110 protein-coding genes, 1 tRNA gene and 3 pseudogenes (2 of these 114 running past the window's edge) are annotated in these 111,523 nt (G+C 63.9%); 39 read left to right on the forward strand and 75 right to left on the reverse strand.

What is annotated here, in order from left to right:
- A protein-coding gene (locus IVB07_RS22710; RefSeq protein WP_018459266.1) for an ABC transporter substrate-binding protein crosses the window boundary here: on the reverse strand, positions 1–918 show its 5' portion. It extends 336 nt beyond the left edge of the window; the window shows 918 of its 1,254 coding nt (coding positions 1–918); its start codon is at positions 916–918; its stop codon lies off the left edge, out of view.
- A 180-nt stretch (positions 919–1,098) separates the two neighbouring features.
- Complete coding sequence (locus IVB07_RS22715) at positions 1,099–1,461, reverse strand: DUF1428 family protein (RefSeq protein WP_018459267.1); 363 nt, start codon at positions 1,459–1,461, stop codon at positions 1,099–1,101.
- Between the two features lie 299 nt (positions 1,462–1,760).
- Between IVB07_RS22715 and IVB07_RS22720 the strand changes: the two genes are divergently transcribed.
- Positions 1,761–1,834: transfer RNA gene (locus IVB07_RS22720), tRNA-Gln, on the forward strand.
- Between the two features lie 61 nt (positions 1,835–1,895).
- Here the strand turns inward: IVB07_RS22720 and rnz are convergent.
- Positions 1,896–2,798: a ribonuclease Z gene (gene rnz / locus IVB07_RS22725; RefSeq protein ID WP_018459268.1), complete on the reverse strand. Its 903-nt coding sequence runs from the start codon at positions 2,796–2,798 to the stop codon at positions 1,896–1,898.
- Positions 2,799–3,062: 264 nt separating this feature from the next.
- Between rnz and IVB07_RS22730 the strand changes: the two genes are divergently transcribed.
- Positions 3,063–4,565: an amidase gene (locus IVB07_RS22730; protein ID WP_088930817.1), complete on the forward strand. Its 1,503-nt coding sequence runs from the start codon at positions 3,063–3,065 to the stop codon at positions 4,563–4,565.
- A gap of 24 nt (positions 4,566–4,589) precedes the next feature.
- On the opposite strand, the gene IVB07_RS22735 is transcribed toward IVB07_RS22730, so the two are convergent.
- The gene (locus IVB07_RS22735) at positions 4,590–5,195 is read right to left on the reverse strand and encodes a TetR/AcrR family transcriptional regulator (protein WP_018459270.1); all 606 of its coding nucleotides are present in this window, start codon (positions 5,193–5,195) and stop codon (positions 4,590–4,592) included.
- A 199-nt stretch (positions 5,196–5,394) separates the two neighbouring features.
- Here IVB07_RS22735 and IVB07_RS22740 point away from each other — a divergent pair, with 199 nt between their 5' ends.
- Positions 5,395–6,636, forward strand: coding sequence for an efflux RND transporter periplasmic adaptor subunit (locus tag IVB07_RS22740; protein WP_026233766.1), 1,242 nt, complete (start codon positions 5,395–5,397; stop codon positions 6,634–6,636).
- A 150-nt stretch (positions 6,637–6,786) separates the two neighbouring features.
- On the forward strand, positions 6,787–9,975 hold the full coding sequence (locus IVB07_RS22745; RefSeq protein WP_018459272.1) for a multidrug efflux RND transporter permease subunit: 3,189 nt from the start codon (positions 6,787–6,789) through the stop codon (positions 9,973–9,975).
- On the opposite strand, the gene IVB07_RS22750 is transcribed toward IVB07_RS22745, so the two are convergent.
- The 10 genes from IVB07_RS22750 to IVB07_RS22795 all read right to left on the reverse strand — a co-directional run bounded on the left by IVB07_RS22750 (position 9,972) and on the right by IVB07_RS22795 (position 17,906).
- Positions 9,972–10,700 (reverse strand): sulfite exporter TauE/SafE family protein, encoded by a 729-nt coding sequence (locus IVB07_RS22750; protein WP_026233767.1) that lies wholly within the window; start codon positions 10,698–10,700, stop codon positions 9,972–9,974. The two genes, IVB07_RS22745 and IVB07_RS22750, sit on opposite strands and share 4 nt — an antisense overlap.
- 14 nt (positions 10,701–10,714) lie before the next feature.
- Positions 10,715–10,891 carry a hypothetical protein gene (locus tag IVB07_RS22755; RefSeq protein WP_018459274.1) on the reverse strand — a complete coding sequence of 59 codons (177 nt, stop codon included), beginning with the start codon at positions 10,889–10,891 and terminating at the stop codon, positions 10,715–10,717.
- Positions 10,884–11,141 (reverse strand): hypothetical protein, encoded by a 258-nt coding sequence (locus IVB07_RS22760; protein WP_026233769.1) that lies wholly within the window; start codon positions 11,139–11,141, stop codon positions 10,884–10,886. The genes IVB07_RS22755 and IVB07_RS22760 overlap by 8 nt, the downstream gene beginning before the upstream one ends.
- Before the next feature lie 230 nt (positions 11,142–11,371).
- Positions 11,372–12,490 (reverse strand): helix-turn-helix transcriptional regulator, encoded by a 1,119-nt coding sequence (locus IVB07_RS22765; protein WP_026233770.1) that lies wholly within the window; start codon positions 12,488–12,490, stop codon positions 11,372–11,374.
- A gap of 113 nt (positions 12,491–12,603) precedes the next feature.
- Entirely contained in the window at positions 12,604–13,722 is a 1,119-nt protein-coding gene (locus IVB07_RS22770) for a helix-turn-helix transcriptional regulator (protein WP_018459277.1), read from the reverse strand.
- A 150-nt stretch (positions 13,723–13,872) separates the two neighbouring features.
- A complete protein-coding gene (locus IVB07_RS22775) occupies positions 13,873–14,121 on the reverse strand; it encodes a hypothetical protein (RefSeq protein WP_204510928.1) in 249 nt (82 codons plus the stop codon).
- 81 nt (positions 14,122–14,202) lie between these two features.
- Positions 14,203–15,174 (reverse strand): AraC family transcriptional regulator, encoded by a 972-nt coding sequence (locus IVB07_RS22780; RefSeq protein WP_018459279.1) that lies wholly within the window; start codon positions 15,172–15,174, stop codon positions 14,203–14,205.
- Positions 15,175–15,403: 229 nt separating this feature from the next.
- Entirely contained in the window at positions 15,404–16,561 is a 1,158-nt protein-coding gene (locus IVB07_RS22785) for a LuxR C-terminal-related transcriptional regulator (RefSeq protein WP_018459280.1), read from the reverse strand.
- 320 nt (positions 16,562–16,881) lie between these two features.
- A complete protein-coding gene (locus IVB07_RS22790; protein ID WP_018459281.1) occupies positions 16,882–17,394 on the reverse strand; it encodes a hypothetical protein in 513 nt (170 codons plus the stop codon).
- Positions 17,395–17,456: 62 nt separating this feature from the next.
- Positions 17,457–17,906, reverse strand: a complete 450-nt coding sequence (locus IVB07_RS22795; protein ID WP_018459282.1) for a MaoC family dehydratase — start codon at positions 17,904–17,906, stop codon at positions 17,457–17,459.
- Between IVB07_RS22795 and IVB07_RS22800 the strand changes: the two genes are divergently transcribed.
- On the forward strand, positions 17,905–18,177 hold the full coding sequence (locus tag IVB07_RS22800; protein WP_018459283.1) for a hypothetical protein: 273 nt from the start codon (positions 17,905–17,907) through the stop codon (positions 18,175–18,177). The genes IVB07_RS22795 and IVB07_RS22800 overlap by 2 nt on opposite strands.
- Before the next feature lie 100 nt (positions 18,178–18,277).
- Here IVB07_RS22800 and IVB07_RS22805 read toward each other — a convergent pair whose 3' ends face one another.
- The 4 genes from IVB07_RS22805 to IVB07_RS22820 form a co-directional block, all read right to left on the reverse strand.
- Positions 18,278–18,700 carry a hypothetical protein gene (locus tag IVB07_RS22805; protein WP_018459285.1) on the reverse strand — a complete coding sequence of 141 codons (423 nt, stop codon included), beginning with the start codon at positions 18,698–18,700 and terminating at the stop codon, positions 18,278–18,280.
- Between the two features lie 12 nt (positions 18,701–18,712).
- Positions 18,713–18,934, reverse strand: a complete 222-nt coding sequence (locus tag IVB07_RS22810; protein WP_007592399.1) for a hypothetical protein — start codon at positions 18,932–18,934, stop codon at positions 18,713–18,715.
- 196 nt (positions 18,935–19,130) lie between these two features.
- Positions 19,131–19,949 (reverse strand): lytic murein transglycosylase, encoded by an 819-nt coding sequence (locus tag IVB07_RS22815; RefSeq protein ID WP_026233772.1) that lies wholly within the window; start codon positions 19,947–19,949, stop codon positions 19,131–19,133.
- Between the two features lie 38 nt (positions 19,950–19,987).
- The gene (locus IVB07_RS22820) at positions 19,988–21,841 is read right to left on the reverse strand and encodes an NAD(P)/FAD-dependent oxidoreductase (protein WP_247363277.1); all 1,854 of its coding nucleotides are present in this window, start codon (positions 21,839–21,841) and stop codon (positions 19,988–19,990) included.
- A 178-nt stretch (positions 21,842–22,019) separates the two neighbouring features.
- Between IVB07_RS22820 and IVB07_RS22825 the strand changes: the two genes are divergently transcribed.
- Positions 22,020–23,645, forward strand: a complete 1,626-nt coding sequence (locus IVB07_RS22825) for a long-chain fatty acid--CoA ligase (RefSeq protein WP_026233773.1) — start codon at positions 22,020–22,022, stop codon at positions 23,643–23,645.
- A gap of 43 nt (positions 23,646–23,688) precedes the next feature.
- Positions 23,689–24,900 carry an acyl-CoA dehydrogenase family protein gene (locus tag IVB07_RS22830; RefSeq protein ID WP_018459289.1) on the forward strand — a complete coding sequence of 404 codons (1,212 nt, stop codon included), beginning with the start codon at positions 23,689–23,691 and terminating at the stop codon, positions 24,898–24,900.
- 212 nt (positions 24,901–25,112) lie between these two features.
- Here IVB07_RS22830 and IVB07_RS22835 read toward each other — a convergent pair whose 3' ends face one another.
- The gene (locus IVB07_RS22835; RefSeq protein ID WP_018459290.1) at positions 25,113–26,021 is read right to left on the reverse strand and encodes an amino acid ABC transporter substrate-binding protein; all 909 of its coding nucleotides are present in this window, start codon (positions 26,019–26,021) and stop codon (positions 25,113–25,115) included.
- 178 nt (positions 26,022–26,199) lie between these two features.
- A complete protein-coding gene (locus tag IVB07_RS22840; RefSeq protein ID WP_247766688.1) occupies positions 26,200–26,619 on the reverse strand; it encodes a nuclear transport factor 2 family protein in 420 nt (139 codons plus the stop codon).
- A gap of 142 nt (positions 26,620–26,761) precedes the next feature.
- On the opposite strand from IVB07_RS22840, the gene IVB07_RS22845 reads away from it, so the two are divergent.
- Entirely contained in the window at positions 26,762–28,003 is a 1,242-nt protein-coding gene (locus IVB07_RS22845) for an amidohydrolase family protein (protein ID WP_018459292.1), read from the forward strand.
- 213 nt (positions 28,004–28,216) lie between these two features.
- Entirely contained in the window at positions 28,217–28,528 is a 312-nt protein-coding gene (locus IVB07_RS22850; protein ID WP_018459293.1) for a hypothetical protein, read from the forward strand.
- Between the two features lie 12 nt (positions 28,529–28,540).
- On the opposite strand, the gene IVB07_RS22855 is transcribed toward IVB07_RS22850, so the two are convergent.
- From IVB07_RS22855 to IVB07_RS22885, 7 genes and pseudogenes are all read right to left on the reverse strand, one after another.
- Positions 28,541–29,464 (reverse strand): NAD(P)-dependent oxidoreductase, encoded by a 924-nt coding sequence (locus tag IVB07_RS22855; RefSeq protein WP_018459294.1) that lies wholly within the window; start codon positions 29,462–29,464, stop codon positions 28,541–28,543.
- Positions 29,464–30,333: an ABC transporter substrate-binding protein gene (locus tag IVB07_RS22860; RefSeq protein WP_018459295.1), complete on the reverse strand. Its 870-nt coding sequence runs from the start codon at positions 30,331–30,333 to the stop codon at positions 29,464–29,466. Before IVB07_RS22860 ends, IVB07_RS22855 begins: the two co-directional genes overlap by 1 nt.
- A gap of 21 nt (positions 30,334–30,354) precedes the next feature.
- Positions 30,355–31,030, reverse strand: a pseudogene (locus IVB07_RS22865) (4-carboxy-4-hydroxy-2-oxoadipate aldolase/oxaloacetate decarboxylase).
- Positions 31,027–31,740 carry a PIG-L deacetylase family protein gene (locus IVB07_RS22870; RefSeq protein WP_018459297.1) on the reverse strand — a complete coding sequence of 238 codons (714 nt, stop codon included), beginning with the start codon at positions 31,738–31,740 and terminating at the stop codon, positions 31,027–31,029. Before IVB07_RS22870 ends, IVB07_RS22865 begins: the two are co-directional and overlap by 4 nt.
- Positions 31,741–31,779: 39 nt before the next feature.
- Positions 31,780–33,080 (reverse strand): annotated as a pseudogene (dctA, locus tag IVB07_RS22875) (C4-dicarboxylate transporter DctA).
- Entirely contained in the window at positions 33,077–33,961 is an 885-nt protein-coding gene (locus IVB07_RS22880; protein ID WP_018459299.1) for an amidohydrolase family protein, read from the reverse strand. The pseudogene dctA and the gene IVB07_RS22880 overlap by 4 nt, the downstream one beginning before the upstream one ends.
- A gap of 29 nt (positions 33,962–33,990) precedes the next feature.
- Entirely contained in the window at positions 33,991–34,698 is a 708-nt protein-coding gene (locus IVB07_RS22885; RefSeq protein WP_018459300.1) for a TetR family transcriptional regulator, read from the reverse strand.
- 105 nt (positions 34,699–34,803) lie between these two features.
- Between IVB07_RS22885 and IVB07_RS22890 the strand changes: the two genes are divergently transcribed.
- Positions 34,804–35,781: a tripartite tricarboxylate transporter substrate binding protein gene (locus IVB07_RS22890; RefSeq protein WP_247338100.1), complete on the forward strand. Its 978-nt coding sequence runs from the start codon at positions 34,804–34,806 to the stop codon at positions 35,779–35,781.
- An 87-nt stretch (positions 35,782–35,868) separates the two neighbouring features.
- On the opposite strand, the gene IVB07_RS22895 is transcribed toward IVB07_RS22890, so the two are convergent.
- On the reverse strand, positions 35,869–37,017 hold the full coding sequence (locus IVB07_RS22895; RefSeq protein WP_018459302.1) for a mechanosensitive ion channel domain-containing protein: 1,149 nt from the start codon (positions 37,015–37,017) through the stop codon (positions 35,869–35,871).
- Between the two features lie 125 nt (positions 37,018–37,142).
- Between IVB07_RS22895 and IVB07_RS22900 the strand changes: the two genes are divergently transcribed.
- Positions 37,143–38,393 carry a DUF763 domain-containing protein gene (locus IVB07_RS22900; RefSeq protein WP_026233776.1) on the forward strand — a complete coding sequence of 417 codons (1,251 nt, stop codon included), beginning with the start codon at positions 37,143–37,145 and terminating at the stop codon, positions 38,391–38,393.
- Between the two features lie 38 nt (positions 38,394–38,431).
- Here IVB07_RS22900 and IVB07_RS22905 read toward each other — a convergent pair whose 3' ends face one another.
- From IVB07_RS22905 to IVB07_RS22940, 8 genes are all read right to left on the reverse strand, one after another.
- Positions 38,432–38,674, reverse strand: coding sequence for a hypothetical protein (locus IVB07_RS22905; protein WP_026233777.1), 243 nt, complete (start codon positions 38,672–38,674; stop codon positions 38,432–38,434).
- Positions 38,675–38,708: 34 nt separating this feature from the next.
- The gene (locus IVB07_RS22910; protein ID WP_018459305.1) at positions 38,709–38,972 is read right to left on the reverse strand and encodes a hypothetical protein; all 264 of its coding nucleotides are present in this window, start codon (positions 38,970–38,972) and stop codon (positions 38,709–38,711) included.
- 15 nt (positions 38,973–38,987) lie between these two features.
- The gene (locus IVB07_RS22915) at positions 38,988–39,215 is read right to left on the reverse strand and encodes a hypothetical protein (protein ID WP_018459306.1); all 228 of its coding nucleotides are present in this window, start codon (positions 39,213–39,215) and stop codon (positions 38,988–38,990) included.
- A 3-nt stretch (positions 39,216–39,218) separates the two neighbouring features.
- Positions 39,219–39,419, reverse strand: a complete 201-nt coding sequence (locus tag IVB07_RS22920; RefSeq protein WP_018459307.1) for a hypothetical protein — start codon at positions 39,417–39,419, stop codon at positions 39,219–39,221.
- A 13-nt stretch (positions 39,420–39,432) separates the two neighbouring features.
- Entirely contained in the window at positions 39,433–39,615 is a 183-nt protein-coding gene (locus IVB07_RS22925) for a hypothetical protein (protein WP_018459308.1), read from the reverse strand.
- Positions 39,616–39,752: 137 nt separating this feature from the next.
- Complete coding sequence (locus IVB07_RS22930) at positions 39,753–41,024, reverse strand: cytochrome P450 (RefSeq protein WP_018459309.1); 1,272 nt, start codon at positions 41,022–41,024, stop codon at positions 39,753–39,755.
- Positions 41,025–41,134: 110 nt separating this feature from the next.
- The gene (locus tag IVB07_RS22935; protein WP_247766690.1) at positions 41,135–41,461 is read right to left on the reverse strand and encodes a hypothetical protein; all 327 of its coding nucleotides are present in this window, start codon (positions 41,459–41,461) and stop codon (positions 41,135–41,137) included.
- Positions 41,462–41,567: 106 nt separating this feature from the next.
- Positions 41,568–42,341: a ferredoxin--NADP reductase gene (locus IVB07_RS22940; RefSeq protein ID WP_018459311.1), complete on the reverse strand. Its 774-nt coding sequence runs from the start codon at positions 42,339–42,341 to the stop codon at positions 41,568–41,570.
- A gap of 156 nt (positions 42,342–42,497) precedes the next feature.
- Between IVB07_RS22940 and IVB07_RS22945 the strand changes: the two genes are divergently transcribed.
- The 3 genes from IVB07_RS22945 to IVB07_RS22955 all read left to right on the forward strand — a co-directional run bounded on the left by IVB07_RS22945 (position 42,498) and on the right by IVB07_RS22955 (position 44,389).
- Entirely contained in the window at positions 42,498–43,694 is a 1,197-nt protein-coding gene (locus tag IVB07_RS22945) for an amidohydrolase family protein (RefSeq protein WP_018459312.1), read from the forward strand.
- Between the two features lie 108 nt (positions 43,695–43,802).
- Entirely contained in the window at positions 43,803–43,988 is a 186-nt protein-coding gene (locus IVB07_RS22950; RefSeq protein ID WP_245288530.1) for a hypothetical protein, read from the forward strand.
- The gene (locus tag IVB07_RS22955) at positions 43,964–44,389 is read left to right on the forward strand and encodes a hypothetical protein (RefSeq protein ID WP_245288531.1); all 426 of its coding nucleotides are present in this window, start codon (positions 43,964–43,966) and stop codon (positions 44,387–44,389) included. Before IVB07_RS22950 ends, IVB07_RS22955 begins: the two co-directional genes overlap by 25 nt.
- A gap of 103 nt (positions 44,390–44,492) precedes the next feature.
- On the opposite strand, the gene IVB07_RS22960 is transcribed toward IVB07_RS22955, so the two are convergent.
- The 9 genes from IVB07_RS22960 to IVB07_RS23000 form a co-directional block, all read right to left on the reverse strand.
- On the reverse strand, positions 44,493–44,882 hold the full coding sequence (locus IVB07_RS22960; protein ID WP_018459313.1) for a hypothetical protein: 390 nt from the start codon (positions 44,880–44,882) through the stop codon (positions 44,493–44,495).
- A gap of 42 nt (positions 44,883–44,924) precedes the next feature.
- Positions 44,925–45,380 (reverse strand): MarR family transcriptional regulator, encoded by a 456-nt coding sequence (locus IVB07_RS22965; RefSeq protein ID WP_007592445.1) that lies wholly within the window; start codon positions 45,378–45,380, stop codon positions 44,925–44,927.
- Positions 45,381–45,406: 26 nt separating this feature from the next.
- Positions 45,407–46,111 carry an ABC transporter ATP-binding protein gene (locus IVB07_RS22970; RefSeq protein ID WP_018459315.1) on the reverse strand — a complete coding sequence of 235 codons (705 nt, stop codon included), beginning with the start codon at positions 46,109–46,111 and terminating at the stop codon, positions 45,407–45,409.
- Positions 46,108–46,899 carry an ABC transporter ATP-binding protein gene (locus IVB07_RS22975; protein ID WP_018459316.1) on the reverse strand — a complete coding sequence of 264 codons (792 nt, stop codon included), beginning with the start codon at positions 46,897–46,899 and terminating at the stop codon, positions 46,108–46,110. Before IVB07_RS22975 ends, IVB07_RS22970 begins: the two co-directional genes overlap by 4 nt.
- The gene (locus tag IVB07_RS22980; RefSeq protein WP_085352762.1) at positions 46,896–48,785 is read right to left on the reverse strand and encodes an ABC transporter permease; all 1,890 of its coding nucleotides are present in this window, start codon (positions 48,783–48,785) and stop codon (positions 46,896–46,898) included. The genes IVB07_RS22975 and IVB07_RS22980 overlap by 4 nt, the downstream gene beginning before the upstream one ends.
- A 151-nt stretch (positions 48,786–48,936) precedes the next feature.
- Positions 48,937–50,139, reverse strand: coding sequence for an ABC transporter substrate-binding protein (locus tag IVB07_RS22985; RefSeq protein ID WP_018459318.1), 1,203 nt, complete (start codon positions 50,137–50,139; stop codon positions 48,937–48,939).
- Positions 50,140–50,163: 24 nt separating this feature from the next.
- Complete coding sequence (locus IVB07_RS22990; RefSeq protein ID WP_085352760.1) at positions 50,164–50,748, reverse strand: amino acid synthesis family protein; 585 nt, start codon at positions 50,746–50,748, stop codon at positions 50,164–50,166.
- Between the two features lie 27 nt (positions 50,749–50,775).
- The gene (locus IVB07_RS22995) at positions 50,776–51,672 is read right to left on the reverse strand and encodes a UPF0280 family protein (RefSeq protein ID WP_018459320.1); all 897 of its coding nucleotides are present in this window, start codon (positions 51,670–51,672) and stop codon (positions 50,776–50,778) included.
- Positions 51,669–53,126 (reverse strand): hypothetical protein, encoded by a 1,458-nt coding sequence (locus IVB07_RS23000; protein WP_018459321.1) that lies wholly within the window; start codon positions 53,124–53,126, stop codon positions 51,669–51,671. Before IVB07_RS23000 ends, IVB07_RS22995 begins: the two co-directional genes overlap by 4 nt.
- Before the next feature lie 281 nt (positions 53,127–53,407).
- Between IVB07_RS23000 and IVB07_RS23005 the strand changes: the two genes are divergently transcribed.
- Entirely contained in the window at positions 53,408–53,890 is a 483-nt protein-coding gene (locus tag IVB07_RS23005) for a (2Fe-2S)-binding protein (protein ID WP_018459322.1), read from the forward strand.
- Positions 53,890–57,420, forward strand: coding sequence for a molybdopterin cofactor-binding domain-containing protein (locus tag IVB07_RS23010; protein WP_247363279.1), 3,531 nt, complete (start codon positions 53,890–53,892; stop codon positions 57,418–57,420). The genes IVB07_RS23005 and IVB07_RS23010 overlap by 1 nt, the downstream gene beginning before the upstream one ends.
- On the opposite strand, the gene IVB07_RS23015 is transcribed toward IVB07_RS23010, so the two are convergent.
- Positions 57,417–58,385, reverse strand: coding sequence for a catechol 2,3-dioxygenase (locus IVB07_RS23015; protein ID WP_018459324.1), 969 nt, complete (start codon positions 58,383–58,385; stop codon positions 57,417–57,419). The genes IVB07_RS23010 and IVB07_RS23015 overlap by 4 nt on opposite strands.
- Positions 58,386–58,815: 430 nt before the next feature.
- Between IVB07_RS23015 and IVB07_RS23020 the strand changes: the two genes are divergently transcribed.
- The 3 genes from IVB07_RS23020 to IVB07_RS23030 all read left to right on the forward strand — a co-directional run bounded on the left by IVB07_RS23020 (position 58,816) and on the right by IVB07_RS23030 (position 62,377).
- Complete coding sequence (locus IVB07_RS23020; protein ID WP_026233778.1) at positions 58,816–60,555, forward strand: ATP-binding protein; 1,740 nt, start codon at positions 58,816–58,818, stop codon at positions 60,553–60,555.
- Between the two features lie 103 nt (positions 60,556–60,658).
- Entirely contained in the window at positions 60,659–61,237 is a 579-nt protein-coding gene (locus tag IVB07_RS23025; protein ID WP_026233779.1) for a peroxidase-related enzyme, read from the forward strand.
- Between the two features lie 198 nt (positions 61,238–61,435).
- Positions 61,436–62,377, forward strand: coding sequence for a hypothetical protein (locus IVB07_RS23030; RefSeq protein ID WP_018459327.1), 942 nt, complete (start codon positions 61,436–61,438; stop codon positions 62,375–62,377).
- A 17-nt stretch (positions 62,378–62,394) separates the two neighbouring features.
- Here IVB07_RS23030 and IVB07_RS23035 read toward each other — a convergent pair whose 3' ends face one another.
- Positions 62,395–62,538, reverse strand: a complete 144-nt coding sequence (locus tag IVB07_RS23035; protein WP_018459328.1) for a hypothetical protein — start codon at positions 62,536–62,538, stop codon at positions 62,395–62,397.
- A 150-nt stretch (positions 62,539–62,688) separates the two neighbouring features.
- Positions 62,689–63,312: a ParB-like protein gene (locus IVB07_RS23040; protein ID WP_018459329.1), complete on the reverse strand. Its 624-nt coding sequence runs from the start codon at positions 63,310–63,312 to the stop codon at positions 62,689–62,691.
- 271 nt (positions 63,313–63,583) lie between these two features.
- Here IVB07_RS23040 and IVB07_RS23045 point away from each other — a divergent pair, with 271 nt between their 5' ends.
- The 6 genes from IVB07_RS23045 (at position 63,584) to IVB07_RS23070 (ending at position 68,463) form a co-directional block, all read left to right on the forward strand.
- Positions 63,584–63,925 (forward strand): hypothetical protein, encoded by a 342-nt coding sequence (locus tag IVB07_RS23045; RefSeq protein WP_018459330.1) that lies wholly within the window; start codon positions 63,584–63,586, stop codon positions 63,923–63,925.
- A 249-nt stretch (positions 63,926–64,174) separates the two neighbouring features.
- Positions 64,175–64,462 (forward strand): acyl carrier protein, encoded by a 288-nt coding sequence (locus IVB07_RS23050; RefSeq protein WP_007592476.1) that lies wholly within the window; start codon positions 64,175–64,177, stop codon positions 64,460–64,462.
- A 10-nt stretch (positions 64,463–64,472) separates the two neighbouring features.
- Complete coding sequence (locus tag IVB07_RS23055) at positions 64,473–64,943, forward strand: 3-hydroxyacyl-ACP dehydratase FabZ family protein (protein WP_018459331.1); 471 nt, start codon at positions 64,473–64,475, stop codon at positions 64,941–64,943.
- On the forward strand, positions 64,940–66,145 hold the full coding sequence (locus tag IVB07_RS23060) for a beta-ketoacyl-ACP synthase (RefSeq protein WP_018459332.1): 1,206 nt from the start codon (positions 64,940–64,942) through the stop codon (positions 66,143–66,145). Before IVB07_RS23055 ends, IVB07_RS23060 begins: the two co-directional genes overlap by 4 nt.
- Positions 66,146–66,244: 99 nt before the next feature.
- A complete protein-coding gene (locus IVB07_RS23065; RefSeq protein WP_018459333.1) occupies positions 66,245–67,522 on the forward strand; it encodes a beta-ketoacyl-ACP synthase in 1,278 nt (425 codons plus the stop codon).
- An 8-nt stretch (positions 67,523–67,530) separates the two neighbouring features.
- Positions 67,531–68,463, forward strand: a complete 933-nt coding sequence (locus IVB07_RS23070; RefSeq protein WP_018459334.1) for a lipid A biosynthesis lauroyl acyltransferase — start codon at positions 67,531–67,533, stop codon at positions 68,461–68,463.
- Between the two features lie 13 nt (positions 68,464–68,476).
- Here the strand turns inward: IVB07_RS23070 and IVB07_RS23075 are convergent, their stop codons facing one another.
- From IVB07_RS23075 to IVB07_RS23105, 7 genes are all read right to left on the reverse strand, one after another.
- The gene (locus IVB07_RS23075) at positions 68,477–69,583 is read right to left on the reverse strand and encodes a polyamine ABC transporter substrate-binding protein (protein WP_018459335.1); all 1,107 of its coding nucleotides are present in this window, start codon (positions 69,581–69,583) and stop codon (positions 68,477–68,479) included.
- Positions 69,584–69,587: 4 nt separating this feature from the next.
- On the reverse strand, positions 69,588–70,766 hold the full coding sequence (locus tag IVB07_RS23080; RefSeq protein WP_018459336.1) for an aminotransferase: 1,179 nt from the start codon (positions 70,764–70,766) through the stop codon (positions 69,588–69,590).
- An 8-nt stretch (positions 70,767–70,774) separates the two neighbouring features.
- Complete coding sequence (locus IVB07_RS23085; RefSeq protein ID WP_026233780.1) at positions 70,775–71,101, reverse strand: rhodanese-like domain-containing protein; 327 nt, start codon at positions 71,099–71,101, stop codon at positions 70,775–70,777.
- Positions 71,102–71,403: 302 nt separating this feature from the next.
- Positions 71,404–73,332, reverse strand: a complete 1,929-nt coding sequence (locus IVB07_RS23090; protein WP_018459338.1) for a potassium transporter Kup — start codon at positions 73,330–73,332, stop codon at positions 71,404–71,406.
- Between the two features lie 141 nt (positions 73,333–73,473).
- Positions 73,474–75,372 (reverse strand): potassium transporter Kup, encoded by a 1,899-nt coding sequence (locus tag IVB07_RS23095; RefSeq protein ID WP_018459339.1) that lies wholly within the window; start codon positions 75,370–75,372, stop codon positions 73,474–73,476.
- A gap of 272 nt (positions 75,373–75,644) precedes the next feature.
- Complete coding sequence (locus tag IVB07_RS23100) at positions 75,645–76,475, reverse strand: flagellar motor protein MotB (RefSeq protein WP_007592497.1); 831 nt, start codon at positions 76,473–76,475, stop codon at positions 75,645–75,647.
- 23 nt (positions 76,476–76,498) lie between these two features.
- Positions 76,499–77,272 (reverse strand): MotA/TolQ/ExbB proton channel family protein, encoded by a 774-nt coding sequence (locus IVB07_RS23105; RefSeq protein WP_018459340.1) that lies wholly within the window; start codon positions 77,270–77,272, stop codon positions 76,499–76,501.
- Between the two features lie 328 nt (positions 77,273–77,600).
- Between IVB07_RS23105 and IVB07_RS23110 the strand changes: the two genes are divergently transcribed.
- Positions 77,601–77,894, forward strand: coding sequence for a hypothetical protein (locus IVB07_RS23110; RefSeq protein WP_204513921.1), 294 nt, complete (start codon positions 77,601–77,603; stop codon positions 77,892–77,894).
- Between the two features lie 18 nt (positions 77,895–77,912).
- Here IVB07_RS23110 and IVB07_RS23115 read toward each other — a convergent pair whose 3' ends face one another.
- The 4 genes from IVB07_RS23115 to IVB07_RS23130 all read right to left on the reverse strand — a co-directional run bounded on the left by IVB07_RS23115 (position 77,913) and on the right by IVB07_RS23130 (position 82,491).
- A complete protein-coding gene (locus IVB07_RS23115; protein WP_018459343.1) occupies positions 77,913–78,632 on the reverse strand; it encodes an RraA family protein in 720 nt (239 codons plus the stop codon).
- A 152-nt stretch (positions 78,633–78,784) separates the two neighbouring features.
- Entirely contained in the window at positions 78,785–79,666 is an 882-nt protein-coding gene (locus IVB07_RS23120) for a phosphatidylcholine/phosphatidylserine synthase (protein ID WP_018459344.1), read from the reverse strand.
- 87 nt (positions 79,667–79,753) lie between these two features.
- Entirely contained in the window at positions 79,754–80,458 is a 705-nt protein-coding gene (locus IVB07_RS23125; RefSeq protein ID WP_256374445.1) for a phosphatidylserine decarboxylase, read from the reverse strand.
- A gap of 77 nt (positions 80,459–80,535) precedes the next feature.
- Positions 80,536–82,491, reverse strand: a complete 1,956-nt coding sequence (locus tag IVB07_RS23130; RefSeq protein ID WP_018459346.1) for an ABC transporter ATP-binding protein/permease — start codon at positions 82,489–82,491, stop codon at positions 80,536–80,538.
- Positions 82,492–82,693: 202 nt separating this feature from the next.
- Here IVB07_RS23130 and IVB07_RS23135 point away from each other — a divergent pair, with 202 nt between their 5' ends.
- Entirely contained in the window at positions 82,694–83,299 is a 606-nt protein-coding gene (locus tag IVB07_RS23135) for a TIGR00730 family Rossman fold protein (RefSeq protein ID WP_018459347.1), read from the forward strand.
- Here the strand turns inward: IVB07_RS23135 and IVB07_RS23140 are convergent.
- From IVB07_RS23140 to cysS, 4 genes are all read right to left on the reverse strand, one after another.
- Positions 83,296–83,673 carry a VOC family protein gene (locus IVB07_RS23140; RefSeq protein WP_018459348.1) on the reverse strand — a complete coding sequence of 126 codons (378 nt, stop codon included), beginning with the start codon at positions 83,671–83,673 and terminating at the stop codon, positions 83,296–83,298. The genes IVB07_RS23135 and IVB07_RS23140 overlap by 4 nt on opposite strands.
- A gap of 49 nt (positions 83,674–83,722) precedes the next feature.
- Positions 83,723–85,321 carry a citramalate synthase gene (cimA, locus tag IVB07_RS23145; protein ID WP_018459349.1) on the reverse strand — a complete coding sequence of 533 codons (1,599 nt, stop codon included), beginning with the start codon at positions 85,319–85,321 and terminating at the stop codon, positions 83,723–83,725.
- The gene (locus IVB07_RS23150) at positions 85,318–85,827 is read right to left on the reverse strand and encodes a GNAT family N-acetyltransferase (protein WP_085385796.1); all 510 of its coding nucleotides are present in this window, start codon (positions 85,825–85,827) and stop codon (positions 85,318–85,320) included. Before IVB07_RS23150 ends, cimA begins: the two co-directional genes overlap by 4 nt.
- A 115-nt stretch (positions 85,828–85,942) precedes the next feature.
- Positions 85,943–87,325 (reverse strand): cysteine--tRNA ligase, encoded by a 1,383-nt coding sequence (gene cysS / locus IVB07_RS23155; protein WP_018459351.1) that lies wholly within the window; start codon positions 87,323–87,325, stop codon positions 85,943–85,945.
- Positions 87,326–87,616: 291 nt separating this feature from the next.
- Here cysS and IVB07_RS23160 point away from each other — a divergent pair, with 291 nt between their 5' ends.
- Together IVB07_RS23160 and IVB07_RS23165 are read left to right on the forward strand one after the other, a co-directional pair.
- Positions 87,617–87,922, forward strand: a complete 306-nt coding sequence (locus IVB07_RS23160) for a hypothetical protein (RefSeq protein ID WP_026233782.1) — start codon at positions 87,617–87,619, stop codon at positions 87,920–87,922.
- A gap of 131 nt (positions 87,923–88,053) precedes the next feature.
- Complete coding sequence (locus tag IVB07_RS23165) at positions 88,054–89,247, forward strand: DUF2865 domain-containing protein (RefSeq protein WP_085395861.1); 1,194 nt, start codon at positions 88,054–88,056, stop codon at positions 89,245–89,247.
- Between the two features lie 207 nt (positions 89,248–89,454).
- Here the strand turns inward: IVB07_RS23165 and IVB07_RS23170 are convergent, their stop codons facing one another.
- From IVB07_RS23170 to IVB07_RS23180, 3 genes are all read right to left on the reverse strand, one after another.
- Complete coding sequence (locus IVB07_RS23170) at positions 89,455–91,212, reverse strand: NAD+ synthase (RefSeq protein WP_018459354.1); 1,758 nt, start codon at positions 91,210–91,212, stop codon at positions 89,455–89,457.
- A gap of 91 nt (positions 91,213–91,303) precedes the next feature.
- Entirely contained in the window at positions 91,304–91,657 is a 354-nt protein-coding gene (locus tag IVB07_RS23175) for a diacylglycerol kinase (RefSeq protein ID WP_018459355.1), read from the reverse strand.
- Between the two features lie 4 nt (positions 91,658–91,661).
- Positions 91,662–93,050, reverse strand: a complete 1,389-nt coding sequence (locus tag IVB07_RS23180) for a 3-deoxy-7-phosphoheptulonate synthase class II (protein WP_018459356.1) — start codon at positions 93,048–93,050, stop codon at positions 91,662–91,664.
- A 180-nt stretch (positions 93,051–93,230) separates the two neighbouring features.
- On the opposite strand from IVB07_RS23180, the pseudogene IVB07_RS23185 reads away from it, so the two are divergent.
- A pseudogene (locus IVB07_RS23185) lies at positions 93,231–94,126 on the forward strand (alpha/beta fold hydrolase).
- 7 nt (positions 94,127–94,133) lie between these two features.
- Here IVB07_RS23185 and IVB07_RS23190 read toward each other — a convergent pair.
- Positions 94,134–94,397: a hypothetical protein gene (locus IVB07_RS23190; protein ID WP_018459357.1), complete on the reverse strand. Its 264-nt coding sequence runs from the start codon at positions 94,395–94,397 to the stop codon at positions 94,134–94,136.
- Positions 94,398–94,584: 187 nt separating this feature from the next.
- Complete coding sequence (locus tag IVB07_RS23195; RefSeq protein WP_026233785.1) at positions 94,585–96,069, reverse strand: aldehyde dehydrogenase family protein; 1,485 nt, start codon at positions 96,067–96,069, stop codon at positions 94,585–94,587.
- Positions 96,070–96,181: 112 nt separating this feature from the next.
- Here IVB07_RS23195 and IVB07_RS23200 point away from each other — a divergent pair, with 112 nt between their 5' ends.
- The gene (locus tag IVB07_RS23200; protein ID WP_018459359.1) at positions 96,182–97,264 is read left to right on the forward strand and encodes a substrate-binding domain-containing protein; all 1,083 of its coding nucleotides are present in this window, start codon (positions 96,182–96,184) and stop codon (positions 97,262–97,264) included.
- 33 nt (positions 97,265–97,297) lie between these two features.
- Here the strand turns inward: IVB07_RS23200 and IVB07_RS23205 are convergent, their stop codons facing one another.
- Entirely contained in the window at positions 97,298–97,873 is a 576-nt protein-coding gene (locus tag IVB07_RS23205) for a hypothetical protein (protein ID WP_018459360.1), read from the reverse strand.
- 158 nt (positions 97,874–98,031) lie between these two features.
- Between IVB07_RS23205 and IVB07_RS23210 the strand changes: the two genes are divergently transcribed.
- Complete coding sequence (locus tag IVB07_RS23210) at positions 98,032–98,982, forward strand: LysR family transcriptional regulator (protein WP_245288533.1); 951 nt, start codon at positions 98,032–98,034, stop codon at positions 98,980–98,982.
- A gap of 3 nt (positions 98,983–98,985) precedes the next feature.
- Here IVB07_RS23210 and IVB07_RS23215 read toward each other — a convergent pair whose 3' ends face one another.
- The 5 genes from IVB07_RS23215 to IVB07_RS23235 all read right to left on the reverse strand — a co-directional run bounded on the left by IVB07_RS23215 (position 98,986) and on the right by IVB07_RS23235 (position 101,891).
- Entirely contained in the window at positions 98,986–99,570 is a 585-nt protein-coding gene (locus IVB07_RS23215; RefSeq protein ID WP_018459361.1) for a TIGR00645 family protein, read from the reverse strand.
- A 33-nt stretch (positions 99,571–99,603) separates the two neighbouring features.
- Positions 99,604–100,239, reverse strand: coding sequence for a TerC family protein (locus IVB07_RS23220; RefSeq protein WP_018459362.1), 636 nt, complete (start codon positions 100,237–100,239; stop codon positions 99,604–99,606).
- The gene (locus IVB07_RS23225; protein WP_026233786.1) at positions 100,236–100,598 is read right to left on the reverse strand and encodes a hypothetical protein; all 363 of its coding nucleotides are present in this window, start codon (positions 100,596–100,598) and stop codon (positions 100,236–100,238) included. Before IVB07_RS23225 ends, IVB07_RS23220 begins: the two co-directional genes overlap by 4 nt.
- A 2-nt stretch (positions 100,599–100,600) precedes the next feature.
- Entirely contained in the window at positions 100,601–101,074 is a 474-nt protein-coding gene (locus IVB07_RS23230) for a tellurite resistance TerB family protein (RefSeq protein WP_018459364.1), read from the reverse strand.
- A gap of 436 nt (positions 101,075–101,510) precedes the next feature.
- Positions 101,511–101,891: a nuclear transport factor 2 family protein gene (locus IVB07_RS23235; RefSeq protein ID WP_018459365.1), complete on the reverse strand. Its 381-nt coding sequence runs from the start codon at positions 101,889–101,891 to the stop codon at positions 101,511–101,513.
- A gap of 168 nt (positions 101,892–102,059) precedes the next feature.
- On the opposite strand from IVB07_RS23235, the gene IVB07_RS23240 reads away from it, so the two are divergent.
- From IVB07_RS23240 to IVB07_RS23270, 7 genes are all read left to right on the forward strand, one after another.
- Positions 102,060–103,817, forward strand: coding sequence for an MOSC and FAD-binding oxidoreductase domain-containing protein (locus tag IVB07_RS23240; protein ID WP_018459366.1), 1,758 nt, complete (start codon positions 102,060–102,062; stop codon positions 103,815–103,817).
- 15 nt (positions 103,818–103,832) lie between these two features.
- Positions 103,833–104,429, forward strand: a complete 597-nt coding sequence (locus tag IVB07_RS23245; protein WP_026233787.1) for a redoxin domain-containing protein — start codon at positions 103,833–103,835, stop codon at positions 104,427–104,429.
- Between the two features lie 50 nt (positions 104,430–104,479).
- Complete coding sequence (locus tag IVB07_RS23250; RefSeq protein ID WP_026233788.1) at positions 104,480–105,934, forward strand: PLP-dependent aminotransferase family protein; 1,455 nt, start codon at positions 104,480–104,482, stop codon at positions 105,932–105,934.
- A gap of 73 nt (positions 105,935–106,007) precedes the next feature.
- A complete protein-coding gene (locus IVB07_RS23255) occupies positions 106,008–106,634 on the forward strand; it encodes an FMN-binding negative transcriptional regulator (protein ID WP_018459369.1) in 627 nt (208 codons plus the stop codon).
- A 92-nt stretch (positions 106,635–106,726) separates the two neighbouring features.
- Positions 106,727–107,554, forward strand: a complete 828-nt coding sequence (locus IVB07_RS23260; protein ID WP_018459370.1) for a class II glutamine amidotransferase — start codon at positions 106,727–106,729, stop codon at positions 107,552–107,554.
- 21 nt (positions 107,555–107,575) lie between these two features.
- Positions 107,576–108,802, forward strand: coding sequence for a carboxylate-amine ligase (locus IVB07_RS23265; RefSeq protein WP_026233789.1), 1,227 nt, complete (start codon positions 107,576–107,578; stop codon positions 108,800–108,802).
- A gap of 572 nt (positions 108,803–109,374) precedes the next feature.
- Entirely contained in the window at positions 109,375–110,514 is a 1,140-nt protein-coding gene (locus IVB07_RS23270) for a hypothetical protein (RefSeq protein ID WP_018459373.1), read from the forward strand.
- Between the two features lie 6 nt (positions 110,515–110,520).
- On the opposite strand, the gene gor is transcribed toward IVB07_RS23270, so the two are convergent.
- Positions 110,521–111,523, reverse strand: the 3' portion of a protein-coding gene (gene gor / locus IVB07_RS23275) for a glutathione-disulfide reductase (RefSeq protein ID WP_018459374.1). It continues 386 nt past the right edge of the window; the window shows 1,003 of its 1,389 coding nt (coding positions 387–1,389); its start codon lies off the right edge, out of view; it ends in the stop codon at positions 110,521–110,523.

A 111,523-nucleotide genomic window follows, 5' to 3' on the forward strand; every position in this document is an offset into this window, starting at 1 on the left:
TGAGCCGGCCGGCCCCACCGACCATGACGAACGGTTGAAGACGCCTTGCGATATCTTGCCGACCGCCTTGATGAAGGAGGGATCGGAATAGCCGGCGTCATCGGCCAAAAGAACCGCCGGCTTGTAGTCAAGCGACTGCATGGTCTTGGCGAACAGGATCGCATCCGACGTGTAGCTGATCATGATGATCACGTCGGGCTTCTTCTCCTTGAGCTGGAGCACTTGGCCCTGAACGTCGGTCGCATTGACGGGATAGGCGACGTCAACTGCGATGGCTTGGCCCTTCTCCTTGAAGGCGGCGCTGATCGTGTTGGCGACCGAGGTGCCATATTCGGTGTTGTCGTGAACCAGCGCGATTGCATCGGTCTTGGCGCCCTGCGCCTTGATGTCGGCGAGGAAATCGACATAGGCCTTGGCGAAGTCGGTGGCGATCGGCGTGGTGCGGAAGAACCATTTGAAGCCGCGCTCGGTGAGATTGGCGGCGACCGACTCGGAGTTTAGAAAGGGAATGCCGTATTTTTCGGCGATGGCGCTCGAGGTCAGCGTGACGCCGGACTGATACGAGCCGAACACGGCGGCTACCTTGTCTTCCGTGATCAGGCGCAGCGCCTGGTTCTGGCCTGTCGCCGGGTTGCCCTGGTTGTCGGCGAACACGATCTCGATCTTGGCGCCGCCGAGGCCCGCAAGGCCTGCGTTCTTGGCAAGCGGCAGAGTGCCGAGCTCGGGATGAGCGTTGTTGATGATGTCCATTGCGACCTCGAGCGCCGCCTTGGCGTGCGCCCCGATCGAGGCGGTGCCGCCGGACATCGGCAGGATCGCGCCGATCTTGACGACCTTGTCCTGGGCCTGCGCGGCTGAAGCGAGCGCAAGGGACATCGCGGCCGCGCAAAGCAGCCCGGTGACGTGCTTCAATCTCATGAAATCAAACCTCCCAAGGGTTTCCCCAACCAGTTTTTTTGGAAGCTCGGCTAAGCGCCCGCTTCCGGTTGTTTATGCCTGGCGATGAGAGGATGGCATGCTGGCCCCGTACCGGCAAGTAAAACGGCTTGCCACGACGCTGCATGGACAAGCACCGACGTGTGGGCCGGGTCAGCGCCCTTACCCCATCACGTCGCTCGCCCGCAGCAGCGTCGTGAAACCGCCGTAGATCATGCGCTTGCCGTCGAACGGCATACCATCCAACTTCAGCCGCGGGTCCGCCATCACCTTCTTGTTGACGGTGTCGCGGGTCTCCCGGTCGCGATAGACGATCCAGGCGAACACCACGATCTCGTCCTCCTTCGCCATCACCGCGCGCGGAAACGAAGTCAGCTCGCCGTAGGGCACGTCGTCGCCGATGCATTCGACATAATCGAGCGCACCGTGCTCCATCCAAATCGCGCAGGCCGTTTGCGCCAGCGCCTTGTAAGCCTCGATGTTGTCCTTCGGCACGGCCAGCACGAAACCATCGACATAGGGCATCACGGATCTCCTTGGGTTGTGTGTCCGAAGGACGATGCGGTGCGTGACGATCCGACCAGGAACCGTGATTTTCGGATGAGGCAAACGGTCGCGCGCCGCCGCGGCGCTCCGCCGGAGCCCACGATGCCACGGCCCGCACGTCCCATGTGGACCGCAAAACATCCCTGCGTCGCAGCGCTTGCCAGCCCACAGCCGAGCGGGTAGAAACCCTCCACGCCTGAGCCGTGATTTGCGCGATAAGTGCCATCGGCCACAGCCGGACAAATCAACAAGCCATTGAATTTGTTCGGCTATTCCGTTGGGGAATGGTGTAACGGTAGCACAACAGACTCTGACTCTGTTTGTCTAGGTTCGAATCCTAGTTCCCCAGCCACCGCAGGTTAAGCAGCTCACAAACAGACCGTCAGAGGTTGCGCTCTCTTTGAGCGGTGCCGCTAAATCACGACGCGATCGAAGTCGGCGGCGATCCGCGTGTTTGGAAAAATCGCTGTCGCTTCGGCCAGAATCTCTTCGTCGCGATAACGCCCCGACATGTGATTCAGCACGAGTTGCCTGACGTTGTTCGCGGCGGCAAATGAAGCCGCCTCGCGCGCGGTGAGATGACCATAGTCCCGGGCGGTCGCGGCGTCGCGATCGAGGAAGGTCGCCTCGATCACCAGCAGATCGGCGTCGGCGACATGCCTGGACAGCCCGTCAGTGGTTTCGGTGTCGCCGATGACCACAAGCTTCCTGCCGCCGCTCGGCGGCCCCATGACGTCTTCGGGATAGATCGTGCGGCCGGCGATCACGACTGGTCGTGCCGCGGCCAGTTCTCCGCGCAGCGGCCCATCGGGAACACCGAGCTCGGCGAGGCGCTCCCGCTCAAGATGGCGGCGTGCCGGACTCTGGAAGCAAAAACCAAAGCTGTCGGTGTCGCGGTGACGGACCGGAAAGCAATCGATGGTGAAGTCGCCGGCGTCGATAACCTGTCCTTCGGTCAGCGGTGCGAACTCCACCGGGATCGGCGCCCTGCCCGCGCCCCACAGGCCGGCAAGCATGCGGATGACGATGTCGAGCGTGCCCTGGCCTCCATAGACGGTCATCGCGTCCGATTGCTGACGCAACCCCAGCGTCGAGAAGAGACCGGGGATACCGAGCACGTGATCGAGATGGGCATGCGTCAGCAGAATGCGGTCAAGCCGTCGAAAGCCCGCGCCGCTGCGCAGCAACTGGCGCTGCGTGCCCTCGCCGCAATCGATGAGGACGCGCTTGCCCGTGGCCTCCACCAGGAGAGCCGGATGGTTGCGCTCCGCCGACGGAACGCTGGCGGAGGTCCCAAGGAATGTCAGGGCGAACATGGTCGTCAGTATCCAGGCTTCGCCGCCCCCAATGCCACGTGAGCAGCAGCCCGTACAGAGCCCTCGATCGCGCATAGACCGCGGCAAGCAGTGGGTATCCCGCGATCTGATGGCCAGGCGCCGCCTCCGGCCCCCGACCGGCGGACAGATCTGGTTCCCGTTGCGTGGCCTCCTCATACCATCCGCCAAATTGCATGCTCGATACTCGGATCGATTTGCAGCCGAGCGACATCGACGCGGCGATGCAAGACAATGGAGATCGTGATGCCGCCCGGATTGACCGCCACTGACTGGGACTACGGCTCGATCAGCACATTGCTGAGCGCCCTGCACGCGCGCAAGCTTTCTGCGTCCGAGTTGATCGAGCATACGATCGCGCGCATCGAGGCGCTGGACGGGCAGATCAATGCCGTCATCGTTCGCGATTTCGATCGCGCACGAGACGCCGCGCGCGCCGCCGATACCGCACTTGGTCGCGGCGAGCGGCAGCCATTGCTCGGCATCCCCGTGACGTTGAAAGAACCGTTCAACGTCGCCGGCCTGCCGACGACGTGGGGCTTTCCGCATTTCAAAGATTTCCAACCCGCGGAGGACGCCCTTGTCGTCTCGCGGTTGAAGGCGGCGGGTGCTGTCATCATCGGCAAGACCAATATCCCGATCGGCCTCAGAGATTTCCAGAGCTACAATGACATCTACGGTACGACGAACAATCCGTGGGATCTCGGCCGATCGCCCGGCGGCTCTTCAGGCGGATCAGGCGCGGCGCTGGCTTCGGGATTCGGACCGCTGTCGATCGGCTCGGATATTGGCGGCTCGATCCGGGTGCCCGCGCATTTCTGCGGTGTGTTCGGACACAAGCCGAGCCTCGGCCTCGTCCCGCTGCGCGGATACAGCCTTCCGCCGGCACCGCCCGTTGCCGGCCAGGGTGATCTCGCCGTCGTTGGACCAATGACGCGCACTGCCTCGGATCTCGCACTCGCGCTCGACGTGATCGCCGGCCCCGACGAGACGCGCGACGGGATCGGCTATCGTCTTGCGTTGCCGGCCTCACGACACGACCAGCTCAGGGGTTTCAGGATTCTCGTGATCGATACGCATCCGTTGATGCCGACAGGCGATGCCGTGCGTTCCGCCATCGGGCGGTTGTCGGAACGGCTCGAACGATCAGGCGCACGCGTCGCGCGCTCGAGTGCGTCTCTGCCCGATCTCGCCGAATCCGCCCGCCTTTACATGAAGCTGTTGAACGCAGCGCGAAGTCCACGCCTGACACCGGCCGCCCTCGCAGAGGCGCAAGGAGTTGCCGCAGAACTCTCGCCCGACGACCGCAGCCTGCAGGCCGAGCGCGCGCGCGGCTGGGCGATGGTCCATCGCGAATGGCTGGCGACCGACGCGGCGCGCCTGCGGCTGCAACAACGATGGCAGGAGCTGTTCCGCGAGTTCGACGCAGTAATCTACCCGGCCGCCGCCGTACCGGCCTTTCCCCAGGACCAGTCCGAGCCGTTCGACGCGCGGCAACTCGATATCGATGGACAGCTCTATCCCTATGCCGATGCGTGCTTCATCTGGGCAGACCCCGCTTCGACCTGCGGACTGCCTGCAACGGCCGTTCCGATCGAGCGCACGCCATCGGGCCTGCCGATCGGCGTCCAGATCATCGGGCCTTATCTCGAGGACCGCACACCGATTGCGCTCGCCGGACTGATCGAACGCGCGTTCGGCGGCTTCGTCCCGCCGCCGTCGCTGTCTGCCACGCAATCGGTGAGATGATAGAGGCGAAGACGACAACGCTCGTCATGTTCTTGCAGTCGACTGCGCCTCGACCGCCTGCACCGCCACGCTCGCGACCTGCTGCAATGCCTCGCGGTCGGAGCCTGAGGACGCCATCACGCCCATGCCGACCGAGACGGCCGAAACGTAGCGCGCGAGTGCCGCGGGATCCGAGGTCGGCTTGAGATCGCCTTCGGCCTTGGCGCGAACAAAACGATCGCGAAGCTGGTCCTCGTTCTGGGCGCGCCGGGCGGCGAGTTCGAAGGGGACGCTTTCTGATCCGGTGCCGCATGCAATGCCGCCCTGCACGAGCAGGCAACCGGGCGGGTTGGCGGGATCGGTCTGCTTGTCGGCGATGCCCATCAGCATCCGTTCGGCGACGTCGCGGGCGGTGGGTGCCGCCACGACCTCGTCCATCCAGACGGTGCGCAGTTTGGTATAGCGGTCGAGCGCGGCCTTCAGCAGCCCTTCCTTGTTGCCGAAACAGGCATAGAGGCTGGGCGGATTGATCCCCATGGCTTCGGTCAACTGAGCGATCGTGGCACCCTCATAGCCATGGCGCCAAAACACTTCCATCGCCTGGTCCAACGCCGTTTCGGCGTCGAATTCGCGGGGGCGTCCCATGCCCATTTGCCTGTTCTCCTCGAAATCGGCGTCGTCCCTGACCCTAACGCCGGACCCTATCTCTTTGTTCTCGCTTTATTTTCTCTTCCACTTGCCAATTCTTGCGGTAAACCGCTACAATTTTCTTAGCGAATGGTACATAAGTATCTTGCGCTGCGGTATCCAGCTCCACATCTGTAGTGAACACTACATATCTGGAGCGCAAATGCCCCCCTCCCAAAATACCTCTCGCCCCGGCCATGTCCGCCGCCTTCTGGGCGGCGTCGCCATCGTGGGCGCTCTCGCCGTAGCCGGCTCGATCGCGACCGGCCATTACTTTCGTGCCGCGCAGGCGACCGCGACCGCCGCGGCCGAGCAAGCCGTCCCTGTCACGGTCGCGCTGATCGAACCAAAGCAGACCGTGCTGTGGGACGATTTCTCCGGTCGGCTCGAGGCCATTCAACGCGTCGAGCTTCGCCCGCGCGTGGCCGGCGCGATCCTGTCGGCCAACTTCATCGAAGGCGCGCTGGTGAAGGCTGGTGACATCCTGTTCAAGATCGACCCGGCGCCCTACGCAGCCGAGGTCGACAAGGCCGCGGCCCAGCTCGAAGCTGCGAAAGCGCGCGTCGTGTTCACGCAGAATGAACTTGAGCGCGGCGCGCAGCTGGTCGGCAACGCCGTGGTGACGCGGCGCGACTACGACCAGCGCGACAACGCCAACCGCGAGGCCATCGCCAACGTGAAGGCAGCCGAGGCGACGCTCCAGACCGCAAAGCTTAATCTCGACTACACCGAGGTACGTGCACCCGTGGACGGCCGCGTCGGCAAGATCGAAATCACCGTCGGCAATCTCGTCGCCGCCGGCACCGCCTCCCCCGTGCTGACCTCGCTGGTCTCGGTCAATCCGATCTACGCGTCGTTCGATGCGGATGAGGAGGTGGTGCTGCGGGCGCTGAACTCGATCGCAGATGTCTCCGGCAAGCGCGGCAATTTGGACCAGATCCCGGTGGAGATGACGACCTCAGGCGGCCTCTCGGCCAAGGGCCACATCCAGCTCATCGACAACCAGGTCAACGGCCAGAGCGGCACCATCCGTGTCCGCGCGGTGTTCAGAAACGAGGACGGGCGTCTCATCCCCGGCCAGTTCGCCCGCGTGCGCATGGGCCAGCCCAAGCAGCAATCGCTGGTCATGATCGACGAGCGCGCGATCGGTACCGACCAGGACAAGAAGTTCGTGATGGCGGTCGGCGACGACAGCCGCGCGGTCTACCGGCCGATCACCCTCGGCGGCTCGGTCGACGGGTTGCGTATCGTGACGGCGGGACTGAAGACCGGCGATCGCATTATCGTCAACGGCATCCAGCGCGTGCGTCCCGGCGCCCTGCTCAAGACGGAGATCGCGTCGATGGGCGCGCGCGGGCCGCAGCAGGCCTCCAACCACAGCAAACAGGAGGTGGTGCAACGCTAGCATTCTCCGCTTCCGGAGCGCGCGGGCAGCGCGAGCCGGAATGTCGAATTTGTTGAACTACCAAGACATCACTTCTGGATTTCCGGATTTGCGGGCTTTTCCCGCGCCCGGGAATGGCGGGAGGGTCGTCTCTCGCGCAGGGGCAAAGCCATGAATCTCTCGAAGTTCTTCATCGATCGTCCGATTTTTGCCGGTGTGCTCTCGGTCCTGATCTTCCTCGCCGGCCTGATCTCGCTGTTCGCGATGCCGATCTCGGAATATCCCGATGTCGTGCCGCCCTCCGTCCTCGTGCGCGCGACCTATCCCGGGGCCAATCCCAAGGTGATCGCCGAGACGGTGGCGACTCCCATCGAAGAGCAGATCAACGGCGTCGAAGGCATGCTGTACATGTCAAGCCAGGCGACCACCGATGGCGCGATGACGCTGACGGTGACATTCCGGCTCGGCACCGATCCTGACAAGGCGACGCAGCTGGTGCAGAACCGTGTGCAGCAGGCCGAGCCGCGCCTGCCCGCCGTGGTGCGGCAGCTCGGCATCATCACCAAGAAGTCGTCGCCCGACCTCACCATGGTCGTGCATCTGTTGTCGCCCACCGGCCGCTACGACATGACGTATTTGCGCAATTACGCCGTGCTCAATGTCAAGGACCGTCTTGCACGGATCGACGGCGTCGGCGACGTCCAGCTCTATGGCGCCGGCGACTATTCGATGCGGGTCTGGGTCGATCCGCAGAAGGCTGCCGAACACGGGCTCACCGCAAGCGACATCGTCAAGGCGATCCAGGCGCAGAACGTCGAGGCCGCTGCCGGCGTGGTCGGCTCCTCCCCGAATGTCAAGGGCATCGACCTGCAGCTGTCCGTCAACGCGGAAGGGCGGCTTGCGAACGAAGAGCAATTCGGCGACATCGTGGTCAAGACCGGTACGCGTGGCGAAGTCGTGCGCTTGCGCGACGTCGCCCGCATCGAGCTCGGCGCGTCCGAATACGGCCTGCGCTCGCTACTCGACAACAAGCAGGCAGTGGCGATTCCGATCTTCCAGGCGCCCGGCTCCAACGCGCTGGAGATCTCCGATCATGTCCGTGCCACCATGGCCGAGATCAAGAAGAATATGCCGGAAGGCGTGTCCTACCAGATCGTTTACGATCCCACCCAGTTCGTGCGCTCCTCGATCGAGGCCGTCATTCACACGCTGCTGGAGGCGATCGCGCTGGTGGTGCTGGTGGTGATCCTGTTCCTGCAGACCTGGCGCGCCTCGATCATTCCGCTGCTGGCGGTGCCCGTGTCGATCGTCGGTACATTCGCGGTCATGCACGTGTTCGGCTTCTCGATCAACGCGCTCAGCCTGTTCGGGCTCGTGCTCGCAATCGGCATCGTCGTCGACGACGCCATCGTCGTAGTCGAGAACGTCGAACGCAACATCGAGGGAGGGCTGTCGCCGCGCGACGCCACCTACCAGGCGATGCGCGAAGTGTCGGGGCCGATCATCGCGATTGCGATGGTGCTGATCGCGGTGTTCGTGCCGCTCGCCTTCATCTCCGGCCTCACCGGGCAGTTCTACAAGCAGTTCGCGCTGACGATCGCGATCTCGACCGTGATCTCCGCCATCAATTCGCTGACGCTGTCGCCTGCGTTGTCGGCGCTGCTGCTCAAGGGACACAATGAGCCGAAGGACCGGCTGACGATCATCATGGAAAAGGGCCTTGGCTGGTTCTTCCGTGGCTTCAACAAGGTGTTCACACGCTCGTCGGAGAATTACAGCGGCACCGTCACCAAGGTGATATCAGGCAAGGCCGCAGTGATGGGACTGTATGTGGTGTTGGTCGGCGTGACCGCGCTTCTGTTCCAGCAGGTGCCGAGCGGCTTCGTGCCGGGCCAGGACAAACAGTATCTGGTCGGTTTCTCGCGGCTGCCCGACGGCGCAGCGCTCGATCGCACTGAAGAGGTGATCCGCAAGATGAGCGACATCGCGCTGACCCAGCCAGGTGTCGAGAGTTCGGTCGCCTTTCCGGGCCTGTCGATCGCCGGCTTCACCAACTCCTCCAATGCCGGCATCGTGTTCTCCACGCTCAAGCCGTTCGACGAGCGCAAGGATCCTTCGCTCAGCGGCCCCGCGCTGGCGGCCGAGCTGAACAAGAAATATGCCGGCATCCAGGAAGCCTTCATCGCCATGTTCCCGCCGCCGCCGGTCAACGGCCTTGGCACCATCGGCGGCTTCAAGCTGCAGATCGAGGACCGTGCCGGTCTCGGCTATGAGGCGCTGAACGAGGCGACCAAGGCGTTCATGGCGGCGATGCAGAAGGCGCCGGAGATCGCCGGCGTGTTCTCGAGCTTCCAGGTCAACGTGCCCCAGCTGTTCGCCGACATCGACCGCACCAAGGCGCTCCAATTGGGCGTGCCCGTGACGGAGGTGTTCAACACGCTGCAGATTTACCTGGGCTCCTACTACGTCAACGACTTCAACAAGTTTGGCCGCACCTATTCGGTCCGGGTGCAGGCCGACGCGCCGTTCCGCGCCCGCGCCGACGACATCCGGCAGTTGAAGGTGCGCTCGTCCTCGGGCGACATGGTGCCGCTCTCGGCGCTCTTGAGCGTTCGCCAGAGCGCGGGACCCGAGCGGGCGATCCGCTACAACGGCTTCCTGTCCTCCGATATCAACGCGGCGGCTGCTCCCGGCTTCTCCTCCGGACAGGCGCAGGAGGTCGCGACGCGGATCGCGGCGGAGACGCTGCCGCCCGGCTTTGCCTTCGAATGGACCGACCTGACCTATCAGGAGTTCATCGCCGGCAATTCCGGACTGTGGGTGTTTCCGCTGGCGATCCTCCTGGTGTTCCTGGTGCTGGCCGCGCTCTATGAGAGCCTGACCTTGCCGCTCTCGATCATCATGATCGTGCCGATGGGTCTGCTGGCTGCTATGTTCGGTGTCTGGATCTCCAAGGGCGATAACAACGTCTTCACCCAGATCGGCTTGATCGTGCTGGTGGGACTCTCGGCCAAGAACGCGATCCTGATCGTCGAATTCGCGCGCGAGCTCGAATTCGCAGGCCGCACCCCGATCCGGGCCGCAATCGAGGCGAGCCGGCTGCGGTTGCGCCCGATCCTGATGACGTCGATGGCGTTCATCATGGGCGTGCTGCCGCTGGTGCTCTCGACCGGGGCCGGCTCGGAGATGCGGCGCGCCATGGGCGTCGCCGTGTTCTCCGGCATGATCGGCGTCACCGTATTCGGCCTGTTCCTGACGCCGGTGTTCTATGTGCTGCTGCGGACCGTCACTGGCATGAAGCCGCTGACGCATCACGGCAGCGACACCAGCGCGGCGCCGGTGCAACCCGTCGGGCACTAAATCAGGGAAATCCCCGACAGCAACAACAAAACGAGCACGGTCTTGCGAAAGACCGTCTCGTTGACCCTGTGGAACGCGATCACGCCCAGCGCGGAGCCTGCGAACAGCGCCGGCAGGCTAACCGCGAGATCGACCAAGACCTTTGACGACAGATCCAGATGTCCGAACAGCAGCGCGATCGCGAACAGCTGCATCGCGGCGATGAACGGCTGCACCAGGCCGCGCTGCTCGCTCTTGGGCATGCCGCGCATGTCGCACCAGATCGTCGGGATCGCGCCCGGCATCGCGGTCAGTCCGCCGACCAGTCCTCCACCGAACCCGATCAACGCGACCCAGTGCCGCCCGACCGCCTCGCCGGCCGTCACCAGCGTCGGCCGCAGCAGCATGTAGGCCGCATAGAGCGCAACGATAATGCCGAAGCCGCGCCGGAGCAGATGCGTATCGGTGCTCTGGAGCAGCGACACCGCGATGGGAACGCCGATCAAGCCGCCGACGATCAGCAGCAGACTGCCTTCCCAGCGGATATTGCGCCGAAGCGACCACAGATTGGTGGCCTGCACGCCGATGCTGCACGCCATCATCAGCGGTACGGCTTCGAGCGGCTGAAACACCCGGAGCAGGATGGCGCCCGCTACCGCGGAAAAGGCAAATCCCGAGAGTCCGGAGACAAAGGCGCCGGCGAACACGGCAACGCTGAGCAGCATCAGAGTCGTGACATCAGGCACAATTTGCCCTCCGATCAATCGTAGGGAATTTGCGAGACGGGGACATCGGCGCTCTCGGTGCAAACGGCCGGCACGAGTGGAACCGACGGCTGCGCGTAAGCATGAGATCGCTCCAGCATCGCGAGGCCGACCAGTTGGAGAGCGACGAGCGCTGCCGTCAGCGCGATTGCGACGATGCTGGCGTTACGCACGTTCGAATTTGGGGTGGTCGCTCGTGCGCTCGCGCGGATCAACTCCGTTGGCATTTTCAAAGATATCCTCTTCACGGGAAACGGGAATAATTTCATTCAAAGACGGCGCTTCGTGCGGCTGGTCCAGCAGGTGGCGATAGCGCCGCAACACGCGCTCCGCGTCGATTTCCCGCTGCGCGCGGAGTACCGCGCCCATGCGGGCGACGATATCGCGGAATCTTCCTGTCAGAACTGGTGACGCCGTCCGCATGACAATCTCCTCTCAACCTGCACGAGAGATTGACGGAATTCGTTTCCGCTCGCAGTGAGTTGCTTCACAAAAATGTCTGGTAGGTCGAACAACAGATCGTGTGACGTCTAGTAGAAGACAACGCGGAAAATCGCGTCATTCGATCGAACGACGTGCGATAACTTTCTAATGATGCTTGTGATTGAACCTATTGCGAGCTACGGCGACTCGCCTGCGTTTTTGAACGCGTCTCAGTGCACGAGCGGATTGGAAAATCCAGCTGCGAGCTTGACGAGATCGGCCTGACGAGAAACGCCGGTCTTGGCGAACACGCGATGCAGATGCGTCTTCACCGTCGTCTCGGCGATACCGAGCGCAACCGCCGTCTCCGGCACGCCGCCGACATCGACGATTGACTGCAAGACCCTCAGTTCGGCAGGCGTGAGCTCGAAGGTGCGGTCAATGAGCCCGGCACACGAGCGGCCGTCGAGTTCCGCTTTCCAGATGAACAGGGCTCCCACTGCCGAACTGCGCTCGGCCACCCCGTCGCGCAGCAATGATGGCAGCGCGATGATTTGCGCGACGTAGTAGGAACCGTCATGCGACATCAACGGAATTTTCCGTCCCGAAGATGCCGCCAACGCGACCTCGCTGGTGTCACGGAAAATATCGCGCAAGGCTGAATTAGCAGCGGAAGATCTTGCCACCAACCTGCCCGAGACAGACCGCAGGACATCGTCGACGTCTAGGATCATCGCCGCGGCCGGATTGCTGTGGATGATATGACAGGTCGAATCGAGCAGGATGACACCGGCATTCAGTCGGTCCACGACGTCGGCAAGCGCGACCGCGCGCTGCTGCTTCCGCTCGATCGCCCGGTTGATCAACAGCGCCCGGCTCGCATGCGGAGCCAGGAACTGCATTCGCGCCCGCTGTTCCGCGCCGAGCATCTCCCTGCCCGGGATCACGGTCATTAGCATCGGACACGGCGACTTCGACTGCTCCAGCACCACGTTGGCGACGTCGACGCAGCCCTGGGGGCGCAGCCATTCCTGGTAGAAGCGGCCGCGGCGGTATTCGTCGAAATCCACGAGATCAGGGATATTGCGCACCTCGCCATAGCGCGGAAGCCGAGCAAGCGGGTCGTATCGGGAGTAGGTCTCCGCATAGAGCTGAATGTAGTACGGATCGACCCCGCAATAATAATGCGTCGCGCCTGATTTGCTGACCGGGTCCTTCGAAATCAGACCACAGGCTTGGCTGCCAATGAAGGCATTGAGTTTGACAACGACCTCGCTCCACAACTCCGGGTGGAGACCCGCGTCATAGATAGTCTCGATCAACTCGGACGGTTTTGGAGGTCGGGGCATCGGAAGAGCCAATGGTGACACATGGAGATGGCGAAATGTTCTTCATGCCTGGCGGCTTCCGTGAGTCTTTCGCGGGAGCGAAAGGTTCAATCGTGAAGGCAAAATTCAACAGTCTAATTCACAAGCGGATTGGAGAATCCTGCCGCGAGCTTAACGAGATCGGCCTGACGCGAAACGCCCGTCTTGGCGAACACGCGATGCAGATGCGTCTTCGCCGTCGTTTCCGCGATACCAAGCGCGACCGCCGTCTCCGGGACGCCGCCAACCTCGACGATCGACAGGAACACGCGCAGCTCGGCCGGCGTAAGGTCGAATGTCCGCGCGATCAATTCGCCATAGGACTGTCCGCCGAGCGATACCTTACGCAGCAGCAGCGCACCGACGGCATCGACCACCCGCTCGCTGCCGTCCCGCAGGACGGACGACAGCGGCAGGATGTGCGCGACGTAGCGCTCGCCCGAAGGCGAAAGCAGCGAAAACGCGTGCCCCTTTGCGGCAAGCAGCGCAATTTCATGGCGGGTCGCGAACGCTTCCCACAGTGTCTGATTGGCCTCCGCACTGCTGGTCACCAATTGCCCGGCAACGGACCGAACCAGATCGTCGGCCGCAAGCAAGGCGTGCCCTGCGGAATTCGCGTGCACCACCCGGCAGAAGCCATCGAGCAGGAAGATGCCACAGGCCAAATTGTCCAGGACCTCCGCCAACGCCGTCGCCAGCGTCAGTTGCGAGGTCATGGCGCGGTTGATCAGCAACGCTCGGCTGGCGTGCGGCAAGATCAGCGAGAGGCGCTGCTTCATCACCGGATCCACCATCCGGCGGCCCGACAGCACCGTCATCATCACGGGGCAGCTCGCATTCGAATTCTCGAGCACGACGTTAGCCGCATCGCTGCAACCCTGCGGCCGCATCCATTCCTGGTAAAAGCGTCCTCGCCGATATTCATCGAAATTGACGAGATCCGGGATGCTGACGATCTGGCCATGCGGCGGCAGGACCGTCAGCGGATCGAACTTCGAATGCGTCTCGGAATAGAGCCGGATGTAGTGCGGGTCCGCCCCGCAATAATAGTGCGTGACGCCGAATTTGCTGATCGAGTCCTTGGAAAACAGCCCGCAGGCCTGGCCGCCGACGAAGTCGCGGATGCCGGTGACGACGTTATTCCACAGCGAGGGATCGAGCCCGGCATCGTAGATGGCCTCGACCAGGTCGGGCAGTTTCCGTGGTCCGTGCATGGCTATAAATGGCCTGGGTGATCAATATCACCAAGCATACCACAACCACAGCATGCGGCATCCTCCGATCGGATGAGGCGTCGGCCGGTAACGAGCGGATATTCGTTTCGGGTGCTACTGATGCAGAGTCGCGATACCGCACCGGGATGCTCACATCTCGTCCCAGCCGACCTTCTCCAGATTCTCCGACCAGACCGCGGCGCGATAGATCTCGCGCCCGTCGGCGTTTCTGACCCGGATGCAGGCATCGCGGTCGCGCAAATCGTCGCGCCAGACGAACAGGTGGCTTGCCATCTCGTTGGCCACCACGAATGTCGCTTCGGGGCATTCGAACACCATGCCGCCCGGATCGATCTTCACGATATTGCCGATCATAAGATCAAAGAAAAAACGGCGCATGCAACACTCCAACTGGGGGCGGCGCACGCCCGCCCCTGCCGTCTCCAAGCGGCATTTGACTTGAAACTCAGTCGTGCGCGGTCACGACATTTCGCCGCTCCTGACGTCACTGGGCGTGGCGCCATAAGTTCGACGGAAGCAGCGGTTAAAATAGGAGAGATCGCCGAAGCCGACATCGTAGGCGATCGAGCTGACCGTCCGCTCGGCGTATCCGGGTTCCCGCAACATGCGATGGGCGCGCTTGACGCGTTGTTCGATCACGAAGGACGAGAACGTCTTGCCGTCGGCCTCGAACAGGCGCTGGAGATAACGCGGCGTCACGCCGAGCTCCTGGGCGACTGTGGCCACCGACAGGTCCTGCCGCCAGCAATTGTTGGCGATGGAGACTTTGGCCTTCTGCAGCCGTGCCGCCTTCACGCCGCGCCGCCCGGCCAGCTCCCGGGGCTCGTTGGTGGCACCGAGAACGATTGCCAGAAGATCGTGCAGATGCCCGACCCCGAGCTGGCGCAAATTTGGCGTCGCGAACGCCTTCTCCCGCACCAGTGTCTCCGCATAGTTGACCAGCAATCGAAGTCCTGTCGAGCTCTCCGGCATGACACGCATTACGGCGTCATCGACATCCACGATCATCGGCGCCAGCACGCGTCTCGGCACGCGTAGGGAGAAGCAGCTACCCAGCGACAATCGCTCGAACGTCGTGACGTCCTCCGCGCTGGTCAGGACCGCCTCCCCTGCACGAAGGCTCAGATCGTGTCCCCGCTCGGATATTCCAAGTACGCCAGATCGATTCACGATCAGGGCCAGGCTGTCGTCGCCATCGGCAACCAGGTGTTTGGTGCGACTGACGCGCGCTCCGCACAATCCTCCGATCAGCAATTGGGCTTCCGGCAAGACGTGGGACGTGAAGCTCGCCGTAGCCGGCTTTCCTTCTCTCGCCTCGACCTCCGCCTTCAACACCCCGCGGCAGTAGAAATCGCGAAGCAGCGGGATACGCTCGTTTTCGGGAATTTCGTTCGTCGAAACATTAATAATGGAAAAATCAAACTGGCTCACTGCAATCCTCCAACCGACGAGCAGGTCCGGCCGTGCGCTGTCGTTTCCTCACACTCGCGTTTGACGCCGTCGTCGCATCTCTTCGTGGCGCTTGCTGCTCTTCACTTTTCTGGATCGCGATATACGAAAGTATCAAATGACTCGCGTCCTGCATTCGGAGGACACGGGAGCTGGGCTCATCACAATGCATTGAGATCGCGGCACGTATCGGCGAGCCTTGTGAAATGGATCACACGGCGTCGTCACCGCCATTCGTTCGATGCGCGAATGGAACGGCAAAGCCGGTGGCGATCTTGACCAAGTCGGCCTGCCTGCCGGCGCCGGTCTTCTCGAACAGGCGCCCGAGATGCGTCTTCACCGTCGTCTCGGCGATGCCGAGCTTTGCCGCAATGTCGGGGACACCGCCAATCTCGATAATGGCCATTAAAACACGCAGTTCGGACGGTGTCAGCCTGAAGGCCGCCGCAATCGCATCAGCCGCGAGCCATGTCGCCGCCGATGCCTTCTGAACGAACAGCACCGTGGCTGCAGCATCTCGCGATGGAGTGCGATAGCGCTTCAAGGGAAAGGCGTGGAGCAGATAATGCTGTCCATCGACTGATGTCGCAAGCTCGATCTGACGGCGGGCGGCGGAACGAGTTTCGTTGCCTGCATCGATTTCGCTCAGGCCGCGGAATATTTTGTCGGTCTGGGTGTTGCGGGCCACGATCCGGTCGCCGACCATTGCGAGCAGGCTGGCATCGGCGAACAGCCCGCGGCATGCTGCGTTGGCATGCACGACGCGGCCATCTGCGTCGAGCAGGCAGATCGCCGTGCTCAGCCCATCCAAGACCTCGGCAAGGTCGTCCACGGTATGCGAGCGTGCCCTGATCTGTCGGCCCATGATCCTGGAGCGCTGAAGGTGCGGAGCCAGCAGCCGCATGCGCTCACGCATCGGCTCGTCAACCATTCCGCGCGACCGGTGGCGCAACACCTGCAGGATTGTGGTGCGCGTGTCCGACTTCTCGAGTGCAACGGTTGCAAAGTCTATCGCTCCTTGCGGTTCCACCCACTCGCGATAGAAGCTCGTTGCCAGGAAATCCGCCTGAGGCATGATGTCGGCTACGCCGATCGTCTGCTCCGCCACGAGCGTAAAATGGCGATCGAGCAGAGGGTCCAGCTCCACATATCGGTCGCGATAAAGCTGGCGGAAGCGGGATTCGGTGCCAAAATGCTCGTGGATCTCGATCGAGAGCCTGGCTCTGTCCCTGGACAGGATGGTCGCGGCACATCCGCCGACGAAATGCGAAACCTGTTCCAGCACCCCGCTGCGCAGCGCGGGATCGACCGCGGCGTCGTAGATCTCGCCGACAAGGGACGAGAATCGATTTGCGTGGAGGATTGTCATCGGCCGGACGACGCAATCTGCGTATGGCTCGGGCGTGCGAGAAAGATCGCGATCCGGGGACTGGCGAAGGAGACGGGCCGTTCAATGGCCGCCTTCGACTGGGAGAAAACGTTGCAACGAAATGCTGGAATATCGAACATCGTCCTTGCGTAACGTCAACCGCAGGATGCGGCTTGGACGTTTTCGCCAAAGACTAGGATAAATGCGAACAGCGCGCGGACTGTGTGCGATGAGTCACGCGTGCGATGCGTCAGGCAGCGCGCGCACCGCAGAACCCTGTCGCCACCGATCCCGCCGGCCTCGCATTCGGCTCCGGCAGTTTACTTGCGATTCTCCTCGCAGAATTTCAATGCCGCCAGCGCTTCACCGGCACGCGGCACCTGCATCTCGATGCTGTCGTCGTCATCGTCCTCGAAATCGAGCGAGAGACGCTTGGCCTTGGACAGCCGGTCCATCATGGACTGCTCGTATTCGAAGATGCCGCGCACGGTAGTTTTGTCCATGACCTCCCACTTCGCCTTCTTCATGATATCGGCGTCGTCGGTGCCGACATCGGCCCGGAGGATCTCGCCGACCTTGTCCCACTCCCAACCGTCATAGATCATCACGATCACGATCGCCTTCTCGGAATAGGTGATGACGATGACGTAGTCCCGGTTCTCGTCTTCCTTGTCCTTGTAGCCGCGGCTCGCATTGCAATGCGCGTCCTGCATACGCTTTTCGATGGTCCAGTCGCCGACCTTGGATTGTTGCGCCTGCACCGGTCTTGCGGTCAAAGCGACTGCGCTCAAGGCGCCTGCCAGGAGCCCGGCGGCGAGAAGATATCGTTTCATGTCAGCCTCCAGCGTGTTCCCCGGACAGAGATGACCACCTCTGCCGGTGACCCGCAAGGGCTTCAGGCGGTTCGCCGCGGCACGATCGCGATCGGGGTGAAGGTGTAAACCTCCTCGCCGTTCTGATTGAACATCGTCCATTTCACCAGTGCGATGCCCTGCGGCTTCGACTTCGATGGCGTCAGGCTCATGACCTCCCCGACCAGATGCAGGCGGTCGCCGGGCCGCACCGGGATGGTCCAGCGCAGCCCGTCGACGCCGGCACCGATCAGCGGATGCGGGCCGAACGGACGGGTCTGGATCGCGAGGCTCATGGCAATCGCGGCGGTGTGCCATCCCGAGGCAGCGAGACCCCTGAACAGGGTCTGCTTGGCGGCTTCGTGGTCGAGATGCATCGGCTGCGGATCGAACTCGGCCGCGAACCGCTTGATGTCGGCCTCGGTGACGTGAACTTCGGGGGATTTGAACTGCATTCCAATGGTGAGATCGTCGAACCACTCGACCTGCGCCATGATTTCGCCTCGCAATGTGATGCGCCGCCTCGCGGCTAATGGGATTGAGCAAGAGCGGGATGTAGCGGCTCCGCAGCGCACAAACCAGCCCGGGGTTCCCCAAGAAACCCGTTTCCAGATGCGACGAAACACGCCTGAAACAGATGGTCGGTTATCTCGTTGTCAAAAGCATACAGGGACGGCCACCATGCAATTCTTCCTCAACCTGATCTGGGATTATTCCTGCTGTCAGCACCTCGTCGCCCTGCCGCCGCAGGAGGACGAACTATGATCGAGCTGATCTCGGCCTTGCTCGCGCTTTGCAGCGTCGGCGTCTTTGCAGCGCACGCGGTGGATGCCTATCGCTCCACCCATTACTGATAGCCCACGCCCTAGAACGGCCGCCGGTAGAAGTGCTCCGAATGCGTCGCTGGCGGAAACCTGTTGGCGAGCGCGAGAGCTCCCCTTTCGTCGGTTTCGAGCGCGATCTTCTGTGCGAGCATCACGTCGCCGGGAACGAGAAAGCCTGACGGGACGAAGCACCACCCCATCGTCGCATTTCCGGCCTCGTCGATCTCATGGACGTTGGCGGCGGTGCCATAATGGATGCGATAGGTCTTGCCGGTATCGCCGCCGACGACATCGAAATACCGGTGCTGCTCGAATTGGGCGCGCTGCGCCGGTGACAGCCATTCGGCCAGGAGCCGGCGACCGCGAGCATCCGGCGTGTTCTCGCCGAAGAAGCGCCGATAGAGTTCGCGGAGCGCATGCAGACGCGCACGCGCCGGCCCACGGAGCCAAACTGCCGCGATCATGAGCAGCTCAGATCAACCGCCAACCAGGCGGGGATAGAACAGCGTTTCCTGCGCGGTCGGGTCAAACGATCGGATCCGGGTGACTTCGCCAGGTCCGGTTCGCAGCGCGGCGGTGAAGCCCGCTCCGGTCAGCTCCCGAAAGCGCCGCTCGGCTCGCGCCAGCGCTTCGGCATTGCCAGGATCAAACTCGTGGCGCGTGTCGCCAGTCTGGTCCATCACGATCTGGGTTGCCATGTTGAGTCTCCTCATGCCCAGCCCTGTTCGATCAAAGCAAACCTCGTGCCGTCGGTTCCAGTTGGCAACAACTTTCTCTTGCCGGCGCATCACGCCTTGCTGAGCAGGAGCGTTCTCAAGCGAAGTGGATGCCGGTTCGCATAAAGCAAACGCGCCAAAACCAAGAAGCTTGAGCCCCTTCGAAACGCGGCTCTGGTCAGCGCGAGGCGGCCGTACCTCCGCCCTCGTCGATCTGCCGTCCCATCAGGGCGATCGCTTTCTGATAAACGCCGGCGGCATTCCAGGCTTCGATGGCAGCGAAATTCGGCTCGCCCGGCTGGTAACCCGCTCCTGCACGCCAGCCATGGGCCTTGAGGAAATTCGCCGTCGAGTTCAGCGCATTGGCGGCAACTTCGAGATTGCCGGTGCCGTAGGCCAGGATGTTCTTGGGCATGAACTGGGTCTGACCGACTTCGCCGTGCATCGAGCCGCGGGTTGCCCCCGACAGCGTGCCCCGATCGATCAGCTTCAGCGCCGCATAGAGCTGCTCAGTGAAGAATTCGGGACGGCGGCAGTCATAGGCGAGCGTCGCGATCGAAGAGAGCATGTTCTGGTTGCCGCGCTGGCTGCCGAACCCGGTCTCCATGCCCCAGATCGCGATCAGCGGCCCCGGCGGGACGCCATAGCGCTGCTGGATCGAGGTGAACAAGGCGGCTTGCGACTGCTTGAGCTGGCGACCCTTGGCAACGATGGTGGTGGCGCCGCGCTTGGCGAGGAACTGGTCGAGCGTCAGCGAGAAGCTGCGCTGGCCACGGTCGGCCGCGATGGTGGCACTGGCGTAATTGGTCTGCATCAGCGCCGAGAGCGCAGTCTGGCCGACGCCCTTGCCCTGCGCCTCCGCGCTGAACTCGCTCTTCCAGGCCTCGAAGCCGGCCGACGAACTGCCGCATTGCGCGGCGTGGGCGGCGGGCGCCAGGCAGCCGAGCAGCGTCATCGCCCCAAAAACCGCCGCAGCTACAGTTCTGCCCCTGATCATGTCCGACGTCCTCTCCCTGGGTGATCCAATGCCCGACCTTACCCGGACGAAGGCGCCGACTCCATGGCGTGATCATACGACAGTTCCAGTCCATCCAAATTGCCCTCCTGGCGCCACTTGTCCAGCAGCCGCAGGAATGCCACCGGCCCGCGCCAATACTGGCTGTTTCTCGCCGCGATCGGATCGAACACGCCTTCATTGTTGTAATAGCCGGGCGTGCATTCGGCGAGATAGGTCTGGCGGCCGAGCGCAGCTTTGACCACCTCCTCGACCCAGGCGTTCTCGGCATCGAGCGTCGGCTCCAGCGTCCGGGCTTTGCGCTTGCGCGCCTCGGCTATCACATAGGCGATGTGCTGCGACTGCTCGTCGATGATGTGCGGGAAGTTGGCGCTCTGGCCGGCCTGCACCATGACGATCAGGAAGCAATTCGGGAAGCCGCGACTGTAGAAGCCGTGCAGCGTCTTGACGCCATCGCGCCAGCGCGCCGACAGGCTCACGCCGTCACGGCCGTAGACCTCAAAGCCCATGCGGCGGGCGTAGTCGGTGCCGACCTCGAAGCCGCTGGCATAGATCAGGCAGTCGAGCTCATAAGCCCTGCCGTCGACCACGACCGCGTTCTCGGTGATGCGCTCGACGCCCTGTCCCCTGGTGTCGACGAGATGCACGTTGGGACGATTGAAGGTGTCGAGATATTCGTCGTGGAAACACGGCCGTTTGCAGAATGCCTTGTACCAGGGTTTCAACGCCGAAGCCGTCGCCTCATCCTTGACGATCGCATCGACGCGCGCTCGGATCTCTTCCATCTTGCGATAATCGGCCTGCTCGATGACCTTGAGCGCCTTCTCGATCGAAGTCACCGGCTGCGGCTGGCGGCGCGGCGCCAGCAGGATCTCGCCGAGCAGGCCGGTCCAGCCGTCCTGCACCAGATCCTGTTCGAATGGCTCGCCCGAGATCACGGCGGTGAAATTGTCCATGCGTTCGCGCTGCCAGCCGGGCCTGAGCCCCTGCGCCCAGCTCTGATCCGTCGGGCGGTCGTCGCGCACGCCGATCGCCGACGGCGTACGCTGGAAGACGTAGAGCTCCTTGGCCGAGCGGCCGAGATGCGGCACACATTGCACGGCGGTGGCCCCGGTGCCGATGATACCGACGCGTTTGTCGCCAAGACCACTAAGATCACCTTCGGCCGTGCCGCCGGTGTAGGCGTAATCCCAGCGGCTGGTGTGGAAGCTGTGTCCCTTGAAGCTTTCGATACCGGGAATGCCCGGCAGCTTCGGACGGCTCAGCGGGCCGCCAGCAAGGATGACGAAGCGCGCGCGGATGCAATCACCGCGATCTGTCTCGACCAGCCAGCGTGCCTCCTGCTCCCGCCATTCCATGTGGGTGATGACGGTCTGAAACAGCGCGCGCTCATAGAGGCCGAAATGACGGCCGATGCGGCGCGAATGCTCGTAGATCTCGGGGGCTCGCGCATATTTGCGCACCGGCATGTAGCCAGTCTCTTCCAGCAACGGCAGGTAGATGTAGCTCTCGGTATCGCAGGCCGCACCGGGGTAGCGATTCCAGTACCAGGTGCCGCCGAAATCGGCGGCCTTTTCCACGACCCGGAAATCATCGATGCCAGCTTCGCGCAGTCGCGCGCCGCACAGAAGGCCGCCGAAGCCGCCGCCCACGATCAGCACCTCGGTCTGTTCGCTGACGGCCTCGCGGGCAAATCCGGAATTGGCCCAGGGATCGTCGAGATAGCGCCCGAACTCGCCGGTCACTTCGACATATTGCGCCTTGCCTTCGGCGCGCAGACGGCGATCGCGCTCGTCGCGATAGCGCGCTCGGAGTGCGGCAATGTCGATTGTAGATTCGCCGGCTGCGCCGGTCTTGTGTCTTTGCGCTGACATCCGTTTCCTCCCCCGGCGGACACTGCTTCGCCGGCAGCTCGCATCAGTTAGCCCTGAAAAAGTGACGCATGCAATCGCGTCTCTCGCTTTTTGCGTGAACGTCGCGTGGCGTTCCGCTAACCTCAAGCGCACATCACAAGCGTACGTCATGCAGCGACATGGCGGTCCGGAGGAGACGATGCAGGGATTGATGATGGATATGCCGCTCCTGATCAGCGGCCTGATCCAGTATGCCGCCGACTATCACGGCGAGGCTGAGGTCGTCGCTCGCGAGATCGAAGGCGACATCCATCGCTATACCTATGCCGACGCACATCCGCGCATCAAGCGCATGGCGTTGGCGCTCAAGAGGCTCGGCATGATGTCCGGTGACCGCGTCGGCACGCTGGCCTGGAATACGCACCGGCATTTCGAGATGTTCTACGCCGCGCCGGGCATGGGATATGTGCTGCACACCATCAACCCGCGGCTGTTTCCCGAACAACTCGTCTACATCGTCAATCATGCCGAGGACCGGCTGCTGTTCATCGACCGTGCCACGCTGCCGATCGTGGAGGCGATCGCGCCGCAGCTCACATCGATCGAAGCCTATGTCGTGATGTGCTCGCGCGAGCGGATGCCGCAGACCAAGCTTGCCAACGTGCATTGCTACGAGGAGCTGCTGGAGAACGAGAACGACGCCGGCTTCGCCTGGCCGGAGTTCGACGAAAAATCGGCGTCCACCATCTGCTACACCTCCGGCACGACGGGCAATCCGAAGGGCGTGATCTATTCGCACCGCGCCGCGATCCTGCAGACCATGGTCTCCTGCAATTTCGACTTCCTGCCCGGGCACCTGGAAGGCGTGCGCGAGGTGATGATGCCGATGGCGCCGCTGTTCCACGGTAACGGCTGGAACATGCCGTTCACCGCGCCCTATACCGGCTCGAAGCTGGTGCTGCCCGGTCGCAATTACGAGCCCGACAAGCTTTATGAACTGCTCGAAGGCGAGAAGGTGACGCTGTCGGCGGGCGTACCGAGCTTCTGGCTGATCCTGCTCGACTGGCTCGGGCGCACCGGCAACAGGTTCTCGACACTTCGTGCAACATTGTCGTCGGGCTCGGCGCCGCCGCGCGCTATGGTCGAGAAGCTCAAGCGCGAATATGACATCGACTACGTCCAGGCCTGGGGCATGACTGAAGCCTTGGGCTGCTCGATGCCGGGCTTGCGGCCAGGCTCCGAGCATCTCGACGACAAGGAGAAGTTCGAGCGCCGCCAGGTGTCCGGCCGCGCCTGTTTCGGCACCGCCTTGCGCATCGTCGACGACGGCGGCAACGAGCTGCCGCGTGACGGCAAGAGCGTCGGCCATCTGCGCGCGCGGGGACCGTGGGTTGCGTCCGGCTACATGAAACTCGACGAAGGCCTCGACCGCGACGGCTGGCTGATCACCGGCGACATGGCCGTAATCGACCCCCAGGGCCACGTCACGCTGACCGACCGCTCCAAGGACGTGATCAAGTCCGGCGGCGAATGGATCTCCTCGATCCAACTCGAGGACGTGGCCTTGTCTCACCCCGATGTGCTGCAAGCCGCCGTGGTCGCGATCAACCATGAGAAATGGCAGGAGCGGCCGCTGCTCCTCGTCGTCCGCAAAAAGGGCGCGACCGTCGACGGCAAGACGTTGCTCGACCACATGCGTCCGAAAATCGCGAGCTGGTGGATGCCTGACGCCGTCGAATTTCTGGACGAATTCCCGATGACCGGCACCGGCAAGGTGCTCAAATCGGCCCTGCGCGAGAAATTCAGAGAGTATCGCGTCGCTTGAGCCGACCGCGCATCGCCCCGCCCATCGATCGAGGAGGCCAAAGATGCTCTACCCGATGTCCCCCAAAGTCGTCGAGCTCAAGCGCAAGCTCGACAGTTTCATGGATCGGCACATCTATCCCAATGAGGAGCGCTTTTATCGCGAGGCGGAGGAGCTGGGTCCCTGGAAAGTCTATCCGGTCGTCGAGGAGCTGAAGCCGCTGGCGCGCGCCGAAGGCCTCTGGAATCTGTTCCTGCCGGACTCCGGCCACGGTGCCGGCCTGACCAATCTCGAATATGCCCCGCTCTGCGAGGTCATGGGCCGCTCGCATCTCGCACCCGAAGTCTTCAACTGTTCGGCGCCCGACACGGGCAACATGGAGGTGCTGGAGCGCTATGGCACGAAGGAGGACAAGGAGCGCTGGCTGAAGCCGCTGCTCGCAGGCGAAATCCGCTCCTGCTTCGCCATGACCGAGCCTGCCGTCGCCTCATCCGATGCGACCAACATCGAAAGCTCGATCGTTCGCGAGGGCGACCATTACGTCATCAACGGCCGCAAATGGTATACCACCAACGCGACCGACCCGCGCTGCAAGATCTGCATCTTCATGGGCAAGACCGATCCCGACAATGCGGACCGCCACAAGCAGCAATCCATGATCCTGGTGCCGATGGACACAGCGGGCGTCGAGGTCAAGCGTGCCCTGCCCGTGTTCGGCTTCTACGGCGTGCCCGACCGTGCCTCCGAGGTCGTCTTCACCAACGTGCGTGTCCCCAAGGAGAACATGCTGCTGGGCGAAGGCCGCGGTTTCGAGATCGCGCAGGGCCGCCTCGGCCCCGGCCGCATCCACCATTGCATGCGGCTGATCGGGCTTTCCGAACGCACGCTGGAGAAGATGTGCCGGAGGGTGCGCAGCCGCGTCGCCTTTGGCAAGCCGGTTTCCGAGCAGACGGTGACGCAGGAGCGCATCGCAGAGGCCCGCATCATGATCGAGCAGGCCCGGCTGCTGACGCTCAACGCCGCATACGCGATGGACACCGTCGGCAACAAGGTGGCGACAGCGGAGATCGCGATGATCAAGGTCGCCGTGCCCAACATGGCCTGCCAGATCATCGACTGGGCGATCCAGGCCCATGGCGGCGGCGGCACGTCGAACGACTTTGGATTGACCCAGGCCTATGCGACCGCGCGTTTGCTGCGTCTCGCCGACGGCCCGGACGAAGTCCACAGGAACCAGATCGCGCGGTTCGAGCTGAAGAAATATTCGAACGCCTAGCGTCGCAAGCATTCCGCCCGTGCGGCTCGCTCTCTTTCCTTCTCCCCTTGCGGCAGAAGGTGGCGCGAAGCGCCGGATGAGGGGTCTGCTTCCGCGGAGACAAACCCCTCACCCCAGTGAGCTGCATCAACCAGCGGAGCTGCCCTCTCCCGCAAGGAGCGAGGGCAGGATGACACGCAGCCCGATTACAACCAGCGCCGTGGCGCCCTCACTCAATTCACCACGTACACATCGGGATCGAAGCTTGAGCTCGGCTTCTTGAAGGCGTTGCGCAAGGCGCCCGACATCGGGACGTTGTAATTGAGGCCGTTCGGCGGCGTCGGCGATTCCAGCCACTTCTTGTAGAGGGCCTCGATCTCCGGGCTCGCGTACAGCTCTGCAGTCGCGCGGTCGGCGAGCGCCTTGAACGGCGCGTCCTCCCGCCGTAGCATGATCCCGTAAGGCTCCGGCTTCGAGAAGGTCTCCTCGCTAATCATGAAGAGCTGTGGTTCTTTCGAGCGCGCGATCGCGACCGCGAGCTGCACGTCGTCGAGCGCGTAGGCTTGGGCGCGATCGGTTTCCAGCAGCAGGAAAGCTTCGGCCTGGTCCTTGGCCGGCATCACATTGATGCCGAGATTGCGCTCGGTGTTAACCTTGGCGAGCTGCGTCAGGTTGACCGAGCCGGCCACCGCCGTCACCGCTTTGCCCTTGAGATCGTCGATGGTGTTGATCTTTGCGGCTTTCTTGGCCGCAGATCGCGTGGCGCTGAGGAAGTGCGTGTTGGTGAAGGCGACCTGCTTCTGGCGATCGGCATTGTTGGTGGTCGCCGAGCAATGCAGGTCGAGCGTCCCGTTGACCATCAGCGGAATCCGGTTCGACGATGTCACGGCGAGGGTGTCGACGGCGATGTCGGGTATACCGAGCTGCTTCTTCACGGCATCCACGATCCTGAGGCAGATATCCATGGCAAAGCCGACCGGCTTCTGGTTGCCGTCGAGATAACTGAACGGGACCGAGGCCTCCTGGTAGCCCAGCGTGATTTTCTTGGTCTCTTTGACCTTCTGAAGCGTACCCGACAGGTCTTCGGCGGAGGCGGCAGTTGCAAGGCATGTGAGGGCCAGGACAACGGTGGGTAAACGCATCGGGAACTCCTTGAGGAGGCTTGCGCCCCCATGCCGGGCGCAGCAATCGCGCCGTTGATAGCGCAGGCGCGCGGCAGCCGCCAGACGAGCTTGCACCTATCAGCTATCGCGGCTTGCGATAGGGTGGACCGGCCTTTTGTCCCCCTGGAGTCGGGGCGCTCAAGCGCCAGGATGGCGCTTACGCGTCGATGCCGCGCTGGACCAGGATCCGCTCGGCGCTGTCGTTCCAGACGTCCATCTTGGTGATCTGGCCATTCCGCACCACGAAGCGGTCGACATAGCGGTTGCCCTCGAACGTGGACCCATCCATCCATTCGCCGTAGAGCGTGCCGACGCTATAGACCACGGTCTCGCCGTCGCCGGGGCAGACGTCGAAACGGTCCATCTTCTTCTTGACCCAGCGGTAGCGCTTGGCGTTGAAAGCGGTCGGGCCGCGCGGATGATCGAACTCGCGCCCACCGGTAAAGGTGATCACCGTGCCCGGCGCCATATAGGCAGCCGCGGCGTCCGGATCGGGGATCATCGACGCCGTGAGATAGGCTTCCACGATCTCGGCGTCGGACGACGGGCCGGCTTCGGCTTTTGCGGCAGCGGACATGGCTCATTCTCCAGGGCTTGCGAATACTAGCGCCGCTCTCGGGGAATACGTGCATATATTTTGAACATTTCCGTCGCTACACTGCCGACAATCTGGAGCCGCCAAACGCGGCCGAATGCACTAAATTCCTTCCGCAAGAGCCATGACCGCCCAATCCGCCTTTGACCTCATCTTTCGCAACGCCTTGCTGCGTGGTGCCGCCGACCCGATGGACATCGGCGTCACGCGCGGCCGGATCACCGCCATCGAACCGACGCTCGCTTGCGAGGCCGCCGAAGTCGATGTCGGCGGACGCCTCGCCCTGCCCGGCTTCGTCGACAGCCACATCCATCTCGACAAGGCCTGCCTGCTCGGCCGCTGCGGGCATGATCACGGCAGCGTCTCCGAAGCGATCCGCGCCCTCTCCGAGATGAAGAAGGGTTTCTCGGTCGAGGACGTCTACGCGCGCGGCGCCCGGGTACTCGAACGTGCCATCGTCCACGGCACCACGCGCATGCGAACCCACGTCGAGATCGATCCCCGCATCGGATTGCGCGGCTTCGAGGCGGTGAAGGCGCTGAAGCGTGACTATGCCTGGGCGATCGACCTGTCGCTCTGTGTCTTTCCGCAGGAAGGCCTCACCAACGATCCCGGCAGCGAGGAGCTTCTGATCCAGGCGCTGCGCGATGGTGGGGAGGTGATCGGCGGCTGCCCCTACACGGACACCGACCCGAACGCCCATCTCGCACGCATCTTCGACCTCGCCGAGGCGTTCGACCTGGACGTCGATCTCCATCTCGATTTCGATCTCGATCCCTCCTGGTGGCACCTCGACGAGGTCTGCCGGCAGACCGAGCGGCGCAACTATGGGGGGCGCGTGGCAATCGGCCACGCCACGAAACTCTCCGCACTGCCACCGGAGCGGCTGAGGGCCGCCACCGCGCAGCTGGCCAAGGCTGGCGTTGCCGTCACCGTGCTGCCGGCAACCGATCTGTACCTGATGGGGCGGGAAGCGACCCACAACGCGCCACGCGGGCTGACGCTCGCCCACAAGCTCGCCGCCGACGGCGTGCTGTGCTCGATCGCGACCAACAACGTGCTCAATCCCTTCACGCCGTTCGGCGATGCCTCACTGCTGCGAATGGCGAATTTCTACGCCAACGTCGCGCATGCCTCGGTGAACGACTTCGATACCTGCCTTGATCTCGTGACCGAGCTGCCGGCGCGGCTGATGAACCTTGGGGATTACGGCATCAAGGTCGGAAACCCCGCCGATCTCATCGTGCTCGATACGCAAGACAGCCGCTTCGCCGTCGCCGAGCTGCCGGATGTCGTAATGGGCTTCAAGAGCGGCCGGCAGACTTTTGCGCGGCAACGGCCCACTGTGTTCCGCCCCGGCTCCTGAGCCGCTCTGGACGCATATCTGCATTGAAGCGGGGCGAATTGCCGCGTTATTTCCGTTAGATGTTACCGTCGATCGCTCTCATATTCCGAATCCGGTAGAATACCGGATAGTCGATCCGCGCTGATTGCCGATAGCTGAGCGTATTGCCAGTCCCGCGGTGCCGTTCAAAGCAGAACCTGCACTGAAGTCTGCATTCAACGGGGAAGCATCGACATGTTCAGCGCATTCAGCAGCATCGACCATCGCGCCATTCGAGCGAGAACGCCCGGCGATGCCGCTATAATACGGCTCGACGGCATCGGGCATGTCCTGTCAAACCTCGATCTGGCGAGCATCCGGACCCAAGATGACTTGACGCGCATGCTCCTGACGCTCGACACCGCCGACAAGTGCATTCGGGTGATCCGCGCGGAATACCGGACCCAAGTCGCGAACGATCGGCTGGCCCGGAAGTCCGAAGACCTGATGGCGTTGATCGAACACGTCCGCGACGAGCTCACGGGCTGTTGCACCGTAAAATCCTGAGCAAGAGCCGCCCTATTTCTCGCGATTGATCTTCGCCAGGATTCGGTCCGCCTCGGTGCGCCAGTCAGCGTTGCGGGCGAACTCCTTGGTACCCTTCGTTCCGAACAGGCCCTCGTCGGCGAGGTCCGCCACCCAGGCCTGCCGCTCGGCGGTGCCCTGCGCGGACCACGGCGTCAGCCCGGCTTCACGCACGGTCTCGGCGACCTCGCGTACTTCCTCGGCGCGGCGGCGGCCATGCTCGATCACACGCTGGAAGCAATAAGCACCCTGCTTCTCCCAATCGATCGTGGGAAAGGTTTCCGCCAGTGAAGCCAGCACCGCATCCTCGACGCCATGGGCGCGCGCGGTGGTGAAGCTTTCGATGACCATGGCCTCCAGCCCCTTGATCATGATGCTGCGACACATCTTCACCGCCGATGAAACACCGAGCTTGTCGCTCGCAACCCTGGCCGCAAAACCCATCGCGTTCAAAAGCGGCTCCAGCTCCCTGGCCCCGGGACCGCCGAGCAGCAGCGGCACCTTGATGCGATAAGGCGGCACCGACGTCATAACCGCGCCCTCGACATAACGTCCGGCGGCGCCATCAATCAGCGCGGCAGCGCGCTGCTTGGCGGCGGGAGACGCCGAATTGAAATCCAGGAACCAGGTGCCCTGATTGATCGCGGCCGCGCAGGCCTTTGCCACCGGCACGGCCTGGCTCGCGGTGACCGCGGAGATGATGAAATCGGACTTGGCGGTCAGCTCGGCGTGCGAGGCTGCGCGCCCCACACCGAATTTTTCAGCATGCTCGTGCAGCGAACCACCCTGCTCGCCCGCGAGCTTGATGTCAAAGGCTGTGACCTTGATGTCCTGCTGGCGCAAATCCTCGGCCAGAATCCTGCCGACCTCGCCATAACCGACCAGCCCGACCTGCCATCGCTTGGGATCGCCCGCCATCAGTTCAGTCCTCGCGTTGTTGCGTCGAACAGGTCCTCAACCGCATAGCGGCGCGGGATCAGCGCCTGCTGGAACGCGTAGTCGACGATCAACTCCAGCGACCTTCTGTTCGCTTCGATTCCGAACGGAACCAGGTCCGGCGTTGCCGCAGGCCCCGCCTGCGCCTTATTTTGCTTGAGGAGATCATAAATGCCCGAAACTACGTCAGGACGCGATTTCGCTAGCTGCTCGGTCACGACCACGAGATGGTTGACCGGCACGACGCCGCGGCGCGCGTACCATATGGCGGCTTCCGCGGCCGGATCGGGGAACAGCGGCCTCAGCTTGGGATCGTTCGAGGCCTCACCAAGGACGACGTCGAGCTCGCCGTCGAGCAGCATCTGAAGTATCTTCTTGTGCTTCGGCGCGCGCTCGGTGGTGTCGACATATTCGGCGACATGCGGGTCTTCGAACGTGACCCAGCGGATCTTGTCGAGGTTGACGCCGTAGTCGTTGGCGAGGATGCCCCTGATCCAGGCGCCGGTCGTAGTCGTGAACGAACGGATGCCGACGCGCTTGCCTTCGAGATCGGACGGCCCGAGGGTTCCCTGCGCAGGACTATAGAGCGCGTAGGAATGCTGGAAGCGGCCGAGCATTGTGGCAGGCAGCAGCACCAAGGGCTTGCCTTGCGCCTTTGCCATCAGATAGGTGACGATCGCCATCTCGCAGACGTCGAACGCTTGCTCGCGCACCATCGGTTTGAACGCAGTGTTGGTCGGCGTGTATTCGATGAAGTCGAGGTCGAAGCGGTTGGAGCGGAGCTCGCCGCTCTTCACCGCCTGGACATGGGGGTGACTGCCGAGCACGGCCTTCAGCTTGAGACGATCCATCGGCCCACTCCGCTGATTGTTTTAGACGTCCTCGGGATTGTCGACATAGACGAGCCCGGCCTTCGCCAAGGCCTCGCGCATGCTGTACATGTCGAGGCCCAGCTCGCCCGAAGCCAGCCGCTTGCGTTTGCCGCCTTCGTCCGCGCCTCGCCTTCTCGGCGACCTCGGCCGCGTAGCGCTTCGGCACCGCCACGACGCCGTCGTCATCGGCCACGATGATGTCGCCGGGATCGACGTTGACGCCGGCGCAGACCACGGGGACATTGACCGAGCCGAGCGTCGCCTTCACCGTGCCCTTGGCCGAGACCGCGCGCGACCACACCGGAAAGTTCATCTCGTGCAGTGCCCTGATGTCGCGGCAGCCGGCATCGATGATCAATCCCTGCACGCCGCGCGCCTGCAGCGAGGTTGCGAGCAGCTCGCCGAACATGCCGTCGGTGTTGTCGGTGGTGCAGCCCACGACGAGGATGTCGCCCTTCGTGCACTGCTCGACCGCGACATGAATCATCCAGTTGTCGCCGGGCTGCGCCAGCACGGTGACGGCGGGGCCGGCGATCGCCGCGCCGGCCCAGACCGGCCGCAGATACGGCTTCATCAGTCCGAGCCGATCATAGGCCTCGTGCACGGTCGAGACGCCGTACTCCGCCATCCCAGCGGGATCGGCACGCTTGATGTTGCGAACGACGACCGGCTTCATGCCAGCTCCTCCGCAACCGTCGGAAACAGCCGCTGATAGGCCTCGCCATAGGTCATGGACACGCCGGTGTTGCGGCTGCCCTGGATGCCGCGGTTGAGCGCGACGCGCTCGTAATATCCCCACAGGTGCTTCTGCGCGGCGAGGATCTGGAACGCCTCGTACTTCTCCTTCCAGACCTCGTCGATCTTGAGGAGCAGGTCCGGCTTGTAGTTGCATTGCTCCGGCTGGTGCGGCTCGAACAAAAACACCGGCGGGGCCGAATATTTGTACTGCGCGCCGGGCTTGTGGCCCATCGCCTGCGCGACCACGCGGGTTTCCTGCGCGAAATGCGCCGCGTTCGGATGGTCGAAATTATAGGGATCCTCCAGCGCGTGCGTCAGCACGAAGCGCGGATTGAGCTCGCGGTAGATGTCGACCATGCGGTCGAAATGGGCCTCGGCGAGCTTCAGCGGATAGTCGCCGCAATCGAAGAACTCGATCTCGGCGCCGAGCAGCTTGGCCGCCCGCTCCGCCTCGTCCTTGCGGCCGGCCTTGACCGATTCCAGCGTCGCACCCTTCTCCTTCCAGGCGAACTGGCTCTCGCCGCGCTCGCCGAAAGACAAGCAGACGATCTTCATGCGGTAGCCCTTCTTCGCATGCAGCGCGATGGCGCCGCCGGCGCGCCAGACGAAATCGCCCGGATGGGCCGTGATCACGAGACCTGTTTTCATGGGACAAACTCCCCTCTATCGTTCGTCAACGTCATCGGTTCATCGAGTCGCGACAGCGGATTCCTCGCCGTCGAGCACGCGCCTCAGGCGGTCGGCATCGAGTGCGCCTTCCCATTTGGCAATCGCGATCGTCGCGACCGCGTTCCCGATCAGATTAGTTGGCGTCAGCCCCTGCGACATCAGGCGGTGGATGCCGAGCACGAGCGCCACGCTCGTCACCGGAATGCTGCCGGTGGCGGACAACGTTGCCGCCAGCACGACGAAGGCGGCGCCCGCGATTCCCGCCGCGCCCTTGGAGGTCACGAGCAGGATCAGAAGCAGCTCGATCTGCTCGGCGAGCCCAAACGGCGTGTTGTCGCCTGTGCCAGGAACACCGAGGCGGCGGCAAGGTAGAGGCAGGTGCCGTCGAGATTGAAGGAATAGCCGGTCGGGATCACCAGCCCAACGACGCTGCGCTCGCAGCCGGCCTGCTCCAGCTTGGTTAGCATCCGCGGCAGCACCGTCTCGGACGATGTCGTGGCGATGCAGATCAAGAGCTCTTCCCAGATGTAGCGGATCAGCTTGAGCAGCGAGAAGCCACACAGACGCGCGACCGGGCCGAGCGCCACGATGATGAAGATCACGCAGGTGAGATAAAAGCCGCCGAGGAGCTTGCCCAGCGAGGCCAGCGAGCCGACGCCGAACTTGCCGACCGTGAAGGCGATGGCGCCGAAGGCGCCGATCGGCGCAGCCCACATCACGAATCCGACGATGGTGAATACCATCTTGGCGGCGATGTCGATGAGATGGACCAGCGGCGCGGCGCGCTCGCCGAGCTGCACCAGCGCAAATCCGCACAGTACGGCGATGAAGAGCACCTGGAGGATGTTGCCCTCGGCAAAGGCGCCGACGAACGTCGCGGGCACAATGTTTATCAGGAACGGCACAAAGCCGATCACGCCCGACTGCTTGACATAGGGCTCGATCGCGCTGGCATTGATGCTGGCGGGATCGATGTTCATGCCGACGCCGGGCTTGAGCAAGTTCACCGCAATGAGACCGATGATCAGCGCGATCGTGGTCATGATCTCGAAATAGACGATCGCCTTGACGGCGACGCGCCCGACACGGGCCATATCGGCCATATGCGCGATGCCATTGACGACCGTGCAGAAGATGATCGGCGCGATCAGCATCCGGATCGCCTTGATGAAGGCGTCGCCAAGCGGCTGCATCCTGGCGCCCCCCTCGGGATTGACGATCCCAAGCGCGATTCCGGCCGCCATGGCGATGAGCACCTGGATCCAGAGCTCCTTCCACCAGGCGCGGCCGCGCGGCTTGTCGATCGCTAGCGCCGTCATTGGCCGAACTCGAACAGCCGCGCTGGATTATCGACGAGGATCTTCTGCTGATACTCCGGCTCCGGCGCGAACAGCGGGATTAGGTCGACGAGATCGCCGTCGTTCGGCATCGCCTTGACATTGGGATGCGGCCAATCGGTGCCCCAGATGACGCGGTCGGGCGCCGTCTCGACAATTTTTCGCGCGAACGGCACGGCGTCGGTGAACGGCGGACCGGCCGATGACACCCGCTCCGAGCCGCAGATCTTGACCCAGCATTTCTCGTCGCGCTGCATCAGCTCGACCAGGATCTTGAACGGCAGCTGGTCGAGCCCTTCGGACGCCTTCACCCGTCCCATATGGTCGATGGTGTAGCTCAGCGGCAGCCTTATCAGCGTGTCGGCATGTTCAGGCAGGTCGATCGCATCGAAATGCAGATCAATATGCCAGCCGAGCGGTGCGACCAGCGCGACGATGCGGTCGAACACCTGCTTGTCCGGGACCCCGCCGAGATGGCGGACGAAATTGAAGCGGCAGCCGCGGAAGCCGCCCTCATGCAGCACGCGAAGCTCGCGCTCGGTGATGGTGTCGTCGATATTGGCAACCGCGCGATAGGCCCCGTTGCTCTGCGCGATGGCGTCAAGCGCCACCGTGTTGTCGGTGCCATGCACACTCGCATTGACGATGACGGCACGTCCAACGCCGAGCTTGGCATGCAGCGCGCGGAAATCCTCGAGCGGCGCATCCGGCGGCGTGTAGGAACGCTCCGGCGCGTAAGGGTATTTCGCGCCGGGCCCGAAGATGTGGCAATGCGCATCGCAAGACAGGTTCGGCAGTCTGAACTTCGGCGTGCGCGTGTCCGGATCGGGCGGCGGAATGGTCGGCGTGTACATCATTGCCATCAGATAAACCGCCGAACCAGATCGTGTCTTCAAGTCTTGCTGCTGACGACCGGCCGTCGCCGTGCTGGCGCCTGATCCAGCGCCGGCGCCTGGAACGCGGCCACGGTGGCTTGCACCAATTGCTCGATGGCACTTGCGGCATCGCTGCCGTCGGCCTCGCCGCGCGACAGGCGCGAGACGCGATCCGGCGTCACCAGCGAATAATAGAGTGCGCCAAGCAGGAAGTGGCTGCGCCAGACGATATCGGTGCGCGGAACGTGCGGCAGGCTTTCGTGAACAGCATCGATGAAGGCGTGGCCGGTGTCGTCAAAAGTCTGTGCGATGATCTTTCGCGCGACTTCATTGCCCTCCGCGGACATCACCGCGCGCAGCCGCGTGAACCGCGCCCCGCCCCCGGCAAGATCACTGCCCGAGGTGAAGGCCGGCACGACATAGGCCCGCACCACCGCTTCGAGCCGATCCTGGAGATCGCGCACGCGCTTGGCGGCCGCGAGCAGCTCGGAACGGCGCAAATTCATTGGCCCGCAATGGCGCCGGTAGATCTCCAGCAGCAGGCCGTCCTTGGTCTTGAAATGATAGGTGACGCTGCCGGGATTGGCGCCGGCGGCCTGTGCGATATCGCGCACCGACACGGCGTTGAAGCCGTTGGTGGCGAACAGCTCCTCGGCCGCGGCGAGGATCGCCTCGCGCATGTTCGGCTTGCGGGCCGTTTCCTTGCTGGCGGGGTTGCGGATCATGTGATTTGTACTATCGTACAAAAGATCAGGTCTCGTCAACAAAAACCATGGATGACACCCGGAAAGGCCGAGAGACCGCCGCTGGGTGCAAAGGAGTGCTGGGAAATGCTGGGTTTCAACAAGACCATCAGCGGTCTGATGGTGGGCGCCGGTCTGCTGCTCGCGGGGACCGCCGCACAGGCCGACAAATATCCGAGCAAGCCGGTCCACATCCTGGTGCCTTATGCGGCCGGCGGCGCCGTCGACGTGCTCGCGCGCACCTTGGCTCAGGCGCTGGCCGGGACTTGGGGCCAGCAGCCGGTGATCGACAATCGTCCCGGCGCCGGCGGAATCGTCGCGTCCCAAGCGCTGACGCAGGCCGCGCCCGACGGCTACACGCTGATCCTCGTCGCGAGCGGCCATCCACTCAACCAGTTCATCTATCCGAGGGTGCCCTACGACACGTTCAAGGATTTCACCGCGATCAGCGAAGTCGCCTCCTCCCCGCTCGCGATCGTCGTGGCCAAGGACAGCCCCTATAAGACGCTCAGTGATCTCCTCATCGCGGCGAAAAAGGAGCCGGATAAGCTCTGCTACGGCATGTCCGGCAACGGCACCTCGGCGCACCTCGCGGGTGAGCTGTTGAAATACATGTCCGGCACCAAGATCGTCGCGATCCCCTACAAGGGCGGCGCCCCCGCGCTGACCGCCGTGATCGCCGGCGACATTCCGCTCAGCATCAATCCACTTGCGGAAGCCATCAGCCAGATCGAAGGCGGCGCGGTGCGCGCGCTCGCGGTGACCTCGGCCGAACGCTCCAAGGCGCTGCCCAATGTTCCGACCGTCGCCGAGTCGGGCGTGCCGGGTTACGACGTCTCCGTCTGGTGGGGCGTTCTTGGTCCCGCAAAAATGCCGCCGGAGATCGTCACGAAGCTCGAAAGCGATCTGAAGGCGGCGCTGCAGGACCCAAACGTACTGTCGACGCTCGGCAAGATCGGCGCGGCCCCGGTCGGCTCATCGTCGAGGGATTTCGGCGCCTACATGCATGCCGAGGCGACCAAATGGGAGCCGGTGCTGAAGGCCGCCGACATCCGCGCGCAGTGAGGTGCTTCGCATGAGGACCAGCGCGCTGGACACGATCCAGCGCCAGGCAGGCTTGTGCGGCGCCACGAAGGCCGACGCGCAAGTAGGTCAATTGCGTGCGCTCGCCCGCATCTTCTCCGGCGGCGCGGGACGCCGCACGAAATCGGCGTCATCGTCGCCTCCTCCCGACGGGATCAGGATCGCGCGCTCGCGCGGCAGCGCTTCCGGCATCTCGTCCCGGATGAAGGCGATGAGCTTCTCCCTCATCTCGCAGCGCAGGTCCCAGGACTGCGGCGCGTTCCTGGCGCTGACGAGGGCGCGGAGCTCGATGGTGCGAGCATCCGCGTCAACGACCTGGAGATTGACCACCTCGCCGTCCCAGAGCTTGGACTCCTTCACTGCTTCTTCCAGCCAGCGCCGGATCCGCGGCACGTCGGCACGATAATCGACATGAAACGCAATCACGCCGATCAGGGACGCAGTGTCGCGGGTCCAGTTCTGGAATGGCTTTTCGATGAAATAAGACAGCGGCACCACCATGCGGCGCCAGTCCCACAGCCGGATCACCACATAGGTCGCGGCGATGTCCTCGACCCAGCCCCACTCGTTCTCGATGATGACGGCATCCTCGATGCGGATCGGCTGGGTGATTGCGATCTGCATGCCCGCGATCAAATTGCTCAGCAGCGGCCGGGCGGCAAGACCAACGATGATACCGGCGGCACCGGCGGAGGCGAACAGGCTGACGCCGTATTGCCTGACCGAGTCGAATGTCATCAGCGCGGTCGACACCGTGATGATGACGATGATGATATCGGTGACGCGCTTGAAGACGCGGACCTGGGTGACGTGCTTGCGCGCGACAAAATTCTCGGTGACGTCGCGAAAGTTCTGGAGATACCGTGCCGCGCTCATATCCACGATCCGGATCGAGATCCAGCCGATCAGCGCAATGAAGGCGACGACGAACAGGCGCGTCAGCGGCGTGCGGAAGGCGTCGTCCAGCGGCGCGAGCGGCAGCACCAACGCTACGGCGGCAAGACTGAGGGCCAGCTGAGTTGGGCCCGCGGTGCGGGCGATGAACACGCTCACGAGCGGGAGGCGGGTTCCGAAGGCGCGGTTGAACAGCCAAACCGAAAGGCGATAGATCGACAGGGCGATCAGGATCGCGCCCAAGACTAGAGTGAGGCCGACGAACCACGACGGGATCCACCCGAACATCCTGTCGATGTCGGCCAAAAGGGTCTGCCAATCCATTAATGTCCCCGCATTGCATCCGCGCTTGCGTTCAACGCGTTGCAGCGTCGTTCGCTCCCCCGCTCGGTGCAATGCAGCATCCCTCTGGTGCAATCATCGCCGAACTGCGCTATTTGTGGTCAATCATGACTCGACGGACCGGCAGCGCCGATCTTCCCCTTCACACCGGCCGGGTTCCACCCTGGCTGGCGACCCGCATGTCGTCGCTCGGCGCGATCGTCACACAGGCGATCGTGCATCACTACGGACGCGATGCATTCCTCCAGCGGCTCTCGCACCCGTTCTGGTTCCAGTCGTTCGGCGCCGTCATGGGGATGGATTGGCACTCCTCCGGCATCACGACGTCGGTGATTGGCGCGCTGAAGCGCGGGCTGGGACCGCTCCAGGACGAGCTCGGAATCTACGTCTGCGGCGGGCGTGGCCAGCACTCGCGCAAGACCCCGGACGAGCTGATGCAGCTCGGCGACCGAATCGGCTTCGACGGCGCAAAGCTCACGCGTGCGAGTCGCCTCGTGGCGAAGGTTGACAGCGCCGCGGTCCAGGACGGCTTTGACCTTTACCTGCACGGCTTCTTCGTCACCGCCGACGCCAAATGGACCGTGGTGCAGCAAGGCATGAACGGCGACAAGCGGCAGGCCCGCCGCTATCACTGGCATTCCGAGGCGCTGAAGAGTTTTGTCGACGCACCGCACAGCGCGATCGACGGGCCGCGGCAAGGCGAGATCGTCAACCTCACCGACCATCGCGCCGAGATCTCGCGCACCGCGCAGCTCGAGCTTCTGAGCGATCTCGGCCCGGATCGTATCCTTTCCGAATTCGAGCGGCTCACCGGAACTGCGCCCGCGCCCGCACAGGCGACGCTGCCGCACCTGATCATGCCCGGGCATCACGACGTGCGGCCGAAGGACGTGTTTGCGCGCCGCCTGCACGGCACACTCGCTGCTGCGGCCGAGCGCGGCCCGGTCGACTTTCCGGAGCTGCTGCTGACTCCCGGCGTTGGCGCTCGCACCGTTCGTTCGCTGGCGATGGTCGCCGAAGTCGTGCACGGCGCGCCCTACCGCTTCAACGATCCCGCGCGCTTCTCGCTTGCCCACGGCGGCAAGGACCGGCATCCCTACCCTGTTCCACTCAAGGTCTATGACGAAACCATTCGCGTGCTGAAGGGGGCGATTCAGAACGCAAAGCTCGGGCGCGAGGAAGAGATGCAAGCCATCAAGCGCCTCGACGACCAGGCGCGGCGGCTGGAGCGCACCGCGCATGGGCCATCCGTCGAATCCTATATCGCCGGAGAGCGTGCGGCCTCGCCCGATCTCGACGGCCGTTCCGTGTTCGGCTGGGAGCGTGATCTCGGGTCGACAAAAAAGCAGACCGGCTGAAAGCCGGTCCGCGAGTTCAGCGGGAAGGAACGCCGCTCTCAGGTCTCGTCGGTGCCCGGCTCCTCGTCGAGCCGGTTGGCCGAGTGGTCCTGATATTGTTCGGTCTGGATCGCCTTGCCGTCCATGCCGCGAATGTCCGAGTGCTGCGCCTTGTCGCGGTTTGACAGCACCATGTTGTCGCCGATCTTCTCCTTGGGCACGTCCGTCATGGCGCCGCTGCCGTCGCCCTTGCCATGCATGCCCGATCTGAAATGCGTCTTGCTGCCACGACCACCTGGCATCTTTTTCTCCTCTTGCTTTGATCGCCCGTGCAGCTCAATGCTTCTGCTGTGCCGGCGTCGGTTTCGGCGGCTTGTGTCCGCTTTGGCCGGAATCATTGTGCTTGTTGTGATCGCTTTCCTGGTTGAGGCCGCCTCGGCTCACCGGGAATTCACTCTGTCGCGCCTCAGGTCGCGCCCGGTGAACGGCCGTATTCTCCGGATTGTGGCCGAGGGCGCGCTCAAGCTCTCGCGCGTCTGGAACATCCGGCTTGCGCTCGAGGATGCGAACCTGTTGCTCGTGGGTCTTCTTGCCTTGCATGCTCGTCCTCCGGAGCTATCGGCCTCTTCGGTGCGTGCCACTGCGTGCGATGTCCTTGTCGATGCCGCCAGCGGCGTTCACGTCGTTCTCGACGTCGCCTTCGATCGTGTTCTCGCCCAAGGCGTCCTCGAGGTCCTCAGGCGAGATACCGGCCATCGTTGCGCCCTTCGATCCGCCGATCATGGGGTTATTTTGCATATCCTTTTCCGTCGGTGCGTAGAGTTTGGGTTGCTTGTTGGTCATGCCTCACCTGCCTCCGCCTTTTCCGGCCTCGTCATGCCTGTGGTGTGAATCGTGCTCGCCACCTCCGCCGGAGACGCGGCTGTGGTTGCGCTGCGGGTCGTCCGCCGCGGGCTTCTTCACTTCGAGCGGTGCCTTCGCATTCTCATGCGATGCGCCTGGTCCGCCCTGACGGTTGCTGTTCGGTGTCTTGGTGGATGTCGACATGAGGGTCCGCTCCTCAGCGATCTTGCTGATAGCCTTGGTTGGTGGTGTTCTGCTTGATGTTGCCCTGCTGCCCTTGCTGGTCCGGATTTTGCGCACGCTGCTGGCCGCGCGGGGCAGTCGAGGACACTTGCTTGCTGTCGCCGGTTCCCTTCGGACTTTGATTCTCGGCGGGAACAGGTGGCATCTTGCCGGTCATGATGCTGTCTCCTGTTGTTGATCTGCGACATCGACCGGAGGAACTCGTCGCGGCTTTCGATGTCGCAAAAACAACTAGAGCAACGGCATGCCGTTCCTACCGACGAGTGCAGAGAAATTTTCCGCAAGGTGTAAGTCTCAGCAGGCCACTGGCTGGGAACGAACCAACATCGATCCAGCTGATGCTGTCGCCTGTGCTGCGTGGCCGTCGGGCACGACAGGGAGGTTCGCGATCGCTCGCATGCCCGGTCGCTTGCGCCAGTGGATCTGAGACACGTCCACAGCAAAGCCAAGCCGCGGCCATCGCACAAACAACGCTTCCAGGGCACACGCTGCCTCGATGCGCGCGAGTTGATGGCCGAGGCAGAAATGGATGCCCGTTCCGAAGGACATGTGACGGTTCGGCTTGCGCGCGGGATCGAGGCTCTCGGGGCGCTCATGCATCGCCGGGTCCATGTTCGCGGCGGCGAGCATCACCATGACGCGATCGCCCTTCTTGAGACGCACGCCCGCGAGCTCGATATCCCGCCTCACATAGCGGGGCTTGGAGAACTGCACCGGCGACACGAAGCGCAGGAATTCCTCCACCGCAAGCCCGACGCGGCTCCAGTCCTGTGCCAGCCAGTCGCGGACGCCGGGATTTCTGAGGAGCTCGTAGACAGAACCGCTGATGAGATGCGTGGTGGTCTCGGAGCCCGCCGCGAGCAGTAGGAACACCATCGACACCATTTCGTCCGGCGTGATCTGGCCGCCCTCGCGCTCGACCTGAACCAGCTCCGCGATCAGGCCTTCGCCGCCCCGCACGCGGGCAATCTGCAGCTGCCGTTCGAGGTAGGCTCGCATCTTGCGGAACGCGAACAGCATGCGGAAGAAGCTGGCGACGTTCGTAAGTGAGGACATCGTATTGGCCCAGGCGATGAAGCGGGGGCGATCGGCCAATGGCAATCCGAGCAGCTCGGAGATCACCGCGAGCGGCAGGATGCGCGCATAGCGCTGGACGAGATCGGCCGGGCTTCCTGCCAGGAACAGCTCGTCGGCGAGCCCGTCCGCGATGGCGCGGATGCGCGGCTCCATCGCGACGATCGCGCGGCGGCGGAAGGCCTCGTCAACAATGCTGCGCAGCCTTGTGTGGTCAGGCTCGTCCATTGTCAGCATGTTGTTGGCGATGGTTCTGACGTAGTTCGGCATCCACCAGCGTAAACCCGCGACGTCCCCATCCTCCTTGCGCAGCGTGAAATCGGTGCCGTCCTTCAGGACCTGCGCGGTGGCCTCATGGGTCGTGGTGATCCAAACATCGCCGACGAGAGGAAATCGCGCCGCGACCACAGGACCGGACATGCGCAACGTTGCGATCGCCTTGGGCAGATCGCGAAAGAAGGCCTCGCTGGTGAAATCGAGGCGTGGTGCCATGTGATCACCGAAGCGGTTGACGGGGTCTCACCAAGATGGTGCACGACGCCGCCCGCGCAAGGGAACCCGGAACCTCCGCTTCGGCTTCGGTGCAGGCGTGAGAGTCGAGTCTACCCCCGCCCCGGCGAACGCGGGCCGATCTTGCGCTGCTGCTGGTTGGTGTAGGCGTCCCAATTGCTCCAGCTGCCGTTGCTGAGGCTTCGCAGGTCGGTGGTGAGCGGACGGCGCGTGCGCTTGTCGTGATCGGCGATCACGCGCTCGGATTGCACGATCTTGCGCTTGAGTTCCCCGAGCGCCTTCTGGGTCTGGCCTTTCCGCTTCGAAGACGCGATCTCGCCCATCGTGAAGCGCGCGGTTTCGAGCGCCTTCAACTCGGCGCGGTTCTTCTTCAACTGAACCCGGTGCCAAGCGATATTGCTGTCGCTGTCCGCAACCATGTGGGAACTCCGCTGATTCGTTCCCACAGTGTATCGCGTGCCGAATCGACGCCGCAACGGGCGCGCGGCGGCGAAAATACGGTCTTCTTGCGCGGGGGTTCCGGGCTCAGCGCTCGGCGAAGGCCTTTTCGACCACGAATTGGGCCGGCTCGCCGTGATTGCCCTCGACAAGACCCCGCTCGCCGAGGAGCACGCGGGTATCCGCCACCAGCGCCGGGCTGCCGCAGATCATGACGCGATCGTGGGCCGCTTCCAGTGCCGGCAGGCCGATGTCGGAAAACAGCTTGCCCGACGTGATGAGATCGGTGATGCGCCCGCGATTGCGGAAGGGATCGCGCGTCACGGTCGGATAGTAGATCAGCTGGTTGCGGATGTACTCGCCGATCAGCTCGTCCTTGGGCAGCGTCTCGGTGATCATCTCGCCATAGGCGAGCTCCTTCACGTGTCGGCAACCGTGCAGCAGCACGACCTTCTCGAACCGCTCGTAGGTTTCGGGGTCCTTGATCACGCTCAGGAACGGCGCAAGACCCGTACCGGTGCCGATGAGGTAGAGGTTGCGGCCGTCCTCCAGATTGTCGATCACCAGCGTGCCGGTGGCCTTGCGGCTGACGATGATCTCGTCGCCTTCCTTTAGATGCTGGAGCCGTGAGGTGAGCGGGCCGTCCGCGACCTTGATCGAGAAGAACTCCAGCGTGTCCTCGTAATTGGCGCTGGCGACGCTGTAGGCCCGCAGCAGCGGCTTCTCGCCGACCTTGAGCCCGATCATGGTGAATTCGCCGTTGCGGAAGCGGAAGGTCGGGCTGCGGGTGGTCTTGAAGGAGAACAGCGTGTCGGTCCAGTGGTGGACGCTCAAAACGGCTTCCTGATTGAAATTGCTCATCTCACCCTTCCGTGGCGCGTCGTGGCGGTTTTCAAGGCGGCAGCTATGCGTCGTTTGTATACGATCATTTGTGTACTAATGAATAATCCGGCTTGATCCCGCGGTCAAGGCTGCCCAAGATCGGAAGCGTTGCAGTTAAGGACAAGGACCCATTCCATGGCGCATGACGCACCCCAGGCCACCGGACCCTCGAAGCTCGTGATCCGCAATATCGGCCTGATCCTGTCCGGCGCGCTGGAAAAGCCGATCCTGGACGGCGACACCATCGTCGCCGAGAACGGCAAGATCACCGCGATCGGCCGCTTCAAGGACCTCAACACCGAAGGCGCGACCACCATCGTCGAGGCCAACGGCACCACGGTGGCGCCCGGCCTGATCGACAGCCATGTCCATCCTGTTGCGGGCGACTGGACGCCGCGCCAGAACCAGATCGGCTGGATCGACAGCAATTTGCATGGCGGCGTCACCACGATGATTTCCGCCGGCGAGGTGCATATGCCCGGCCGCCCGCGCGACGTCGTGGGGTTGAAGGCGATGGCCATCTTCGCGCAGCGTGCATTCTGGAATCTGCGGCCTGGCGGCGTGAAGGTTCACGCCGGCGCGCCTGTGATCGAGTGCGAGATGGTGGAGGAGGACTTCAAGGAGTTGGCCGCAGCCGGCGTCAAGCTGCTCGGCGAAGTCGGCCTGGGCGGCGTCAAGGACGGCCCCACGGCGCGAAAAATGGTCGGCTGGGCTCGCAAATATGGCATCCAGAGCACGATCCACACCGGCGGTCCTTCGATCCCCGGCTCCGGATTGATCGACAAGGATGTGGTGCTTGAGGCAGACACCGACGTGGTTGGCCACATCAATGGCGGTCACACCGCGCTTCCCGACGACCAGATCCGCTGCATCTGCGAGGGCTGCAAGCGCGGCCTCGAGCTCGTTCACAATGGCAACGAGCGCTCGGCGCTGTTCACGTTGCGCATTGCGCGCGAAATGGGCGATCTGCACCGCGTCATCCTCGGCACCGATGCGCCGGCCGGCTCCGGCGTGCAGCCGCTCGGCATTCTCCGCATGGTGTCGATGCTGTCCTCGCTTGGCGACCTCCCGGCCGAGGTCGCGTTTTGCCTGGCCACCGGCAACACGGCGCGGATGCGCGAATTGGATTGCGGCCTGATCGAAGTGGGCCGCTCGGCCGATTTCGTCATCATGGACAAGGCGCAGCACTCGGCCGGCAAGAACATTTTGGACAGCGTCCAACTCGGCGACCTCCCCGGCATCGGCATGACCATCATTGACGGTATCGTGCGCACCCAGCGCAGCCGCAACACCCCGCCGGCCGGCAGGGTGCCCGAGGTGGTGGCGAAGTGACGCAGCCGGAGCGGCTCGCCGCTCCCGTGCTCCCTTGACAGCATTGAACAAGTCGTCGGCCTGCTGCGTCTAACGCAGGCAGTTCATTGCTGGAACGCCGAGGGAGACATGAAGAATTCGTCGCGGATTGCCGCCGGTGTTGCCGGTGCGGTCGGAGGTTATGTCGCGACCTTTGTGCTGTTTTCAGTGCTCGATCTGGGCAACCGGGCGGACCCGATCACGTCTGGCCTGTTGGCACTGTTCGTCTACTCACCCATCGGAGGGCTGGCGTGGTGCTTGCCAGCTGGCTGGTGACGCGTTCCGGCACGGATGCAGGCAATAGCGGTCTCGCGCGCAACAGCCTGAAATCGCTTGGTGTCGTGGTCCTGCTTTGCGTGGCCGCCGCCGCCACCTACCTGGGCGTCGCGTACATGACGGCCACGCCCTGGCTCAACCGAAACGGCGCCACTCCTCTGCTCGTCTTCGAGGTTCGCCTTCCGGCCGGCGCAACCGTGCCGAAATCACCGCAAGATATCACCATCGAATTGCAGACGGACCTCAACACCATGCCGGGCGAATTGAACGCAGCTGGCTTCCATAGTGACGGCGATCAGCCCGTCATCGCAGGCGAAGTCGAACTGGCGTTCCGAACCTCGCACCGGCAACTCGCCGTCACATCCAGGGACAGCCCAGCCGAGTCTACCCGATCGGATTGACGGCCTCGGCTCCGCACACACCGGAGTTCGGGTCGTGGCGACGGCTCGCCGACGGCAGCGAAATCCGCTATCGCGCAAAATGGCCGGGGAAGACGTAGCGGGATCACCGCGGTTTCGCTATCTCACAACGCACATAGGTCTGTCGCTTGCCCGGCCCGACCGGGCTGTTGTCCATCACCAGCTTGCCATCCGCGGCAATGGAAACCCGGGGACTGGAGCGATACTTCTCGCCCTCGCCTTCGCAGGCGAGCTTCATTTTCCAGGCGAGCTTCCCGTCGGCAGTGATCTCGCTGGCGCGGCACCGGGTCTCGTACCAATAGAGACGGTTGCCGCCCTCGATGCTCATGCGGTTGGCGCTGTCCTCGTCGCGGCAATCCTTTTTGGTTGACGCCCAGAACCCCTCATAGGCTTGCGCCGCCAGGGCGGGAGCAGACTGGCCCGCCAGCATCACACTCATGCTCAGAGCCATAGCAAACCGGGTCGCCGCTCTCATGTCAAAAACCTCGACAAGACCTTCACCGAGGTTAGTCGCGCCTCACCGCAGCTTGTTCAACAGCGCCATCAGCATCTCGCGCTCCTTTGCCTCGAGCGGCGCCAGCGTCTCTCGTGTGATCGCAAGCGCATTCGGCGCGACCTTTTCCGCCAATTGCTGGCCCGCGCGCGTCAGGCTGACCAGAAGCCGCCGTCCATCCTCCGGATCCTGGCTGGTCTCGGTGAGGCCGCGCGCCGTCAACCGATCGATCACGCCCTTGATGGTCGCCACGTCCATCGCCGTCAGGCGCCCGAGCTGGTTCTGCGAGCATGGCCCGGCCTCGGCGAGCTTCGACAGCGCCGCCCATTGCGTCGGCGTAATGTTGGTGCCGATCTCGCGAGAGAAGATCGCGCTGTGGCGCTGCCAGACCTGGCGAAGGATGAAGCCGACCTGCTCGTCGAGCACATAAGGCGGCTTTGCCGGTTTGACGCTTTTCTTCGCCGCGACGCTTCTCGCCATCCGCTCGATGCCCTTGCCCTTTGCCTTCACAACGACAGATGCGCGTCGCGGATATCCGGACGCGCGTCGAGCTCGGCCATGGTGCCGCCGAAGCAGATGCGGCCGCGCTCGATGATATAGGCGCGATCGGAGATCAGCCGCGCAAAATGCAGATTCTGCTCGGAGACGACGATGCTGACGCCCTCCTTCTTCATGGTCAGGATGGCCTCGACCATCTGCTCCACGATTTTCGGCGACAGGCCTTCCGAGGGCTCATCCAGCAGCACCAGCGATGGATTGCCCATCAGCGTGCGCGCGATGGTGAGCATCTGCTGCTCGCCGCCGCTCATGCGGCCGCCCGGGCGATTTTTCATCTCGCCGAGGTTAGGGAACAGCGAAAACAGCTTGTCGCGAGTCCAGTGCGGCGCGTTCGGGCGCTTCGGCTGGCGGCCGACCTCGAGATTCTCTTCCACCGTCAAATCGGTGAAGATACGCCGCTCCTCCGGCACGTAACCAAGCCCATCCCGCACGATCTCATGCGTGGGACGTGCCGATACATCCTTGCCTTCGAACATGATCCGCCCCGACCGCTGCGCGACGAGCCCGACGATCGAGCGGAACGTCGTCGACTTGCCGGCGCCATTGCGGCCGAGCAACGCCACGACTTCCCCCTGGCCGACCTCGAACCCGATGTCGAACAGGATATGCGCCGGGCCGTAATGACTGTTGAGATCCTGTACTGTGAGCTTCATGCCGATGCTCCCTCGCGATGCCCGGCCTCGTAAAGGAGGCCCTCGCCGAGGTAGACCGCCTGCACTTGTGGATTGCCGCGGACCTGGGCGGGCGAGCCCTCGGCGATCAGCGTGCCGCGGTTGAGCACGATGATGCGATCGGCGTGCTCGAACACCACGTCCATGTCGTGCTCGGTGAAGAGAACGCCGATCGATTTTTCCCGGGCGATCTGCGCGGTCAGCCGCATCAAATCGACCCGCTCGCGCGGCGCCATGCCGGCGGTCGGCTCGTCCATCAGCAGCAGCTTTGGCTGGTTGGCGAGCGCGACGGCGAGCTCGAGCCGCTTGAGATCGCCATAGGCAAGCTCGCCGCAGGGGCGATCGGCGTAACCGCCCATGCCGACCAGCTCGAGCAGTCGCCCGGCTTCGCCGCGGTCGAAGTTCGGCGCCGAGCCCCAAAGATTGTACAATTGCTTGCCATGCGAGATCAGCGCGACTTGCACGTTCTCGCGCACCGTCATGGTCGCGAAGGTCGCGGTGATCTGGAAGGTGCGACCCACGCCCATCCGCCAGATCTCGCGCGGCTTCCTGCCGGTTGTGTCCTCGCCGAGCAGGCGGACGTGGCCGGTATCAGGCTTGTTCTGGCCATTGAGCATGTCGAAACAGGTGCTCTTGCCCGCGCCGTTCGGTCCGATCAGCGCCAGGATTTCACCGGCGCGCAGCGAGAACGAGACGCCGCGCACGGCATGGACGCCGCCATAGGATTTGGTCAGTCCTTCGACCGCGAGAAGTGGGGGCGCGACGCTCATTCGGCGGACTCGATCGGCTTGGCAAGCAAGGGTGACCCCGGCGGCGACGTCTTCCTGCGGCGCTGCGCTAGCATCTCCAGCATGCCGACGATGCCCTTGGGGAAGACGACGACGATCAGAACGATGAAACCGCCGAGCACGAGTTTTGACAGGTCGGTCTGACTGACCAGCCAGATGTTCAAGGCCTTGTAGACGATGGCGCCGATCACCGCGCCCGACACCGTCTCGACGCCGCCGAGCAGCACCATGACAAGGGCGTCGACCGAGAGCGAGATGCCGAGATTGTCCGGAAAGACGCTGCCCTTGAGGTAGGCGAACAGCGCGCCGCCAATGCCCGCGGTCGTGCCCGCGATCACGAAGGCGGTCCACTGGATACGCTTGGTGTTGATGCCGACCGCTTCGCTGCGCAGCAGCGAGTCGCGCGTCGCCCTCAGCGCATAGCCGAACGGCGAGAACACCATGGCCCGCAAAGCGATCGTCACGAGCGCCGCAACACCGAGCGACAGCCAATAGAAATGCGATGGGCTCGCCGCCCAGCTCGAGGGCCAGACGCCCAGGATGCCGTTGTCGCCGCCGGTGACGCTCACCCACTGGAACGCGATCGACCAGACGATCTGCGCGAAGGCGAGCGTCAGCATCGCAAAATAGACGCCGGAGAGCTGCACCGCGAAGAAGCCGAACACGGCAGCGCCCATGCAGCCGAGCAGCGGACCGAGCAACAGGCAGACGATCATCGGCAGTCCGGCCATCTTGGCGAGGAAAGCGACGCCGTAAGCGCCGAGGCCGAAATAGGCGGCGTGACCAAAGGACGCGAGCCCGCCGACCGACATCAGGAAGTGCAGGCTGACGGCGAAGATCACCGAGATCGCGATCTCCGAGCCGACGGTCAGTGCATAATTGCCGGCGAACAGCGGTAGTGTCGCCGCGACGACGAGCGCTGCAAACGCAGCCAACCGCTCATTCGACGTCAGCGGTCGCCAGGGATTGACGGTGAGACCGGGCGTCTTGCGGGCCGGCGCCTCGGGCCTGCCGAACAAGCCCCAGGGCCGCACGATCAGCACCACCGCCATCACCAGGAAGACCAGGATGATAGAGATTTTTGGAAAGATCAGGATGCCGAAGGCGTTGAGCTCGGAGACCAGCACAGCCGCGACGAAAGCGCCGATGATGCTACCGAGGCCTCCGATCACCACGACGACGAAGACCTCGACGATGATGCGCAAATCCATCGCATGATGCACGGCATCGCGTGGGATCTGGAGCGCACCGCCGAGAGCGGCGAGGAAAACGCCGACCGCAAACACGCTCGTGAACAACCATTTCTGATTGACGCCCAGCGCCGCGACCATGTCGCGGTCCTGCGTCGCTGCGCGCACCAGAACGCCCCAGCGCGTGCGCTGGAACAAGAGCCAGAGAATGCCGAGCACGACCGGTCCGAGCACGATCAGAAACAGATCATAGCTCGGAATGTTCTGGCCGAAGAAGTCGATCGCCCCCTTGAAGCCGGGCGCACGGCGCCCCACGAGATCGTCTGGGCCCCAGATCAGGACGACGAGGTCCTCGACCATCAAGGTCAGGCCGAAGGTCGCAAGCAGCTGGAACAGCTCGGGCGCGTGATAGATGCGCCGGAGCAGCACCATCTCGACGATGACGCCGATCAGCGCCACCGCGAACGCCGCCACCACGATGCCGCCCCAGAAGCCGAATGCACCTGACAGGCGCTCCGTCAGCGTGAAGGCGACATAGGCGCCGATCATGTAAAAGGCGCCATGCGCAAAATTCACGATCCGCGTCACGCCAAAGATGATCGACAGGCCCGACGCCACCAGGAAAAGCGACGCTGCGCTGGCGAGACCGGTCAGAAACTGTACGACGTAAAAGGCCATCTGCGGTCCGGCTTAAGCGTAAGTCGCAATATTAGGCTTCATCCTTCGAGGCGGCGCTACGCGCCTCCTCAGGATGAGGTCGGGACCCTCATGGTGAGGAGCGCGGCTGCGCCGCGCGTCTCGAACCACGAGGCCCCGGTCTCACTTTGGATCAATCCTTCGGACGCAGCTTCTCGACTTCGGCATCACTTGGTAGATAGTCCGCGCCCTTCTTGTAAGACGAGTCCACCATCACGCCCTTACCGTCCTTCAGCGCGGTCTTGCCGACATAGGCACCGAGCGTCGACTGGTGATCGATCTTGCGGAAGGTGATCTCGCCCAGCGGCGACGGCATCGAAAGTCCTTCCGCCGCAGTGATCAGCTTCTCCGGATCGGTCGAATTGGCCTTCGCCAGGATCGCCGCCGCCGACTTGATGGTCTGGTAGCCAACGATCGAGCCGAGGCGCGGATAGTCGTTGTACTTGGCCTGATAGGCCTTCAGGAACGCGTCGTGCTCGGGCGTCTTGATCGAGTACCAGGGATAGCCGGTGACGATCCAACCCTCGGGTGTCTCCTCCTTGAGTGGATCGAGATATTCCGGCTCACCGGTGAGGAAGGAGACGACCTCGCGTCCCTTGAACAGGCCGCGGGTGTTGCCTTCGCGCACGAGCTTGACGAGATCGGCGCCGAAGGTGACGTTGAGGATCGCTTCGGGATTGGCCGCGGCAACCGCCTGCACTACCGGACCGGCGTCGATCTTGCCCTGCGGCGGCCACTGCTCATCGACCCACTGGATGTCGGGCCGCTTCTCCGACATCAGCTTCTTGAACACCGCGACCGCGGACTGGCCGTATTCATAGTTCGGCGCGATCGTCGCCCAGCGCTTTGCGGGCAGCTTGCTGGCCGCTTCCACCAGCATCGCGGCCTGCATGTAGTTCGAAGGACGCAGTCGGAACGTGTACTTGTTGCCTTTCGACCAGGTGATGGCGTCCGTCAGAGGCTCGGCCGCCAGAAAGAACACCTTCTTCTGGTTGGCGAAGTCGCTGACCGCAAGACCGATGTTCGACAGGAACGTACCCGTCAGCATCGCCACGCCCTCGCTCGACACCAGCTCGTTGGCCGCGGTCTGCGCATCTGCCGGCTTGCCACCATCGTCCTTGGAGACGACGATGAGCTTCTTGCCGTTGATGCCGCCGGCCGCATTGATCTCTTCGACCGCGAGCTGCCAGCCCTTGCGATAGGGCTCAGTGAACGCCGGCAGCAGCGAGTAGCTGTTGATCTCGCCGATCTTGATGTCCTGCGCAAGGGCCGAATGAGCCATGCCGCTTGCCAACAGCGCGAACGCCGCCCCGACAAAATAGTTCTTTGCTCGCATCCCAACCTCCACTTTCTGAAAAGATTAACGCAGTCCGTCTTCGCCCTTGATCTCCGCAACGGTCAGCCCGCCGACGCGCGGCAAAGGACGGCCACTGTCGGTGACGGCGACCGCGACCATGATCTCGTTGGCGCGCGGCGCGTCGTTGATCTGCACTTCCATGCCATCGAAATGACTGCGCACGAAGGCTGCATCCTTGTGGCCCAGCGGAACGTCCAGCGTCGTGCCGGGTCCACTGCGCTTCTTCGACGACGGGATCAGCGCAGCGCCTTTGCCCAGCACTTTACGCACCGGCGCGCCCATTTTCGGGTGAAGGATGGCGGCTGCATGCTCCAGCTCGCCATTCTCGCCGACGGCCGCGGCCTTGCCATAGCTCTGCGCCTTGGACCCGTCGATGCCGAGCGCCGCCACCGCGCGCTTCGAGAGCAGCTCGCCGAGCTCCTCGCCAATCGCGATCAGCGGCGAGAGATCCTCGACATACTTTCCAGCAAACGGATTCTCGATCACGGCGATCGCCGCCGCACGCCGCGTCGGCGGTGAGACCTGGCGGCCCATCTCCATCTGCGTCTCTTCGACGACGGTGACGATCTTGCGGATGATCGCGCTCATGATTGTTTCCTCAAACCGCTTCCCAGTTCAGGCATGGACCGCGTTCTCTTGTACAAGCGGGCGCGATCGTTGCCGTTCAATATCCTTGGTCCCGATGACAATCATATCACCACAAAGCTGCAACACGGCACCCTCGATCAATCCGCGATCGAATAATTGCCGTGCACATTCCGCGCCAGATTCGAGCGCGGTGGTGATCTCGTTCTGCGACAATCCACCAACGTTGCGGGTCACGAGCCGCGCGCCAAGATCGCTGTCGGGCTGAAGTTCGTTCGCAGGTTTTCGGATGATGGCGGGATGCCCCGGCAGATCGACGGCGTTCGCAACGATCGTCGCGGCCGCGTCGGCTTGCGACGCCGTTCCGGCCAGCACGGTCACCGCATCGGCAATCCCGAGGGAAAAGCTGCGGCCGTGCCGTCCGCTGGTCGCAATGCCACGCACGGGATCATCGGCGTCCACCCTGATTGTCCGCATCACGCCGTCGCGATCGGGCCGGTCCATCAGGCCGACCGAAAAATGCTCGCCCTCGCCGAGATGCAGGGCAATGTCTCCGCCATTGTTGACATAGGCCCGATCGAGCGCCGCAGCGTTCAGCATTGCGCCCAACACCTCCTCCGCCACGCTGCCGGCCACAGCGGCCATCGGCGTGATGAAGCCATCACCGGCATAGGGCGCCACCGCGGCGTGCATGCGATGCGCCACAACGCCTCTCAACGAGGTCCGCTCCTCGACAACGGTCCGCAGTTCCGGCAGTTCCGCGCAGAGCTCGTCGAGAAGCCCGGTGAACCGTTCGGCCGCAGCCTTATAGGCCTCGCGCACTGCGTCGGCCGCCCCCCTCGCCTCGACGATCAGGTCAATCGGTCCATCCTGCAAATGCAGCCGCCGGCCGTCAGACAGCAACGCGATTTGCGGGAGCCTTGTCATGCCCGGGGGCCCGGGATCGGGTTCTGCCAGGGCAATTGGCGGACATCGTCGCCGCCCTGAACTTCGGCGAGCGGCTTCACATAATCCATGTGCCCGCCGAGCGCCGCATAGTCCGACAGCTTCATCGTGAATTCGATCGGCGCCACCAGCGCGGGCGTCGGCACGTAACCGAATGCCCCCGCCGGCATCTGCGTCACGTCGACCATGTAGGTGATGCCGCCGCCCGGCCAGACATAGACCGGCGCGCCGCCACTGGTGACGCGCGTCAGCGCCTCCTTCACCGAGCGCGTCAGCCGCACCGGATTGTCGGTCACGCCCGCCCGCAAGGAACCACCGGCGCCCGCCATGAACAGCACCGTGCACAGCGCCGGCTCGCAATTCTCCTGAATGCGCTCGACCGAAAACTTGAGGTCATCCGGCATCTCGGTCTCGACCGGCTTCAAGGCTTCGTCGAGCACGTAATAGGACGAATGCTCGCCCGTCGTGGAGACCATCAGCATCGAGAGGCCAGGCCTGGCCTCCTTCGCGTCGAACGGTCCCAGGATTGCGAGCGGATCGGAGATATTGGTGCCGCCCCAACCCGTGCCGGGATCGGCGACCTGGAAATAGCGGCCGGGCGTCGAGCGGCGCCCCTTCATCTTGATGCCGGTATCGGCGATGTCGAGCAGCTTGCCGGCCTGATGCTCCGAGAGCACGCCGGTGATATGGTCGTCGACCACGACAACCTCGTCGACCTTGCCGTGCCATTGTTTGGCGAACATGCCGATCGTCGCCGAGCCGCAGCCGACGCGCATGCGCTCTTCTTTCATGCCGTTGACGATCGGCGCCTGGCCGGCCTGCACCACCACGCTCGCCCCGCCGTCGATGGTGAGCTCGACCGCCTTGCAATTTGCGAGGTCCATCAGCGTGTCACAGGTGACGCGGCCTTCCTTCTTGGAGCCGCCGGTCAGATGGTGCACACCGCCGAGCGACAGCATCTGCGAACCGTATTCGCTGGTGGTGACATGACCGACCGCCTCGCCTTGTGCACGAACGGTCGCCGTCTCCGGCCCGAGATAGCGGTCGGTGTCGATCTTCACCTTGATGCCGCAATAGGAGAAGATGCCCTCGGTGACAACAGTCACCATGTCGACGCCATCGACCTCCGCCGAGACGATGAACGGCGCCGGCTTGTAGTCGGGATAGGTGGTCCCCGCGCCGATCGCCGTTACAAAGGTGGAAGGCTCGTGGACGATCTTGCCGTCCCAATCTTCGGTGCGGCTGAACGGAACGAGCTTGCCGCCATGCGACACGGTGCGCTCCAGGATCACATGCGGATCGACGCGGACGAGCTTGCCTTCGTGATTGGCATAGCGGTCGCAGGCGCCCGCCGCGCCCGGCTTGATGTAGCACATCACCGGACACGCATCGCAGCGGATCTTGTCGATGGCGGCGCTCGTAGGTTCAGTCACCATGTCAAAGCCAGCCGACAGTGCAGTTATCATTTGTACACGAACGATGTTGCGCGCCCTCCCGATGACTGTCAAGCGGCGGTGCGGCGCAAAACATACGCCTGCCGCATAAAACCTCATTTGCCTATCCGCCCTGTCCACAAAGAAGGCACTCGCGCTGCACTGCGGCATGTCCGGCTTGCACGTTTGTGTACAAACGGTATCGTCGCAACGTAGATTTTGCGCGGACTTGGAATTCGCGAAGCCTTGGCCGCGGCGCTCAACGACTCGACTTGGGAACGAGGATGACGCAGACACCGATCCGCATCACCGTGAACGGCAGAATCCACGAGATCACTGCGGCGCGAGACACGCCGCTGCTCTACGTGCTGCGCAACGATCTCGCGCTCAACGGTCCGAAATACGGATGCGGCCTCGGTGAATGCGGCACCTGCACTGTCCTGATCGATGGCGCGGCGGCGCGCTCCTGCGTCATTCCGATCAGTGGCTGCGCCGGCCGCGACATCGTGACGCTCGAAGGGCTCGGTACCCGCGACAATCCGGATGTGGTGCAGCAGGCCTTCATCGACGAGCAGGCGGCGCAATGCGGCTATTGCCTCAACGGCATGATCCTGACGACCAAGGCGCTGCTTGCGATCAACCCGCGGCCCACCGAACAGGAAGCGCTGGCGGCGCTGCGCTACAATCTCTGTCGCTGCGGAACGCATATCGAAATCCTGCGCGCCGTGATGCGTGCGTCTGGCCAGCTTGCCGAGGCCGGTGATTGATGGCCTCCCCGCATCCGAACGGAGCTGAGCTGCAATCCGGCTCGCTCGTCGTCGTCCGCACGGTGGACGAGTGCACATCCGAGACCTTCGTCCGCATCACCGCGGACGGTTCGGTCACAGCCTACAATGGTCATGTCGATCTCGGCACCGGCATCCGCACGGCGCTTGGCCAGATCGTGGCTGAAGAGCTCGACGTCTCCTTTGCCCGCCTCGTCGTGGTGCTCGGCGACACCGCAACGGTGCCGAACCAGGGCGCCACGATCGCAAGCGAGACCATTCAGATCACTGCCGTTCCCCTGCGCAAAGCCGCCGCGCAGGCGCGTCACTTCCTGATCGCACGTGCGGCCGAGCACCTGGAGCTGCCGGCAGCCGATCTCAGGATCGAAGACGGCCTCGTGCGCGGGCACGACAATCGCAGCGTCAGCTATGGCGAGTTGATCGGCGGAGAGACCATTCGTCTCGAGCTTGCCGACGACGTCGCCGTCAAGCCGGTCGGCGATTACGCCATTGTCGGCCAATCGATGCCACGCGTCGACCTGCCCGCCAAGGCCACGGGCGAGCTGACCTTCGTGCACGACATCCGTGTGCCGGGCATGCTGCACGGCCGCGTGGTGCGCCCGCCCTATGCCGGCGTCGACGCCGGCCCGTTCGTCGGCACCAGCCTGATTTCGGTCGATGAATCCTCGGTGCGCGACATTCCCGGCATCATGGCCGTCGTACGCATCGGCGATTTCGTCGGAATCGTCGCGGAGCGCGAGGAGAACGCGATCCGTGCGGCCGAGCAGCTTGCAGTGAGCTGGCGACCGACGCCGGATCTGACCGATCTCGCCGACGTCGAGACCGCGCTGCGCGCCAATCCATCGACGCCGCGCACGCTGATCGACAAGGGCGACGTCGATGCTGCCATTGCCGGTGCGGCCAAGCCGATGCGGCGCACTTACGTCTGGCCATATCAGATGCATGCCTCGATCGGCCCGTCCTGCGCGGTCGCCGACTTCCAGGACGGCAACATCCGTGTCTGGTCGGGCACGCAGAACCCGCACGTGCTGCGCGCAGACCTGTCACTGCTGATCGAGCGTCCCGAGAGCGAGATCGAGGTCATCAGGTTGGAGGCCGCCGGATGCTACGGCCGCAACTGCGCCGACGATGTCACCGCGGACGCTTTGTTGCTCTCGCGCGCGGTCGGCCGGCCCGTGCGCGTACAGCTGACGCGCGAGCAGGAACACGCCTGGGAGCCCAAAGGCGCCGCGCAGCTCATCGACGTCAATGGCGGCCTGGATGCGGCGGGCGACGTCGCTGCCTACGATCTCGCTACGCGCTATCCGTCGAATGCCGCGCCGACGTTGGCGCTGTTGCTGACGGGACGGATATCGCCGAGGCCGGACGTCCTCCAGATGGGCGACCGCACCGCGATCCCGCCTTACGATTACGGCCACATGCGCGTCGTAGCCCACGACATGGCGCCGATCGTGCGCGCGTCCTGGTTTCGCGGCGTCTCGGCCCTGCCCAACACCTTTGCGCATGAATCCTATATCGACGAGGCCGCAACCGAGGCCGGCGTCGATCCGATCGAATATCGCCTGCGTTACCTGAAGGACCAGCGCGCGGTCGATCTCGTCCATGCGGTCGCCGAGCGGGCGGGCTGGACGCCGCGGCCGGTGCGCGAAGAGAAAGACGGCGAGATCGTGCATGGGCGCGGCTTTGCCTATGCGCTCTACGTCCACAGCAAATTCCCCGGCTATGGCGCGGCTTGGTCGGCCTGGGTCACCGACGTTGCCGTGAACAAGTCGACCGGCGAGGTCAGCGTGACGCGCGTGGTTGCTGGGCAGGACTCCGGATTGATGATCAACCCGGACGGCGTGCGCCACCAGATCCATGGCAACGTCATCCAGTCAACCAGCCGCGCACTGATGGAGGAGGTCTCGTTCGAGCGCGGCGCAGTCGCGGCGCGGGAATGGGGCGCCTATCCGATCATCCCCTTCCCTGACGTGCCCAAGATCGACGTGTTGTTGCTGCCGCGGCCGGACCAGCCGCCGCTCGGCGTCGGCGAATCCGCCTCGGTCCCGAGTGCGGCTGCGATTGCGAACGCGATCTTCGATGCCACCGGCGTGCGATTTCGCGAGCCGCCGTTCACGCCCGAGCGCATCCTGAATGGATTGCACAGCGGCGGGCCGGCCACGCCGCAGGCGCTGCCCGCTCGCGCTGCGCCACAACCATCCCGTATCTGGGAGAATCCATTCGCCAAACGCGCCGGCATCTTCGCGACGGTCGCGGCCGTCTGCACCGCGGCGATTGGCATCGGTGCGGCTGTTTTGCCCAGCCGCGCCATCGCACCGATCGCGCGGCCAGACCCATCGGTCTATTCCGCAGCGACGATCGCGCGCGGGCAACAACTGGCCGCACTCGGCAATTGCGCGGAGTGCCACACCATGATCGGCGGTGCGCTCAACGCCGGTGGCCGCGCGCTGGAGACGCCGTTCGGCACGATCTACGCGACCAACATCACGCCCGACGTCGAGACCGGCATCGGCGCCTGGTCCTATCCCGCATTCGAGCGCGCGATGCGCGACGGGCTGCATCGCGACGGACGGCAACTCTATCCCGCCTTCCCCTACACGCACTTTTCGAAGACTGGCGATGCCGACATGCAGGCGCTTTATGCCTATCTAATGGCACAGCCTGCGGTGCGCGCGACGCAGCCGGCGAATACGCTCGCCTTCCCGTTCAATCTCCGCCCGCTACTTGCCGGATGGAATGCGCTGTTCCATCAGACGCGCGAGTTCAAACCTGATCCTGCCAAGTCCGAAGTCTGGAATCGCGGCGCTTATCTGGTCGAGGGCCTCGGCCATTGCAGCGCCTGCCATTCGCCGCGCAACGCGCTCGGCGCCGAGCAGCGCGGCGCCTATCTCGCCGGCGGCTTTGCCGAGGGCTGGGAGGCGCCGCCGCTGACCTCACTCTCGCACGCGCCGATCCCATGGAGCGAGGACGAGCTGTTCGCCTATTTGCGCACGGGCCACTCGCGGTATCATGGCGTCGCCGCCGGACCGATGGCGCCTGTTGTCAGGGATCTCACAGCCTTGCCCGATCAGGACATCCGCGCCATGGCCGTCTATCTCAACTCGTTCTATGACACCGCGACCGACGCGAAAGCGCAGGATGCGATCGCTCTGAAGCTAGAAGCTTCAACGCAAGTCACGACGGCGTCCTCCACCGGCGCACGGCTCTATCAGGGCGCCTGCGCCGTCTGCCACGAAGTCGGCGGCCTGGCGCTGTTCGGCAGCCGCCCCTCGCTCGCGCTCAACAGCAATCTGCACAGCGCCACATCGGACAATCTCGTGCAAATCATCCTGCACGGCATCGCCGAGCCGGTGTCGAGCGATCTCGGCTACATGCCGGCCTTCAAGAACAGCATGAGCGATGCGCAGGTGGAGGAACTGGTCACATTCCTGCGCAAGCAGTTCGCACCAGACAGGCCGGCATGGACCGGCGTGCGTGAGACGGTCACGTGCCTCCGGACCTCAGCACATTAAGCGTGCTTCTTCACGTCCACCGGCGGCGTGCCGTGCGTATGGAAGGACTCGATCGTCTTCAGGCCCCACGCCTGCCCCTTCTTGCGTTCCTCTTCCGTCCATACGATCGGCTTCCAGTCGGGCGCGAGGATGAGGCGCGCGCCGGCATTGGCGACTTCGACGCGATTGCCGCCGGGCTCGTAGACGTAGAGAAAAAAGGTCTGCTGGATCGCGTGCTTGTGCGGGCCGGTCTCGATGTGGATGCCGTTCTCCAGGAAGATGTCGGCGGCGCGCAGGATCTCCTCGCGGCTGTCGAGCGCGTAGGTGACGTGATGGAAGCGGCCGGGCGTGCCGGAATGGTCGAGCGAATAGGCAAAATCGTAGCTCTTGTTCGACATCGTCAGCCACATCGCCGCTTCGCGGCCGTCGTTCAGCACGATCTGCTCGGTGAGCCGGCAGCCGAGATAGTTCTCGAAGAACTCGCGGTTGGCCTTGATGTCCACGGCGAGGCAATTGAGGTGGTCGAGGCGGCGGACATTGACGCCGCGCGCGGGAAAGCGCTGTGCCTGGTTCTTCAGGGCGGGCTTCAGCTCGGGCGGCGCCTGATACCATTCGGTCTCGTAATAGAGCTCGACGATGTGTCCATCGGGATCGCGGCAGCGGAAGGTCGGCCCCTGCCCCATGTCGCCGTCGATCCAGCCGATGTCGAAGCCGGACCCCTTCAGCGCCGCGACGCGGCGCTCCAGCGCCTGCTGGCTGCGCGCACGCAACGCCATGTGCTCCATGCCTGACGTCTTCGACGCCGTCAGTTTGAGCGAATAGCGCTCATAATCGTCCCAGCCGCGCAAATAGACCGACTCGCCCTTTTGTCCGCTGACGGTCATGCCCATCACGTCGACGAAGAATTTCAGGCTCTCGTCCGGCTTCGGCGTCAGCAGCTCCATGTGGCCGAGATGAGCGAGATCGAAGATCGGTTCGGGCTGCATGGGTCTCCTCCAAGACGTGGCTTGCGATCCGCTGGACCGGTCCCGCGATCCGGCGCAGGCTGTAATGCGCTCACGAGCCGGTGGGCGGCAGCGAGGCCGCCGGTTTATTTGTACTAATGTACAAATGATTAGGTCTCGTCAACAAATTCAGCGTCGGCGCTGCGAATGACGGGCCGTTCGGGACGACGAGCCGTCCCCAGAAAGGGGGACCGACTGCCCGAATGGTAAAATCTTCCTTAAACCTCCCGGGGCCCCGGCCGGCAAAAAGCAGCATTCCCACCGTTTCTGCCCACAAGTATGTATGGGAACAAACCTCGCACCCGAATTGTCGCGGATTTAACGAAGCGCCGGCGCCTGCCGCTTAACCGTTTGTCCAGCGACGGCCGTGCATAGTCCGGGCAACCCGTTGCTCTTGCCAGGTTCATTCATTGTGACATCATTTGGACGCGTGATTTCGGTTCGCGGATCGCTCGCCCGGGTCGGGCTGCTGGCTGAAAGCCGGATGCCGGTCTCGGAAGTTCGGGCCACCGTCGGCCGCTTCGTCAGTATCCGCTGCGCCAGCTCGGTCATCGTCGCCATGATCACCGAGGTGTCCTGCGAGAACCTCTCGAGCAACGACAATCTGATCGCCATCGCCTCGGTCGACCTGCTGGGCGAAATCCTCAACGCGACCGGCAAGGCTAAATTCCAGCGCGGCGTCACCAACTATCCGACCATCGGCGATTCGGTCGACCTGATCACGAGCCAGGAGCTGCGCACGATCTACGCGCCCACCGGTTCCGACCAGATCAATGTCGGCTTCCTTCAGCAGGACAGCTCCGTCGTCGCCTATGTCGACATCGAGGAAATGCTCTCCAAGCACTTTGCAGTGCTGGGATCGACCGGCGTCGGCAAATCGACCGGTGTGTCGCTGTTGCTCAACGAGATCCTCAAGGCACGCCCGAACCTGCGCATCTTCCTGCTCGATGTGCACAACGAATATGGCCGCTGCTTCGGCGACCGCGCGCTGGTGCTCAACCCGCGCAATCTGAAACTGCCATTCTGGCTGTTCAATTTCGAGGAAATCGTCGACGTGCTGTTCGGCGGCCGCGCCGGCGTGCCCGAGGAGCTCGACGTCCTCGCCGAGGTCATTCCGCTCGCCAAGGGCGTCTATACCCAGTACCAGAACGCCGACCGCATCGGCTTGAAGCGCATCGATCCCAAGCAGATCGGCTACACCGTCGATACGCCGGTGCCTTATCGCCTGGTTGATCTGATGTCGCTGATCGACGAGCGCATGGGCAAGCTCGAGAACCGCTCCTCGCGCATCATCTATCACAAGCTGATCTCCCGCATCGAGGCGGTCCGCAACGACCCGCGCTACGCCTTCATGTTCGACAACGCCAATGTCGGCGGTGACACCATGGCCGAGGTGATCAGTCACCTGTTCCGCCTGCCGGCCAACGGCAAACCGATGACGGTGATGCAGCTCGCCGGCTTCCCGGCCGAGGTCATCGATTCCGTCGTCTCGGTGCTCTGCCGCATGGCCTTCGACTTCGGCTTGTGGAGCGACGGCGTTTCGCCGATGCTGTTCGTCTGTGAGGAGGCTCACCGCTACGCCTCGGCCGATCGCAATGTCGGCTTCGGGCCGACCCGCAAGGCGGTGTCGCGCATCGCCAAGGAAGGCCGCAAATACGGCGTCTATCTCGGCCTCATCACCCAGCGTCCGGCCGAGCTCGACGCCACCATCATCTCCCAGTGCAACACGCTGTTCACGATGCGCCTTGCCAACGAGCGCGACCAGGCGCTGCTGCGCGCCGCGGTGTCGGATGCGGCCGCGAACCTGCTTTCGTTCGTGCCCTCGCTCGGCACCCGAGAAGTGCTGGCATTCGGCGAAGGTGTCGCGCTGCCGACGCGGCTGCGCTTCAAGGAGGTGCCGCCGCATCAATTGCCGCGCGGCGAAGCCACGATCAGCAGCGTGCCCTCCGTCACCTCCGGTCACGACATGCATTTCGTCGGCGCCGTGCTCGAGCGCTGGCGCGGTGCCACCTCGCAGCGCGACGTGCCGAACGATCCGGTGTTCTCGGCGCCGCCCGCGAAGACGCTCTCCAGCATCGAAACTCCGATGCTGCAACCGTCGATGGGGTTGGATCCGGACCGCTTCTCGCTGCTGAAGAAGCCGCTGCGGTAAAGCGACGCTCGTTTTCCAGCGCCGGCATTGCGAGCCTGGCGTCACGTTGAGCATGGCACCCGCATCGACTATGGTTGCCGGCCCCAAGCCGGAATCCATGCCCATGACAAAGCCTGTGCAACGCTTCGCCGCTCCCGCCCTCGATGCGCTCCCTGACGACATCCGCACGCGTCTCCTCGCCGTCCAGGAGAAGAGCGGCTTCGTGCCGAACGTGTTCTTGACGCTGGCCTACCGCCCGGACGAGTTCCGCGCCTTCTTCGCCTACCACGACGCACTGATGGAGAAGGACGGCGGCCTCAGCAAAGCCGAACGCGAGATGATCGTGGTCGCGACCTCGGCAGCCAATCAGTGCCAGTATTGCGTGATCGCGCATGGCGCGATCCTGCGTATCCGTGCCAAGAACCCGCTGATCGCCGACCAGATCGCCACGAACTACCGCAAGGCCGACATCACGCCGCGGCAGAAGGCGATGCTCGACTTCGCGATGAAGGTCTCGGCCGATGCGCAGCGGATTTCCGAGGACGATTTCACCGCGCTCGCGCCGCATGGCTTCAGCGACGACGACATCTGGGACATCGCCGCAATCTCCGCCTTCTTCGCACTGTCGAACCGGCTGGCGAATTTCACCGGCATGCGGCCGAACGACGAATTCTATCTGATGGGACGGTTGCCGAAGAAATGACCGACCGCCGCGAGGGCGGAAGGAACGCATCGCCACAATGCAGCGGATGAGTTCCCGCTTGACGGGAACTCTGTGTTTTCGCAATCGCACACGTTTAATTAAGAATCTCACCCTCAACTAGCACAAACGCCTTGGCACAACTTGCGCAGTTTCCGTCCCCGGAGACGCGGATGAGTCGTGCCTGTTGGGGGGCTTCTCATGAACGTGCGGGCATTTGTTATCGCGACCTGTATTGGCACGACATTCTTCGCTGCCGGATACGCATGGAACTATCAGCCGGAGATCATCAACGCGAACGAGATATGGAGCATGTACGAATCGGAGCACGGCAAGGCGCGGGCTGCCGTCTTACGCGTCCTCGTTGCGCCGAATTCAGCTCACTTCAACGGCCTGCGAACGATCGATGCAGACCAGGCAAGATACGTATGCGGCTCCGTAAAAGCGATGGACAAGGAGAGGCAGTATGTCGAGGCCGCGTTCGTTTACACCGTCTCGATCGATTTTGCCCGTATCGACGACGACGGCCGGATGACGTCGCAGCGCTCTGCTTACAAGCCCTGCCCAGGCGCGGCCGACGACAAAATTGCCGACCAGAACACGCTGATATCGCCAGGCGCGCTGTCGATGATCAAGACCATCGAAAAAGTCATCCCCAAGTCGAGCGGCGGAACGATGGAACAACAGCTTGGCCAGCTGGCCGGACAGACAGCGGCGGTGGCGCCAGGTTCGGCGGTCCCGCGGAGATCAGCCGGCTCATCGGGTTCGCCAGCCTCAGCAGGGGCAGGATGGGCGCCAGCAGCACAGCATTCAGGTTCGGGCGTGGAGGCGCGACAAGCAGATGAACTGACGTGGCGTGTCGATCAGCCGCCGGCTGCATGGCCAAGTTTCCCCTCGGACCATCCGCTGGCGAAATCGGCGCAGAAGCGGACGAGCGCCGAGGCCCTGGCTTTCGCAACAGATATCGAGGCTCGCTGGGAGAAGGCCAAATCATCTGGCGTTCCGGCCAAGCGTCCTTCGCCTGAGGAGATCAAGGAAGCATGCCGCGCGCTACTTACGATTGATCCCGCGGACAAGGATTATCCGCGGGCCTGGGCCGCCTTTGTGCGGTTGCGCAAAATCGATCGCGACGCTGCTGGTTGAACTGGCGTGAACCTGTCCTAGCGCTGCGCCATCAACTCGAGCGCCGGGGCAAAGCCCTCGGAAAAAGTCAACGTCTTGGCATGGTGAACTGCGGCAAACGACGCCGAGATCCCGGCTGAAGCGACCACGAGCAGGGCAACGGCGAAAACCAGACGGCGCATTTCGGCCTCCTGTGTGAGCTCGACAATTCCAACAGATGGCACGGCTTTGTTTCAGCACTGCTTCGCGCGGACGGGAGATGGTTTCACTCAAGAGGCTGTGATCAGATCCGGTTTGCGAAGCCGCATGCCTTGCTGCTGCGAGCGTTGCGCCTAATCATCCTCCGCTGGCCCACACCAGCCGGGCAGATAGATCGCATCCTTGCTCTTGGCTGAGGACATCGCCTTCTCGAGCGCCTTGTCGAAATTGGCATCCACAGTCTTGCGCGACAGCTTTCGACGCAGATAGTCGGCCCACAGGAATTCGGAGAAGGGCGTGGTGTCCTTGGCGAAGCCGCCCATGCGGCGCAGTTCGCCGGCAAGGCTCCGGAAAGGATCGTCCTTGAGGTCGACGACGGATTTGGGCAAATCGCGGAACGGTCGCCGTTCGCCCTTGGCGTCGTAGGGGTAAACCCAGCGCTTGTTGTCCATCACGCCCCAGAACGCTTCGCGCTCAACCATCCTGAGGTCGCCGACAATGGTGACCAGCACCTCCTTGACGCCCTCGTCGTGCAGCGCGCGACCGAGATGATGATGGTCGATCACGTAATAGCGCTCGTCGGGGCCGTGCACGACGGGGATCATATGCTTGCCGAGCAGATCGGCCTGCTTCTTCTTGTCGTGCTCGCGCCAGCGCTTGCGCTTCTCCTTGACCTCGCGCATCCCGACCGTCATCTGCGTCGGCCGCAGCGACAGGATCGACACCGGATGCACTCTCGGTTCGCGCGTATTGGTCATGGTCGAAAGGCCCCTAACATGGTTGCAGCTGCGTGGTCAGGTTCCCTGGACTATGTCATGGGCACCGCGCCGGCAAATGCATTCGGCTCGGTGGATATTATTGCATCGCACCCTCTGCAGGCCCGGAACGACCACGGTTCCACGGTCCTTCGTTCGCAGTCCTGCAGGATAGTGCGAACGCGCAATGCACGTGCGCGTTGAGAAAATTGTCTGCAACGCGTTCACTACGTGTGCTATCTAAAAATCGCTGCTTCGGAGTGATCCCTGCACCATGACAACCCAGCGGCCCATAAGCTCGGATGACGAGCACCGGGTGCTCCAGTTCAGGCCGCGCACCTCGCCTTCCCCGACGGCCCACCGCGGCAACGCTAGCGTGCAGCAATTGCGCGTCGCGCCCGAGCGGCTCGACCTGTCGCGCTACGAGGAGCCCCGCACCGAACCGGACGATTTCCGCCATCGCATGCTCGCCAATATCGCGGCGCTGGCCTTCACCATCGCACTGACCGCGATCGGGATCTGGCTCGCGGTGAGCATCGCCGACCTGCGCCGGACCCAGGATTGCGTGCTGATGGGCCGCCGCGACTGCGTCAAGATCACGACGCCGCACATCTAGGCAGGACATCTGGTAAGCAAGACGTCTGGTAGGCCCGCTGGCGCTCCTTCGGCCGAAACGGCTCAGCCGGGGCGTCCCCAGCCCGGTCCCCACACCCGTCCGGCTCCATTGAACTCAGGGCGGCGCTCCGATATACGGGCTTTCGACCCGGCCAGAGGGGGGTTGAGGGCGTCATCGGGGCGCGATGCCCACCCATCGTTCCACTCTGGAAAATCTGACAAACATCTGCAATATATCAAAGGCTTAGTGATGTCCTCCACATTCGATCAGGTCGCTACGATCATCGCTGAAACCTGCGACATCCCGCGCGACACGATCACGCCGGATAGCCATGCCATCGATGACCTCGGCATCGACAGCCTCGATTTCCTGGACATCGCGTTCGCGATCGACAAGCAGTTCGGTATCAAGCTGCCGCTGGAAAAGTGGACTCAGGAGGTTAACGACGGCAAAGCGACCACCGAGCAGTATTTCGTGCTGAAAAACCTGTGCGCCCGCATCGACGAACTGGTTGCGGCCAAGGGCGCGAGCGCCTAAGCGCGCGGTCATGCAACTCGAATACTTCCACATGATAGATCGCGTCGTCGACCTCAACGTCGACGCGAAGACGATTGTTGTCGAGGCTCAGGTCCCGATGGAGAGCACCATCTTCGAAGGGCACTTCCCGGGCTATCCCCTGATGCCCGGCGTGCTCCTGATCGAATCGATGGCGCAGGCCTCGGGCTGGCTTCAGCTTGGCGTGCTCAAATTCGAGCGTATGCCGATCCTGGCTGCCGTCAAGGAGGCCAAGGTCCGCGGCTCGGTCTTCCCCGGCGATCTCATGAGCATCGAGGCGAGCCTGGCCCATCAGGGCTCAGGCTACGCCGTGACCAAAGCCAAGATCAAGGTCGGCGGCAAGCTGCGCGCGAATTCGACGCTGACCTTCACGCAGATTCCCTTTCCCCATGCGGATATGCGCGCCCACATGGACGCGGTCGCCAAACGCGTCGGCTTTCCGCAACAGGCCGTATTGCCATGACCGAGACTGCTTCGAAGCCTGCCCAGACGGAAGTCTGGATCACCGGCATTGGCCTGGCCACCTCGCTCGGCGAGGGCCTGGACGCCAACTGGGCCGCGCTTCAGGAGAAGCGCATCAATGTCGACGAGAAGGGCTTTGCACCCTACATTGTGCACCCCCTGATGCCTGTCACCTTCGACAGCCAGATCCCCAAGAAGGGCGACCAGCGCCAGATGGAAGCCTGGCAGCGCATCGGCACCTATGCGGCCGGGCTTGCGCTCGACTCCGCCGGGATCAAGGGCAACAAGGACATCCTGTCGAAGATCGACATGGTGGTCGCCGCCGGCGGCGGTGAACGCGATCTCAACGTCGACACCGGCGTGCTCACGGCCGAGGCCAAGGGCGCCAACGCGCCCGGCTTCCTCAATGAGCGGCTGATGAGCGATCTCAGGCCGACGCTGTTCCTGGCCCAGCTCTCCAACCTGCTCGCCGGCAACATCGCCATCGTGCACGGCATTGGCGGCACCTCGCGCACCTTCATGGGTGAAGAGGTTGCCGGCGCCGATGCCGCCCGCATTGCATTGTCGCGCATCGCCTCCGGCGAGAGCGACATCGCGCTGATCGGCGGCTCGCACAATGGCGAGCGCAAGGACCTGATGGTCCTCTACGAATTCGGCGACTTCAATCTGAAGGACAAGTTCGCCCCCGTGTGGGCGCGCAAGGACCACGCCGGCTTCGCGCTCGGCTCGGCTGGCGCGTTCCTGGTGCTGGAATCGAAGGCCCATGCGGAAGCGCGCGGCGCAAAACCATTCGCAAAGCTGTCGAGCGTCGTTGCCGACCTTGCCCGTCGTAAGACCCCCGGCGACATGGCCGCGACGCTGGAGAAGCTTTGGGCAAAGTTGCCGAAGCGCGACGGCAAGGGCGCGATCATATCCGGCGCGACCGGCGCGGAGCCTGCGACATCAGAAGAGCGCGCCTTCCTGAAGGGCCACGCCGAGTTCCCGGTGCGCTCGACCGGCACGATGTTCGGCCACACCATGGAGACGCAATTCCCGCTCGGCATCGCGCTCGCCGCGCTGTCGATCTCTCGCGGCGCGCTGTTTCCGCCGAACGATTCCACGGGCACCGAGATTGAAATGCAGGGAGCGCCCACCCAGATTGTGGTGGTGGGGGCCGGACACTGGCGCGGCGAAGGCATGGCGCTGGTCGAGGCAGTAAGCTAAAGCGCGTTACGCTTTGGCAGGTTATTGTTTGGGTATGATCTTCTCGGAAAACCGCGTCACGCTTTTTCGGATCATGCTCCAGCTCAAGCGGGGATCGACATGACTGCACCACGCGACAAACTCGGGCGTCCCGTCGTCGTCGTCACCGGCATGGGCATCATGACCTCGCTCGGCAACGGCAAGACCGACAATTGGGCGAAGCTCGTCGCCGGCGAATCCGGCATCCGCACCATCACGCGCTTTCCGGTCGACGGCCTCAAAACCACGATGGCCGGCACGGTGGATTTCGTCAGCGTCGATCCGTTCTCCTCCACCGGCCTGTCCGAACGGATGGCCGAACTGGTGACGCAGGAAGCGCTGGACCAGGCCGGGATCGGCACCAAGGCGGATTTCCCGGGTCCTCTCTTTCTTGCGGTCGCACCGGTCGAAGTCGAATGGCCGCAGCGCCGCGAACTCGGCCGCGCCGTCGGCAAACCCGACTTCAATTACGACGATCTGCTGCGCATCTCCGGTGGCGGCAAGTACAGCGCCTATCACCACCGCTTCATGTTCGGTTCGGTCGCGGCCTACCTCGCCGAGACCTTCGGCACCAAGGGCTCGCCGATCTCGTTGTCGACGGCCTGCGCTTCGGGCGCGACCTCGATTCAGCTCGGCGTCGAGGCGATCCGCCGCGGCGAGACCGATGCCGCGCTGTGCGTGGCGACCGACGGCACCGTGAATCCGGAGGCGCTGGTGCGCTTCTCGCTGCTCTCGGCGCTTTCGACCCAGAACGACCCGCCGCAGGCGGCCTCCCGTCCCTTCTCCAAGAACCGCGACGGTTTTGTCATGGCCGAAGGCGCCGGTGCGCTGGTGCTCGAAAGCTATGAAGCCGCCACCGCGCGCGGCGCAAAAATACTCGGCGTAATCGCCGGCTGCGGCGAGCTCACCGATTCCTTCCATCGCACCCGCTCCTCGCCCGACGGCAAGCCGATCATCGGCTGCATGAACAAGACGCTGGCCGATGCCGGCATGACGCCGGATCAGATCGACCACATCAACGCGCACGGCACCGCGACGCCCGAGAACGACAAGATGGAGTACAATACGACATCGGCCGTGTTCGGCGAGCTCGTCTCGAAGATTCCGGTCACCTCCAACAAGTCGATGGTCGGCCACACCATCTCGGCCGCGGGCGCGGTCGAGGCGATCTTCTCGCTGCTGACGCTGGAGCATCAGCGTATCCCGCCGACGATCAACTACGACAATCCGGATCCCACGATCCTGTTCGACGTCGTCGGCAACAAGGCACGCGATGCCCGCGTCACCGCGGTGATGTCGAACTCGTTCGGCTTCGGCGGCCAGAACGCCTCGCTGATCCTGACCCGCGAACCGGCCTGACCGGACGCATGGCGCTGCTTCCGGCGAGGACGAAGGCCCGCGCGCGGCAGACGGCAAAGTCGATCGGTGGAGGGCTGATCGGCGCTGCCACCGTCGGCATGTTGCGCACCACGCGTTATTTCGATCCAGCCAAGACCTCGGACTTTTTCGCACGCGTCACCAAACTGATCGGCCCGCGCCTGCGCGAGCACCGCATCGGCCGCGCCAATCTCACCGCGGCGTTTCCGGACAAGTCGCCCGAGGAAATCGAAGCCATCCTGATGGGCGTCTGGGACAATCTCGGTCGCGTCGGCGCCGAATTCGCCCATATGGACCAGGTCTGGGATTACGACCGCGATCATCCAGAAAACAGTCGGATCGAACTGCCCAGCCGCAGCATCGAGCTGTTCGATCAAATCCGCGACGACGGCAAGCCGGCGTTGATCTTCGCCGCGCATTTGGCCAATTGGGAATTACCGGCGCTCGCCGCGGTCGCACACGGGCTCGATGCAGCAATCCTCTACCGCCGCCCGAATATCGCCTCCGCCGACCGCATCATCCAGGAGATGCGACAGGTCAACATGGGCACGCTGATCCCGGCGGGGCGCGACGCGCCGCTGCGGCTTGCCCAGGCGCTCAAGGACGGCAAGCACGTCGCGATGCTGATCGACCAGTATCTGACCGGCGGAGTCGAGGTCACCTTCTTCGGCCGCAAGACCCGCGCCAATCCGATGCTGGCGCGCCTGTTACGACAGGTCGAATGCCCGATCCACGGCGTCCGCGTCATCCGCCTGCCCGGCGGCCGCTTCACCGCCGAGATCACCGAAGAGGTCCACCCGGTGCGCGACGCCGACGGCAAGATCGACATCCAGGGCACCACGCAGGCGATCACGAGCGTGGTGGAAGGCTGGGTCCGCGAGCATCCGGAGCAGTGGCTGTGGCTGCACCGAAGGTGGCGGTAGCGGACAGTAGTGCTTACCGCCCCGTCTTCACCCTGGTCCAAAGCCTATTGATGACCCGCTGGGTCGCGGGCTCACGCGCCGTGATGACGAACAGCTTTGCGAGCGTCGCCTCGTCCGGATAGATGTTCTTGTCGTTCAATATTTTCGGATCGACCAGTTTCTGGCTGGCGAGGTTGCCATTGGCGTAGGACAGGAAGTCCGTATTCCTGGCGGCCACGTCCGGACGGTAGAGATAGTTGATCAGCTCGTAGGCTTCGCTGACGTTCCTGGCATCCGCGGGGATCGCGAGATTGTCGAAGAACATCTGCGCGCCCTCCTTCGGGATGGCGTAGCCGATCTCGATGCCGCTTTTGGCTTCGGCAGCGCGGGCGCGGGCCTGCATGATGTCGCCGGACCAGCCGACCACGAAGCAGATCTCGCCGGTGGCGAGCGCGCTCAGATATTCGGACGAATGAAACTTGCGCACGGAGGGCCGCACCTTGGTGACGACATCGGCGGCCTTTTCGAGGTCGGCCTGCTTGGTCGAGATCGGATCGAGCCCGAGATAGTTCATCGCCGCCGGAAAGATGTCGTCGGCGGAATCCAGCATGTGGACGCCGCAGTCTTTGAATTTCGCGAGGTTCTCCGGCTTGAACACGATGTCCCAGCTGTCAATCTTGGCATCCGCTCCGAGAATCTGCTTCAGCTTGGCGACATTGTAGCCGATGCCGGTCGTGCCCCACATGTAATTGGCGGCGTAGACGTTGCCGGGGTCGTAGATCGCGAGACGTTCGGTCACCACCGGCCAGGCATTGGCCAGGTTCGGCAGCTTCGACTTGTCGAGCTTCTGGAAGATGTTGGCCTTGATCTGGCGCTGGAGGAAATAGGCGGTGGGCACCACGACGTCATAGCCGGATTTGCCGGCCATCAGGCGCGTCTCCAGCGTCTCGTTGGCGTCAAACGTGTCGTAGACCACCCTGATGCCCGTCTCCCTGGTGAAGGCCTCGAGGACGTCGGGCGCCACGTAGTTCGACCAATTGTAGAAGTTGACGACCCGCTCCTCGGCCCCGGCAGGAGCGGAGAGCAACGTCAGCGCGGCGGCGATCGCAAGGCCAAAACCACAGCGGCTGACGTTGGTCATCTCCCTACCTCTTGCGCCCGCGCACCGCGTCCGACAGTCGCTCCAGTGCGGTGTCGAGCGTCTCGTCCTTCTTGGCAAAGCAGAAGCGCACCACCGAGGTCACAGGGTCCTGCTCGTAGAAGGCCGAGACCGGGATAGCCGCGACCTTGTAGTCCTTCACGATCCGCCAGCAGAACTCGGTGTCGCTCTCGTTCAGCCCGAGCGGGGACAGGTCGACGGTGAGGAAGTAGGTGCCCTGCGACTTCAGCACGGGGAAGCCGAGGCTCTCCAGTCCCTTGGCGAGGCGGTCCCTGCTCCGCGCCAGGTCCTTGCGCATCGACAGGAAGTACTCGTCGGGCTTGCCGAGCCCGTAGGCGACGGCGGCCTGGAGGTTCGGCGCGGTGGTGAAGGTCAGGAATTGGTGCGCCTTGGCGGCAACGCGCAGCAGCGGCGGCGCGGCGCAGACGAAGCCGATCTTCCAGCCCGTCAACGAGAAGATCTTGCCGGCCGAGCCGACCTTGATGGTGCGATCCCGCATGCCGGGGATGGTGATCAGCGGAATGTGCTTGTGCTCGTCGAAGGTGACGTGCTCCCAGACCTCGTCGCAGATCGCGATGACGTCGAACTCCTGGCAGTAGCGCGCCAAAAGCTCGAGATCCTCGCGCGGAAACACCACCGCGGACGGATTCAGGGGATTGTTGAAGAGCACCGCCTTGGTCTTTGAATTGAAGACGCTTTTCAGCATGTCCTCATTCAGCCGCCAATGCGGCGGCTCGAGCCGGACCAGGCGCGGAATGCCACCGGCCTGGCGGATGATCGGCAGATAGGAATCGTACACTGGCTGGAAGCACACCACCTCGTCACCGGGCTGGACGACGGCGAGGATGGCCGAGGTCAGGGCCTCGGTGCCGCCGGAGGTCACCATCACCTCGCTCATCGGATCGAGCTCGAGCCCGTGCCAGTGGCCGTAATGGGTCGCGATCGCCTGGCGCAGCTCCGGCAGGCCCATCATCGACGGGTACTGGTTGTAGCCGTTCAGCGAGGCCTCGGCCGCGGCGCGGCGGATGTCTTCGGGGCCCGGGTCGTCGGGAAAGCCCTGGCCGAGATTGATGGCGGCATTGTCGCGCGCGGCCTGCGACATCGCCTCGAAGATGGTGACGGGAAGGTCCGCGAAGACCTTGTTGAGGGACGAGCTCTTGGACATCGGCGGGGTCAGCCGCCGATCTTGCTGGGAAGACCCGCCGCCTTCCAGCCCAGCATGCCGCCGGCCAGATGCTTGTCGTAGGGCAGGCCCGCGGCCTGCGCCGCCAGCGAGGCCGTCACCGAACGCTTGCCCGAGCGGCAGGCGAACACGACCTCCTTGCCGGCGGGATCGGGGATCGCCTTGGGATCGAAGGTCGAGAGCGGCACGACCACGCCGTAGGGATAAGCCTCGGCCTCGACCTCGTTCGGCTCGCGCACGTCGACGAGGAGATAGCGCCCTTCCGCGACACCCTTGGAGACCTCGTCCGGGGTCAGATCCTGTACTTGATTTGCCACATCATCCTCCAACGTCGCGGGCCGCTGCCGGGGCGATCCCGGCGGCCGGCAACCTCGCCTCTCGGCCCGCGAAAATCAAGCGCTACAAAGGCTTGAGCTGCCTTGCGCAAGTTAAAGCTAAATCGCAGCGACTTGAAGCGCGACCTTCACGATGCCTGAAGCTCCTGCTTCACACCTCACCGCTAGCTCAGTGTCATTCCCCGCGAAAGCGGGGAATCCGGTACGCCGCGGCCTGCCCGTATCCACGCACTGTTTCTGGGTACTGGATCGCCCGGTCCAGCCGGGCGATGACAGCTGCGGAGCTAGATCGTCACCTGGGTGCCGACCTCGACGACGCGGCCGGAGGGGATCTGGAAATAATCGGTGGCGTCGTTGGCGGAACGGCTGAGCGAGATGAACAGCCGGTCCTGCCAGCGCGGCATGCCGGAATGGGCGGCCGGCTTGAGCGCCCTCCGCGACAGGAAGAACGAGGTTGACATGATGTCGAACTGCCAGCCGAGCTTGCGGGCGATCGCCAGCGCCTTCGGCACGTTGGGCGATTCCATGAAGCCGAACTTCAGCGTCACCTTGGAGAAGGTCGGCGAGATCTGTTCCAGCTTCACCCGCTCGGCCGGATCGATGCGCGGGGTCTGTGCGGTCTCGATGGTGAGAATGACGTTCTTCTCGTGCAGCACCTTGTAGTGCTTCAGACTATGCATCAGCGCGGTCGGCGCGCTGAGGGGATCGCTGGTCAGGAACACCGCGGTGCCGGGCACGCGCTGCGGCGGCCGCTTCTCCAGCATGGCCACCAGGTCGGCGAGCGGGAATTCGAGCTTGCGCGACTTCTCGAACAGCAGCCGGCTGCCGCGCCGCCACGTGTACATCAGGATGATCATGAGCGCGCCGAGCGCCAGCGGCACCCAGCCGCCCTCGAACACCTTGAGCAGATTGGCGGCCAGGAAGGTGAGGTCGAGAAACAGGAACGGCGCGATCAGGGCGGCAGCCGTGAACGGCGACCACCGCCATACCTTCCAGATCACCACGAAGCCCATCATCGCCGTAACCACCATGGTCCCGGTGACGGAGATGCCGTAGGCCGAGGCCAGCGCGCTGGAGGAGCGGAATAAGAGCACCAGCAGGACCACTGCGACGAGCAGGAGCTGGTTGATGCGCGGGATGAAGATCTGGCCGGAATGGGCTTCGGACGTATGGCGAATTTCAAACCGCGGCAACAGACCGAGCTGGATCGCCTGACGCGTCAGCGAATAGGCACCGGTGATGACCGCCTGGCTCGCGATAACCGTTGCGGCGGTGGCCAGCACCACCATGCAGCCGCGGAAAAAACCTTGCGGAAAGAGCTGGAAGAACGGGCTCACGATCGCGCCGGGGTCGCCGAGCACGAGGGCGCCCTGCCCCAGATAGTTCAATGCTAGCGACGGCACCACGATGAACAGCCAGGCGGTCTGGATCGGCCGCTTGCCGAAATGGCCGAGGTCGGCATAGAGCGCCTCGGCACCGGTGACCGCCAGGAACACCGCGCCGAGCGTCACGAAGCCGATGATGCCGTGGTGGATCATGAAGGACACGGCGTAGAGCGGGTTCAGCGCGAACAGCACCTGCGGCTGCTGGATGATCGGGTGGATCGCCGCGATCGCGATCACCGCGAACCAGACGCACATAATCGGGCCGAAGAAGGCGGCGACGCGAGCGGTGCCACGGGACTGCACGGCAAACAGACCGACCAGGATGATCACGGTCAGCGGCACGATGTAGGACTCGAAGTGCAGGGTGACGTCCTTCATGCCTTCGAGCGCCGACAGCACCGAGAGCGCCGGCGTGATCACGGCGTCGCCGTAGAACAGGGCTCCGGAAATGATGCCGAGCAGGACGATGGTTGTTCCGCGGGTGCCGACTGCGCGCTGGGCCAGCGCCATCAGCGCCAACGTGCCGCCCTCGCCGTTGTTGTCGGCACGGAGCAGGATCACGACGTATTTGAGCGTCACAACGACGATGAGCGCCCACAGGATCAGGGAGAGCACGCCGAGCACGGCCGCCGGCGTCGGCACCCCCTCCGCGCCGGAAGCCGCCATGACCGCCTCGCGGAACGCGTAGAGCGGGCTGGTGCCGATGTCACCGTAGACGACGCCGATGCTGCCGAGTGTCAGCGCACCGAAGCCGGCAGTGGTGTGGGCATCGCCATGCCCATTGGCCGCCGCCGTTTCCGGGGCGGAAATCGCGATATCACTTGTCATGGGAGAGCCTGGTGGCCTCTAAAAATGCTTCACTGCACAACGGCAGAAGGGCGCGGGGCTTATAGGCCTGCGCTGCCGGCATAGCCTAGCCAGATTTCGGGCCTTGGCCATGCACATTTGCATGGCTTCGCCGGCCGCCATTTAGATGGTGACCTGGGTTCCGACTTCAACCACGCGTCCGGTGGGAATCTGGAAATAGTCGGTGGCGTCGTTGGCGGACCGGCTCAGCGCGATGAACAAATGGTCCTGCCAAAGCGGCATGCCGGACTGCGCCGACGCCTTCAGCGAGCGCCGCGACACGAAGAATGAGGTCGACATGATGTCGAATTGCCAGCCCTGCTTGCGCGCGATCGCGAGCGCCTTGGGCACGTTCGGCTGCTCCATGTAACCGAAGCGCAGGCGGACCTTGAAGAACTTGTCGCTGATCTTCTCCATCCGGAAACGCTCCGACAGATCGACCCGCGGCGTGTGCGCGGTCTCGATGGTCAGGACCACGTTGTGCTCGTGCAGCACCTTGTTGTGCTTGAGATTGTGCAGCAGCGCGGTCGGCACGAAGGAGGGATCGCTGGTCAGGAACACCGCGGTGCCCTTGACGATGTGCGGCGGCCGCTTTTCCAGGCTCCGGATCAGATCGTCCAGCGGCACCTCGATGCGGCGCGTTTTCTGGATCAGGATCCCGGACCCTCGCCGCCAGGTCCAGATTGTCCCTGCCATGATCACGCCGAACAGCAGCGGCACCCAGGCGCCTTCGAGCAGCTTCAGAAGATTCGCGCTGAAGAAGCTGATGTCGACCACGACGAAGGGCAGGATCACCGCTGCGGCCGTCGCCGCGCGCCAGTTCCACAATTTCCAGATCACGATGAAGCCCATGATGCCGTCAGCAACCATGGTGGTGGAGACCGCAATACCGTAGGCCGAAGCCAGATTGCTGGGGGTGTGGAACAACAGCACCAGCAGCATCACACCGATCAGCAGCAGCCGGTTTACACGCGGCAGATAGATCTGGCCGGCATGAGTTTCCGAGGTGAAGCGCACCTCGAAGCGCGGCAGGAGGCCGAGCTGCACTGCCTGATAGACCAGGGAATAGGCCCCCGTGATTACCGCCTGGCTCGCGATCACGGTCGCCGCGGTCGCAAGTCCGACCAGCGGCAGCACGAAATGCTCGGGCACCATGCGATAGAAGGAGTGTTCGATCGCGCTGGGATCCGACAGCACCAGTGCGCCCTGCCCGAAATAGTTGATCAGGAGCGCAGGCAGCACGAAGAACATCCAGGCCGACTGGATCGGCTTGCGGCCGAAATGGCCGAGGTCTGCGTAGAGCGCCTCGCCGCCGGTCACCGCGAGGAACACCGCGCCCAGTGTCACCAGGCCGATCGTGCCGTGCGACAGCAGGAATTGCAGGGCGTAATAGGGATTGATCGCTGCCAGCACCGACGGATCGTCGGCGATGTGAACGGCACCCAGCACGGCAAGAACGGTGAACCAGACGACCATCACCGGCCCGAAGGCTGAGGCGACCAGTGCCGTCCCCTTGCTCTGGACCGCGAACAGCAGCGTCAGGATGAGAACGGTCAGGGGAACGACATAGTGCTCGAAGGCGGGCGTTGCGAGCTTCAGACCCTCGACCGCCGACAACACCGAGATCGCCGGCGTGATCATGGAATCGCCGATGAACATGGAGGCGCCGACGACGCCGAGCGCCATCAGGAACCAGCTCCGCCGCCCGAGCGCGCGCTGGCCGAGCGCCATGAGGGAAAGCGTGCCGCCCTCCCCGTTGTTGTCGGCGCGCAGCAGCAGCAGCACGTATTTGGCGGTGACGACGATCAGCAGCGCCCAAAGGATCAGCGAGAGCACGCCGAGCACCATGACCCGCGAGACCGGCTGGCCATGGGCCGCGCCCCTGACGGCCTCGTGGAATGCGTAGAGCGGCGACGTGCCGATGTCGCCGAAGACGACGCCGATGCTCCCGAGCGTCAGGCCCCAGAAACCCGAGGTGACCGGCCCGTCCGGAGCTTCGGTCGATGTGATGCTCGCCGTCATATGAAACTGGAACGCTTCTGCCCGAGAATTGATCCGGCGCCTTTTGACGGTTCCGGCGCCCCTGTCAATCGGCACATCACCATAGCAGGCACCGGGCCAGATGCTGTGACGGCGCAGCAACGGTCGTTGCCCACGCGACGACATGCCTCAGGTAAGATGGTGGCACAAGAGCCCTGAGCCTTTCAGTCCCCGATTGAAGGGGAATTGGCTCTACATCCTTGTTTTGTCGCGCTTCTTCGCGCGAAACAGGGTCCACTTCGCTCGAATGCGCCCTACGGCTTCAGATTCGGCGGCAGCGGCGGATCTTCGCGCATCAGGGTGATGGTCACCCGCCGGTTGGCCGCGAGCGAGGGATCGTCCGGAAACAGCGGCTGGGTATCCGCCTTGCCGGCGACGGCGAAGACATGGGCGGCCGGCAGGCCCTCGCGTTCGAGGATCTGACGCACGGCATTGGCGCGGTCGGCCGACAGATCGAAGGCGCCGTAGTCGCTGCGGGTCGGCACGAATCCAGCCGCGGTGTGGCCGGCGATGGAGACGCGCAGCGGCGTCGCCTTGAGCGGGACAGCGAGCTTCTCGATCAGGCGGCGGGTGCGGTCATAGGGGACTTTGGAGCCGTCGGCGAACATCGAGCGACCGTCCTGGTCCACGATCTCGAGGTTGAGGCCCTGCTTGGTCTCCTCGAACATGATGTGCTTCGACATCTCGGTCAATTCCGGCATGTCCTGCAACGCTTGGCGCAGCGAGGCCGCCGCCAGCGCAAAATTGCGGTCGACCTTGATCTTGGCGCCCGACGTGCGGTCACGATCCTCCTGGTCCGGCGTCGGCGTGTTGGAGGAGTCCTCGGGCTGAATGTGATCGACGTTCTTCAGCCGAGGGCGGGTCGGCAGCCCGTCGGACTCGACGATGCCGGAATAGCGCGCTTCGGTCTGGACACCGAAGGCGTCGCGCATGGAGCCTGCGACGACCTTCAGCTTGTTGGCATCCTGGGTCGAGAACGCGACGAGCATCACGAAGAAGCTCATCATCAGGCCCATCAGATCGGCGAAGGTCACGAACCAGCCGTGACCGCCTCCGTGTGAATCGCCGCGCTTCTTCTTGGCCATATCTCAAATCCCGGCGCGCGGCCTCAGGCCGGCACCGGCTCGCCTTCAGCGTGGCGGTGCTTCTCGGGCAGATAGGCCAGCAGCATTTCGCGGACCAGCGTGGGGCTCTTGGAGTCGCGGATCATCAGGATGCCGTCGATGATCAGCGTGCGGTTGGTCTCTTCGTCCAGGAGCTTTCCATGCAGCTTGTCGGCGATCGGGGTACAAAACAGGTTGGCGACCAGCGCGCCGTAGAGAGTCGCGAGCAGCGCGGTCGCCATGAACGGGCCGAGCTTTGACGGGTCGGTCATGTTGGCGAACATCTGCACCATGCCGATCAGCGTGCCGACCATGCCGAAGGCCGGGGCGCAGTCGCCGATGGCGCGGTAGATCTTGCTGCCTTCATCCAGATGCATCAAAAAATTATCGCGGTCGCGCTCGAGATTGTCGCGAATGAAGTCCAGGTCGTAGCCGTCGGCGACGTAGCGGATGCCCTTGGCGAGGAACGGCTCGTCGGTCTCGACCTTTTCCAAACCCACCGGCCCTTGCTTGCGGGCGATCTCGGCGATGCGGGCGAGTTCGTCGACCAGATCGTGCGCCGACAGACGGCTCATAGTGAAGGCAAACTTGGCGCCGAGCGGTAGGCCGTGGATCAGCGTCGAGAGCGGAAAGCGGATCATGGTCGCGGCCGTCGAGCCGCCGAAGATGATGATCATCGCATGCTCGGAAACGAACATGTGGAGATCGCCGCCCAGCAGCATCATCGTCGCGATGACGACAATGCCCGCCACGAGCCCGATGCTCGTCATGATATCCATGGGAGACTCCAACGCGAACGCAACAACGGCCGTCCTGGCCGATGGCGCGGCCCAACCCCGAACCGCATCGGAAACCCTAGTGAGCCGCGATTAAAGACGCGTAAAGGTTAAGTTGAGCCGGCGCGCCTGGCGGCCGCAGCGCGCTGAAAGGCGCCGGCTTTTGCCGACTGCCGACACGGATCTCAACATTTTGCTAACCATACGGTGTCGCGCGCACCCGTCACCCGTGCACGCGATCCCTTCGGCTGCGGCCCTGCGCCACATCGGGGGCGACCGATCAATTGGTATTCTGGATCCGGGCCGGGACCTCATGGCGGAAGGCATCGCAATGGTGACGCTGTTCAGTCTTCTCACCGCGCTTCCCGCAGTGCTGGCGCTCCACATGCTCGAACCCGGGCTCGTCCTGCCGGCGTTCAGCGTGCTGCTCTTTGCCGAGGCGGCCCTCGCCGTGATCGTAGCGCACCTGATCCACATGCCGGACAATGCGGAAGATATCACCCTGTGGGATTTTGCCGGCGGCTTCACCTTGATCGGATGCGCTGCCGCGGTGCTCGGCGAGCCGGATCAGGCCGCCTTGTTCCTGACGGAACAGGGCAGCCTGCGAGCGGCGTCGCAACCGTAGATCATCGCGGTCCCGCCGTTAGTGAATCTCCGCCGAGCGCTTCAGCGCAGCCTTCAACTTCTCCAACGAGAAGTCGGGGCTGCGGGCGATCTCGAGGATCGGCGTCTCGCGGCGGCCACAGAGTTCGGCGGCCTCGGGCAGCTTTGCGGCAATATCGTGCGGAATTACGACGGCGCCGTGCTGGTCGGCATGGATCAGATCGTCCGACTTCACGGTCATGCCGGCGACGCGCACTTCGCCGCCAAAGCTCTCGGCATGCACCCATGCATGCGACGGGCCGATCGAGCCGGCCAGCGCCTGGAAGCCCGGCGCCCATTGCGGAATGTCGCGGATCGAACCGTCGGTGATGACGCCGAGGCAGCCGAGCGCCTTGTGCACGTTGCTCTGCACCTCGCCCCAAAACGCACCGTAGCCGACGTCGGGACCGTCGATGTCCTGGATCACCGAGATGCGCGGACCGTGGCCGGTACCGACATATTCGTAATATGCGATGCGGCGCTTGGACTGCTCTTCCGGCGGTAGTGAATTTTTCAGCACCGAGCGGATCGCGACCGTGCGGGCATAGCCGACGATCGGGGGCAGATCGGGAAATGGGCAGACCAGTGGTTTGGTGGTGTAGCCGATCAGCCGGCGCTCGGGCGCCACGATCTCCATGGCATTGCAGATCGTCGGCGTGTCATAGCGGCCCAGCGCTTCGAGGACGGAAGCGGGCAGCGGCCCGGTCGCAGTATTCGTCACAGCGTTCTCTCCCAGATTGGCGGCCGCTGTTGGTGCGGTGCCGCCTGCACCGGGCGATATAGCCGAGATCGGGCTTCAACCCAACTCAGGGCGCCTCATGGCAGATATCCAAGTCTCGCTGTTCAGTGCCTTGGCTGCTTGGCGCTTGCCGTTCAGTGCAGCCGGTCGGGCCGGTCGTCTTCGCGCGGCGGCTCCGACAGGTTTGCCAGCGTCGGCGCCGAAGGCGGCGAGGAGACCTCGCCTCCAGCCGGCGCGGTGGCTTCCATCGCGCGCGCCTGGTCGCGATAGGATTTGTAGCCGAGCGGCAAAGCGAGCAGATACAGCACCGTTCCGATGGACAGCACGTGCCAGGGATAGGCGATCAGGATCGCGATGAACACGACCACCGCGACGAACGCCGGCAGCACCAGCTCGGGCGGCACGCGCATGCGCTTGGTCTTGCCGGAGAACACCGGCAGGCGCGACACCATCAGGAAGGCGATCAGCAGCGTATACGCAGCCGTCACCGCCGCAGGCAGCCGGCCGAGATCGAGGAACGCGACATAGATCGGCAGCAGCACCGTGATCGCGCCGGCCGGCGCCGGCACGCCGGTGAAGAAGTTGGCGGCGAAGGCCGGCTTGTTGGGATCGTCCATGGTGGCATTGAAGCGCGCCAGGCGGAGGCCACCGGAAATCGCGAATACCATGGCGGCGATCCAGCCGGCATTGCCGAGCTCGTGCAGCTGCCAGAAATACAACATCAGGCCGGGCGCCACGCCGAAATTGACGAAGTCGGCGAGGCTGTCGAGCTCGGCGCCGAACTTGGACTGCCCCTTGATCATGCGCGCGATGCGGCCGTCGATGCCGTCGAGTGCCGCCGCGAACACGATGGCGTAGACCGCGAGCGACATCCGCCCCTCGATCGAGAGCCGGATCGAGGTCAGGCCGGCGCAGATCGCCAGCAGCGTGATGACGTTGGGCACCAGCATGCGCACCGGGATCGGGCGGAACCGCCGGCGGCGCACATCAGGATCTTTGAAGTCATAAGGCGTCATGGCTCGTCCTCACCTTGGGGCGAGATATAGCAAGCCGCGTTCCCCTCCGCCATTGCGGCGGAAGGCCCCTCAGGACCGACTTATTGGTTAATTGGCACGGTAGGCGCGGCTCGGGTCGTCTCCGGCAAGATCCGCCAGAATCGTCTCGCCGGCGATCGCGGTCTGGCCTTCCGAGACCAGCGCCTTCGTGCCCAGCGGCAGATAGACGTCGAGCCGCGAGCCGAATCGGATCAGACCGAAGCGCTCACCGGCGCCGATTGCCTGCCCCTCTTTGACGAAGCAGACGATGCGCTTGGCGACCAGACCCGCGATCTGGATCACGCCGATCCGCGCCGTCGGCGTCGTGATCACCAGCGAGTTGCGCTCATTGTCCTCGCTCGCCTTGTCCAGCTCGGCATTGATGAACAGGCCGGGCCGGTAGGCGATACGGTCCACCCGGCCCGCGATCGGGCTGCGGTTCACATGGCAGTTGAACACACTCATGAACACCGAGACGCGCGGCAGCGGCCGATCGCCGAGGCCGAGCTCGGCCGGCGGCAGCGCCATAGTGATCATCGAGACGCGGCCGTCGGCGGGCGACACCACGAGCCCCTCGCGCACGGGGGTCACGCGCACGGGGTCGCGGAAGAACAGCGCGCACCATACGGTCAGGATGGTGCCGATCCACCCCAACGGCGACCACAGCCAGAACAGGAGGAGGCTTGCCAGCGCAAAGCCGCCGATGAAGGGATATCCCTCCTTGTGGATCGGCGGGATCTGACGCTGGATCGAATCGAGAATGGACATCGCTATCTGCCGCTCAGGGTTGATGGCGCAGGTCGTCCCGCGCGGTGGTGTTGTTTAGGCCAGAGTTGGGCCCGGAGACAAGGTCACTCCGCCGCCGCAGGCGCCGTCAGGACATCGGCGACCGGCGGTGGCTCCCGGTTGGGCGCCTCGCCGGAATCGGCCATCCTCGCCAGTTTCTCGCGCGCCGCCTCGGCCTCGCGCTGCCTGTTCCACATGCTGGCGTAAAGTCCCCCCTCCCCAAGCAGTTTCGCGTGGGTGCCGCGCTCGGCGATGCGGCCCTGGTCCAGCACGATGATCTCGTCGGCGCCGACGATGGTCGAGAGCCGATGGGCGATCACCAGCGAAGTGCGGTTCTTCGCCACGCGCTCGAGCGCACCCTGGATTTCGTGCTCAGTGTGGGTGTCAAGCGCGGAGGTCGCCTCGTCCAGCACCAGGATCGGCGGCGCCTTCAACACGGTGCGCGCGATCGCAACCCGTTGTTTTTCGCCGCCGGACAGTTTCAGGCCGCGCTCGCCGACCTGGGTCTCGTAGCCTTTCGGCGCCATGCGGATGAAATGATCGATCTGCGCCAGCTGCGCTGCCTGCTCGACCTCGGCATCGCTGGCGTCCCAACGCCCGTAGCGGATGTTGTAGCGGATGGTGTCGTTGAACAGCACGGTGTCCTGCGGCACCATGCCGATGGACGCGCGCAAGCTCGCCTGCGTGACTTCGCGAATGTCCTGGCCGTCGATCAGGATCTTGCCGCCCGAGATGTCGTAGAGGCGAAACAGAAGCCGCGAGATGGTCGACTTGCCCGCACCTGACGGGCCGACGATCGCGACCGTCTTGCCGGCCGGCACCTCGAAGCTGATGCCCTTGAGGATCGGACGGGACGGCTCATAGGCAAAGCGCACATCCTCGAAACGCACATTGCCCGCGGAGACCACCAGTGGCTTCGCGCCCGGCGCATCCTTGATCTCAGCCTCGCGCCCCAGCACGTTGAACATCTTCTCGATGTCGATGATCGCCTGCTTGATCTCGCGATAAACCATGCCCATGAAGTTCAAGGGCTGGTAGAGCTGGATCATCATCGCGTTGACCAGCACGAAATCGCCGACCGTGTTGGTGCCGTTGCGCACGCCGATCGCGCACATCAGCATGGTCGCGGTCAGCCCCAGCGTGAAGATCACGGCCTGCCCGGTGTTGAGCACGGCCAGCGAAGTATAGGCCTGGACGCTCGACTCCTCGTAACGCGCGACCGACCGGTCGTAGCGCTGTGACTCACGGGCCTCGGCGCTGAAATATTTGACGGTCTCGTAGTTGAGCAGCGAGTCGATCGCCTTGGTGTTCGCCTCGGTGTCGGCATCGTTCATCTTGCGGCGGATGCCGATCCGCCACTCGGTCGCGATGTAGGTGTAGTACATGTAGACCGCGACAGTGACGAGGGTCGCAAGCACGTAGCGCCAATCGAACTGCCACAGCAGCACGGCCATCAGCAGCGAGACCTCGACGATGGTCGGGATCAGCTGCAGGATCACCATGCGCACGATGACCTCGATGCCCTCGCGGCCGCGCTCGAGCACGCGCGTCAGGCCGCCGGTCTTGCGCTCCAGGTGGAAGCGCAGTGACAACTCGTGCATGTGGATGAAAGTGATGGTGGCGAGCTTGCGCACCGCGTGCATGGCAACGCGCGCGAAAATGCCGTCGCGCCATTGCGTCAGCACCGCCATCACGATGCGCATCACGCCGTAGCTGGCGGTCAGCAGCAGCGGCGAGGCGATCACCCAGAGGTGCCAATTGTCGGCCTGAACTGGCGCACTGTTGGCGCCGGTCAGCGCGTCGGTCGCCCATTTGAAGCTGAAAGGAACCGTCAGCGTGATCAGCTTGGCGGCGAGCAGCAGCACCATCGACCAGACCACGCGCATCTTCAGGTCGAAACGGTCGCCCGGCCAGATATAGGGCCACAGATGCGCCAGCGTGCCCATCAGCGTGGCCCGCTCCAGCGGCCCCCCGGCGGGATCAGGAACGTTGGCGCCGGCGGGCGATTGAGCTTGGTCCATCAAGAAGCCTGAAAAGCCCGTCGAATGCGGGCTGCGTTGCCATTAAGGATTTTCGTTTGTCATATAGAGCCTTACCGATGCCCATGCACCCCGCCAGATGGCGAATCTTGGATTGTTCGTCGTGGTTTACCGGTAGATTTCCGGAAGCCCCGAATCACCGATTGGGCTTGACGCCTCTTCGCTGCAATGCATCATGGCACCAATGAGCACGATCAAAACCGTCTGTGTCTATTGCGGCTCCGGCCCAGGAACCAATCCCCGTTTCACCGAAGGCGCCAAGGCGTTCGGCAAGGCGCTCGCCGAGAACAACATCCGCCTCGTCTATGGCGGCGGCTCGCTCGGCCTGATGGGCTCGGTGGCGACCTCCGTCCTCGATCACGGCGGCACTGTCACCGGCATCATCCCCGATTTCCTGCGGATGCGGGAAAACGCGCTGACGCGCGTGCAGGAGATGATCGTCACCCCCGACATGCACGAGCGCAAGCGACTGATGTTCGAACGCTCCGACGCCTTCGTGGCGCTGCCGGGCGGCGTCGGCACGCTGGAGGAGTTGGTCGAGCAATTGACCTGGAAGCAGCTGGGACGTCACGCCAAGCCGGTGCTGCTTGCCAACATCGATAATTTCTGGGAGCCGCTGTTCTCGCTGCTGTCGCACATGCGCCAGACCGAGTTCATCCGCGCCGGCCTTTCGGTCGACATCCTCAAGGCCGATCGGATCGAAGAGATTTTGCCGAAGCTGAAATCGGCTGCAGCGCAGATCGAAGATGCGGAAAAGCAGCTCGCACCGGAAATGGCGCGCAAGCTCTAGTCCGCAGGAAACGTCACCGCCTCGATCCGGTTACCATCGGGGTCGACAACGAAGGCTGCGTAATACCGCACGCGATCGTGCGGGCGGATACCCGGCGCGCCGTCGGATGCGCCGCCGGCCGACAGCGCTGCGGCGTGAAATGCATCGACCTCGACGGTCGTCTTTGCCCGCAGGCAGATATGGACGCCGCTCTCCGGCGGCACGTGCGGCATGCCCTCGCGCAGATTGATCCAGAATTCGGGATAGGCCTTGCCGAAGCCGATCGTCCGCGGCCGCGTGACGAGGCGAGCGAGACCGAGCGCGGCGAGTGTTGCCTCGTAAAATGTCGCCGAGCGCTGGAGATCGCTGACGCCGACAGAGATGTGATCGATCATGGGTCGCGCCCCCTCTCCTGCTCGTCATCCCGTTTGTGGCACCGCCGCCCTACGCCGGCGCGCCCGACTTCACCAGCTTGTAGATCACCGAATCCATCAGCGCCTGGAACGAGGCGTCGATGATGTTGGGGGACACCCCGACCGTGGTCCAGCTGTCGCCGTTCTCGTCCTCGCTCTCGATCAGGACGCGCGTGACCGCGCCGGTGCCGCCGTTGAGGATACGAACGCGGTAGTCGATCAGCGTCAGGCCTTCGATATATTTCTGGTACTTGCCGAGGTCCTTACGCAGCGCGACGTCGAGCGCGTTGACGGGACCGTTGCCTTCGGCCGCCGAGATCAGATGCTCGCCGGCGACGTCGACCTTGACCACCGCCAGCGCCACGGTGACGCGTTCGCCATGCGAATTGTAACGCTGCTCGACATTGACGTCGAACTGCTCGACCTCGAAATAATGCGGCACCTTGCCGAGCGTGCGCCGCGCCAGCAGCTCGAACGAGGCGTTGGCGGATTCATAGGCGTAGCCCTGCGCCTCGCGCTCCTTCAATTCCTCGACCAGCCGCGACAGTTTCGGATCGCTCTTCTCATAGGCGATGCCGGCGCGGTCGAGCTCGGCAATGACATTGGAACGGCCGGCCTGATCGGACACCAGCACCTTGCGATGATTGCCGACCAGCTCCGGCAAGACATGCTCGTAGGTCTGCGGATCCTTCAGCACGGCAGAGGCATGGATGCCGGTCTTGGTGACGAACGCGCTCTCGCCGACATAGGCCGCATGCCGGTTCGGAACGCGGTTGAGCATATCGTCGAGCGTGCGCGACACCTTGACCAGGGTCGCGAGCTTCTCCGCCGTGACGCCGATCTCGAAGGCGTCAGCAAACTCGGCCTTCAGCTTCAAGGTCGGAATCAGCGAGCAGAGATTGGCATTGCCGCAGCGCTCGCCGAGGCCGTTCAGCGTGCCCTGGATCTGCCGCGCGCCGGCGCGCACCGCGGCGAGCGAATTCGCCACCGCCTGCTCGGTGTCGTTATGGGCGTGGATGCCGAGATGATCGCCGGGGATGTGCTTCGTCACCTCGGTGACGATCGCTTCGACCTCGTTGGGCATGGTGCCGCCGTTGGTGTCGCACAGCACCACCCAGCGCGCGCCGGCTTCATAAGCAGCTTTCGCGCAGGCGAGCGCGAAACCGGAATCCTCCTTGTAACCGTCGAAGAAATGCTCGCAGTCGAGCATCACCTCGCGGCCGGCGGCCTTGGCTGCTGCGACGCTGTCGCGGATCGAGGCGAGGTTCTCCTCCTTCGTCGTCTCCAGGGCAACGCGCACCTGATAGGCCGACGACTTCGCCACGAAGCAGATCACGTCGGCCTTGGCCTCCAGCAGCCCGGCCACACCGGGATCGTTGGAAACCGAGCGCCCCGCTCGCCGCGTCATGCCGAAGGCGGTGAAGCGCGCATGCGAAAACTTCGGCTTGGTGCCGAAGAACTCGGTGTCGGTCGGATTGGCGCCGGGATAGCCGCCCTCGACATAGTCGATGCCGAGTTCATCGAGCATCTGGGCGATGATTTGCTTGTCGGTCAGCGTGAAATCGACGCCGTTGGTCTGCGCGCCGTCGCGCAGCGTGGTGTCGAACAGATAGAGGCGCTCCTTGCTCATTGCAGCGCTCCCGACGCGGGTCCACTGCCGAGCGTCTTCTGCATGGTGGTGTTGGCCAGCCATTCGTCGTTGACAGTGATGCTGTTGCGCTGCATGGCGACATAGCCGCGCTTGGCGAAAAAGCCCTGCGCGTTGTCGCTGGCATCGACCGTCAGCTTGTCGGCGCCGCGGCCGCCCGCAAGCTTTTCCAGCGCATCGACGAGCATGGTCGCGAGGCCCTGCCCGGCCACGGCCGGATGCACATAGAGCATGCGGATATGATCCTTGCCCTGCAGCGAGGCAAAACCCACCGGTGACCCCTCCAGCGTTGCGATCAGCGTCAGGTCGGAGGCGAGCCCCTTGCCGAACTCTTCGTCTTCCGCCGACGCCATCCAGGCCTGTTGTTGGGCCTCGCTATAGTCCTCGCCGGTCAGCTCTTCGATGCTGGCGGTGAAGATCGCGGCGAGAACCGGCACGTCCTCCGGCAGGAAGGGCCGCAAGCCAGGCTTTGGGAGTGCTTGTGCCATCGTCTTCACCACATCCCATAGAGTTTCAGCGCCAGCGCCACGGCAGCGCCGAGCAGCAGGATTTTCAGCGCGATGTAATAGAACCAGTGCCGCGGAAAAGGCGTATCGGGTCGCTTCATCGTGCGACCTCCCACGTCGTCCCTTCCTTGGAATCCTTGATCGCAACGCCCATCGCGGCAAGCAGATCGCGGATACGATCGGACTCCGCAAAGTCCTTGCGCGCACGCGCCGCCGTCCGCTCCGAGATCAGGCGCTCGACTTCCTTGGCATCGACGCCGCTCGCCTGCTGCTTGCGTCCTTCCCACTGCGCGGCACTCTCGGAGAGAAAGCCGAGCAGACGCAACGAACCCGCGAGGGCACCAACATCGCTGCCGCGCAGCCCATGCAGCGCCGCGATCGCCAGCGGCGTGTTGAGGTCGTCGAGCAGCGGCTCGACCACTGAGGGGGCGGGCTTGCCGGATGCGACGTCAGCCGCAACCCGATACCAATCGTCGAGCGTCCTGGCGCTCTCCTCCAGCGACTTCATCGTCCAGTCGATCGGCGAGCGGTAATGCGTCTTGAGCATATTCAGGCGCAGCACTTCGCCCGGCCAGTCCGCGAGCAGTTCGTGAATAGTGACGAAGTTACCGAGGCTCTTCGACATCTTCTCGCTTTCGACCTGCAGGAAGCCGTTATGCATCCAGTAGTTCGCCATGCGCTCCCGGTGGAAGGCGCAGCAGGTCTGCGCGACCTCGTTCTCGTGATGCGGAAACACGAGATCGATGCCGCCGCCATGGATGTCGAAGTGCTCGCCGAGATGCTTCCAGGCCATGGCCGAGCACTCGACATGCCAGCCCGGGCGCCCCTGCGCGGCGACGCCGGCGGGTGACGGCCATGACGGCTCGCCGGGCTTGGACGGCTTCCACAGCACGAAGTCGGTGTTGCCTTTCTTGTAGGGCGCGACATCGACGCGGGCGCCGGCAACCATCTCGTCCAGCGAACGATTGGACAGCGCGCCATAGCGCGGCAGCCCGGCATCGGCCGCGTTCATCGCCTGCGGCGAGAATAGCACGTGATCCTCGGCAACATAGGCAAAGCCGCCGGCAACCAGCCGTTCGATGATCTCGCGCATCTCGCCGATATGCTCGGTGGCGCGCGGCTCGACGCTCGGCCGCAGCGCGCCGAGCGCGTCGACGTCAGCGTGAAACTGTTTGCCGGTCTGCTCGGTGACTTTCCGGATCGCCTCGTTCAGCGGCAGGCCGGGGAAATCCCGCGCGGCGCGGTCGTTGATCTTGTCGTCCACGTCGGTGATGTTGCGGACATATTTGACGTGCGCCTCACCGTAGAGATGGCGCAGCAGCCGAAACAGCACGTCGAACACGATCACCGGCCGGGCATTGCCGATATGGGCGAAGTCATAGACCGTCGGTCCGCAGACATACATGCGGACGTTCTTGGCATCGAGCGGCACGAAGGTGCGCTTTTCCCGGCTCAGCGTATCGTAAAGGCGCAATTCCATAAGGATACCCGTCGGCTGTTGGCCGGGCGTCCAGTGCTCTCAATGGTTTTGAGAAAAGACGGCTCCAGCCAGCGAATCGCTAGCTCGTAATCTCGCGGCAAATGGCGCAAATGACGAGGAGACCGTTCATGACGGAACATATGGGCTATGAGGCGGCCCCGCGTCAAGAGAGCCGCGAAAACGCCGTCTTATCTCCGCAATGCGCAGCCGCCGCGCGCGGATGGTTCATCTCCTTAACCATTTGAGCCCATTCTGGAACTGGCAGTTCACATTTTTTGCCCCGGTGTTTTCATGCGATCATTGCTCGCGCTCATGTCCTGCGCCTCCATCCTTGCGGCGTCCAGCGCTCTCGCGGAGACCCGCGTCTTCATCATCCCGAACCAGGCGGACGGCTACGGCGTCGATCAGTGCCTGGCCAAGAGCGACAAATGCGGCGCGCAGGTCGCCCGCACCTACTGCCAGTCACGCGATTTTGCCCAGGCTTCGGCCTATCGCCGGGTCGATCCCGACGAAATTACCGGCTCTGTCCCCAAATCCGGCGCAAACTGCTCCCATGGCCATTGCGACGAATATGTCGCAATCACCTGCCAGCGCTGAATTCGCTCGGAACTGGCGTACCTTAGGCCCAATCGCTGGCCTCTGAAACGACGTGACGATGCCGTAGGAAGCGGCTATGGGAGGGCGCGCTCCGGCCTCCCCACATCACGCCTGGCCGTGACCTCGCTAGAATGGCGGATATGCCTGAATTTATGTCTCTCTCCCGTGCTCGCTTGATCCTTGCCTCTGCCGTGCTCTTCAGCACGGTTGCGCTCGCCAATAACGCGTTCGCACAGGCCGGCCCGCCGGGACCGCCGCCTCAGCCCGGCCAGAACGGGCTCGGACCCAACCCGATGTGCGCGCGCCTGGAAGGTCAGCTCGCCGGTCTCGATCGTGGCGGCGGCGGTGATCCCGCGCGCGAAGACCAGATCCGCCGCTATCAGGAATCTCAGACCAAGCAGCAGGCCGAGCTCGATCGTGTCACCATGCAGGCCAAGCGCATGGGTTGCGATTCCTCCGGCTTCTTCTCGCTGTTCAGCGGCCAGTCGGCGCAATGCGGTCCGGTCAACACCCAGATCCAGCAGATGCGCGCCAATCTGGACCAGATCACCGGCAATCTCGAACGCCTGCGCGGCGGCGGCCCCGGCGGCTTTAGCCCCGAGCGTGACAACCAGCGCCGCTCGGTGCTGGCAGCGCTGGCGCAGAACAATTGCGGCCCGCAATATGCCAATGCGGCGCAGTCGCAAGGCGGCGGCAATTTCCTGAGCAATCTGTTCGGCGGCAACAACCCCAATAATCCGCAAGGCGTGCCGCCGTCCGATCTCGGCCCGCAATCAGGCACCTATCGCACTGTGTGCGTGCGCACCTGCGACGGCGCCTACTTCCCGGTCTCGTTTGCGACCGTGCCGGCGCGCTTCCCCGACGACGAGAAGACCTGCAAGGCGCTGTGCCCGGCCGCCGAGGCCGTGCTCTACACCCATCGCAATCCCGGTGAAGACATGAACTCCGCGGTCTCCACCAGCGGCCAGCCCTACACGGCGCTGCCGACCGCGTTCAAATTCCGCAGCGAGTTCAACCCGTCCTGCTCCTGCAAGGCCGCGGGCCAGACCTGGGCGGACGCGCTCAAATCGGCCGACGACAAGGCGTCGGCCGAACAGCAAGGTGACATCATCGTCACCGAGGAGAGCGCCAAGAAAATGCAGCAGCGGCAGCTCAACAAGGGCACGCCTGCCGCCAATGGCAAGAAGGGTGCGGCTCCGGCACCGACGACTGCTGGCGCCCCGGCAGCAACGCCGCCGGCGGACACCGGCACCCCTGCGACGCCTTCCGAGAACAAGCCGATCCGTTCGGTCGGCCCGAGCTTCCTGCCGCAACAACAGAAGTAATAGCCCTTCCCTTCTCCCCTTGCGGGAGAAGGTGGCGCGAAGCGCCGGATGAGGGGTTCTATCCGCTCACATGTGCACATGAGTACGCGGAGATAGACCCCTCACCCGAATGAGTTCGCTTCGACAGCGGAGCTGCCCTCTCCCGCAAGGGGCGAGGGCACAATAACGCCGATCTCGGTTGCGGAAACGGCAGCGCAAGCGCCAGCCTCACCCCTCAAACGCGTCGATCGAGGCTTTGCTCCCACGCGAGACCAGCGTCTCATCCGGAGCGCCGAGCTGCTCGCCTTTGTCGCGAAAGCGGTTGGTGATGGGATAGCGGCGGTCGCGGCCGAAATTCCTGGCTGTGACCTTGACGCCGGGCGCGGCCTGGCGGCGCTTGTATTCGGCGACGTTGAGGAGATGGTCGATGCGGGTGACCGTCTCGCGGTCAAAGCCCGCGGCGATGATTATATCGAGCGGCTCTTCGCGCTCGATGAGACGCTCCAGGATGGCATCAAGCGCGTCGTAAGCCGGCAACGAATCCTGGTCGGTCTGGTTCTCGCGCAGCTCCGCGGTCGGCGGACGCGTGATGATGTCGGGCGGGATCACCTCACCGGCCGGCCCCAGCGCCCCCTCGGGCTTCCACGAATTACGCAAGCTTGCCAGCCGAAACACCTGTGTCTTGTAGATGTCCTTGATCGGATTGAAGCCGCCGTTCATGTCGCCATAGAGCGTGGCGTAGCCGACCGACATCTCCGACTTGTTGCCTGTGGTCACCACCATCAGGCCGGTCTTGTTCGAGATCGCCATCAGCAGCGTGCCGCGGGTGCGGGCCTGGAGATTCTCCTCGGTGACATCGGGCGGCAGATTCTTGAAGACGCCGGACAGGATGGTCTCGAACCCGGTCACCGCTTCGGCGATCGGCAGCACCTCGTAGCGGATGCCGAGATGGCCGGCGAGCTCGCCGGCGTCCGCAATCGAGCTTGCCGCGGTGTAGCGATAAGGCAGCATCACGCCGTGCACCTGATCGGAACCGAGTGCATCGACCGCGATCGCCGCGCACAGCGCGGAGTCGATGCCGCCGGAAATGCCGAGCAGCACGCCGGGAAAGCCATTCTTGGCGACGTAGTCGCGCAAGCCCAGCACGCAGGCCGCGTAGTCGGCGTAGTCTGCCTCGGGCTGCGCGGCGATCGGCCCGGTGCAACGCCAATCGTCGCCGCTTCTCGTGAAGTGCAGTGTGGTGATGCTCTCCGCGAACGCCGGCAATTGCGCTGCGAGCGAAAGGTCGCCGTTGAGCGCAAAGGAGGCGCCGTCGAACACCAACTCGTCCTGGCCGCAAACCTGGTTGAGATAGACCAGCGGCAGACCGCTCTCGGTGACGCGCGCGACCGCGACCGACAAGCGCACGTCGGCCTTGTCGCGGGCGTAAGGCGAGCCGTTCGGCACGAGGATGATCTCGGCGCCGGTCTCGGCCAGCGTCTCGACCACGTTCTCGTAGTCCTCGGACTCCTCAAGCCAGATGTCCTCGCAGATCGGCACACCGACGCGCACGCCGCGCACGGTGACGGGGCCGGCGGCAGGCCCGCGCGAAAACAGCCGCTTCTCGTCGAACACGCCGTAATTCGGTAGATTGCATTTGAAGCGCAGGCCAGCGATACGGCCGCCATCGAGCAGCGCGCAGGCATTATAGAGCCTGCCCTCCTCGACCCAGGGCGTGCCGATCAGCATCGCCGGCCCGCCATCGGCGGTCTCGCGCGCCAGCGCTTCGATCGCAGCGCGGCAGGCGGCCTGAAAGGAAGGCTTCTGCACGAGATCTTCCGGCGGGTAGCCGGCGATGAACAATTCCGGAAACAGCACGAGATCGGCACCGTCGGCGGCTGCCTGCACGCGCGCCGCGCGCGCTTTCGCGGCATTGCCCTCGATGTCGCCCATGGTCGGATTGAGCTGGGCGAGCGTGACCGCGAATGCGTTGAGACGTTCGGTCATGGCGCTCCGATCAGAGCATGATCCGGAAAAGAGTGAAGCGGTTTTCCGAAAAGATCATGCTGAAAAAACAGTTTAAAGCGCGATACGCGCTTTAAAGAAATCCCAATCGCTCGATGATGGCGATGATCCAGAACGCGCCGGCCATCAGCAGCGCGACACCGACCGCGGCCGAGCCCATGTCCTTGACCCGTCCGATCTGCTTGTCGTGATCCATGGTCAGCCGGTCGGCAAGCTTCTCGATCGCCGTATTGAGCAGCTCGACCACCAGCACGAACGCGACCGCGCAGATCAGCTCGACCGCCCGCATCGCGGTCGCGCCGACGAACCACGCGAGCGGCAGCGACAAGAGGAGCGCAACGATTTCCTCGCGGACGGCCTGCTCCGAGCGGAACGCAAAGGCCAGACCGTTACGGGAATTGATCGTGGCCTTCCAGATTCGCAGCAAGGTCTCAGAGCCCCGCTGCGACCGGCATCGGCCTGACCTTGCCGGCGCGTTCCTGCTTGAGCAGTTCTGCGACCAGGAAAGCCATATCGATGGATTGCTCGGCATTGAGCCGGGGATCACAGACCGTGTGATAGCGGTCGTTGAGATCCTCGTCAGTGATCGCGCGGGCGCCGCCGAGGCACTCGGTGACGTCCTGGCCGGTCATCTCCAGATGCACGCCGCCGGCATGGGTGCCTTCCGCGGCGTGGATCGCGAAGAACGACTTCACCTCGGACAGGATGCGGTCGAAGGGGCGCGTCTTGTAACCCGACGTCGAGGTGATGGTGTTGCCGTGCATGGGATCGCACGACCAGACCACCACTTTGCCCTCGCGCTTTACGGCGCGGATCATGTTCGGCAGATGCTCGCCGATCTTGTCGGAACCGAAGCGGCCGATCAGCGTCAGCCGGCCCGGTTCGTTGTCGGGATTGAGCACGTCGATCAGCTTCAGCAGTTCGTCGGGCTTGAGCGACGGGCCGCATTTGAGCCCGATCGGATTCTTGATGCCGCGGAAATATTCGATATGGCCGTGGTCGAGCTGGCGGGTGCGGTCGCCGATCCAGATCATGTGGCCCGAGGTCGCGTACCAGTCGCCGGTGGTGGAATCGACCCGGGTCATGGCCTGCTCGTAGCCGAGCAGCAGGGCCTCGTGGCTGGTGTAGAAATCAGTGGCGCGCAGCTCGGGATGGGCCTCGAGATCGAGGCCGCAGGCGCGCATGAAATTGAGCGCATCGGAGATGCGGTCGGCCAATTCCTTGTAGCGACGGGACTGCGGACTATCCTTGAGGAAGCCGAGCATCCACTGATGCACGCTGCCGAGATTGGCGTAGCCGCCGGTCGCGAATGCACGCAGCAGGTTCAGCGTCGCGGCCGACTGGCGATAGGCCATCAGCTGGCGCTGCGGATCGGGGATGCGCGCTTGCTTGGTGAAGGCGATGTCGTTGACGATGTCGCCGCGATAGCTCGGCAGCTCGACACCGTCGATCTTCTCGGTCGACGAGGACCGGGGTTTTGCGAACTGGCCGGCAACGCGCCCGACCTTCACCACCGGGACGGCGCCGGCATAAGTCAGCACCACCGCCATCTGGAGCAGCACGCGAAAGAAGTCGCGGATGTTGTTGGCGCCGTGCTCGGCAAAACTCTCGGCGCAGTCGCCGCCCTGCAGCAGGAAGGCCTCACCGGCTGCGACCCGCGCCAGCGCCTTCTTCAGATTGCGCGCCTCGCCCGCGAACACCAGCGGCGGAAAGGTCGCAAGCTGCGCCTCGACGTCGGCCAGGGCCTTGGCGTCGGGATAATCGGGCACCTGTAGCACCGGCTTGCTGCGCCAGGACTCGGGCGTCCACCGCTCGGACATCGCAATCTCTCCGTGAAGCAAAAAGCACAACCTGATCTGTGGGTTGCGAGGGTCGCCTTATACACAGGGTGGCCACCGGCCGCCAGTTGTAAATCCGTCTGGCACTGCAAAGCCTTGCGGGGAAAGCCAAATTCGCACTTGCTGGGAACTGCTTGGAAACTGGCAAGATACCTTCGGCCCATGGACGTGGCACTAGACGACGTTTCATCGACGAGATCAGCTTCCCGGCGACTGACGGATATGCGCTGACCGGCACCCTATTCCTGCCGCGCGGGACCAAGCGCCATGCCGTCTTGATCAACTCCGCCACCGCCGTCCCGCGAAAAATCTATCGTGGCTTTGCCTCCTATCTCGCCCATCGCGGCTGCGCGGTCCTGACCTACGACTATCGCGGCATCGGCGACTCCCGGCTGCCGGCGATGGTCGGCTACAACCGGCCGAAATCGCTGGTCGGCTTCAAGGCCTCGATGTCGGACTGGGCCGCGCTCGACGTCACCGCCGCAGTGCACTGGATGCGCGAGCGCTACAATACCCTGCCCTTGACCTATGTCGGGCATTCCTTCGGCGGCCAGGCGCTCGGGCTGCTCGCGAACAACACGGACATTTCGCGCGCCGCGTTGGTGGCCTCGCAGGCGGCGACCTGGCGGCTGATGACGTCGCCGGAAAAATACCGCGTCTTCGCCTTCATGAATTTTGTCGGCGTGCCGCTCGTGCACGCGCTCGGTTACGCGCCGGCCTGGGCCGGCATCGGCGAGGATTTGCCCAAGGGCGTCTTCCTGCAATGGGCCGAGTGGGTCTCGAGCCCCCGCTATCTCTTCGATTCAAAGCTGCCGGCGCTGGAGAATTTCGCCAAGTTCAAGGGCGAGCTGCGCACCCTCTGCTTCTCCGACGATCCCTGGGCGACGCGGCCCGCGGTCGAGCTGCTTGCGAGCGGATTCACCGCGATCAAGCCTGAGGTGCTCAACGTGAAGCCGTCCGACGTCGGCGCCAAGGCGATCGGCCATTTCGGCTTCTTCCGCCCCGACCACCGCGACACGTTGTGGCGTGGCGTCGCGGAATGGATCCAGGGAGAGTAGACGGCGCTTACCGGAGGATCGTCGTCAGCGACGAGTAGCGCTTGTTCGGCTTGGCTTCGCCCGGCGCGAACTGCGCAAAGGCCTGGCTGACGCGGACGGCCGGCGGCGTATCGCCCGCAAAACGAAACTCCTTAGGCCGCGGCGCGTAAAAACTGGCGCTGTAATAGGCGTCGTCGAAGCGCGCCTCGCCGACCCCGAACATTGCGTCGCACGCGAACAGAAGTGCGTAGACTCCCGCGATTGCGACGACGACCTCCCTGAGAACTGACATGCTGATGCCCCACCCTGTTGCAGGCAGGATGCACGCCGGTTCCAAAGCCGGGGTTTAAGGCCGCATGGTTCTTGTCCGCAGGGTTTGCCGCCGCTGAGCAGAAAGCAGACAATCTTATCGATCCCGAAAAAAGAGCCCGCCTGCACGGGTGGTCAGGCGGGCTCCAGGGTTGGCCGCTCGGGAGGTATCAAACGGCCAGATTCATCCAGACAGCCTTGGGCTCCGTGAAATTGTCGAGCGCGGCGGTGCCGTGCTCGCGGCCGAGGCCGGAGTCGCGCTCGCCGCCCCAGGGCAGCCGCACGTCGGTATAGCCATAGGTGTTCATCCAGACCGTGCCCGCGCGCGCCCGCTTGGCAAAGCGCTGCAGCTTGCCGATGTCGCGGCTCCAGACGCCGGCGGCGAGGCTGTAAGCCGTGCCGTTGGCAATCCGCAAAGCGTCGGCTTCATCCTTGAACTTGATGACGCTGACGACGGGGCCAAAGATCTCCTCCTGCGAGATCCGCATCTCGTGCGCGACATTCGCGAACACCGCGGGGCTGATGAAGTAGCCGCGATCGCCGACCTTCTCGCCACCGGTGACGAGGGTCGCGCCCTCCTTCCGGCCGATCTCGACATAATCGAGGACCGACTTCATCTGCTTCTCGGATATGACGGGGCCGAGCGTCGTCTTGCGGTCGAGCGGGTCGCCGATCCTGAGCGACTTTGCGCGTGCCGCCAGCCGCTCGACGACCTCGCCATAGGCTTTTTCCTGCACCAGCACGCGAGAGCCGGCCGAGCAGACTTGGCCGGCATTGAAGAAGATGCCGGAAGCCGCAGCTTTCGATGCGGCTTCGAGATCGGCATCGTCGAAAATGACGTTGGCCGACTTGCCGCCGAGCTCGAGCGAGACGCGCTTGAAGTTGCTAGCGGCGCCCTTCATGATTCCCCGCCCGACACCGGGAGAGCCGGTGAAGGTGACCTTGTCGACGTCGGGATGATTGACCAGCGCGTCGCCGACGACGCGGCCGGGGCCAGTGACGACGTTGAAGACGCCCGCCGGCAGGCCGGCTTCAAGCGCGAGCTCGGCGATGCGTAGCGCCGACAACGAGGTCAGCTCGGCCGGCTTCATCACGATGGTGCAGCCGCAGGCCAGCGCCGGCGCGAGCTTCCACATCCCGATCATCAGCGGGAAATTCCAGGGCACGATCGCCGCGACCACGCCGACCGGCTCTCGCACGGTGTAGGTCAGGGCATCATCGCGCACGGGTACGACGTCGCCGCTGATCTTGTCGGCCCAACCGGCGTAGTAGATCAGCGTGTCGACGGCGGCCGGAAAATCCTGCCGCGATGTCGCGGCGATCGGCTTGCCCGCATCGATCGACTCGAGTTCGATGATCTCCTCGGCGTGAGCCTTGAGCAGGTCTGCCCAGCGTAGCAGGATCTGGCCGCGCTCGGACGCCCGCATCGTGCGCCAGGGGCCTTCGAAGGTCCGGCGCGCGGCCGCTACTGCATGATCGACATCGGCCTCGTTGCCTTCGGCGACGATGGCGATGACCTGCCCGGTGGCCGGATTGAGCGACTTGAATGTGCGACCGGAGTTCGCCGGGACGCGGCGACCGTCGATCAGCAGATGCTGTGGCCGGGACATGAACTCGGTGGCCGGCGAGTGTGCAAAGTCATATGCAACAGACATCATATTCCTCCAGTTCTGGTATACCAGACTAGGCGCCTGTGGACGGGAGTAAATATGATATGGATTGCAAATGGACCGCGGTCATATGAAATGTAGTTCATAGGGAGGACCAATGCTTCAGATCGAGATCGAGGCCGTCTGGCGGTTTCGCCGGGAGGGCAATCCGCGCACCGCCGTCATCATGCTTGGCGTCCTCAACGAGATCAGGAGAACCGGGAAGATCACCAGCGCGGCCAAGGATGCGCACCTCTCCTATCGCCATGTCTGGAATCTGATCGAGCAATGGTCGGAGTTCTTCGGCACGCCGCTGGTGGAAACCCAGCGCGGCAAGGGCTCGAAACTCACGCCGTTCGGCGAGCGGCTGGTGTGGGCGGGCGAGCGCATGCAGGCCCGGCTCGGACCTCAGCTTGAGAATCTGGCACAGGAGCTGGCGAGCGAGATCAAGCCGTTCCTCGAGCAGCGCCCGTCGGTGATCCGCGTGCATGCCAGCCACGGTTTTGCGGTCGCAAAACTGCGCGAATTCCTCGACCGCGAGCCCGGCATCGGCGTCGATCTGCGCTATGTCAGCAACCAGCATTCGCTGGTCTCGCTGGCGCAGGGCGCCTGCGATCTCTCCGGCCTGCATCTGCCGCACGGCGCGCTGCGCGCCCAGGGCATCAAGGCTGCGCGCGAATGGCTCGATCCGCGCGAGGATCGCATCATCAGCTTCGTCACACGCGAAATGGGATTGATGGTCGCGCGCGGCAATCCGCTGCGCATTGCTTCGCTTGGTGATCTCACCGGACCCAAAGTCCGCTTCGTCAACCGCGACCACGATTCCGGCACGCGGCTTCTGTTCGACCAACTGCTTGCGGCAAACGGCATCGACGAGAGCAGGATCAACGGCGCGCAGCAGATCGAATTCACCCACGCCGCGGTCGCAGCCTATGTCGCGAGCGGCATGGCTGATGCGAGCTTCGGCGTCGAAGCCGCCGCCCGGCATTTCGGCCTCGATTTCATCCGGCTCCTGACCGAGGATTATTTCTTCGTCTGCAAGCGCGCGTTCCTGGACACCGGGCCGATGCAGCGCATCCTGGAGATCATCCGCAGCGCCGATTTTCGCGCAGCCATCGCCACCCTGCCCGGTTATGTGCCGTCGGATACGGGCACCGTCACCGGCGTGAAGGCATTTCTGGAGATGCACGCCGTGCGATGATGCCGGAGGATGCCATCGCCTTGTCCGCGCCGGTCAGATCGCCGGCTCGCCCTTGAGCGCCGACGTGACCCGCTCGCCCTGCGCGGTCAGCCGGTACGTCACCAGCGGACGGCTCGACGGCGGCTTTCGCGCGAGCTCGACGATGTAGCCGCGCACCATCAGGGCTTCGAAACTGCCGTAATAGCCGAACATGCTGATCTGGTTCTGCCTGAGCAGCTTGAACTCGCGCAAGAGCCGTATCTCGTTGCCCGACAGCAGCGACCGGCGCACGCGCTGAACGAACCGCGCGCGCTGCTCGAACCAGTTTTTATCCGGCAGTTCGTGCGAGGCTGGTGCGGGGGCCCGTTCGCAGGGACGCGCGTCCTGCGCAATCTCGACCATCACCTGCGGCAGGCACGGCATGCTGCTGGCGACAACCGCGTCCTTCGCAACGTCGAGCAACGCGAGCGGCCAGCGCCGCTTGTTGTCCACCATGACCGGCGGTGGCACGACGCTGTCGCGCACCAGCTGCTCGAAGCGTCCGGCGGTCACGCCGACATAGGCCGCCGCGCGACGGCGATCGACCAGACGCGTGTCCGGCGCGACCTCGCAAACAATGTTCTCGTCCACCCGGGATCCCCTGGCGCCTCGTTGCGCATGGCATGACGGCCCGACAGGACCGGCCAAGCCGGCGGCGAACCTAGGTGGGAGGAGCGCACTCGAAAAGCACAGAATTTCGTACACGTTGATGCCGTTTCGGCAACGGCTATAGTCCGGCCGGGGGTCCCATGCGATTTCACTCACCGGCCATCCAGTACTTCCACGCCGTCCGCCGCACCGGCTCGATCCGGGCCGCTGCGCGCATGCTGAACGTTGCCTCGTCGGCCGTAAGCCGCCAGATTCTCAAGCTTGAACAGGAGGTTGGGTCACCCTTGTTCGAGCGCAATGCGCGCGGCCTGACGCTGACGACGGTCGGCGAGATGTTGGCCCGGCACGTCATGAACGTGCTCCAGGACCTCGACCGCTTCCGCTCGGACGTCGCATCCCTGGCGGGGACTTGGCACGGCACCGTCAGCATTGCCTGCATCGAGTCGCTCACGGAGTCGGTGCTGCCCGACCTGATAGCCTCCCATCGCGGCCGCGCCCGGCGCGTCAGCTTCACCACCGAAGTGAAGGGATCGTCGGACGTGCTGGAGGCCCTGAGCCGCGGCGAGGCCGACATCGGCATCGCCATGGCGCTGCGGCATCCGCCGGACCTGCGCCAGGTCGCCTTGAAACGGTTTCGCCTGGGCGCGGTCGTCGCGCGCGAGCATCCACTGGCGCGCGGCAAGACGGTCACGCTGCCCCAATGTCTCGCCTTTCCCGTCATCCACGCGCTGCCGGAGCTGTCGATCTATCATCTGCTCCAGCCGCTGATCGCGCAGCTCTCCGAGACCCCGGAGCCGGCCATCCAGGCCAACTCGATCGACCTGATGCGCGAGCTCGCGGCGCGCGGCGTCGCTTCCAGACCCAGCTCGGCATCAGCAGGCTGTCGCGCGACAGCCGGCTCGTCTTCCTGCCGCTCGACAATGCCGGCAGCCCGGTGTGGTCAGATCTCGGCATCTACGTTCGCGCCGAGCGCACCCTCCCCGCTTACACGGAATCCTTCCTCCAGGAGCTGGTGCGCGAACTGGGCGAGCGCGAGCGGCGGGAAAACGCGGCGCATCCGCAGATCGCCTGATCAAACGCCGACGGTCTGACGTTCAGCCGTGGCCAGCCCCCTTGCGCTGGCCGCTATCGCCGAGGCGGTCGACCCAGGCGATGCCGATCGCGGAGATGATGAAGGTCAGGTGGATCAGCACCTGCCACATCACGCCGCTCTCGGTGAAATTGCTCCGCGTCGTGCCGAGATTGCCCGCCTCGATGAAGGTCCTGAGCAGCGAGATCGAGGAGATGCCGATGATCGCCATCGCAAGCTTGATCTTGAGCACGCTGGCATTGACGTGGCTGAGCCATTCCGGCTCGTCCGGATGACCGCTGAGGTTCAGGCGCGAGACGAAGGTCTCGTAACCGCCGACGATCACCATCACCAGCAGGTTCGAGATCATCACGACGTCGATCAGCCCGAGCACGACCAGCATGATCTGCTGCTCGCTGGCGTCGAACGAGTGCACGACCAGGTGCCAGAGCTCCTTCAGGAACAGCAGCACATAGACGGCCTGCGCGACGATGAGGCCGACATAAAGCGGGACCTGCAGCCAGCGCGAGCCAAAGATGAGTTGGGCAAACGGGCCGATTTGCGGCGCCGGCACGGAATCCGCCGAAGGTGCTTTGGGTTCGGACGTCATTGATCACTCCGGATGATGGACAGGCGCGTTGCCTCAGAGACTCGCGATCACAGGCGCGAGCTCGAGCGATCCGCGATAGATCATCTCGAAGGCGACGTAAACGATGATGGCGAGGCCGACATAGCCGATCCAGCGCTGCTTCTGGAGCACGCGGCCGAGCAAATCGGCGGCGACGCCCATCAACGCGACCGACAATAGCAGGCCGAAAGCGAGGATGTAGGGATGCTCGCGCGCAGCGCCCGCGACCGCGAGCACGTTGTCGAGCGACATCGAGACGTCGGCGGCGACGATCTGCACCGCCGCCTGCCTGAAGGTCTTTCGGGACGCAGGCGCAGCGCTGCTGCCGCCATGGCTGAACGCGAGTTCGTTCGCATGCGCGGACTGCTCGCGCAGCTCCCGCCACATCTTCCAGCACACCCAGAGCAGCAGCACGCCGCCGGCGAGCAATAGCCCGATCACTTGCAGAAGCTGGGTCGCGACGCCGGCAAAGACGATGCGCAGGGCGGTGGCGGCGATGATGCCGACGACGATGGCGCGCCGGCGCTGATCGGCCGGGAGGCCGGCTGCGGCAAGGCCGATGACGACGGCGTTGTCGCCGGCGAGCACGAGGTCGATCAGGACGACCTGAAGCAGCGCGGTCAGCGCTTCGGTGGTGATGAATTCAGTCATGATTGGTCATTTTTCGGTGCGGACGGATCGAGCCAGTGCGGCTTCTTCCGCTCGACCCAATCCAGAACCTTGGCGCGCCCGGAGCGCAGCGCGGGCACGTCTTCCGCGAGCAAAGCGAGGCCGAGCGGTAGCATCCAGACGCCGAGCACCGGCAGGAAGGAGAGCACGCCGCCGACAATCAGCAGCGCACCCGAAGGGATTCTCACCCAGCGGCTGGATGGCTTGAGCAGATAGGTGACGGTGTCGCCCATGCGCGGCGGCAGGCGACGGACAAGCTTGTCGAGGCGCGGGTCGCCGCCAGCCATCTGGCCGCTAGCGCCCGCAGTCCCTGTCTTATCCTCGTCCGAAACTACGCTCATGCTTACTCCTCGGCGGCGATGCGGTGTTCGGCGCGCACTGCACCCGGCGTCACCTGCTTTGCGCGCGGCAGCACCAGCGTCAGCAGGCGCAACAGCTTGATCGCCTGCACTTCGTGGGGATGCACGTCCTCGTCCGCGGCCGCGACGCGCTCCGACAGTTCCATCAAATGAGCCGACAGCGGCAGGTCTGAAACCGGACGCAAATTCTTGATCACCACATTGGCGAAATCCGGCTCCTCGAGTCGTTCAGCAAGCTCGTCGAACATCGCGTAGAGCCGGTCGTCCGAGATATGCGGCGCCAGCTTGCGATCCCGGATGAACCGGACGACCTCGTCGCGTTCGACCGGCGAAACTTGCCGGTCGGCGACGGCAACCAGCGCGCCGACGATCACCAGTGCCACCGCAGCCTGCTCGTTCAGGCTGGATGGCTCGGTGATCTCGATTTCGATCGGATTTGAATGCTTGGCGTCGGACATCGTTGCTCCCTTATCTTGCGAAAGACCGCACGGAGCTGCGATGGGGACGATTCGGTCGGAGAGACTCTCAAGAAGGCCCGACGATCGGCCGATCCATCGCATTCGCGCGGGACAGGTCATCCGACATCACGAGGTTTTGCCGACAGCGTCGACTTCCTCGCCAGAGGGGCCCGGATTCTTGTTCGTTTCACACATAAAGATGGGGCTGTCGGAATCAAGACGACGCGACTGCGACCAGCCGCCGCATCGGGTTCCGTGTTGCCACATTGGCTAAGCAGTTCTGCGCGCTCCGCACCTGCGATCATGTCTTTTACAGTCATCGCCCGCGCAGGCGGGCGATCCAGTACTCCGAGACGCCCGTAGTTTGTCGAGAAGCCGCAGCGTACTGGATTCCCCGCCTGCGCGGGGAATGACAGCGGAGTGCGGAGCACTCAGCCTACCCCACCCGCTCGACAAGATGCGCCCGCGAGGGCGACGGCTCGAACCTGTCGCCGAAATATTGAGTCTCGTGCGCCACGAGGCCGTCGCGGAATTCCATGATGCTCACTACGTAAGACGGCACCCCGTCATAGGTCAGCACGAATTCGCTCACCCAGAGATCGTTACTGCCGACGATCCGCCGAACCGTGAAGCGCTTCTTGTTCGGCTGCACGAACCGGCTCTCTTGAATCTTCCTGCGACCGCGAATGCGCTCGCCGGACTGCGGATAGTCGAGCACCGCGTCCTCGCGATAGATGTCGTGCTCGGCCTCGAAATCGTTCGCATCCGAAGCATCCCAATGGCGCTGGAGCGCGGCCAGCTTGCCCTGATCATCCATCGTGATCTCCCGTTGTACCGACTGCGTTTACGTTACGCATTTCAAATTGGCCTCAGGGCCGCCGGTGGCAAGGCTTGCTCGCAACGTCTAACAACGACTAACGAGCCAAAAACCCCATCCGGATGCAAGGATGACGGCAGAACCACGCAGCCAGATCGGGAACACGGAATGGCACGTCTGCTTTCGGTCAATGTCGGCCTGCCGCGCGACGTCGCTTGGCAGGGTCGGACCGTCCACACCGGCATCTGGAAGGCACAGGTCACAGGCCCGCGCAGGGTGCGCCGGCTCAACATCGATGGCGACGGCCAGGGCGATACGGCCGGTCATGGCGGCGAACATCGTGCCGTATTCGTCTATCAGGATGAATCCTATCGGTACTGGCAGGAGCATCCGGGTCGATCCAACCTCGTTCATGGCCAGTTCGGCGAGAACTTTACGGTCGAGGGCCTCGCCGACACCAACGTGTGCATCGGAGACCGCTACAGGATCGGCTCCGCGGTGTTCGAAGTGACGCAGCCGCGCGTCACCTGCTACCGTCTCGGCATTCGCATGGACGAGCCGGACATGGCCGCGCTGCTCGTCAGGCACGGGCGGCCCGGATTTTATTTCCGTGTGATCGAGGAAGGCGACGTCGAAGCCGGTGACGAGATCACACAGATCGCTGTGGGACCCGAGCGCATGAGCGTGTTCGAGATCAATGCGCTGCTTTACCTGCCGCCTCATCCGCGCGAACGCCTGGAGCGCGCGCTGCGGATTCCCGCGCTGAGCCGCGGCTGGCGCCGTTCTTTCGAGGCGCTGCTCGAGCAGCAGAAGGACAACAAGACCGCGGGAAACGCCGGGCTTGGGCCGGCGGCGAGCCCAACTCCGGCCTGGCGCGGATTCCGCTCCTTTCGCGTGGCGCGAAAGATCGCCGAAAGCGGCAACGTGACGTCGCTGATCCTCGAACCCGCCGACGGACATCCCGTGGCGGCCGCCCTGCCCGGTCAATTCGTCGTCATCAAGCTCGAGCCCTCCGGTGCGCAGGCGATGACACGCAGCTATTCGCTGTCGGGCGGCGCCGATGCCGCGTCCTATCGCGTCAGCATCAAGCGCGAAGTTCACGGCGCCGCCAGCCGTTACATTGCCGACGAGCTGCTGGCCGGCGCTGCCGTGCAACTAGGTGCGCCACGCGGCAGTTTCACGCTCCGGCAAGATGCACGCCCCGTCATCCTGTTGAGCGCCGGCATCGGCGTCACCCCTTTGCTCGCAATGCTTCACGCGCTCGCCGCCGAAGCGACGACGCGGGACGTGTGGTGGCTGCACGGCGCTCGCAATGGCCGCGAACATGCGTTCGCCGCCGAGGCGCGCGAATTGCTAGGTGGGCTCTCTCGTCACCATAGCCACGTCTGCTACAGCGCGCCTGACCCGGACGATCGTCTCAATGTGGCGTTCGACACAGCCGGACATCTCGACGCACGCCTGCTCCAGACCCTGAGCGTGCCGCGTGACGGCGATTTCTATCTGTGCGGACCGGCAGGTTTCATGAACGATCTGAAAGCTGGCCTCACCACGTTGGGCGTCGCACCGGATCGCATCCACACCGAATTGTTCGGCGCCGGACCGTCCTTGACGCCCGGCATAGCGTCCTCCCCGCAGAAGCGGGCGCACCCGCCGATCGGTGCCCCCGGCCCCGGCCCGATGGTTTCGTTCGCCCGGAGTGGCCTCAATGTCCGCTGGGGACCATCCTATGCCAGCCTGCTGGAATTGGCCGAGGCGTGCGACGTCCCCGTGCGCTGGTCGTGCCGGACCGGCGTCTGCCACAATTGCGAGAGCGGGTTGATCGCGGGGACGGTTGACTATGCGCCGGATCCGCTCGATCCGCCCGCGGACGGCAATGTCCTGATCTGCTGCTCACGACCCCGAAACGACGTCGTGGTTGATCTGTAAAAGTGGGAGAGCGCAATGCGACCTGACATGATGCCGGGAGTAACCTTCCCGGATTACGAACTCAGCGACCACACCGGCAAGCACCGGAAGCTCTCCGAACTGCAGGCGGGCGATCCAATGGTGCTCGTGCTCGGCCGCGGCGGATTTTGTCCCAAGGATCGTCGCCAGGCCGAAGGCTTGCTGCAACTCCATCGCGAGATGGAGGTGGGCTATTGCCGGATGGTCACGATCACGACCGACAACATCACCCAGACCAGCGAATATCGCAGCGGCGTCGGAGCGCACTGGCCCTTTCTCTCGGATTCGCGGCGCCTCGTTCAGAAGGATCTCGACATCGCCGAATACACCGACCCCGTCCATAATCCGATGATTCCGCACGTGATCGTGCTCGAGCCCGGCCTCGTCATTCACAAGATCTACAACGGCTACTGGTTCTTCGGCCGTCCAACCGTCGAAGAGCTCCGCCAGGACCTCAGGGCAGTCGGCATGAAGTGCCGGCCGGATTGGGACATCGCGGCGCCCGGCCTCAGGGCACTGTGGGACCAGGGCCGCAGGGAGCATTTTCATCCCTACGGCAAGGCTTACGTCGAAACTCTCGGCGAACGGGATTAGAACCACATTCCGACATCGTCCGCCCGGGCGAATGCCGGTTCGGAATGTGGATGATCCAGATGAAGACCAATCCCGACCGCATGGGCGCGCGCCAGATCTACGAGGCTTTGAGAGATCAGATCCTGGCGAGGGTGTATGGGATCGACGGGGTGCTGCCGTCCTCCCGCGCGCTGGCCGGTGAGATGGGCGTGGCGCGCTCGACCGTCACGATCGCCTACGAACAGCTCGCCGCCGAAGGCTTCATCGAGACACGCCATGGCGCGCGACCGCGTGTGGCTCGCGCCGTCGTCGAGCGAGGACGCACGCGCGTAGTGTCGCGGCCGTCGGCGCGGAAGGTGCGGCTGTCGGCCTTCGGGAGCCGGTTGCTTCAAGACCCGCCGCGCTGGTCTGAGCCGCCGCGCGGGCTCGTCGCGAACTTCCGCTATGGCGAGCTCGCGCCGTCGGATTTCCCGGTACTGGCATGGAAAAAGGCCGTGACCGCTGCGATGGCGCGCAAGCCCGAACGGCTGGCCTATGACGATCCCTGCGGAGCGCTGCGGCTGCGGACCGCGCTTCAAGGCTATCTGTGGCGGTCGCGTAGCGTCCGCTGCGAGGTCGATCAGATCGTGGTCGTGAACGGCTCGCAGCAGGGCCTCGACATCTGCGCGCGCCTGCTGCTCGATGCCGGCGACCGCTTCGTGATGGAGGATCCCGGCTACCAGATGGCGCGGCATACTTTCGCAGCAACGGGCGCCGAGGCGATCCCGATTCCCGTCGACGTGGACGGACTGGAGACAGCGCGGCTCGATGGCGTCGAAGCCCGCCTCGCCTATGTCACGCCGTCGCACCAATATCCGCTCGGCGGCGTCATGCCGATCGGCCGCCGGCACCAATTGCTCGCCTGGGCCAGGGCAAACGACGCCTACGTGATCGAGGACGATTACGACAGCGAGTATCGCTACGATACCAAGCCGATCCCGCCGCTGCACGCGCTGGAAGGCGGCGGCAATGTGATCTATCTCGGCACCGTCTCCAAGACGCTCTCGCCGACCTTGCGGATCGGCTTTCTGGTGGTGCCCTCCGCCCTGCGATCCCTGATCGCCGCCGCCAAGCAGATCATGGACCGGCACACGCCGCTGATCGAACAGGACGCTCTCGCGTCGATGCTGGAAAGCGGCGCCTATGACGGCCACATCAGGCGCGTGCGCCGGCGCAACGCCGAACGCCAGCGGGCGCTGCTCGACGCGCTTCGCCGCAGGTTCGGGGACCGCGTCCGGATCGAGGGCACGGCCGCCGGCCTGCACATCGTGGCGTGGTTCGACGACCTGCCGCAGAAGCGAGAGGACGCGTTGATCAAGGCGGCCCATGCAAAGGGCGTCGGCATCTATTCCGTCTCTGCGCTGTTCGTCGGACCTCGCCGACCGCGGAAGACGGTCGGCCTCGTCATGGGCTATTCGGCATTGGAGGTGGCACAGATCGAGCGCGGCTGCAGGCTTCTCGCACAAGCCGTCGCCAAACTGGACTGATCAAATAGACGATAACTGGCAGTTTCTTACAGGCCAGATTCCGGCTATCTCCAGAGCAACACCGGAGATAGACATGTACATCCCTCCCGCCTTCAAGGACGACATCGAGAGCATCCGAGCGACCATTCGCGGCGCCCGCCTCGCCAGCCTGGTCACGGCCACCAGCGAAGGCCCCGTCGCCACGCCGCTGCCGCTGCTTCTCGACGAGAGCGAAGGCGAACATGGCGTGCTGTACGGACATGTGGCGAAAGCCAACCCGCAATGGAAACTGCCGCCGATCGGAGATGCGCTGGCGATCTTCAGCGGTCCCGACGCCTATGTGACGCCGTCCTGGTACGCGACCAAGCAGGAAACCGAAAAGGTCGTGCCGACCTGGAACTACGTCGCGGTGCATGCCTACGGCCCGGTCGAATTCTTCCAGGAGCCCGAGCGCCTGCTCGACGCCGTGACGCGGCTCACGAATAGGCATGAAGGATCGCGTGCAAAGCCGTGGGCCGTTACCGATGCCCCCGAAGATTTCATCGCAACTCAGCTGCGCGGAATCGTCGGCGTGCGGATTCCCGTCGTGCGGTTCGAAGGCAAGCGCAAGATGAGCCAGAACCGTCCCGAGGCTGACCGTGTCGGCGTCGCGCAAGGTCTCGCAGCGAGCGAGAACGCTGGTGATCGCGAGGTTGCGCCATTGATTCCGGTTCCGGTTTAGTAGCCACTTGGTTCCCGACACTCGCTGTCGGGAACCATCGTCCTGTCAGGTTCGTTGTTACATTTCAGCAAGCATCTCCTGACGGAATTCCTATGTGCCGCTGGATCGCATACCGGGGCGAGACCACGTCCTTCGAGCCCTATGTCACCGAGCCCGAGCATTCGCTCATCGCGCAAAGCATCCGCTCGCTCCAGTCGACGGCGGGCTCGAATGGCGACGGCTTTGGTCTCGGCTGGTACGGTGAGCATCCGGAGCCTGGTCTTTATCGTGAAACACGCCCCGCTTGGTCGGACGAAAATCTCCGCTACCTCTGCCGCCATTTGCGCTCGCATCTGTTCTTCGCCCATGTGCGCGCCGCCACCGGCACGGCAGTGACGCGGCAGAACTGCCATCCCTTTGCCTGCGGCCAGTGGATGTTCATGCACAATGGTTTCGTCGGCAGCTGGAATCGCCTACGGCGCAAGGTCGAGGCGCTGATCCCCGATGCCTACTACCCCTCGCGGACAGGCACGACCGATTCGGAAGCCGTGTTTCTCGCCATGATGGGCGCGGGTCTCGACGCCGATCCGCTCGGCGCAACGCATCGCGTGCTGCGAGCCCTCGTCGGCCTCGTCAACGAAGGCGAGCTTCGTGAGCGGCTACGCTTCACCAGCGCCATCGCCAACGGCCGGGATCTCTATGCCTTCCGGGTTGCGGTCAACGATGCCGCCAACACGCTCTATTTCCGCGAGGCTGGCGGCCAAGTCATCGTCGTCTCCGAGCCGTTCGACAAGGAAACAGACTGGACGGAAGTGCCCGCGAATCACGCGCTGGTCGCACGTGCGTCCGAGAGCGCGAAAATTGTTCCGTTCGATCTTGCAATTTCCAGTGAGGTCGACGCGGAACCCGCTCCTGCCAGAAGGATTATCGCCCGCGGGTAAATACCTTGGCCGGGTGGCACGATGACATTGGCGTCAGACGTCTTGAAACTGCTGCGGCTTGATTCCTCCGAGGACAGGCAGCACCTCGTCATTCGCTCGGCCGGCGGACGCGGCAAGGCTGCGGAATATTCGTTCGGTATCGAGGAGGAATACTTCCTCGCCGATCGCCGCAGCCTGGAGGTCGCGATCCAGACCCCCAATGAGCTATTCGAATCTGCGAATTGGTCGACAGGCGGCCAGGCGATGCGGGAGATGTTACAGTCGCAGCTCGAGGTCGCCACCAACGTGCATGTCGACGTCGCCGACGCGCGCGAAGAGCTTCGCTTCCTGCGTCGCGAAGTCGCAAACGTCGCGGCACAATACGGCTTCGTGATCATGGCCTGCGGCACGCACCCGACCGCGGTCTGGCGCATGTCGCAGCCGAGCCCGAAGCCACGCTACGAGGAGATGATTGAGGATCTGCGCAGCATCGGCCACCGCAACCTGATGTGCGGCATGCACGTGCACGTCCAGTTGCCCGATCCCGAAAAGCGCATGGCGGTGATGCGAGCGATGCTGCCGCATCTGCCCTTGTTCATCGCCCTGTCGGCCTCCTCCCCGTTCTGGAATTCACACAAGACCGGACTGAAGGGCTATCGGCTCGCCGCCTATTCCGAGCTGCCGCGCACTGGCCTGCCCGAATTATTCGAGAGCCGGCAGGATTACGACGAATATGTCGGCGCGTTGCAGCGCTCGGGCGTGATCCCCGATGAAAGTCACATCTGGTGGGCCATGCGCCCCTCGATGAAGCACCCGACCCTCGAGCTGCGTGCGCCCGATACCTGCACCTTCGTCGACGACGCCGTTGCCATTGCCTCGCTCTATCGCTGCCTGACCCGCTATCTCTACCTGCGACCTCATCTCTCGAAAGAGGTCACCGCGGTCGAACGCGCAATTGCGGTGGAAAACAAATGGCGCGCCCAGCGCTACGGCACCGATTGCATCTTTGCCTCCAAGGACGGGCCGGTCGAGATCTCCGAGCTGCTCTCCCGTGTGATCGAGGACATCGCCGAAGACGCCGCCGCGCTGAACTGCATGGCCGAGGTCGAACACTGTCGCACCATCGTCGAACGCGGCAGCTCGGCCGAATTCCAGCTTCGCGCCTTCCGCGACAATGCGGAAGACATCGCCGCCGTGTCGCGCTGGATCGCAGACGCGACGATCTCGGGCACGAGCACCCCCGCCGCAGGCGTTCCCGCGCCTTCATAGCGCCCGCGCAAGCTTCGCGAGCAACAATGTCGGTCCTGAATGCGTAAGGTCGCGGAGAGAACGATGAATCACGTCAAATGTTGCGCTGGCTGTGGCCATGGCCTCATTCCGATGCTCTCGGCCAAAGGGCGCGCGGAGCTCAGCTGCCTCTGGTGCGAGCTCATCGAGGCGCGTGCAGTGGACATGGCGAAGTGGGCTGACAGCCCGTACGGCAAGCCCGAGCGGACCGTCCGTCGAGCTTTCGAATGAACGGCTTCAGACACCCGGCCGCCGACTTCTCCTGATCGGCGCAGCTGCGCATCCGCGCCAGAATGCCGCCAAATTAGACAAGACACGTCTCGTCACCAGGATTGCAGACTGGGCGAACAAGGCCATGCAGGCTGGTCAAGCGTGTCATCTAACCTCAAGTGCAACCTCGATTTTTCATCGCGTGGCGGCGAGTCGCAAAGCCTTGCGTGCCGCGCACCGCCTCGACTGGCCTAAAATTCGCAAGGCAGCATCAGGCCTGATCCCCTGCTCTCAGCAAGATGCGTGCGCCGAGACAGGGTGAGCGGGCCAGATCGGAGAATGCCATGAACGTGCATGCCACCGGCGATCTCAAATTCACCGGCCTCACCCGCCCGGACGGCGCGCCCCTTCGCCTCAACGATCAGGAGTTCGTGGCGATCGATCGCGACCGGAATGCGAAGTTCGAGGCAACGTACCGGCCGCAGGCCCTCTACAATCGCGCCAACGAGGGTTTCCACGCCAACAACGAAACCTTCCTGCTGCACGAGGTCGCGACCAATCTGCCGATCTATCTGCCCGACACCGGCCCTACCGACTTCCATCTTCATCTGCCGCCGGGCGGCTTTCAGCTCGTGCTGGTCACGTCGGGCGCGTTCACGTTCGACTATGACGGGCGCTTCTATAATGTCGGCCCCGGCGCGGTGATGCTGCAAAGCGCGATCGTGCACCGACAGCTGTTCTACACCTGGTCGGGACTGTCGACCGAAGAGAATCTGAAGACGCCGCAGACGGTGGTGCCGGATCCAATCTCGATGGGCTATTCGGGCAAATTCCTCGAAGCCTTCATCACTGACCCGACGACGTTTCCAAACCCGACCATCGTCGGTCCGGACCAGATCAACGAAGCCGAGACGCCGCGGGTGGCATGGAGCCACTCTCTGCATGATCGCCCGGTCGATGCAGGCTTCTGGCTCCAGGACCCCTTGGCGCTGGATGCGCTGTTCAAGCCGCTCACCGACAGCCCGATCAAATCGGCCATGCCGGTTTACGTGCGCGATATCGGGATCGAGGCTCCGAGCGGTCACCTCGTCGCCGGCCACATCATCGCAACCGATCCGCGCGGCCAATCGCTCTTGTCCAAGAGCACGTCGTCAGCGGCGGACACCACATGTTTCGCCAAGGGCGAGGTCGTGATCTACCGCGTGATCCGCGGCACGGCCGAATTCAGGAACAAGACTGGCGAGACCTTTGAGCTCGCGGCCGGCGATGTGGTGACGGCGGGCAAGAACGCCACAAGCCTCGTCGGTGTTGGTGAGAACACGCAGGTCCTTCGGCTCGGCCTTCTCAAGGGCATGAACGACCTCCGCAGCTGGACGCCGACGCAACGCGACGAGATCGACGGCCTCGCCGGTCAGATCATCACGCAGAAGGACATCCGTCCGCTGCGCACCGAGGGCAAGCCGGTCGGATACCTGTACGGCTGAGCGGAGTTACTCCGCCGCTTGGCGGACGTGGCGGGCGGTCGGGGTGCGCATGGTGACGAGCTCTTCGGACGCGGTCGGATGCAGCGCGATCGTCGCGTCGAAATCGGCCTTGGTCGCCTTCATCTTCACCGCAATCGCGACTGCCTGCGTGATCTCGGCTGCGGCATCGCCGACGATGTGACAGCCGAGCACACGGTCGGTTGAACCATCGACGACGAGCTTCATCAGCACGCGGGTATCGCGGCCCGACATCGTCGCCTTGATGGGCCGGAACGTGGTCTTGTAAATGTCGATATGGCTGAATTGCGCGCGGGCTTCCGTCTCGGTCAGGCCGACGGTGCCGACCTCCGGCTGCGAGAACACGGCGGTCGGGATGTTGGCGTGATCGACCTGCACCTCGCGCTTGCCGAACACGCTGTCGGCGAACGCATGGCCCTCGCGGATCGCGACCGGCGTCAGGTTGAAGCGATGGGTGACGTCGCCGATCGCGTAGATGCTGTCGACCGAGCTCTTGGAGAAATGGTCGACCGCGATGCCGCCGTTCCGCGGGTTGATGGCGACGCCGGCCTTCTCCAGGCCGAGATTGGCGACCGCGGGATGGCGGCCGATCGCGAACATCACCTGGTCGGAGGCAAGGCTCGATCCGTTCGACAGATGCGTGGTGAATTCCTCGCCGTGCCGATCGACCTTCGTCACCGTGCAGCCGGTCAGGATGGTGATGCCCTGCTTCTCCATCTCGGCGCGGACATGGGCGCGAACATCCTCGTCGAAGCCGCGAAGAATGTTGTCGCCGCGATAGATGACTGTGACGTCGGAGCCGAAGCCGGCGAAGATGCCGGCGAACTCCAGCGCGATGTAGCCGCCGCCCTGGATCACGATCCGCTTCGGCAGCTTGGCCAGGTGAAACGCCTCGTTGGAGGAGATCACGTGCTCGATGCCGGGAATCGGAGCGCCGTGATTGGGCGCGCCGCCGGTGGCGATCAAAATGTATTTTGCAGTGATCTTCCGG

Source organism: Bradyrhizobium sp. 172, assembly GCF_023101065.1.
Lineage (GTDB): Bacteria > Pseudomonadota > Alphaproteobacteria > Rhizobiales > Xanthobacteraceae > Bradyrhizobium > Bradyrhizobium canariense_D.

What these genes read in the sequence shown, in the direction of transcription:
- IVB07_RS23075 (WP_018459335.1), bottom strand. Translation starts at nt 69,583, where the DNA reads ATGACCAACGTCAGCCGCTGTGGTTTTGGCCTTGCGATCGCCGCCGCG.
- IVB07_RS22890 (WP_247338100.1), top strand. Translation starts at nt 34,804, where the DNA reads ATGCTGGGTTTCAACAAGACCATCAGCGGTCTGATGGTGGGCGCCGGT.
- IVB07_RS22915 (WP_018459306.1), bottom strand. Translation starts at nt 39,215, where the DNA reads ATGACCAACAAGCAACCCAAACTCTACGCACCGACGGAAAAGGATATG.
- IVB07_RS23135 (WP_018459347.1), top strand. Translation starts at nt 82,694, where the DNA reads ATGAGCACGATCAAAACCGTCTGTGTCTATTGCGGCTCCGGCCCAGGA.
- IVB07_RS22880 (WP_018459299.1), bottom strand. Translation starts at nt 33,961, where the DNA reads ATGGCAATGATGTACACGCCGACCATTCCGCCGCCCGATCCGGACACG.
- IVB07_RS23260 (WP_018459370.1), top strand. Translation starts at nt 106,727, where the DNA reads ATGTGCCGCTGGATCGCATACCGGGGCGAGACCACGTCCTTCGAGCCC.
- IVB07_RS23130 (WP_018459346.1), bottom strand. Translation starts at nt 82,491, where the DNA reads ATGGACCAAGCTCAATCGCCCGCCGGCGCCAACGTTCCTGATCCCGCC.
- IVB07_RS22855 (WP_018459294.1), bottom strand. Translation starts at nt 29,464, where the DNA reads ATGGCGGGCGATCCCAAGCGATGGCAGGTCGGGCTGGTCGGTTATGGC.
- IVB07_RS22740 (WP_026233766.1), top strand. Translation starts at nt 5,395, where the DNA reads ATGCCCCCCTCCCAAAATACCTCTCGCCCCGGCCATGTCCGCCGCCTT.
- IVB07_RS23060 (WP_018459332.1), top strand. Translation starts at nt 64,940, where the DNA reads ATGACCGAGACTGCTTCGAAGCCTGCCCAGACGGAAGTCTGGATCACC.
- IVB07_RS22850 (WP_018459293.1), top strand. Translation starts at nt 28,217, where the DNA reads ATGTTCAGCGCATTCAGCAGCATCGACCATCGCGCCATTCGAGCGAGA.
- IVB07_RS23090 (WP_018459338.1), bottom strand. Translation starts at nt 73,332, where the DNA reads ATGACAAGTGATATCGCGATTTCCGCCCCGGAAACGGCGGCGGCCAAT.
- IVB07_RS23180 (WP_018459356.1), bottom strand. Translation starts at nt 93,050, where the DNA reads ATGTCCGAGCGGTGGACGCCCGAGTCCTGGCGCAGCAAGCCGGTGCTA.
- IVB07_RS22995 (WP_018459320.1), bottom strand. Translation starts at nt 51,672, where the DNA reads ATGACAAGGCTCCCGCAAATCGCGTTGCTGTCTGACGGCCGGCGGCTG.
- IVB07_RS22885 (WP_018459300.1), bottom strand. Translation starts at nt 34,698, where the DNA reads ATGATCCGCAACCCCGCCAGCAAGGAAACGGCCCGCAAGCCGAACATG.
- IVB07_RS23080 (WP_018459336.1), bottom strand. Translation starts at nt 70,766, where the DNA reads ATGTCCAAGAGCTCGTCCCTCAACAAGGTCTTCGCGGACCTTCCCGTC.
- IVB07_RS22860 (WP_018459295.1), bottom strand. Translation starts at nt 30,333, where the DNA reads ATGGATCGTCTCAAGCTGAAGGCCGTGCTCGGCAGTCACCCCCATGTC.
- IVB07_RS23000 (WP_018459321.1), bottom strand. Translation starts at nt 53,126, where the DNA reads ATGGTGACTGAACCTACGAGCGCCGCCATCGACAAGATCCGCTGCGAT.
- IVB07_RS23105 (WP_018459340.1), bottom strand. Translation starts at nt 77,272, where the DNA reads ATGGATATCATGACGAGCATCGGGCTCGTGGCGGGCATTGTCGTCATC.
- IVB07_RS22735 (WP_018459270.1), bottom strand. Translation starts at nt 5,195, where the DNA reads ATGGGCATGGGACGCCCCCGCGAATTCGACGCCGAAACGGCGTTGGAC.
- IVB07_RS23160 (WP_026233782.1), top strand. Translation starts at nt 87,617, where the DNA reads ATGCGATCATTGCTCGCGCTCATGTCCTGCGCCTCCATCCTTGCGGCG.
- IVB07_RS22825 (WP_026233773.1), top strand. Translation starts at nt 22,020, where the DNA reads ATGCAGGGATTGATGATGGATATGCCGCTCCTGATCAGCGGCCTGATC.
- IVB07_RS22765 (WP_026233770.1), bottom strand. Translation starts at nt 12,490, where the DNA reads ATGCCCCGACCTCCAAAACCGTCCGAGTTGATCGAGACTATCTATGAC.
- IVB07_RS22745 (WP_018459272.1), top strand. Translation starts at nt 6,787, where the DNA reads ATGAATCTCTCGAAGTTCTTCATCGATCGTCCGATTTTTGCCGGTGTG.
- IVB07_RS23035 (WP_018459328.1), bottom strand. Translation starts at nt 62,538, where the DNA reads ATGCGCCGTCTGGTTTTCGCCGTTGCCCTGCTCGTGGTCGCTTCAGCC.
- IVB07_RS22835 (WP_018459290.1), bottom strand. Translation starts at nt 26,021, where the DNA reads ATGCGTTTACCCACCGTTGTCCTGGCCCTCACATGCCTTGCAACTGCC.
- IVB07_RS22760 (WP_026233769.1), bottom strand. Translation starts at nt 11,141, where the DNA reads ATGCGGACGGCGTCACCAGTTCTGACAGGAAGATTCCGCGATATCGTC.
- IVB07_RS22905 (WP_026233777.1), bottom strand. Translation starts at nt 38,674, where the DNA reads ATGCCAGGTGGTCGTGGCAGCAAGACGCATTTCAGATCGGGCATGCAT.
- IVB07_RS23150 (WP_085385796.1), bottom strand. Translation starts at nt 85,827, where the DNA reads ATGGCACAAGCACTCCCAAAGCCTGGCTTGCGGCCCTTCCTGCCGGAG.
- IVB07_RS22795 (WP_018459282.1), bottom strand. Translation starts at nt 17,906, where the DNA reads ATGGCGCAGGTCGAGTGGTTCGACGATCTCACCATTGGAATGCAGTTC.
- IVB07_RS23055 (WP_018459331.1), top strand. Translation starts at nt 64,473, where the DNA reads ATGCAACTCGAATACTTCCACATGATAGATCGCGTCGTCGACCTCAAC.
- IVB07_RS22870 (WP_018459297.1), bottom strand. Translation starts at nt 31,740, where the DNA reads ATGAAAACAGGTCTCGTGATCACGGCCCATCCGGGCGATTTCGTCTGG.
- IVB07_RS23250 (WP_026233788.1), top strand. Translation starts at nt 104,480, where the DNA reads ATGATCCAGATGAAGACCAATCCCGACCGCATGGGCGCGCGCCAGATC.
- IVB07_RS23190 (WP_018459357.1), bottom strand. Translation starts at nt 94,397, where the DNA reads ATGTCAGTTCTCAGGGAGGTCGTCGTCGCAATCGCGGGAGTCTACGCA.
- IVB07_RS23240 (WP_018459366.1), top strand. Translation starts at nt 102,060, where the DNA reads ATGGCACGTCTGCTTTCGGTCAATGTCGGCCTGCCGCGCGACGTCGCT.
- IVB07_RS22975 (WP_018459316.1), bottom strand. Translation starts at nt 46,899, where the DNA reads ATGAGCGTCGCGCCCCCACTTCTCGCGGTCGAAGGACTGACCAAATCC.
- IVB07_RS22840 (WP_247766688.1), bottom strand. Translation starts at nt 26,619, where the DNA reads ATGTCCGCTGCCGCAAAAGCCGAAGCCGGCCCGTCGTCCGACGCCGAG.
- IVB07_RS23220 (WP_018459362.1), bottom strand. Translation starts at nt 100,239, where the DNA reads ATGACTGAATTCATCACCACCGAAGCGCTGACCGCGCTGCTTCAGGTC.
- IVB07_RS22970 (WP_018459315.1), bottom strand. Translation starts at nt 46,111, where the DNA reads ATGAAGCTCACAGTACAGGATCTCAACAGTCATTACGGCCCGGCGCAT.
- IVB07_RS23200 (WP_018459359.1), top strand. Translation starts at nt 96,182, where the DNA reads ATGCTTCAGATCGAGATCGAGGCCGTCTGGCGGTTTCGCCGGGAGGGC.
- IVB07_RS23025 (WP_026233779.1), top strand. Translation starts at nt 60,659, where the DNA reads ATGACAAAGCCTGTGCAACGCTTCGCCGCTCCCGCCCTCGATGCGCTC.
- IVB07_RS23255 (WP_018459369.1), top strand. Translation starts at nt 106,008, where the DNA reads ATGTACATCCCTCCCGCCTTCAAGGACGACATCGAGAGCATCCGAGCG.
- IVB07_RS23170 (WP_018459354.1), bottom strand. Translation starts at nt 91,212, where the DNA reads ATGACCGAACGTCTCAACGCATTCGCGGTCACGCTCGCCCAGCTCAAT.
- IVB07_RS22770 (WP_018459277.1), bottom strand. Translation starts at nt 13,722, where the DNA reads ATGCACGGACCACGGAAACTGCCCGACCTGGTCGAGGCCATCTACGAT.
- IVB07_RS22925 (WP_018459308.1), bottom strand. Translation starts at nt 39,615, where the DNA reads ATGACCGGCAAGATGCCACCTGTTCCCGCCGAGAATCAAAGTCCGAAG.
- IVB07_RS22730 (WP_088930817.1), top strand. Translation starts at nt 3,063, where the DNA reads ATGCCGCCCGGATTGACCGCCACTGACTGGGACTACGGCTCGATCAGC.
- IVB07_RS23195 (WP_026233785.1), bottom strand. Translation starts at nt 96,069, where the DNA reads ATGTCTGTTGCATATGACTTTGCACACTCGCCGGCCACCGAGTTCATG.
- IVB07_RS22920 (WP_018459307.1), bottom strand. Translation starts at nt 39,419, where the DNA reads ATGTCGACATCCACCAAGACACCGAACAGCAACCGTCAGGGCGGACCA.
- IVB07_RS23120 (WP_018459344.1), bottom strand. Translation starts at nt 79,666, where the DNA reads ATGACGCCTTATGACTTCAAAGATCCTGATGTGCGCCGCCGGCGGTTC.
- IVB07_RS22940 (WP_018459311.1), bottom strand. Translation starts at nt 42,341, where the DNA reads ATGAGCAATTTCAATCAGGAAGCCGTTTTGAGCGTCCACCACTGGACC.
- IVB07_RS23245 (WP_026233787.1), top strand. Translation starts at nt 103,833, where the DNA reads ATGCGACCTGACATGATGCCGGGAGTAACCTTCCCGGATTACGAACTC.
- IVB07_RS23095 (WP_018459339.1), bottom strand. Translation starts at nt 75,372, where the DNA reads ATGACGGCGAGCATCACATCGACCGAAGCTCCGGACGGGCCGGTCACC.
- IVB07_RS23140 (WP_018459348.1), bottom strand. Translation starts at nt 83,673, where the DNA reads ATGATCGATCACATCTCTGTCGGCGTCAGCGATCTCCAGCGCTCGGCG.
- IVB07_RS23040 (WP_018459329.1), bottom strand. Translation starts at nt 63,312, where the DNA reads ATGACCAATACGCGCGAACCGAGAGTGCATCCGGTGTCGATCCTGTCG.
- IVB07_RS23110 (WP_204513921.1), top strand. Translation starts at nt 77,601, where the DNA reads ATGGTGACGCTGTTCAGTCTTCTCACCGCGCTTCCCGCAGTGCTGGCG.
- IVB07_RS22800 (WP_018459283.1), top strand. Translation starts at nt 17,905, where the DNA reads ATGATTTCGCCTCGCAATGTGATGCGCCGCCTCGCGGCTAATGGGATT.
- IVB07_RS23065 (WP_018459333.1), top strand. Translation starts at nt 66,245, where the DNA reads ATGACTGCACCACGCGACAAACTCGGGCGTCCCGTCGTCGTCGTCACC.
- IVB07_RS23235 (WP_018459365.1), bottom strand. Translation starts at nt 101,891, where the DNA reads ATGGATGATCAGGGCAAGCTGGCCGCGCTCCAGCGCCATTGGGATGCT.
- IVB07_RS23050 (WP_007592476.1), top strand. Translation starts at nt 64,175, where the DNA reads ATGTCCTCCACATTCGATCAGGTCGCTACGATCATCGCTGAAACCTGC.
- IVB07_RS23070 (WP_018459334.1), top strand. Translation starts at nt 67,531, where the DNA reads ATGGCGCTGCTTCCGGCGAGGACGAAGGCCCGCGCGCGGCAGACGGCA.
- IVB07_RS22960 (WP_018459313.1), bottom strand. Translation starts at nt 44,882, where the DNA reads ATGAGAGCGGCGACCCGGTTTGCTATGGCTCTGAGCATGAGTGTGATG.
- IVB07_RS22805 (WP_018459285.1), bottom strand. Translation starts at nt 18,700, where the DNA reads ATGATCGCGGCAGTTTGGCTCCGTGGGCCGGCGCGTGCGCGTCTGCAT.
- IVB07_RS23215 (WP_018459361.1), bottom strand. Translation starts at nt 99,570, where the DNA reads ATGACGTCCGAACCCAAAGCACCTTCGGCGGATTCCGTGCCGGCGCCG.
- IVB07_RS23100 (WP_007592497.1), bottom strand. Translation starts at nt 76,475, where the DNA reads ATGGCCAAGAAGAAGCGCGGCGATTCACACGGAGGCGGTCACGGCTGG.
- cimA (WP_018459349.1), bottom strand. Translation starts at nt 85,321, where the DNA reads ATGAGCAAGGAGCGCCTCTATCTGTTCGACACCACGCTGCGCGACGGC.
- IVB07_RS22815 (WP_026233772.1), bottom strand. Translation starts at nt 19,949, where the DNA reads ATGATCAGGGGCAGAACTGTAGCTGCGGCGGTTTTTGGGGCGATGACG.
- IVB07_RS23045 (WP_018459330.1), top strand. Translation starts at nt 63,584, where the DNA reads ATGACAACCCAGCGGCCCATAAGCTCGGATGACGAGCACCGGGTGCTC.
- IVB07_RS22945 (WP_018459312.1), top strand. Translation starts at nt 42,498, where the DNA reads ATGGCGCATGACGCACCCCAGGCCACCGGACCCTCGAAGCTCGTGATC.
- IVB07_RS22845 (WP_018459292.1), top strand. Translation starts at nt 26,762, where the DNA reads ATGACCGCCCAATCCGCCTTTGACCTCATCTTTCGCAACGCCTTGCTG.
- IVB07_RS22900 (WP_026233776.1), top strand. Translation starts at nt 37,143, where the DNA reads ATGACTCGACGGACCGGCAGCGCCGATCTTCCCCTTCACACCGGCCGG.
- IVB07_RS23005 (WP_018459322.1), top strand. Translation starts at nt 53,408, where the DNA reads ATGACGCAGACACCGATCCGCATCACCGTGAACGGCAGAATCCACGAG.
- IVB07_RS23225 (WP_026233786.1), bottom strand. Translation starts at nt 100,598, where the DNA reads ATGAGCGTAGTTTCGGACGAGGATAAGACAGGGACTGCGGGCGCTAGC.
- IVB07_RS22935 (WP_247766690.1), bottom strand. Translation starts at nt 41,461, where the DNA reads ATGGTTGCGGACAGCGACAGCAATATCGCTTGGCACCGGGTTCAGTTG.
- IVB07_RS22715 (WP_018459267.1), bottom strand. Translation starts at nt 1,461, where the DNA reads ATGCCCTATGTCGATGGTTTCGTGCTGGCCGTGCCGAAGGACAACATC.
- IVB07_RS23030 (WP_018459327.1), top strand. Translation starts at nt 61,436, where the DNA reads ATGAACGTGCGGGCATTTGTTATCGCGACCTGTATTGGCACGACATTC.
- rnz (WP_018459268.1), bottom strand. Translation starts at nt 2,798, where the DNA reads ATGTTCGCCCTGACATTCCTTGGGACCTCCGCCAGCGTTCCGTCGGCG.
- IVB07_RS22785 (WP_018459280.1), bottom strand. Translation starts at nt 16,561, where the DNA reads ATGACAATCCTCCACGCAAATCGATTCTCGTCCCTTGTCGGCGAGATC.
- IVB07_RS22930 (WP_018459309.1), bottom strand. Translation starts at nt 41,024, where the DNA reads ATGGCACCACGCCTCGATTTCACCAGCGAGGCCTTCTTTCGCGATCTG.
- IVB07_RS22830 (WP_018459289.1), top strand. Translation starts at nt 23,689, where the DNA reads ATGCTCTACCCGATGTCCCCCAAAGTCGTCGAGCTCAAGCGCAAGCTC.
- IVB07_RS22790 (WP_018459281.1), bottom strand. Translation starts at nt 17,394, where the DNA reads ATGAAACGATATCTTCTCGCCGCCGGGCTCCTGGCAGGCGCCTTGAGC.
- IVB07_RS22775 (WP_204510928.1), bottom strand. Translation starts at nt 14,121, where the DNA reads ATGCGCCGTTTTTTCTTTGATCTTATGATCGGCAATATCGTGAAGATC.
- IVB07_RS23165 (WP_085395861.1), top strand. Translation starts at nt 88,054, where the DNA reads ATGGCGGATATGCCTGAATTTATGTCTCTCTCCCGTGCTCGCTTGATC.
- IVB07_RS22810 (WP_007592399.1), bottom strand. Translation starts at nt 18,934, where the DNA reads ATGGCAACCCAGATCGTGATGGACCAGACTGGCGACACGCGCCACGAG.
- IVB07_RS23230 (WP_018459364.1), bottom strand. Translation starts at nt 101,074, where the DNA reads ATGTCCGACGCCAAGCATTCAAATCCGATCGAAATCGAGATCACCGAG.
- IVB07_RS23010 (WP_247363279.1), top strand. Translation starts at nt 53,890, where the DNA reads ATGGCCTCCCCGCATCCGAACGGAGCTGAGCTGCAATCCGGCTCGCTC.
- IVB07_RS22910 (WP_018459305.1), bottom strand. Translation starts at nt 38,972, where the DNA reads ATGCAAGGCAAGAAGACCCACGAGCAACAGGTTCGCATCCTCGAGCGC.
- IVB07_RS22820 (WP_247363277.1), bottom strand. Translation starts at nt 21,841, where the DNA reads ATGTCAGCGCAAAGACACAAGACCGGCGCAGCCGGCGAATCTACAATC.
- IVB07_RS22895 (WP_018459302.1), bottom strand. Translation starts at nt 37,017, where the DNA reads ATGGATTGGCAGACCCTTTTGGCCGACATCGACAGGATGTTCGGGTGG.
- cysS (WP_018459351.1), bottom strand. Translation starts at nt 87,325, where the DNA reads ATGGAATTGCGCCTTTACGATACGCTGAGCCGGGAAAAGCGCACCTTC.
- IVB07_RS23015 (WP_018459324.1), bottom strand. Translation starts at nt 58,385, where the DNA reads ATGCAGCCCGAACCGATCTTCGATCTCGCTCATCTCGGCCACATGGAG.
- IVB07_RS22965 (WP_007592445.1), bottom strand. Translation starts at nt 45,380, where the DNA reads ATGGCGAGAAGCGTCGCGGCGAAGAAAAGCGTCAAACCGGCAAAGCCG.
- IVB07_RS22950 (WP_245288530.1), top strand. Translation starts at nt 43,803, where the DNA reads ATGAAGAATTCGTCGCGGATTGCCGCCGGTGTTGCCGGTGCGGTCGGA.
- IVB07_RS23210 (WP_245288533.1), top strand. Translation starts at nt 98,032, where the DNA reads ATGCGATTTCACTCACCGGCCATCCAGTACTTCCACGCCGTCCGCCGC.
- IVB07_RS23265 (WP_026233789.1), top strand. Translation starts at nt 107,576, where the DNA reads ATGACATTGGCGTCAGACGTCTTGAAACTGCTGCGGCTTGATTCCTCC.
- IVB07_RS23270 (WP_018459373.1), top strand. Translation starts at nt 109,375, where the DNA reads ATGAACGTGCATGCCACCGGCGATCTCAAATTCACCGGCCTCACCCGC.
- IVB07_RS22985 (WP_018459318.1), bottom strand. Translation starts at nt 50,139, where the DNA reads ATGCGAGCAAAGAACTATTTTGTCGGGGCGGCGTTCGCGCTGTTGGCA.
- IVB07_RS22990 (WP_085352760.1), bottom strand. Translation starts at nt 50,748, where the DNA reads ATGAGCGCGATCATCCGCAAGATCGTCACCGTCGTCGAAGAGACGCAG.
- IVB07_RS22980 (WP_085352762.1), bottom strand. Translation starts at nt 48,785, where the DNA reads ATGGCCTTTTACGTCGTACAGTTTCTGACCGGTCTCGCCAGCGCAGCG.